A 115,343-nucleotide genomic window follows, 5' to 3' on the forward strand; every position below is an offset into this window, starting at 1 on the left:
CAGGCGCTGCAGGGCCTGGCCGGTGCGATCGGCACGCGGGCACCGGGCATGGCACGGGGCAGGGCCCGGCACTACGTCATGCGTCGGCGCGGGGTCACGTGGACTGTGCGCGCGTGCGAGGCCGTCAGGCTTCGTACGCAGATTCGCCGTGCGAGGTGACGTCCAGACCGGTGCGTTCTGCTTCCTCGCTCACGCGCAGGCCGAACACCATGCGCACCACCAGCAGGATCGCCACGGTCACTACGGCGCACCAGACGATGGTGAAGCCGACGCTGACCAGCTGCACCCAGACCTGGTGGCCGATGTCGAGGTCGGCCTTGGTGCCGCCCAGCGACTGCGCGCTGAACACACCGGTGAGGATGGCGCCGACGATGCCGCCGATGCCGTGCACGCCGAACACGTCGGCAGTGTCGTCCACGCGCAGCAGACGCTTGAGGCCGGTGACGCCCCACACGCAGACCACGCCGGCGACCAGGCCGATCACGATCGCGCCGAGCGGGCCCACGGTGCCGCAGGCCGGGGTGATGCCGACCAGGCCGGCCACTGCGCCGGAGGCCGCGCCCAGGGCCGACGGCTTGCCCTTGCTCACCGCTTCCACCAGCGTCCAGCCAAGCACCGCTGCGGCCGTGGCGAGGATGGTGTTGATGAAGGCGAGCGAGGCGACGGTATCGGCAGCGGCGGCCGAGCCGGCGTTGAAGCCGAACCAGCCCACCCACAGCAGCATCGCGCCGATGTAGGTGAACGGTACGTTGTGCGGCTTCAACGCGGTCTGGCCGTAGCCGATGCGCTTGCCGACGAAGTACGCGCCGACCAGGCCCGCCACGCCGGCATTGATGTGCACCACGGTGCCGCCGGCGAAGTCGATCGCGCCCATCTCACCCAGATAGCCGCCGCCCCAGACGATGTGCGCCATCGGGATGTAGCTCAGGGTGAACCACAATGCCGAGAACAGCAGCACCGCTTTGAACTTGATGCGTTCGGCGAAGGCGCCGACGATCAGGGCGGTGGTGATGCCGGCGAAGGTGGACTGGAAAGCGACGAACAGATAGTCCGGCAGGCCCTTGATCGGCGTGTTGCCCACCGAATCCGGCGCGAAGCCTTTGAGGAACGCGAACTCGGTGAACGAGCCGAAGAAGGCGTTGCCCTGGCTGAACACCGCGCTGTAGCCGTAGGCCACCCACAGCATCAGCACCAGCGAGAACACCACCAGAATCTGGCTGAGGATCGACAGGACGTTCTTGGACCGCACCAGGCCGCCGTAGAACAGGGCCAGGCCGGGCACCACCATCAGCAGCACCAGCAGCGTGGAGGTCAGCATCCAGGCCACATCGCCGTGATCGAAGGCGGGCGCGGCCGCGGCGGCCACCTCGGCGACCGGCACCGCCTGCGCGGTCGCGAGCGGCTCGACGGCGACGGTTTCCGACGGCGCCGGGGTGACCTGCGCCTGCGCATGCGCCTTGCCGGAGAACGCGCCAACGGCCAGGGCGCTGACCAGCATCATCAGGCACACGGCATGGAACCGGGCTTGCCACCCGGTGAACAGAGAAGTCTTCATTGTGGGCTCCGAAGGGGGTTAGAGCGCGTCGGCGCCGATTTCGCCGGTGCGGATGCGGACGACCTGCTCGACCGCGGTGACGAAGATCTTGCCGTCGCCGATCTTGCCGGTGCCGGCCGCGTTCTGGATCGCTTCGATCACCGCGTCCAGCCGGTCGTCGGTGACCACGGTTTCAATCTTGATCTTCGGCAGGAAATCCACGACGTACTCCGCGCCGCGATACAACTCGGTGTGGCCCTTCTGGCGACCGAAACCCTTGACCTCGGTCACGGTGATGCCCGACACGCCCGCATCGGAGAGGGCCTCGCGGACCTCGTCGAGCTTGAACGGCCGGATGATGGCGGAGATCAGTTTCATGCGCATATCCCGATGGTGGATGGAACCGGCCCGCGCGTGCAGGCCGATGTCAGGTCGACCGGCGACCACTTGCACATGGCCGCCGGTCGTTGCGCCGAACGTTGCATGGGCCACGCCAGTGCCGACACCCACGAAGGGCGGCGCCAGCGGTGACGCGGGAGGGAGGAAGGGCCCATGCGCGTCCGGTCTCTCTTGCCCCTGGTGAAACGTGTTGCGTGCGATGTGGCTCCCCAGCCACGCCGCATTTCTGCAAAGCGGCGACGACGACGAAGGTGGGAGGGAAGTCCTTCGTCATCGTCGCCAGGTGCTCAGTTGGCGTAGTACATCTGGTATTCGAGCGGATGGGTCGCCGCGCGGAAGCGGGTCACTTCCTGCATCTTCAGCGCGATGTAGCCGTCGATGAAGTCGTCGCTCATCACGCCGCCGGCCTTGAGGAACTCGCGATCCTTGTCCAGCGCTTCCAGGGCCTGGTCCAGCGAGGAGCAGACCTGCGGAATCAGCTTCTCTTCTTCCGGCGGCAGGTCGTACAGGTCCTTGTCGCTCGGTGCGCCCGGGTCGATCTGGTTCCGGATGCCGTCCAGGCCGGCCATCATCAGCACGGTGAAGGTCAGGTAGCCGGACTGGATCGGATCGGGGAAGCGCATTTCAATGCGGCGCGCCTTCGGGTTGGACACCCACGGAATGCGGCACGAGGCCGAACGGTTGCGGGCCGAATAGGCCAGCATCACCGGCGCTTCGAAGCCCGGGACCAGGCGCTTGTAGCTGTTGGTGCCGGCGTTGGCGAAGGCGTTGATGGCCTTGGCGTGCTTGAAGATGCCGCCGATGTACCACAGCGCCATCTGCGACAGGCCGCCGTAGCCGTCGCCGGAGAACAGGTTGACGCCGCCCTTGGACAGCGACTGGTGCACGTGCATGCCACTGCCGTTGTCGCCGACGATCGGCTTGGGCATGAAGGTGGCGGTCTTGCCGTTGCGGTGGGCGACGTTCTTGATCACGTGCTTCATGCGCAGCAGCTCATCGGCCTTCTGCACCAGGGTGCTGAACTTGGTGCCGATTTCGCACTGGCCGGCGGTGGCCACTTCGTGATGCTGCACTTCCACTTCGATGCCGACCTGTTCCAGCGTCTTGCACATTTCAGCGCGCAGGTCGTGCAGCGAGTCGGTCGGCGGGACGGGGAAGTAGCCGCCCTTCACCGCCGGACGGTAGCCGCTGTTTGCGCCGTCGTACTTGTCGCCGGTGCTCCAGGCCGCTTCTTCGGAATCGATCTTGAAGAAGGTGTGGCCCATGTCGTTGGCGAAGCGCACCGAATCGAAGATGAAGAACTCCGGCTCCGGACCGAAGAAGGCCTGCTCGGCGATGCCGGAGGACTTCAGGTAGGCCTCGGCGCGCTTGGCGATGCCGCGCGGGCAGCGGCCGTACGGCTGCATGGTGGCCGGGTCGAGGATGTCGCAGCTGATCACCAGGGTCGGGTCGGCATAGAACGGGTCGATGTAGGCGCTGGCCGGATCCGGCAGCAGGACCATGTCCGACTCATTGATGCCCTTCCAGCCGGCGATCGAGCTGCCGTCGAACATCTTGCCTTCTTCAAACAGGGCCGGCTCCACGATGCCGACGGGGAAGGTGACGTGCTGCTCGATACCGCGCATATCGACGAAACGCAGGTCGACGAACTCGATCTGGTTGTCCTTGATCAGCTTCTCAACATTTTCCACGGACATCGGTGAAACCTCGGATGGATGATTGCGTACTTGGATAGAGCAATCGGCGTGCCAACTTTTATCGCGAGCTAACCCCATGATTTCATTGAACACCTGCCCTGCTGGCGGCTGAACCGTGCGCACCATAACGGTGCAATGGCCGCACCACGCACACATTTGGTGCGCGGTTTGATGTTCTATGCTCTACCGCGATTTCACCCTTTCCGAGCCCCAGCCCGCCGATGTCCGACCTGCTCTCCGCCCTCCTGTTGGGCATTCTCGAAGGCCTCACCGAATTCCTGCCGATCTCCAGCACCGGCCACCTGCTGATCGCCCAGCACTGGCTCGGCGCGCGCTCGGACTTCTTCAACATCGTCATCCAGGCCGGTGCGATCCTGGCCATCACGCTGGTGTTCCGGCAGCGCCTGTGGTCGCTGGCCACCGGGCTGCACCAGCGTGACAACCGCGACTACGTGCTCAAGCTCGGCACCGCGTTCCTGGTCACCGCCGTGGTCGGCCTGCCGGTCCGCCTGGCCGGCTGGGAACTGCCCGAGACGGTCACGCCGGTGGCCTGGGCGCTGATCATCGGCGGGATCTGGATGATCCTGGTGGAAGCGCGCGCCGCGCGATTGCCCGATCGCGATACGGTCACCTGGAAAGTGGCGGTGCTGGTGGGCCTGGCCCAGGTGGTGGCCGGCGTGTTCCCGGGCACCTCGCGTTCGGCTGCGGCGATCTTCATCGCCATGCTGTTCGGGCTCAGCCGCCGCGCGGCCGCCACCGAGTTCGTGTTCCTGGTGGGCATCCCGACCATGTTCGCCGCCAGCGCCTACGCATTCCTGGAACTGGCCAAGGACGGCAAGCTCGCCACCGAGAACTGGACCGATGTGGGCGTGGCCTTCGTTGCCGCGGTCATCACCGGCTTCGTCGTAGTGAAGTGGCTGCTGGGCTACATCAAGGGCCACCGTTTCACCGCGTTCGCGCTGTACCGGATCGTGCTGGGCGCCGCGCTGTTGTTGTGGTTGCCGGCTGGCAACTGAACAGACCCGCCGCGCGACAACCCCGTTTTCCACGCCCCGGCGTTTTTCCCCTGGTTCCCAAGGAGATGTGCATGAACCGCAACCGCAACCTGATGCTGATCCTGCCGCTGGCCCTGCTGGCCGCCTGCAGCAACCCGTCCGCCACCGCACCTGCCGGTACCGGCGGCGATGACCTGGCTCCGGCCCCGACCGCCGCAGCCGATCAGAAGGCCGTTGCGGCACTGGACGCGCAGCGCCTGCAGGGCAACCACTGGCGCCTGGACAGCGCCACCGATGCCAGCGGCAAGCGCGTGGATGCGCTGTTCGCCCGCGAGGACAAGCCGGTCACGCTGGACTTCCAGGATGGCCGCATCGCAGTGAGCAACACCTGCAACCGCATGGGCGGCAGCTACACGTTGGCCGACGGCACGCTGACCGTGTCGCCGATGGCCTCGACCATGATGGCCTGCACCGACAAGGCGCTGATGGCGCTCGACCAGGCCATCGGCAGCCGCCTGGAAGGTGCGCTGAAGACCGAACTGGCTGGCGAAGGCCAGCTGACCCTGCGTACCGCCAGCGGCGACGTGCTGGTGTTCACCCCCGAGCCGACCGCCGAAACCCGCTACGGCGGCCCGGGCGAGACGGTGTTCCTGGAAGTGGCCGCGCAGACCAAGCCGTGCTCGCACCCGCTGATCCCGAACATGCAGTGCCTGCAGACCCGCGAAGTGGCCTTCGACGACAAGGGCCTCAAGCAGGGCACGCCGGGTGAGTTCGAGAACTTCTACGGCACCATCGAGGGCTACACCCACGAAGATGGCGTGCGCAACGTGGTGCGCGTGAAGCGCTACAAGATCGCCAACCCGCCGGCCGACGGTTCCTCCGTCGCGTATGTGCTGGACATGGTGGTCGAGTCGGCGAACGAGAAGAAGTAAGGCCGCCGCAGGGGAGGTGCCGGCCTGGGGCCGGCACCTGTCCGTGCTTCAGGCCAGCGCGGGATTGAGGGTGTAGGTCCCGTGCAGCGCCGCTTCGGCCAGGATGTGGCCCTGCATCGCACGGTGCACATCGGCAGCGGTGAACGGGGTGGGCAGCGCGAGCTGCGCCACGTCCAGGGCGAACACGCGGAAGAAATACCGGTGCACGCGCTCGTCGTTGAACGGCGGGTACGGGCCGTCATAGCCCAGGTACTGCCCGGCCATGTCCGGGTTGCCGGCAAACCAGCCGGTGAAGTCGTTCAGACCCTGGCGTGCGCCCGGCGGACCGGCCGGGGCCACCTTGCCCTTCACGGTGAACCCGTCGCTGCAGCTGCCTTCGGCGAGCTCACGCACGTCGGCGGGGATGTCGGCCATTGCCCAGTGGGTGAAATCGCCGCGCGGCTGGTCGCGCGGCACGGTGCAGTCGGAACGGCCGACCGTTCCGGGCACGGTCGGCACGTCCGGATCGATGCACAGCAGCGCGAACGCGCGCGTGCCGGCCGGGACATCGTCCCAGGCCAAGTGCGGGTTGCGGTTGCCGGCGAAACCGTGGGCGTCGCCGGCCGCGAAGGTCGCGGCGATCGGCTGGCCGCTGATCAGGCTGTTGCTGGTCAGATGCATGGGATCGTCCTCACTCTTCCGGGTAACCCAGACGCACCGCCACCGGGGTGAGCAGGGCGAACGCGCTGGCCATGATGTCGCGGTACTGGCGCCAGTGGCCGGGCGGCAGGCGTGCCGGGCCGAGGGTGTCGGCCGGCGGGAAGCGCACGCCGAACAGCGTTTCCAGGCGGTGTGCCATCGCGCCGGCATCGTTGCCGATGTCGTCGATGCGCAGCAGCACATGCGGGTACAGGCTCTGCTCGTGCAGCGTGGCCACCTGGGCCAGTGCGCGGGCCAGCCATTCGGCGGCTTCGTTGAGCGAGTTCACCGCGAACGGTGCCGGGGCGCCGAAGGCCATCCAGTCCAGCAGCATGTCGCGCGGATCGCGCAGTGCCACCAGCAGGCGGCCTTCCGGCAGCTGCGGACGCAGTGCCCACAGCAGGGCGTTGTCCCACCACAGCAGCCAGTCGATCACGGTGCCGTCGGCCAGGCCGCGCGCGGGCAGGGTTTCACGCCACTGCTCGACCAGACGCTCCGGGGTCAGCTTGCCGGTCGAGAGCTCCTGCAGCGTGTGGTAGCTCTGGAAGGCATCGTCGGGCGGGGTCGGGCCGAACCGGTCGCCGCGCAGCACCGGGCTGGCCGCGGCGATGCCGGCGATCACCCGCTCCACGCCGGAGCCCGGGGCGCCCCACACGAACATCGGGCGGGCGCTGACGTCGTCGCCCACTGGCGCCAGATCCGGCCAGCTCAGCGGCGCCTTGGCCTGCGGCGGCAGCGGCAGACGCTGCGGCGACTGCGCCGCGTGCACGCCCAGCCAGGTGTCGAGCGCGTCACGGTGCTGGCCGGCACGGTCCTGCACCGCGCCCAGCCACGACCGCAGGCCATCGCGGGCCTCGGCCGGGGCCTGTTCGATGAACTGCTGGACATGCACCACGGCGGCGGCCGGATCGCGCTTCAGCAGCGCTTCGACGATGCGGGTCTCGCCGCTGGCACGGCCGGGTTCGAGCGCGACGATGCGGCGGGCCACCGCCTCGGCGCCGTCCACGTCCTTGGCCATGTCGTGCAGGCGCATGCGCGTTTCCAGCGCCGGCAGATGCACCGGCATCGCCTGCAGCCAGCGTTCGGTGACCGCCACGGCCTCATCGCTGCCCACCGACTCCACCGACAGGCGCGCCAGCCACAGGTCGTGCACCTCCGGGTGCGATTCCAGCGCGGCGTCCAGATGCTCGCGGGCCTGCTGTTCGCGGCCAAGTCGCTGCCAGCACATGAGCAGCAGCTGCAGCACCTGGCGGTCCGAGGGAGCCTGCTCCAGTGCGGGCAGCAGATGCTCCAGCGCCTGCAGCGGTTGCCCGGACTGCAGCGCCAGTTCGCCGGCCAGGCGGCGCATGGCCACGCTGTCGCCGCCCGGGGCGGCCAGCATCGGGCCCATCATGGCCGCCGCGCTGTCCACGTGGCCCTGGCGCAGCGCCAACTGCACGACCAGGCCCTGCAGCGTGGTCAGCGTGGGATTGAGCTCAAGCACGCGGCGGAACGCCTGTTCGGCGAAGGCCAGCATGTCCTTGCCCAGGTAGGCAAAACCGAGCGCGTACAACACGCGCGAGTCGCCCGGCATGGCTTCGCTGGCGGCCGACAGCAGGGCCAGGGCACGGTCGCCCTCGCCACGGCGCAGCGCCACCATGCCGTTGATGGCGGCCACTTCAGGGTGGTCTTCCTCGATGCGGCTGGCCAGGCGCGCCAGGCGCTCGGCTTCGTCCACGTCGTTGCGGCCCAGCGCCAGGTGGGCCTGCATCAGGTAGGCCGACAGTTCGTTGGGGTTGAGCGCGGCGGTGCGGTCCAGCGCCGAGCCGGCGGCCTCGAACTGACGCAGCGCCATCAACAGGCCGGCCTGCATCAGGTGCAGGTCGGCATCGTCCGGGGCCAGCGCCAGCGCCTGCTGCAGGCTCTCCAGGGCCGGTTCGAGCTGATCCTGCTGCTGCAGCGCCAGGGCCAGCAGGCGATGGGCCTGCGGCTGGGTCGGTTCGGCCGCGGTCCACTCGCGGGCCAGCTGCACGGCATCGTCCACCGCGTTGCGGCGCAGGGCTTGAATGATCTTGTCTTGCATGACGGTCCAGCTTGGGGTCAAACCCCGATTGTAGGGTCGCGCCGGGGTCGCTGCCGACATTCCGGGCGATCGGCCGGCTCCGGGCTCAGCGCGGCAGCGCTTCCAGGCGCAGGCGCTGGGCGACCCAGCGCTCGGAGAAGCCATCGCCGCGCCAGTTCTCCAGGAAGCCGCAATGGCCGCCCCACGGGGCGATTTCCAGGTGGGCGTGGGCCGGCAGTCGCCAGCCGTTGAAGGTGGCGAACGGGATCACCGGGTCGTCCTGCGCCATCAGGATGTCGGCCGGCACTTCCAGCCCGGCCAAGCGGTCGCCGGCGATGGAGTAGCCGTCGAAGTACGCCTGCAGCGAGCCGAAATCGGTGTGGTGTTCGACCAGCCATGCGGTCAGCGCGCGGATGTCCAGCTTGAGCACGCGGTCATCCCAGTCGCTCAGCTCCGGGAAGAGATCGCGCTTGCGGCGCAGCGAACCGGCCCATTTGCGCCGGAAATACCAGTCGTACATCGCCGGACCGTTCTCGATGCTTTCCATCGTGATCGCCGGATCCAGCACCGGGCACACCGAGGCCACCCGCCGCAGCGGCACGCCCGCCGAGGGCGCACGCAGCGCCAGACGCAGCACGAAGTTGCCGCCCAGCGAATAGCCCGCCGCCACCAGCGGCAGGGAGGGCCAGCGCCGCGCGATGTCGCCGGCGGCCTGCACCACTTCATCGATGCGGTTGGAGTGGAAGATGCCGGGATTGAGGTGATGGGTGTTGCCGTGGTCGCGGAAGTTCAACCGGACCACGTCGTACCCTTCCTCGAGCATGCGCGCGGCAGTCATGCGCATGTAGCTCGACTCCGCGCTGCCTTCCCACCCGTGCAGCAGCAGCGCCATGCCGACCGGCTCGCGGTCGTCGATGCGGCTGTGCCAGCCCTGCAGTCGCACGCCTTCGCCGCCATCCAGGATCAGCTCTTCAGTCACCGCCCCGGTCGCGGCCAGCAGCATCAGGCCGCGCTGCATGCGCATGCGGCTGGAACTGAGCATCGACTGCAGGTGCGGATTGCGCAGCCAACGCGGCGGACGGTAGTCGGCAGCGGTCAACATGGGCGCGAGCCTGCTCCGGCCTCCGACGCTGGCGCGTGAAGAAGCGCCATCGCCCTACTCGGCAGTCATGGCCGCCAGGATGCGCGCACGCGAGGTTTCGGCGATGCGGCGACGGCCGTCCAGATCATGGGTGTCGATGGGCGCGAGGAAATGCACCTCGGCCCGGCGTGCGGGTTCGCCCAGCAGGCGCAGGAAATTGGCGAAGAAACTCTCGCCGGGGCCGAAGGCGACAATCGTCTGCGCATCGCCGTGATGGCCGTAGCGCAGCGCCACCGGCTGCACCGGCACCTGGGTTTCGACCGCGGCCTGGAAGATGCGCGCATGGAACGGCCCGACATCGTGGCCGCCGCGGGTGCGGCCTTCGGGGAACACGCCGACGGCATGGCCCTCGCGCAGCCGGACCACCATCGCCTGCATCACCCCGCCCAGCGACTCGGTACTGCCGCGCTGGTGGAAGATGGTCTGGCCGCGTGCGGCGAGCCAGCCGACCACCGGCCAGCCGGCGATTTCGCGCTTGGCCACAAAGCCCATCATGCGCTGGCTGTGCAGCATGGAAATGTCGACCCAGCTGACGTGGTTGGCCACGAACAGCACCGCGCCCGGCAACGGCTCGCCGATGCGGCGCGTGCGGAAGCCGAAGATCCACATCAGGCCGCCGGACCAGGCGTTGACCACCGCATGTTCCAAGGGACGGCCACCCACGCGGAGGCGCCCCCACGGCGGCAGCATGCCGATCAGGGTCAGCGGCAGGAACAGCAACAGGTGGACCAGCAGCAGCGGTACGCGGTACAGGTAGCGGCACACACGCGCCACGCCGCCACGTGGGGCCGGGGTGGGGGAAGTCATCCGCGAACGATACCCGAGCGCCGCAGGCTCTGCCAGCGTATAGCGGTCAGATCGATGACATGCCGGGGCCAGCCGCCGGCCCCGGTCAAGCCACTGCCCATCCACGGCACAACGCCCCCGCCGTCAGTGCGCCGGCGCACTGAGCCGACCGGCGCAACACAGCATCCGTGCGGTGCGTCGATCAGCCCGGCCGTACCGCCGGCACCACCGCCAGGGTCAGCCGCGACGTGCACACCAGGCGACCCGCGTCATCTTCGATGCGGATGTCCCACACATGCGTGCTGCGCCCGACATGCACCGCGCGCGCGGTACCGGTGACGAGGCCGCCGCGCATCGCACGGATGTGGTTGGCGTTGATCTCCAGGCCGACGCAGACCTGCTGGGTGGTGTCCACGCACAGGTTGCCGGCACTGCTGCCGAGGGTTTCGGCCAGCACCACCGAAGCGCCACCGTGCAGGATGCCGTACGGCTGGCGGGTGCGTTCGTCCACCGGCATGGTGGCGCTGACCCAGTCCTCGCCGGCCGCGGTGAACACGATGCCCAGGTGCTCGATCAGGGTGTTGCGGCTCAGCGCGTTGAGTGCCTCGATGGACACTGCCTCGCGGAATACCTGGGTCATGCCGTGTCTCCGTCAGACGTAAGCGTTCAAAGAATCGGTACCAGCCCCGCGCCGAACGCGGTCAGCATGCGCACCAGCAGCCACTTCGGGCCGACGTTGACTTCGGGGAAGTCGCCCACGGCGGTGTAGCACGCGTGGAAGTTGGCGTCCTGGCGGGGCAGCGGCCGGGGGCAGTCCGGACCGGGCTGGAATTCGTAATCGGTGGCGTAGCGCCACGGCCAGAAATCCAGCACGGGCAGCGCCTCGGAGGCCTTGCCGACGCTGTAGTTCAGGCCGGACAACACCGGCGGCTTGGCGCGCGGTGCCACCGTCCAGGAGTTCTTCGGGTCGATGTCGCGCAGGATGCTCTGGGCAAGCTGCTCGGCGAACACCGGGTCGTCGATGATCACCGCGCCTTCGGTGTTGTAGTTCTCGCTGCGCGGATCGAAGTTGTGCGTGCCGATCACACCGATGCGGCGGTCCACCACCATCGACTTGGCGTGCAGCCCCATGCGCGCGCCGGTGCGGGTGACCGGCAGCGGCTTGTTGACCGCCTTGGTGCCCAGGAACGAAGGGCGCGTTTCGGCGCGCAGCACGCGGCGCTCGACCTCGCTGCCGTCGGTACCACGACGGCGGCCGCTCGGGCTGCTGTCGCGGGTGCCGTTACGACGCGCGGTGATGCTGCGTTCACTGCCACTGCCGCTGCTGCCACCGTGTGCGTTGCTGCCGGCCGCGCTGCCACCGATCAGGCTGCTGCGCCGGCCTTCACCGGGCGTGGCTTCGCCCAGCGGTGCCGGCAACAGGTTGCGGTAGTCCACCGGCGCATCCAGCGGGAACGGCTTGTATTCGTAGATGTTGAAACCCAGCTCGCGCAGGTTGCGGCGTTTGTACTTGTAGGACAGCGCGTACACGATGGGGTTGTCGGTGGCGGCCAGGCTGTTGGTGGACACCACGATGCGCGGTGCCTGCGGCCGCTTGCGCAGCTCGCGGAACAGCGTCCGGGCCGGCTTGGACAGCACCAGGTAGGGTGTCTGCAGCAGCACTTCGGACCGGGCGCCGGCAATCAGCGCATCCAACTGCGGCTCGGTCACGTGCTGGCCGTTGGCCGGTTGGCTGGCGCGCTCGCGGCGGTGCTTGCGTGGCAGGTCGGCCACGTACTGGACCGCCGCCACCGGCAGGGCGGTATCGACGAATGTGCGCGTGATGAAGGCCGGGTCGTCGGCTTCGGCACTCACCCGCGCGACCCGCTCCGGACGCCGGAAACCGGTCGGCGGCATCGCCGGCACGCCCTGTCGCAGCAGGGTGCGGCCGACATCGTTCAGGCGCTCGGCCGGCACACTGCGTGGCGCGCGCCAGAACGCGTCGAAGTTGGCCGCCATCTCGCGCACTTCGGGGCCGGCGACCACCACGTCGCGATCGCGGAAGTTGTACTCGGCGTCCCAGTCGTAATAGTCGTCCTGGTAGTTGCGCCCGCCGACCATGCCGAGCGCGTCGTCGACCACCAGCAGCTTGTTGTGCATGCGCTGGTTGAAGCGCCGGAAGCAGCACAGCACGCTGCCGGCGTAGTCGAAGTAGTTCAGCCGCGCCTTGCCGAAGGTCGGGTTGTAGACGCGCAGTTCGAAATTCTGATGGCTGCCGGCAAGCGCGCCGAGGATCTCCAGGTCGGAGATCGCCGACAGCTGGTCGATCAGCACCCGCACCTTGACCCCGCGCCGGGCCGCGCCCAGCAGTTCGTCCAGGATCAGCCGGGCGCTGTCGTCCTTGTCGAAGATGTAGGTCTGCAGGTCGATGCTGCGCGAGGCGCTGCGGATCAGGTTCAGGCGCGCCACCAGCGAGGCCTCGCCCTCGTCGACGATGGTGGCGTAGTGGCGCGGTGCATCGGGCAGGGACTCGGCGAACGCCCGCCCGCCCAGCGCGCGCAGCGGCGAATCCAGCGCGCAGCGGTCGGGGCGGTCGCAGTCCACCGCCGTGGAGCGCGCCTGCACGGCAATGCCGGCCGCGCGGTCGCGCTCCGCGTTGGACAGCGACGCACAGCCGCCGGCCAGCAACAGGGTTGCCAGCAAACCAAGCCGCAGCAGTAGATTCACGGTTTCGGCGCCTCGCTCAGACGCGCACGCAATACAAAGGTCACTCGATCACTCAGGGCTAGCTGCCAACTGTCCATGCCATAGCGGCCACGTTGAACGTTGCCACGGCTGACCACGTCGCAATCATACCCGGCCCGGGGGCATTCGGCTTTTTCCACGCGCAGGGTCTCCGGGTGGCTGACCCCCCGCAGGATCAGCCGGCCTTCGATGGCCCCGCCCTTGTCGACCACCTCGGGCCAGTACGGCACCGAGTCGAACTCCACCACCGGGTAGCGGTCGGCGTCGAAGAACTCGTCGCCGCGCATCCAGCCGGTGTAGCGCGGCTTGCCGGGGATCTCCACGTAGCGGGTGAACATCCGCAGGTGGACCTGGTGACGACCGTCGGACAGTACCTCGATGCGCCCCTCAAACCGCGGGAACACCCCCTCGATGCGCTGCCCCAGCCGGGTCCGGATCTCGAACCCGAACCGCGACTGGGCCGTATCCAGTGCCAGCGAACGGGCCACGGGCACCGGTGCCGGCGGTTCGGCACAGGCCACCCCGGCCGCCAGCAGGGCCAGCCAGCCCAGTACGGCGCGAACTGCTGCCACCGGTTACGGCCACCAGAAGGCGGTCAAGCGGGCCACGCCCGGTTCGATGGAGGCCTCGCGGTCGAAGGCAAGCACCGCGATGCCGGCCGGCGGCATGCCGCGGTAGTCGCTGGTGCTGCCCTCGCTCATCAAGGCCACCAGGCGCTCCAGGCCGGGGTTGTGGCCGACCACGAGCAGCCGGTCGACCTCGCGGCGGTCATCGATCAACCCGGCCAAGGTGCCCGGGGTGGCGTCGTATACGGCATCTTCCAGCCGCTTTTCCACGAAGCCGGTCACGCCCAGCACCGCTTCAAGGGTCTCGCGGGTGCGGCGGGCCGGCGAGCACAGCACGCAGTCCGGCAGCAGATTGTTGTCCTTGAGCCAGCGGCCGGCGGCCTCGGCTTCGGCCAGCCCGACCGGAGACAGCGGGCGGTCCAGGTCGGCCTGGCCGGTGCTGGCGGCTTCGGCATGGGCATGGCGCAGCAGAATCAGTTCTCGCATGGGATCTCTTCCGTATCAGGCGTTCTTCAGCCACTTCAACAGCGGCTCCCAGTCACTCTGGTGCTCGCGCACCTGGGCCGAGCGGTAGTCGAACAGACTCCGCCCCAACCCGACCATCACCACATAGCTCTGGCTGTCGCGCAACTGCGCAACCACCTCGTAAGGCCATTCGGACAACATCTGGATCGCCTGCTGGGAGGTCTGCGTCCACGGCTTGGTGCGGTTGAGCACCAGCCCCACCGGCAGGCTCCGGTTGTGCACGCGGGGGACCCGCGACAGGCTGTTGAGGAAACCGACGATGGCTTCGATGTCCAGCGCGGAAGGCAGCACCGGCACCACCACCGCATCGGCCACGTCGAGGAAATGGGGCAGATCATCGGCCAGGGCACCGGCCGGGGCATCGATGATGACCTGCTCGGTACCCTCCGGGAGCAGGCGCTCCCACTGCTTCCTGCGATACACGTCGATCGGCAGCACGGCACTTTCGAGCACCGAGCGGCGCTGCGCCCAGCGGGTGCTGGAGCCCTGCGGGTCGGCATCGGCCAGGACGGTCCGTTTACCCTCCAGCGCCGAATGCGCCGCCAGGTGGGTGGCGACGGTGGTCTTGCCCACCCCGCCCTTGGAACCGGCCACCAGAATCGTCTTCATGCAAGCCTCGCTTCCGGGAAACGTCGCCGCAGCGTACACCGCCCTCCGTGACGGTGATAGTCGCGCGGCTGAACCCCGTGCAGGTCACGGCGCTTTGCTATCGTTGCCGATCCAATGGACTGCACCCCGGCATGAGCGAGTTACAGGACCTCAGCGCGCTGATCCGCGCCAACACCCCGTTGATCATCATCGAGACCCAGGACGAGGGTCGCATCGTGGAGCTGTTCCGGCAGACCCTGATGCACGTCTGGCGTGCGCTGCACCGCTGGTCGATCACCGAGGGCCTGCGCCGCATCGACATGGACCGCGAGGACGACCCGGTCGGACCGCCCGATGCCAGCGCGGCGCTGCAGATGATCCGCCAGGCCGAACAACGCGGCATCTACCTGCTGCTCGATTTCCATCCCTACCTGGGCTATGCCAGCCACCAGCGCGCGTTGCGCGACCTGATCCAGCGGCGCAACTGCCAGGCCCATGTGCTGGTGCTGATCGGGGCCAAGGTGGAGCTGCCGGCCGAGCTGGAAGCGCTGGCGACCCGCTTCAATCCGCGCCTGCCCGACCTCAACGCCCTGCTGAAGATGCTGCGCGAGGAAGCCGAGGCGTATGCCCGCGAGAACGGCGGCCGCCGCGTCGAGGTGGACAACGAGGCGGTCAAGAAGATCCTGCACAACCTGCGCGGGCTGAGCATGGTCGATGCCCGGCGCATCGCCCGGCAGCTGATCTTCGCCGATGGCGCGCTCAGCCAGGACGACCTGCCGCAGCTGGCGCGGTTGAAGTTCGATCTGCTCAACCGCGCCGGACACCTGCACTACGAGTACGACACCACCCGCTTTGCCGATGTGGCCGGGGCCAACCGGCTCAAGCGCTGGGTCAACCAGCGCCGCCCGGTGTTCCTCGGCGGCACCGGCCCGGCCGGGCTGGACCCGCCCAAGGGCATGCTGCTGCTCGGCGTGCAGGGCTGCGGCAAATCGATGCTGGCCAAGGCCACGGCGGCCGGCTTCGGCGTGCCGCTGCTGCGCCTGGACGTTGGCAGCCTGTACGACAAGTACCACGGCGAAACCGAGAAGAACCTGCGCGACGCGCTGGCCTCGGCCGAGCAGCTGGCGCCCTGCGTGCTGTGGATCGACGAGATCGAGAAGGGCCTGGCCAGCGGTGGCGAGGACGGCGGCGTGTCGCGACGGGTGCTGGGCCATCTGCTGACCTGGCTGGCCGAGCGCACGGCCACGGTGTTCATCGTGGCCACCGCCAACCAGGTGCATGAACTGCCGGCCGAGCTGCTGCGCAAGGGCCGCTTCGACGAGATTTTCTTCGTCGACCTGCCAGATGCCAACACGCGGGTGGAGCTGCTGCGCCTGCACCTGGGGCGACGCCAGCTCAACGCCGACGATTTCGCGCTGCCGGCGTTGGCCGCCGCCGCCGAGGGGTTCTCCGGCGCGGAGATCGAGCAGGCGATCGTCGCCGGCCTGTATGCCGCGCACGCCGAAGAGCGCCGCCTGGACACCGACCTGCTGATGGGCGAGATCCGCGGCAGCCGCCCATTGTCGGTGCTGATGGCCGAGCAGGTCAGCGCCCTGCGCGACTGGGCCAGGGGCCGCACCGTCAACGCCGACGGGTAGTACGGCACGGGCTAGTGCAGCGCCCGCAGCACCCCTAGCCACGCCGGCAGGGTCGCCAGCGACAGCACGATGCCATAACCCACCATCGCCGCCGCCAGGCGGGGCGCCAGCCGATGCTCGATCGCCAGTGCGGCGGCGGTGATCATGGTCGGCATCGCCGATTCGAGCACGCTGACCTGCAGCATCGCGCCCTGCAGGCCGAACGCCCAGGCGATCGGCAACGCCAGCGCAGGCATGACCACCAGCTTGAGCAGCAGGCCGATCCCCAGCGGCGCGAGTTCGGCCTGCGACAGCCGCAGCTGGATCGAGAACCCCACCGCCAGCATCACCAGCGGCAGCATCGCATCGGCCAGTTGCTTGAGGCCGGTGCCGATCCACGCCGGCGGCTGCGCCGGCATCAGCACCAGGGCGAACACCAGGGCCCACAACGGCGGGAAGCGGACGATCCGCAGCAGCACCTGCGCTGCCGTGGGCGGCCGGTCGCCGCTGTAGCGCGCGATCACGTACAGGCCGAAAGTGGAGAGCAGCACGAACGTGCCGAACTGGTCATAGACCACCGCATACGGCAACGCGGCGTCGCCCAGCAGGGCACGCACCATCGGATAGCCGATGAAACTGGAGTTGGCCAGCGCCACGCAGATCAGCAGCACCGCGTGCACGTCGCGGGCAAAGCCGAACACCCGTGTGGCCAACGACACCAGCGCCCAGGTGGCCAGCATCAGCAGCCACGGCGTGGCCATCAGCCCCACCAGGCTGGCGTCGAGCCGCAGGCGCGGCACGTAGATCAGCACCGCTGCGGGCAGGCACACGTACAGCACGATGCGGTTGAGCGCATCGGCCGTGTTGTCCGGCAACGCGCGCAGGCGCGAGAACGCCATGCCCAGGCCGAGCATGGTCAGGATCAGGGCGAATGCATCGAAAGCCATCGGCGCAGCCTAGCCGATGTACCCGCGTATTCAGCCCCGACAATGGTCGTAGGACCGGTGCGCCACGGCGCACCGGCCTCGGCTTACGGCCAGGCCGGCGGTTTGGCCGCCCACGCCTGCTGGATCTCCACCAGCACCGCACGCTCGCTGTCGCGCCAGTCAGGCAGCAGCTCGGCAAAGCGCGCGTTGCTGCTCCACAGCTGCGGCTCGGTGCGCACCGCGGCGGCGTACCACTGCACCGCCTCGTCCTTGCGACCCAGTGTCCACAGCGCCAGCGCATAGGTCGGCGGCGCCCACGACGGGTTGCCGCGCAGCCCGGCATGGGCTGCCGACCACTGTGCCAGCGCCGGTTCGACCTCACCGAGCCGGAACAGATCCCAACCGTAGTTCCAGCGGACCGAACGCCCCGGCACCGAACTGGCGGCCGCGTTGCCCAACGCCTCCTGGTACAGGGTGCGACCGAGATCGGTGCGGCCCTGGCCCATTGCCACGCCGGCCAGCTGCACCGTCGCCTCCAGGGCTTTGCGCCCGCGTTCGCGCTGCCGCATCAGCTGGTCGACCAGGGTGCTGCCCTGCCCTTCCACCACCACCATCGGTGCGGCCGCGCTGTCGCTGTCGAAGTAGAACTCCTGCAGTGCCGGCAACGGCTGCGCCGCTGCGTTGAATACCGAAGCCCCCACGGCCAGGCACAGCCCGGCCAGCATCTGTCTTGCAACTGCCATTCAAACTCCCCCAGGTTGTCACAACAACCTCCCATCCCGATCCTAACCTCAGCGAGCGCTCCGGCGCGAGTCCCGGGCCTGGACAGGCCCACTGTTACAATCCGCGCCTTTCCGGCCGCGCGTGCGCGGCCGTGCCAGCCGACTTCCCCGGGCCAGCCATGACCAGTACCGCCGAACTCACCTCGCCGTCCTCCGCCAACCAGCCCGGCCTGGACACTGGCTACACGCTGGACCACAAGTACACCCGTACCGATGGCCGCATCTACCTGAGCGGGGTGCAGGCGCTGGTGCGCCTGCCGTTGATGCAGCGGCTGCGCGACGAGGCGGCCGGGCTGGATACCGCCGGCTTCATCAGCGGCTACCGCGGCAGCCCGCTGGGCGGCTTCGACCTGGAACTGTGGCGCGCACGGCAGCACCTGGAGGCGGCGCGGGTGAAGTTCACCCCCGGCCTCAACGAGGACCTGGGCGCGACGATGGTCTGGGGTACCCAGCAGACCAACCTGTTCCCCGGCGCCAACGTCCAGGGCGTGTACGGCATGTGGTACGGCAAGGGCCCCGGCGTGGACCGCTGCGGCGACGTGTTCAAGCACGCCAATGCCGCCGGCACCTCGCCGTTGGGTGGCGTGCTGGCGCTGGCCGCCGATGACCATGCCTGCCGCAGCTCGACCCTGCCGCACGGCAGCGAGGACGAGTTCGTCAGCGCGATGATGCCGGTGCTGAACCCGGCCGGCGTGCAGGACATCCTCGACATGGGCCTGCTCGGCTGGGCGATGAGCCGTTACACCGGGCGCTGGATCGGCTTCAAGACCATCGCCGAAACGGTGGAATCCTCGGCCTCGGTGCAGGTTGATCCGTTCGCGCGCCGCATCGTGCTGCCGGAGGACTTCGACATGCCCGCCGGCGGCCTCAACATCCGCTGGCCCGACCCGCCGCTGGACCAGGAAATGCGCCTGCACCGGTACGCGGTGAAGGCGGCCCAGGCATTCGCACGCGCCAACGGCATCGACCGCATCGTGATGGACTCGCCGCGCGCGCGGCTGGGCATCGTCACCACCGGCAAGAGCTACCTGGACGTGCTGCAGGCGCTGGAATACCTGGGACTGGACGAACAGGCCTGCGCCGACATCGGCATCCGCGTGTACAAGGTGGGCATGACCTGGCCGCTGGAACCGGTGGGCATCGCACGCTTCGCCGAAGGGCTGGAAGACATCGTGGTGGTGGAGGAGAAGCGTGCCTTCATCGAGCGGCAGATGAAGGAACAGTTCTACAACTGGCCGGCCAGCGCGGGCCCGCGCCCGTCCATCGTCGGCAAGTACGACGAGCAGGGCGCGTGGATCCTGCCGTCCACCAACGAGCTCACGCCAGCCACCATCGCCGGAGTGATCGGCCGCCGCATCCAGCGTTTCTTCACCAATGAATCCATCGAACAGCGCCTGCGCTGGATGGATGACAAGGAAGCCGAGCTCGCGCTGCCGCGTGCCAGCTTCCCGCGCGTGCCGCACTACTGCTCCGGCTGCCCGCACAACACCTCCACCCGTGTACCGGAAGGGTCGCGTGCGCTGGGCGGGATCGGGTGCCATTACATGGTGACGTGGATGGACCGCAGCACCGACACCTTCACCCACATGGGCGGCGAAGGCGTGACGTGGGCCGGGCAGGCGGCGTTCACCGACACCGAGCATGTGTTCCAGAACCTCGGTGACGGCACCTACTTCCACAGCGGCTCGCTGGCGATCCGCCAGGCCATCGCCGCCGGCGTCAACATCACCTACAAGATCCTCTACAACGATGCGGTGGCGATGACCGGCGGCCAGCCGGTGGACGGCACCCTGAGCGTGCCGCAGATCGCCCATCAGATGCGGGCCGAAGGCGTGCAGACGATCGTGCTGGTCAGCGACGAGATCGGCAAATGGAACAAGCGCGAGCTGTTCCCCGAGGGCGTGGAGTTCCACGACCGCGCCGAGCTGGACGCGGTGCAGAAGCAGCTGCGGCAGGTGAAGGGCACCAGCATCCTGATCTACGAACAGACCTGCGCCACCGAGAAGCGCCGCCGCCGCAAGCGTGGCAAGCTGGTCGATCCGCCCAAGCGCGTGGTGGTCAATTCGCTGGTGTGCGAAGGCTGCGGCGACTGCGGCAAGAAGAGCTTCTGCGTGTCGGTGCTGCCCAAGGAAACCGAGTTCGGGCGCAAGCGCGACATCGACCAGTCCAACTGCAACAAGGACTACAGCTGCACCACCGGTTTCTGTCCGAGCTTTGTCACCGTGCACGGTGGCAGGCCGCGCAAGGGCGCGCGCAGCCAGCGCAGCGACCTGCTCGCCAACCTGCCCGCACCGACCTTCCGTACCACGCTGGAACAGCCCTGGAACATCCTGATCACCGGCGTCGGTGGCACCGGCGTGGTCACCATCGGCGCGCTGCTGGGCATGGCCGGCCACCTGGAAGGCAAGGGCGCCAGTGTGCTTGACCAGACCGGCCTGGCCCAGAAGGGCGGCGCGGTCACCACCCACATCCGTATTGCCCGCACCCCCGAGGACATCCATGCCGTGCGCATCGCCGCCGGTGAAGCCGACCTGGTGGTGGGCTGCGACATGGTGGTGGTCAACGACTACTGGGCGCTGTCCAAGGTGCGTGCCGAGCGCTCGCAGGTGGTCCTCAACACCTATGAGGCGATGCCGGGCACCTTCACCACGCGGCCGGACATGCAGTTCCCCGCCGCCGACATCATCGCCGGTATCCGCGTGGCGCTCGGAGGGCGCGAGCCGCTGCTGCTCGATGCCACCCAGCTGGCCACGGCGCTGCTCGGCGATGCCATCGCCGCCAACCTGTTCATCCTTGGCTTTGCCTGGCAGCAGGGGCTGGTGCCGATCTCGTTCGAGGCGCTGATGCGCGCGGTGGAACTCAACGGCGCCGCCATCGAGATGAACACCCAGGCCTTCGCCTGGGGCCGTCTGGCGGCGGTGGACCCGCAGGCGGTGCAACAGGCCGCCGGGCTGGTGCGCAACGGCCACACCGATGCCGAGCGCACACCGGGACCGCTGCACGACCTGCCGCCGGGCGAATGGGAAGGCAACGAGTGGGGCGCCAACGCCGCGCCGCGCAACACCGGCGACGAGCGCGAGCTGCGCGGCCTGCCCGGCCACGGCGGCAGCGCCGATGTGGCGTTCCTGCCCCTGGACGACGAGCGCCTGTCGCGCTCGCTGGATGAGCTGATCGAGCGTCGCGTGCGGTTCCTGACCGACTACCAGGACAGCGCCTACGCCGCACGCTACCGCGCGCTGGTGGAGAAGGTGCGCGCGGTGGAGTGGGACAAGGCCGGCAGCACCGCCCTGACCGAGACCGTGGCGCGCTACTACTTCAAGCTGATGGCCTACAAGGACGAGTACGAAGTGGCGCGCCTGTACACCAGCGGCGAGTTCCAGCGCCGGTTGCAACAGCAGTTCGAGGGCGAGTTTGAAGTGCGCTTCCATCTGGCGCCGCCGCTGTTTGCAAAGAAGGACGACCAGGGCCGGCTGATCAAGCAGGAATACGGGCCGTGGATGCTCAAGGCGTTCGGGCTGCTGGCCAAGCTGAAGTTCCTGCGCGGGGGCACCTTCGATGTCTTCGGCCGTACCGCGGAACGCCGTGGCGAGCGTCAGCTGATCGCCGACTACGAGCAGACCGTGGCGCTGCTGCTGGATGGCCTGAGCGACGACCGTGTGGCGCTGGCGGTGGAGATCGCCAGCATCCCCGAGCACATCCGCGGCTACGGGCACGTCAAGGAAGCGCACCTGCACGCGGCCAAGGCCCGCGAAGCCACGTTGCTGGCGCAGTGGCGCAACCCGCGGGCACTGCACATCGTGCAGGTGGCCTGACGGCAGATGGAGCCGACCGTTGGTCGGCTATCGCGCGCAGCGCGGGGGGTTTCGATGCCGGAACGGAAGGCAGCCGGGCAGAGCCCGGCTCTACGGGCGTCGTGCGCGGTGGGTGGCCGCCGACGTAGAGCCGACTTCTAGTCGGCTTCGCGCGCAGCGCGCGGGGTTTTCGATGCCGGAACGGAAGGCAGCCGGGCAGAGCCCGGCTCTACGGGCGCAGCGCGCGGGTTTCGATGCCGGCGCGCTGCGCGCGCGGTTACGCAAAGCGGTGCCATACCCGCAGGCGGTTGTTGGCCGGCATGGCCACGTCGTCGATCAGCCGCAGGCCCTGGGCGGCGGCCAGTGCGTCCACCGCGTCGGCATCGCGGATGCCCGCCGCGGGGTCGCGCTGCTTCAGCCAGGCATCGAATACCCGGTTGCTGTCGCTGCTGTACTGGCCGCCCTGGTTGAACGGCCCGTAGATGCACAGCAGCGCGTCGTCGGCCATCACCGCCGGCAGTCCGGCGAACAACGCCTCCACGTGCGCCCAGCTCATGATATGCAGGGTGTTGGCGCTGAACACCGCATCGAAGCCCAACGGTGCTTCCGGCAGCGGTGCCAGGCCAGGCACGGGCGACAGCACGGCCTGCAACGGCCACGGGGGCGGAGCATTGGGCAGGGCGGCCTCGGCCAGGCGCTCGGCAATGCCGGGCAGATGGTCCGGGTGGTCGCTGGCCTGCCAGTGCAGGTGCGGCAGCTGCGCGGCGAAGTGCGCCGCATGCTGGCCGGTACCGCTGCCGATCTCCAGGACGCGGTGGCGGTCCTGCAGGTACCGGCGCAGGGCTGTCAGGATCGGCTCGCGGTTGCGCTCGCAGGCGTCGGACCAACGCTGTTGGCTCATGGCAGGCTCAAGATGAATTCGGATGACCGCCATCCAACCATGACCGCAGTCACTTGTGCCACTGCCCGCCGCCATCGAAAGTCAAGAACTTGTCCACTGCGACCGGTCTGATGCCGATCGCACCGTCGGGGGATGGATCGCTGTGCAACGCCGTGAGTTTCTTGCGCTGTCTGGAATGGGCCTGGCTGGCCTGGTACTGCCGCACGGTCGGCTGATTGCCGCCGAGCAACTGCTCGAGCCCGGCGACCCCGTCCGCAACAGGGTGCTGGCCGAGGCGGCGCTGGGCGCGGCCAAACGCGCCGGCGCCACCTACTGCGACGTACGTATCGGGCGCTACCTCAACCAGGCGGTGATCACCCGCGAGCGCACCGTCCAGAACGTCACCAACAGCGAATCGGCCGGCATCGGCATCCGGGTGATCGTCAACGGCGCCTGGGGCTTTGCGGCCACCCACCAGCGCACGCCGGCGGCGGTGCTGGCCACGGTTGGGCAGGCCGCCGCCATCGCGCGCGCCAACGCCGGCATCCAGACCCGTCCGGTACAGCTGGCGCCGGTAACCGGTGTTGGCGAGGTCAGCTGGAAGACGCCGATCCGCAGGAACGCAATGGCGGTACCGATCCAGGACAAGGTCGAGATGCTGCTGGCGGTCAATGCCGCCGCCCTCGACGCCGGCGCCGATTTCATCAATTCCACATTGTTCCTGGTCAACGAGCAGAAGTACTTCGCCTCCAGCGACGGCTCGTTCATCGACCAGGACGTGCACCGGATCTGGCTGCCGTTCACCGCCACCGCCATCGACAAGGCCACCGGCAAATTCCGCACCCGCGCGGGGCTGTCCTCGCCGATGGGCATGGGCTACGAGTTTCTCGATGGCGACGCCAGCGGCAAGATCGCGCTGCCAGGCGGCGTCACCGCCTACCGCGATTCCTACGATCCGATCGAGGATGCAGTGGCCGCCGCCCGTCAGGCGCGCGAGAAGCTCAAGGCACCGTCGGTCAAGCCAGGCAAGTACGACCTGGTGCTGGACCCGTCCAACCTGTTCCTGACCATCCACGAGAATGTCGGCCACCCGCTGGAACTGGACCGCGTGCTCGGCTACGAAGCCAACTACGCCGGCACCAGCTTCGCCACGCTGGACAAGCGCGAGGCGGGCTTCCGCTGGGGCAGCGACATTGTCAACTTCCATGCCGACAAAACCGCGCCGGGCAGCCTGGGCGCGGTGGGCTACGACGATGAAGGGGTCAAGACCCGGCGCTGGGACCTGGTCAAGGACGGCATCCTGGTCAACTACCAGGCCACGCGCGATGAAGTGCACCTGCTGGGCGAAACCGCCTCGCACGGCTGCAGCTACGCCGATTCCTGGTCCAGCGTGCAGTTCCAGCGCATGGCCAACGTGTCGCTGGCGCCGGGCAGGACGCCGCTCAGCGTGGCCGACATGATCAAGGACGTGGAGAACGGCATCTACATCCACGGCCGCGGCTCGTATTCGATCGACCAGCAGCGCTACAACGCGCAGTTCGGCGGCCAGCTCTACTACCAGATCCGGAACGGCCAGATCGCCGGCATGGTCGAGGATGCGGCCTACCAGATCCGTACGCCGGAGTTCTGGAACGCGTGCAGCGCGATCTGCGATGAACGCGACTTCCGCTTCGGTGGCTCGTTCTTCGACGGCAAGGGCCAGCCGGGCCAGGTCTCGGCGGTCTCGCACGGCTCGTCGACCACCCGCTTCAACGGGGTGAACATCATCAATACCGCGCGCAGCCTGGGATGAGCCCGCCGCGCCCGCCGTTCGTTTCCCTGCCACACCACCCTGACGTGGAGCGCCGCCTTGCAAAGACGTGACTTCCTCGCCCTGACCGGGCTTACCGCAGGCGGCCTGATCGTGCCGTCCTTCTTCGGCAAGGTCATTGCCGCCGAACACCTGCACAGCACGCTGGACCCTGCGCTGAAGAAGCGCCTGGCCGATGCGGCGCTGGCTGCCGCGCGCCAGGCCGGCGCCACCTACTGCGATGTGCGCATCGGCCGCTACCTGCGCCAGTTCGTGATCACCCGCGAGGACAAGGTGCAGAACGTGGTCAACACCGAGTCCACCGGTGTGGGCATCCGCGTGATCGTCAACGGGGCATGGGGCTTTGCCGCCACCAACCAGCTCGGGCCGGGCGACGTGGCGCGCGCCGCACAGCAGGCCGCCGCCATCGCCAAGGCCAACGCGGCAGTGCAGACCGCACCGGTGCAGTTGGCCGCCGCGGCGGGGGTGGGCGAGGTCTCCTGGCGCACGCCGATCCGCAAGAATGCGATGGACGTGCCGATCAAGGAGAAGGTGGAGCTGCTGCTGGACGTCAATGCCGCCGCGATGGGCGCCGGCGCCAGCTTCGTCAACTCGATGCTGTTCCTGGTCAACGAGCAGAAGTACTTCGCCTCCACCGACGGTTCCTACATCGACCAGGACGTGCACCGCATCTGGGCGCCGATGACGATCACCGCCATCGACAAGGCAAGCGGCAAGTTCCGCACCCGCGAAGGCCTGTCCTCGCCGATGGGCATGGGCTACGAGTATCTCGATGGCGCGGCGGCGGGCAAGGTGCCGACCCCCAACGGAGTGGTCAACTACAGCACGTCCTACGACATGCGGGAGGACGCCATCGCCGCGGCCAAGCAGGCCCAGGAGAAGCTCAAGGCGCCGTCGGTGAAGCCGGGCAAGTACGACCTGATCCTGGACCCCTCGCACACCTGGCTCACCATCCACGAATCGATCGGCCATCCGCTCGAGCTGGACCGCGTGCTGGGCTACGAGGCCAACTATGCCGGCACCAGCTTCGCCACCCTGGACAAGCGCGAGCAGCAGTTCCAGTACGGCAGCGACAAAGTGAACATCTTCGCCGACAAGACCCAGCCGGGCAGCCTCGGCGCGGTCGCCTACGACGATGAAGGCGTCAAGACCAAGCGCTGGGACCTGATCAGCAACGGCAGGCTGGTGGACTACCAGACCATCCGCGACCAGGCCCATGTTCTCGGCAAGACCGAGTCCGACGGTTGCTGCTATGCCGATTCCTGGTCCAGCGTGCAGTTCCAGCGCATGGCCAATGTCTCGATGGCCCCCGGCAAGACGCCGCTGAGCGTGAGCGACATGATCAAGGACGTCGAGAATGGCATCTACATCATCGGCGACGGTTCGTTCTCGATCGACCAGCAGCGCTACAACGCGCAGTTCGGCGGCCAGCTGTTCTATGAGATCAAGAACGGCAGGATCACCCGCATGCTCGAGGACGTGGCTTACCAGATCCGCACACCGGAGTTCTGGAACGCCTGCAGCGCCGTGGCCGATGAGCGTGACTACCGCCTCGGCGGCTCGTTCTTCGACGGCAAGGGCCAGCCGGGCCAGGTCTCGGCGGTCTCGCACGGCTCGTCCACCGCGCGCTTCAACGGCATCAACGTCATCAACACCGCACGCAGCCTCGGCTGACCGGTCAGGAGCCCAATCGCAATGAGTATCTTCACCGAAGCCCAGGCCAAGGCCATCCTCGACAAGGTCATCGCGCTGTCCAAGGCCGACGAATGCACGGCCGTCCTGGCCGGCTCGATCGATGGCAACATCCGTTTCGCGCTCAACAACGTGTCCACCAGCGGCATCGTCGACAACACCGAACTGGCCGTCACCGTGGCCTTCGGCAAGCGCGTGGGCACCGCCTCGATCAACGAGTTCGACGATGCCGCGCTGGAACGCGTGGTCCGTCGTGCCGAAGACCTGGCGCGTCTGGCACCGGAGAATCCGGAGTTCATGCCCGCCATCGGCAGGCAGACCTACACCGCCAGCCCCACGTTCAGCGCCTCCACCGCCGCCATCGACCCGGCGTTCCGCGCCAAGGTTGCCGCCGATTCGATCGCACCGTGCCGCGGCAACGGGCTGATCGCCGCCGGCTTCCTGGAAGACGGGCAGAGCTTCTACGCCACTGCCAACAGCAACGGCAACTTCGGTTACCAGCGCAGCACCAATTTCGACTACACCTGCACCGTGCGCACCGAAGACGGCCGCGGCTCGGGCTGGGTCGGCCGCAACCTGAAGGACGCCGCCGACTTCAAGGCCGACCAGGACATCCGCATCGCCATGCGCAAGGCCACCGACTCGGCAGAAGCCAAAGCGCTGGAGCCGGGCAAGTACACCGTGATCCTGGAGCCGGCCGCCGCCGCGGGCCTGATCAGCTTCATGATGAACTTCTTCGACGCGCGCGCGGCTGATGAAGGCCGCAGCTTCCTGTCCAGGAAGGGCGGCGGCAACAAGCTGGGCGAGCAGGTCTACGATCCGCGCGTGAACTTCAGCGCCGACCCGTGGAATCCCGAGGCTCCGGTGCTGCCGTGGGATGGCGAAGGCCAGCCGCGCCAGAAGCTGGCCATCGTCGAGAACGGCCGCATCGCCAACCTGAACTACTCGCGGTACTGGGCGCAGAAGCAGGGCAAGACCGCCAACGCGCGGGCGGGCAACCTGCTGATGGCCGGTGGCGACAAGAGCACCGCCGAGCTGGTGCGCGGCACCCAGAAGGGCATTCTGGTGACCCGGACCTGGTACATCCGCATGGTCGATCCGCAGACTGTGCTGCTGACCGGCCTCACCCGCGATGGCACGTTCTACATCGAGAACGGACAGATCAAGTACCCGGTCAAGAACTTCCGCTTCAACGAATCGCCGGTGATCATGCTCAACAACATCGAAGAGCTCGGCAAGCCGGTGCGCGTGGCTGGCGACGAGTCCAGCCTGGTGATGATGATCCCGCCGATGAAGCTGCGCGATTTCACCTTCACCTCGCTGTCCGACGCGGTCTGATGCAGCCCTGTCGTCCCCGAGGGTGGCGGAGCGGCGCGCGGCGATGAACCGCGCGCAGTTTCTGCGGGCACTGCTGGGCGGCGCCGCGCTTGCGGCGCTGCCGTCGTGGGCCGGCGCGCAGGCCGGCCGCTACGATTTCTGGTTCACCCGGCTCAAGTACGACTCCGGCGACTGGGACGTGGATGCGCGCATGCCGTCCAACGTGATCACCTCGCTGATCGACTACACCTCGCTGCGCGTGGACCCGCAGGAGCACGTGATCGCGCTCGCCGACCCCCGCATGCTGCAGGCCCCGTTCTGCTACCTGGCCGGGCACAAGCTGGTCGAGTTCAACGCGGCCGAGCGACAGAACTTCGTGCGCTACGTGCGCAACGGCGGCTTCGTTTTCGTGGATGACTGCAACCACGATATCGACGGCCTGTTCGCCACCTCGTTCGAAGCGCAGATGGCTGCATTGTTCGGCCCCCGCGCGCTGAAGAAGCTGCCCAACACGCATGCGCTGTACCGCAGCTTCTTCCGTTTTCCGGACGGGCCGCCGGCGACCGGTTTCGAGCTCAACGGCTGGGGCGACGACCTGGTCCACGACTACCTCAAGGGCATCGAGATCGACGGCCGGCTGGGCGTGCTCTACAGCAACAAGGACTATGGCTGCGAGTGGGATTATGACTGGCGCAACAAGCGCTTCCTCGCCGAAGACAACACCCGTTTCGCGGTCAACATCGTCATGTACGCGCTCAACAGTTGATCCTCCCGCCAACGGCCCACCCAGCCTCTGCGCCACGCCTCCTTCCTACAGGTTCCGCCATGACCACCGCCGACATCGACACCCTCCTGCCGAAACTACACCAGCTGCGCGAGGCGCTTGGCCAGGCGGTGGTGGGCCAGCATGCGGTGGTGGAGCAGTTGCTGATCGGCCTGCTGGCCGGCGGCCACTGCCTGCTCGAAGGCGCGCCGGGACTGGGCAAGACACTGCTGGTGCGCTCGCTCGGGCAAGCGCTGGAACTGCAGTTCCGCCGCGTGCAGTTCACCCCCGACCTGATGCCCAGCGACATCCTGGGCACGGAGCTGCTGGAAGAAGACCACGGCACCGGCCACCGTCACTTCCGTTTCCAGAAGGGACCGATCTTCACCCACCTGCTGCTCGCCGACGAGCTCAACCGCACCCCGCCCAAGACCCAGGCCGCGCTGCTGGAAGCGATGCAGGAACGCACGGTCAGCTACGCCGGCACCACCTACATGCTGCCGGCGCCGTTCTTCGTGCTGGCCACGCAGAACCCGATCGAGCAGGCGGGGACGTACCCGCTGCCCGAAGCGCAGCTGGACCGCTTCCTGCTGCATGTCCGGGTGGACTACCCCACCGAGCAGGAAGAACGCGACATCCTGCTGCAGACCACCGGCAGTGCGGCCGGCACGGTGCCGCAGGTGATGCATGCCGAGGACGTGCTGGCGCTGCAGGCTGCCGTCCGCCAGGTGCATGTCAGCGACGATGTGCTGACCTGGATCACCCGCGTGGTGCGGGCCAGCCGGCCCGGTAGCGGTGCGCCGGACGCGGTCAACCACTGGATCAAGTGGGGGGCCGGCCCGCGCGCCGGGCAGTCGCTGGTGCTCGCCGCCAAGGCCCGGGCGCTGCTGCAGGGTCGCTTTGCCGCCACCCGTGAGGATGTGCAGGCGCTGGTGGGGCCGGTGATGCGTCATCGCCTGCTGCTCTCCTTTGCCGCCGAGGCCGAACAGAAAAGCGCCGACGATGTGATCCACGCGCTGCTGCAGGCCGTGCCGTTCCCGGCCTGAGCGCTGCCGTGACGCCGCACGCGCCGATCCTCCTGCCCGCCGATGTGCGCAGCCGTCTGAAGACGCTGCGCCTGCTGCCTCGCCGTGCGCGCGGTACGCACGCGATCGGCCAGCACGCCAGCCGCAGTCGCGGGGCCGGTCTGGAGTTCGCCCAGTATCGGGCCTACGAGCCGGGCGACGCGCTGCGCCAGATCGACTGGAAGCTGTACGCCCGCTCGGACCGTTTTTTCGTGCGCGAATCCGAGCGCGAGAGCCCGGTCACGGTGTGGGTACTGGTGGATGCCAGCGCGTCGGCCACACAGGCCGACCGCGCGCGTCCGGACTGGTCGCGGCTGGACCACGCCTGCGCCACTGCGGCCTGTCTGGTGGAGCTGGCGCTGCAGCAGGGCGACCGGTTCGGCCTGATTGCCGTGGGTGGCGACGGTGTGCGGCTGGTGCCGGCCGGCAGCGGACCGCGCCAGCGCGACCGCGTGCACCTGCTGCTGCGCCAGCTGCATGCACACGGTGGCTGGCCGGCCGCCACGGTGCTGCGCCCGGTGTGGGAACGCGTGCAGGCCGGGGACATGCTGATCGCCCTGGGCGACGGGTTCGATGACGCCGGCGTCGCGCTGCTGGAGCGGCTGGCGGCGGCGCGGCGCGAAGTACTGCATCTCCAGCTGCTCAGCGCCGAAGAGCGTGATTTCCCGTTCACCGACGGCCATCGTTTCCACGACCCGGAAACCGGCGAGGAACTGCTCGGCGACGGCCGTGCGATCCGCGAGGGCTATCTGGCCCGGTTCGCGGCGGCGCAGCGCGCGCTGCACGCGCGCCTTCAGGCGGCGGGCATCGTCACGGCAACGGGGTACCTGGACCAGCCGCTGGATGTACCCCTGCGCACACTGTTCGCACCGGGCAGTGCTGCATGAGCCTGACTCTGCTGTTCCCGCTCGGGTTGCTGGCGCTGGCCGCGCTGCTGGTGCCGCTGCTGATCCACCTGGCGCGGCGCCATCAGTACGCCCCGCTGTCGTTCGCCGCCCTGCGCTGGCTGCGTGCCAAAGCGCGCCCGCGCCAGCGCATCCGGTTCGATGAATGGCCGCTGCTGCTGGTGCGCCTGCTGCTGCTGGCTGTCCTGGCACTGCTGCTGGCCCGTCCGCTGCTGCACGGTACCGCCGCCGACACCCACGCGGTCACCGCGGTCGCGCCCGGCCTGGAGGGTGCCGCGCTGCGCGGCACGGACACGGCCGGCGACTGGCGCTGGCTGGCGCCGGGCTTCCCACCGCTGCACGCCGCCGCCCCGGCCGCGCCTCAACCGCTGGCCAGCCTGCTGCGTGAACTGGACCAGCTGCTGCCGGCCGGCACGCCGCTCACCGTCTACGTGCCCGATCCGCTGCCCGGCCTGGATGCGCAACGCCCGCGTCTGTCGCGCAGCGTACGTTGGCAGCCAGTGCCGGCACCGCCCCCCCGCGCAGACGACGCACGGCCACGCCTGCCCACGCTGCAGCCCGGCGGCCACCCGGCCGACGCGGGTAGCGTACCGGTGCTGGAGGCCCTGCAACGCGCGTGGAACGGGCAGGCGCTCGCGGCACCGCTCGCCGCGGACAGCGCGCCCGACGTGGGTCAGATCGGGGTATGGCTGTCGCCCGCCGCGCTGCCGGAGCGCTGGCAGGCGTGGGTGCGGCAGGGCGGCACGGTACTGCTCGCCACGCCGGGCGCCGCACACGGGGAAGGCTGGTCGACCGCCCTGCGCGATGCCGAGGGCAGACCGCTGCTCCAGCAGCGCGCGGTCGAGCGGGGCAGGCTGCTGCGCTTCACGGGGGCGATGTCGCCCAGCGCGTTGCCCGCGTTGCGCGAGGCCGATCTGCCACGTCGCCTGCTCTCCGTGCTCGCGCCCCCGGCGGCGCCGCAGCTCGCCGTGGCCGCGACGCAGGTACCGCTGACCGGCGCGCCCGCGCCGCGTGCGCCCCCGCGCGATCCCGTCCCGTGGCTGCTGGCGTTGATCGTGCTGCTGTTCGCGCTGGAACGCGCCCTGGCCACCGCGCCGCGCCGCGAGGCCGGCGCATGAGCGCGCGCGTGCAGCAGGCCTGGCAGCGTGCACGCCGGCGCCGGTGGTGGAGCAGCGCGCTGATCGGCCTGCCGCTCGCCGTGGCCGCCACCGCGCTCGCCCTGCGCGTGGCCGGCTTCAACCCGGCCGCGGTGGTGCTGCTGCTGGCCCTGCTGGCAACAACAGGCATCGCCACCTGGCGCGCGCGGCGGCTGGACCGTCGCTGGCTGGTCCGGCAGCTCGACCGGCATCCCGTCGCGCAGGACAGTGCCGACCTGCTGTTCGCTGCGCCCGACACCCTCAACCCCCTGCAGCAGCGCCAGCGCCAGCATGTCGCCACGGCGCTGCAGTCCGCCCCGCCGGACCTGCGTCCGCGCTGGCCCGCGCGCGCGCTGTGGCCGGCCTGGATCGGCGCGCTGCTGGTGATCGCCCTGGCGTTGGGGTGGCCGCGCAGCCGTGACACCGCCGTTGCACCGGGCCCTGGGCCGGTTGCGAACAGTACCCAGGCGCCGCCGCCGCAGCTGCAGTCCACCCGACTGCAGATCCGCGCACCGGCCTACACCGGTCAGCCCGTGCGCGTGCAGGCCGTGCTGGATGCGAAGGTCGCCCAGGGCAGCCAGCTGCAGTGGGCGTTGCGCTTCTCCGCACCGCCGACAAGCGCGGCACTCCAGTTCCACGACGGCCAGCGCCTGCCGCTGCAGCGCCACGGCGACACATGGACCACGCAATCCACTGCTTCACGGCCGCGGCTGTACCGCGTGGTCACCACGCCGACACTGCACGACAACCGGCTGTACCGCCTCGACGTAGTGCCCGACCGTGCGCCGGGCGTGCGCGTGATCGCCCCGGACCGCAGTCTGGTGCTCGGCGCACCCGGCCAACGCCAGTGGGCCCTGCAGTTCGAGGCGAGCGACGACTACGGCGTCGCCGCCACTGCCGAGCTCAAGGTGACCCTCGCCCAGGGCAGTGGCGAGAACATCACTTTCCGCGAGCAGCGCATCCCCCTGACCGGCAGCGGGCCCGCCACCCAGCGCCGCTTCGCGCGCACGCTCGATCTGGCCGCACTCGGCGCGGCGCCGGGCAATGATGTGATCGCGCAGCTGCAGGTGCGCGACAACCGCGCGCCCATCGCCCAGACCGGCCAGAGCACCAGCGTGATCCTGCGCCTGCCCAGCACCGAGCAGATACAGACCGCCGACCTGGAAGGCATGGTCAAGAAGACCCTGCCAGCCTATTTCCGCAGCCAGCGCCAGATCATCATCGATGCCGAAGCGCTGATCCGGTTGCGCGGGCAGTTGCCGCCCGGGGAGTTCGTCCGGCGCGCCGATGCGATCGGCGTGGACCAGCGCATCCTGCGCCTGCGCTATGGCCAGTTCCTGGGGGAGGAAAGCGAAGGCGCAGCGAAGCCGCCGCCGACCAGCGATGCCCTGCCGACCAGCGACGCTCCTGCGACGCAGGACCAGGAGCACGATCACGACACGGCCGACGCGGCCGGCCACGCGCAGGCCGGCCACGACGACCACGACCACAGCGGCGCGACGGCGGGCGGCCCGCCGGTATTCGGCAGCGCCACCGATGTGCTGTCCGAGTACGGCCACACCCACGACCACGCCGAAGCCGCCACGCTGCTCGATCCGCAGACCCGCGCCACGCTGAAGGCCGCACTCGACCAGATGTGGTCCTCCGAGGGCGAGCTGCGCCAGGGCCGTCCCGACGCGGCGCTGCCGTACGCCTACAAGGCGCTGGCCTTCATTAAACAGGTGCAGCAGGCCGAGCGCATCTACCTGGCGCGGGTCGGGCCGGAACTGCCGCCGATCGATGAGAGCCGCCGCCTCGGCGGCGACCGCACCGACCTCGGCAACCGCACCCTGCCGTTGCAGGCCGTGCCCGCCCCCGATCCGGCCATCGTCGCGGTCTGGCAGCAGCTGGCCGACACCGACGGCGCACCGGACCTGGATGCGGTGAGCGGCTGGCTGCGCGCCAATGAGACGCGGCTGTCCGATCCGCTCAGCCTGGCGGCGGCCATCGAAGCGCTGCGCATGGCACCGGAATGCAGCGAGTGCCGGACTACGCTGCGCGCCCAACTGTGGCGGGCGCTGCTGCGGCCGCCGCCGCAGGTCTCGCGACGCACCGCGCCGGATCGGATGGGCCAGACCTGGCTGGATGCCCTGGAGAACGTCCGATGAGCGATGCCCGCTGGATTGCCGTCGCACTGGCCGTCATCGTGCTGCTCGGCAGCGCACGCCTGCTCTGGCACCAGCGGCAGGGTCCACGTCGCAGCGCAGGGCGACTGCTGTGCCTGCTCGTGCTGCAGGCAGCCAGTGGCGTGCTGCTGTTCCGGTGCCTGGTGCCTCCGCAGACCAGCGCACCCGCCGGCCAGCTGACCGTGCTCACCGCCGCCGCCGACACCGTGCGCTGGACGCGCTCCCCCGGCGACACCGTGATCGCCCTGCCCGAGGCACCGGCCCATGCCGACAGCCGCCCCGCGCCCGATCTCGCCACCGCGCTGCGACAGCATCCGGGTACGCGGTCGCTGCGCGTGATCGGCGATGGCCTGTCCGCACGTGACCGCGATACGCCGCTGCCGGCACAGGTGAGCGCGCGTGCCTCCCCACCGCCGGTCGGATGGGTGGCGCTGCAGCCGCCTTCCGCTGCCGCCCCTGGCGCGGTGTTTGTCCTGCGCGCGCGTGCGCAGGGCGTGGCCACGGCAAGCGCCGAGCTGCTGGACCCGGCCGGCAGGGTGGTCGATCGCGCCCGCATCGGCGACGACGGCCGCGTGCAGCTGCAGGGCGTGGCCCGCGCCAGCGGCCGCAGCGAGTTCCGTCTGCGCCTGCTCGACGCCGATCAGCACGCGGTGGACAGCATCGTCGTCCCGCTGCAGACCATCGCCCAGCCCGTGCCACGTGTGGTGATCGTCGCCGGCGCGCCGGGGCCGGAACTCAAGTACCTGCGCCGTTGGGCCACCGACACCGGCCTGGCGGTCCAGACGCAGGCCAGCGCGGGAGGGGGGGTCCTGCTCGGCGACGGCCCGGTCGCGCTCAGCGCCGCGCGCCTGGCCGCCACCGATGTCCTGATCCTCGACGAACGCAGCCTGGCCGCCCTCGATGGCGCGCAGCGCGGCGCTGTGCAGCAGGCACTGCGCAACGGACTGGGGGTGCTGGTGCGTACCTCCGGGCCGCTTCCCGACGGCGCCCGCCAGACCCTGCGCAACTGGGGCTTGGCCGTCACCGGCAGCAGCCAGACCCTGCCGTTGACCCTGCCGGCCGATCCCGACCCGGCACTGCTGCAGGCGCGGCGCGGGCCGCCACGCCCGTCAGGTCAATCTACCGTCCATGCCGACGAGGCCGACGCCGCATCACGCAGTGCCGCTGCTCCTGTACTGGAACAGTTCACCCTGCGCACAGCCGATGCCAGCGCGCTGCTGCACGACGCGAAGGGCGCGGCCATCGGTGGCTGGCGCGGCATCGGCCAGGGCCGGCTGGCGCTGCTGCCGGTTACCGACACCTATCGGCTGGTGCTGGCCGGCCGCGATGACCGGCATGCCGAGCTGTGGAGCGGCATGCTGACCACGCTGGCACGCGCGCTGCCGGCCACCGCCACGGTCCGTCCCGGCAGCGCCACGCCCTGGGCCGGCGAGCGCCTCGCGCTGTGCAATCTGCAGGGACCCACGCAGGTCCGTGCGCCGGACGGCAGCGACACCGCCCTGGTCATCGATCCATCCAGCGGCACCGATGCCTGCGCCGGCTACTGGCCGCAGCAGCCGGGGTGGCACCAGTTGCGCCACGGCGATACAACGCAGGCCGTGTACGTTTTCGACCCAGCTGGCGCGCAGGCGCTGTACCGCCAGCAACTGCGCGAGGCCAACGCCGTGCGCGTGCGCCGCGCCGACCGCGCCACAGCCACCACCCACGCGGTGCCAGGCCCGCGCTGGCCGTGGCTGCTGGCGTTCGTGCTGGTGAGTGGCCTGCTCTGGTGGCTGGAGAGACGGCGCCCGCGGGCAGCGACGGCCTGATCGACGTGCGCGCTGTCGCACATGCCTATACTGCGTCTCCACAGGGAGGATCATGCATGTCGCGAGTTGCAACGATGATGGCCATGACGCTGGCAGCCGGTGCAGCGGTGTTGAACGCCGGCACGGCCGGGGCAGCGGTGATCGGCCCCAGCAACATGACCGCCAGCCGCTACCCCGAACCGCGCTGCCAGCCGCCGCGCAGGGCCACGGGCAACAGCCCGTCCGAGCTGAGCCGCTACCAGAGCGACGTCAAGGAACATTTCCGCTGCGTGGAAAAGTACGTGGAAGCGGCGCAGAACGACATCCGGCGCATCCAGGAATCGATGGACGACGCCGTCAGGGGCGCCAGGCGCTACTGAGCACCCGGCCTGCGGCGGCGGTCACCCGCCCGGTGGCGCGCCGCAGCCGTCCTGCGCGCACAGCAGCAGCGCACGGCGCTGCTGCGCCTCGTCAAGCGCCGGCGACGGCCGTGCGGTGGCCGCCTGGATCGGGTCCGGGGCGCGGGTCAGGGTGTGCAGCCCCTGCGCGGTTTTGCCGATGACGTAATAGATTCCCATCATCACGTAGCCGCCGCTCATGCCCACCTGCTCCAGCGACGGCGCCTCGCGCCAGGCGCGGTTGAAGGTGTTGGGCTCGATCTGGACCGGACTCCGGTACCCGTACAGGTCCAGCGGCACGTCCTCATCGGGTTTGAGCGCACGCACTTCGCCCAGTGTGGTCACGTCCCCGCGCGCCGCGGGCGGCGGCGTGCCCGTCTCCGGCGGCGGAGCGGAAGGGTGCTGGGCCTGTGCCAGGCCGGCCAGCATCATGCCGGCGACTGCGGTGATGCGATGTCTCCCCCTTGCCACACTCACCATCCTGGTCCGTTGCGTGCGTCGGCAGATGATACGCAGGCGACCTTCAGATTTCGTTGCGCGCGTGTCTCAATCGATGAGACACGGCTGTGGTTTCATGGCGTCCTTTGCAGACCGTTGTACTCATGGCTTACGAACTCGCCAAGCGCACCGAGGACGCCGAGCGCCGCCTCGCCACCACCGATGGCCTGCCCTCGCGCAACGGCGCGCTGCTGACCGCGCGGCTGCAGCGCCGCTATGCCGACCGCATCACCGGCAGCTTCACCCTGCCCGGCCGCGAAGGCTGCTATGCGCCGCTTCCCGCCGATGTGCCGGCCGCCCTGGCTGCCGCATTGAAGGCGCGTGGCATCGAACAGCTCTACAGCCACCAGGCCGAGGCCTGGGCGGCCACCCAGCGCGGCGAGCACGTGGCCATCGTCACCCCCACCGCCAGCGGCAAATCGCTGTGCTACACCCTGCCGGTGGTCAGCGCGGCCATGCAGGGCAAGGCCAAGGCGCTGTACCTGTTCCCCACCAAAGCGCTGGCCCAGGACCAGGTGGCCGAACTGCTGGAGCTCAACCGCGCCGGTGACCTGGGGGTCAAGGCCTTCACCTTCGATGGTGATACCCCCGGCGACGCACGCCAGGCGATCCGCCTGCACGGCGACATCGTGGTGTCCAACCCGGACATGCTGCACCAGGCGATCCTGCCCCATCACACCAAGTGGGCGCAGTTCTTCGAGAACCTGCGGTATGTGGTGATCGATGAAGTGCACACCTACCGGGGCGTGTTCGGCAGCCACGTCACCAACGTGCTGCGCCGGCTCAAGCGTATCTGCGCCTTCTACGGGGTGGAGCCGCAGTTCATCCTGTGCTCGGCCACCATCGGCAACCCGCAGGCGCATGCCGAAGCGCTGATCGAAGCACCGGTCACCGCCATCACCGAATCCGGCGCGCCCAGCGGGCCCAAGCACGTGCTGCTGTGGAACCCGCCCGTGGTCAATGCCGACCTCGGCCTGCGCGCCTCGGCGCGCTCGCAGAGCAACCGCATCGCGCGCATCGCGATCAAGTCCGGGCTGAAGACGCTGATCTTCGCGCAGAGCCGGCTGATGGTCGAAGTGCTGACCAAGTACCTCAAGGACATCTTCGACCACGATCCGCGCAAGCCGGCGCGCATCCGCGCGTATCGCGGCGGCTACCTGCCCACCGAGCGCCGGGAGACCGAACGCGCCATGCGCGCCGGCACCATCGACGGCATCGTCAGCACCTCGGCGCTGGAGCTGGGCGTGGATATCGGCAGCCTGGACGTGGTGATCCTCAATGGCTATCCGGGCAGCGTCGCGGCCACCTGGCAGCGCTTTGGCCGCGCCGGCCGCCGCCAGCAGCCCGCCCTGGGGGTGATGGTGGCCAGCTCGCAGCCGCTGGACCAGTACGTGGTGCGGCACCCGGACTTCTTCGCCGATGCCTCGCCCGAACATGCGCGCATTGCCCCGGACCAGCCGCTGATCCTGTTCGACCACATCCGCTGCGCCGCCTTCGAACTGCCGTTCCTGGCCGGCGACCCGTTCGGCCCGATCGACCCGCTGGTGTTCCTTGAAGCACTGGCCGAAACAGAGGTCGTGCATCGCGAGGGCGATCGGTGGGAGTGGATCGCCGACAGCTACCCGGCCAACGCGGTGAGCCTGCGCTCGGTGGCCGATGGCAACTTCGTGGTGGTCGACCGCAGCGACGGCAAGCAGCAGATCATCGCCGAGGTGGACTATTCCGCCGCCGCGCTCACCCTGTATGAAGGCGCCATCCACATGGTGCAGTCCACGCCGTACCAGGTGGAGCGGCTGGACTGGGAGGGCCGCAAGGCCTACGTCACCCGCACCCACGTGGACTACTACACCGACAGCATCGACTTCACCAAGCTCAAGGTGCTGGACCGGTTCGACGGCTGCCAGGCCGGGCGCGGCGACTCGCATCACGGCGAAGTTCACGTGGTGCGCCGCGTGGCCGGCTACAAGAAGATCCGTTACTACACCCACGAGAACATCGGCTACGGCCCGGTCAACCTGCCCGACCAGGAACTGCACACCACCGCAGTGTGGTGGCAGCTGCCGCAGGCGCTGCTGCTGACCGCCTTCGACAGCAAGCAGGAGGCGCTGGACGGCTTCCTGGGTGCGGCGTATGCGCTGCATATCGTCGCCACCGTGGCGGTGATGGCCGATGCCCGCGACCTGCAGAAGGCAGTCGGCAATGGCGACGGTGCATGGTTTGCGGTGGCCGACCAGAGCGGCCGCGGCCAGCTGCGCGGTGCCGAGTTCGATGCCAGCGCGATCGAGTTGCAGCAGCAGTTCGTGCCCACCGTCTACCTGTACGACAACTTCCCCGGTGGCGTCGGCTTGAGTGAGCCGCTGTGGCTGCGCCAGGCCGAACTGCTGCAGCGCGCCCGAGAACTGGTGCAGCGCTGCGACTGCAAAGCCGGGTGCCCGGCCTGCGTGGGACCGGTGCTGGCCGGCCAGGAAGACGATGCCACCACACCCAGGGCGCTGGCACTGCACGTGCTGGACCTGTTCGACGCGCATGCGCTGCCCAGCGCCGCCGAGCGCGAGCGCGCCGCCGCCGAGGTGGTGCCGCAGTGAGCCTGAGCCTGGACAAGCTGCGCCTGTTGCGGCGGCAGGCCGGGGACGCCACCCCGGCGCCGGCGGCGTCGGCAGGTCCCGACCGTGGACCGGTCCCCCGCGACGCGCCGTCTGGCGCGCTCCCGTCCGCTGCCAATGATGCGCAGGCGCGCCCCTCTGCACCGGCCTCGGTGTTCGCCTGGGTCGAACAGGAGATCCGTCACAAGCCCACCGGTGACGCGGCCCCGGTCCCGGTAGTGGCAGCCCCCGCGCCCGCCCTGCGCACGCCCGAGGTTGGCAGCCTGCATCGCCTGCTCGGCCTGCGCGCACGCGGCGCTGCGCCGGCCGCCCTGCCCCGCGCCAACGCGCAGGACCGCCACGTCCCCGGTGAGGAGATCGCGCCGGGCCTGTTCCTGATTGAATCGTTCCTGCCGCAGCCCGTGCCGACCCAGCCGCTCTCGCTGGCGTTTGCCAGGCGCGAGGGCGAGCAGGTCCAGCCGCAGGACCTGCTGTTCTTCGATACCGAAACCACCGGCCTGGCCGGCGGCACCGGCACCCGCGCCTTCATGATCGGCGCGGCCGACTGGTACGCCCATCCCGACCAGGGCGACGGCCTGCGCATCCGCCAGCTGGTGATCACCACCCTCGGCGCGGAAACGGCGATGCTGCGTACGTTTGCCGGGTGGCTGCGGCCGGGCCTGGTGTTCTGCAGCTACAACGGCCGCTGCTACGACGCGCCGCTGTTGAAGACGCGTTTCCGGCTGGCCCGTCACGGTGACCCGATCAGCGCGCACGACCATGTGGATCTGCTGTTCCCCACCCGCCGCCGCTACCGTGGCACCTGGGAGAACTGCCGGCTGGCCACCATCGAGCGCCAGCTGCTGCAGATCGTGCGCGAGGACGACCTGCCCGGTTCGGAGGCCCCGGCCGCATGGCTGAACTACCTGCGCGGGGGCAGCGCGCTGAACCTGCGCCGGGTGGCCGACCACAACCACCAGGATGTGGTGACGCTGTCGATGCTGATGCTGCGGCTGGTGGCCGAGGAACAGCAGGAGCGCGAAACGCTGGCCCTGCAGGCCGTTGAACCCCCGCAGCGGCCGCGTTGACGCCGCGTAACGGCCCGCCCACGGACACTGCCGGTACCTACCGTGGGAGGAGTACCGCATGCGTTGGAATCTGATGTTCGCCGTGGCGTGCGCGTTGCCGCTGGCAGCCTGCAGCCATCCGGCCAGAACCGCCTCCGGCCCGTCGGCGGCGGCCGACGCCCCACCGGCCGCCACCGAACCTGCCGTGGCCGGCAGCGCGGCACGCTGCGATCCGGAGAAGGTGGCCAGCCTGGTCGGAAAGACCGCCACCGAAGCGGTGGTGCAGCAGGCCGTGAAGGCCAGCGGCGCGCGGCATGCGCGTGTGCTCAAGCCGGGGATGGCGATGACGATGGACTTCCGCGAGGATCGCCTCAGCCTGGAAGTGGACGCGCAGAACAGGATCGTGCGCGCCAACTGCGGGTGACCCCGTCGTGCTGCCTGCGCGCGGCGCAGGCAGCACATGGAACACGCCGGCCTCAGTCGCGCAGGCGCTCGGCCTTGCCACTGGACAGGGCCTGATCGATCGCCGCACGCACGTCGCGCGAGGCGCGGGCCGACGCCACGCTCTGCTGCCGGGCCAGACGCGCCTGCTCGCGGCCCATCTCGGCCTGCTCACGCGCGACCCGCGCGATCTGCTCGGTATCCACCGCCTTGCGTGCGGCGATGCGGGCCTGCCGCGCTGCCTGCGCCGCCTCGGACGCCGCCGACGCGCCGGACTGGCGAGCGGCCAGGTTGGCCACCGCGGCCACATCCACCGACGCCATCGCATCGGCGGTGACCTGCATCGATACGTCGGCCAGGTGCTGGCCCAGCTCGGACTGGAGAGTGCCCAATGCGGCCTGCGCACTGCCCAGTGCCGCGACGTCGGCCTGGCTGCGGGCCAGCTGCCGGAGCACGGCCGGATCGCGGATCAGATAACGCTCCTGGCCCCGTCGTACCCACAGGGCCGGCTCGTCGCCGTGGGCATCATGCTTGGCCTGCTTGAGATCGGCCAGCGAGGCGTCCACAAAGTTGCTGTCCCCGCCCATCAGCACGAAGGCCTGTGCGGGTTGCCGGGAGAGGTCGAGCTTGCCGTGGGTGACCAACGCCATGCCATCGCCCAGCGCCTTGGGCGGTTCCGGCGCGCGCGGTGCCGCGGGGGGAGCCGGTGCGATCGGCGCCGCCACCGGCTGCGGTGCGACCTGCGGAGCCGGTGCCGCGAGCGGCGCAGCGGCCGGCAGCGGCGTCGGCGGCGTCGGCACGCGCGGCGCGGCCGGTGCCGGCGGTGCGGGCGGCGGCGGGGTCACCGCCGCCACCAGGCGCATCGGCGCAACGCCGACCAGCACCACCATCGCGGTGATCGCCAACGCGGCCACGCGCGGGAAGCGACGGGTCTGCTGCAGGGTCAGCAGCCGTCGCTTGAGGCTGCGGAAGTTCGGCGACGCGCTGGCCACGCCCACCGCCGGTCGCGGTGCCACGCCCAGCTGCACCAGCAGCCGACCATAGTCGTGGCGACAATGGCCCTGCCCGGCCACCACGGCACCGTCGCAGGCCTCTTCGCGGGCCACGGCATATTCGCGCGCGGCCAGGTGTACCAGCGGATGGAAGAAGAACAGGTGCTGGGCCAGGGCGGGCAGCAGCCCCCACCACAGGTCGCGGCGCTGCAGGTGCACCAGTTCATGGGTCAGCGCCATGTCCAGATCATCGGCGCTCATCGCCTGCAGTTCGCGTGCCGGCAGCAGCAGTACCGGACGCCACGGCCCGATCAGCTGCGGCGAGCGGATCTGCGCGGACACCTTCAGGGTCGGCGCGCGGCGCAGACCGTGTGCTTCAGCGGCCAGATGCAGCGCCTGCTGCAGGGTCGCGTCGGTGCAGTCGGCCGCACCACGCACCAGCGCGCGGCTGTGCCGGTAGCCACGCAGGCTGTGCACCAGCATCACCAGCACGCCGGCCACCCATGCGGCCAGCAGCAGCGCCGGCCACGACCACAACGCCTGCGGAGCCGCCATCGCCACCGCGCCGGTCATGTCGGGCGCGCTCGCCAGTGCGGTCTCCACGGCCGGCAGCGCAACCAGCTGCGTGGCGGGCGCTGCGGGCGCCGGCAGCACCGCCAGCTCCAGCGGGCTGCTCCAGACCAGGCCCAGCACCGCCTGCGCGGCCACCAGCCACCACAGCCGGCAGCGCGTGGCGGTGGGCAGCGCCGGCAGCAGCCGGCACACGCCCCATACCAGGGCCACCAGCAGCACGCTCTGCAGGCTGGTCCAGCCCAGCCGCGTCAGCAGTTCGATCATCAGGGTGTCCATGTCTCAGCTCTCCCGCTTGCGTGACTGCAACTGCGCGACCAAGGCTTCCAGCTCGGCCAGTTCCTGGTCGCTCACCTCGGCCTTGTGCGACATGAAGGCCACGAACGGCGACACCGAGCCCTGCAACGTCTTTTCCACGAAGCTGGCCACCGCGCCCTGGACCACACTGTCCTGGCCACTGGTGGCGGCATAGCGATACACGCCTTGGACCTGCCTGCGCTGCAGGTAGGCCTTGCCGCGCAGACGCTCCATCATGGTCAGCACGGTCGAGCGGGCCAGGCCACGCTCCTCTCCGAACCCCGCCGCCACCTCACCCACGGTGGCACCGCCCTGTTCCGCTACGTACTGCAACAGGGCCAGCTCCTGGTCCCCGATGGTTTTGCCGCGCATGGCACACTCCGATGACTACACGTGTCGCCACGGTGCCAATGACTACAGATGTCGTCAAGTGCCGAAGGACGTCCGCCGACGAACGGTTGTCGTCAAGGTCGCCTTAAACCCTCTGCACGCGACCGGCATCCAAGCCGTCGAGCCGCTGATGGCCAAAGGACACCACATGCCTGCCCGACGACACCGCTTCCTGCTCATCTTCGCCGCACTGATCCTGCCCGGCCTGCCGCCGTTGCACGCGGCCACCACCGCCACCGCGTGGGAGGAGGCCAACGCGCGGACCCGCCGGTTCGTGCAGGAGACCATGCAGGTCCAGCGCATTCCCGGCCTGCAGATCGCGGTGGTCAAAGATGGCCGTGTGGTGCTGTCCGAAGCCCTCGGCCTGGCCAATGTCGAGAATGGCGTGGCGACTACACCGACCACGCGGTTTCCGTTGAACTCGGCCACCAAATCCTTCACCGGCGTGGCGATGGCGCAACTGGCCGACGCCGGGCGTGTGGACCTGGAGGCACCGCTGTCGCGGTATCTGGACGATCTGCCCGACGGGTGGCGCAGCGTGCGCGTCCGCCAGCTGCTGGCACACACCTCTGGATTGCCCGATATCCTCGACGCGCGTGGCCTGCTGGGCGGCGGCTCGGAACAGGACGCCTGGAAGGCGGTGGCCGCGTTGCCGGTGGAGGCGCCGGCCGGCCAGCGCTTCATGTACAACCAGACCAACTACGTGCTGCTGGCGCGCATCATCGCCGGGCAATCCGGCATGCCGTACGCGCAGTACCTGCAGCAGGGCCAGTTCGCGGCCGCGGGCATGCCCCGCACCACGTTCGGCGACAGCTACGACCTGGTGGCCGGCGCGGCCACGATGTACAGCTACGCACCGCGCGGCACCGATCCACCGGATGCGGCGCCGCGCCTGTCGCACTGGTTCTACGACATGCCTCCGAGCCTGTGGGCCGGGGGCGGCATCCTGACCACCGCCGATGACGTGGCGCAATGGATGGTGGCGTTGTCGCAGCATCGGCTGCTCCCCCGCCACAGCGTTGCGCGCATGTGGCGCGCCGAGCGCCTCAACGATGGCACCGACGGGAGTTGGGCCGCCGGCTGGCCGGTGCTGGGCACGGTGCCGGACCTGCAGGTCGGCGGCGTGGGCGGTGCCCGCGCCGCCTTCATCGTCTATCCCGAGCGGCAATTGGCGGTGATCGTGCTGACCAACCTGGTCGGCGCCAACCCGCAGCGCTTCATCCCGACCATCGCCGGCTTCTACGCGTCGCCGCAGGTCAGCCGCGCGGCCCGCCCATTACCGGCAGGATCACGCCGCTGATGTAGCTGGCAGTGACCGGCGAGGCCAGGAACACGTAGGCCGGCGACAGTTCTTCCGGCTGCGCCGGACGGCCCATGTCGCTGTCCCTGCCGAAATCGGCCACGTCCTGGGCCGCTTTGTCGGCCGGGTTCAACGGCGTCCACACCGGCCCCGGCGCCACCGCATTGACCCGGATTCCACGTGGCAGCAGCTGGCTGGCCAGCGCCTTGGTGAACGCGTGGATGGCGCCCTTGGTCGCCGAGTAGTCGACCAGCGCCTTGCTGCCGAACAGCCCGGTTTCCGAGCCGGTATTGATGATGCAGTCGCCTTCCTCCAGATGCGGCAGCACCGCGCGCGCCATCTGGATGTAGCCGGCGATGTTGGTCTGCAGGGTTTCCTGCAGATGCGCATCTTCCAGGTCTTCCAGGCGCTCGCAATGCAGCTGGAACGCCGCGTTGTTGACCAGAATGTCGATGCCCCCGAACGCCTTGACCACCTGCCTGACGGCCCTCGCGCAGAACGCGGGATCGCGGACGTCGCCGGCAATCACCACGCAGCGGCCGCCTTCGGCTTCCACGTGCTGGCGGGTGACCTTCGCGTCGGCCGCTTCATCCAGATGCAGTACGGCGACGTCGGCGCCTTCGCGCGCGAACAGCACCGCCACGGCGCGGCCGATACCGGAATCGGCGCCGGTGATGATCGCGCGCTTGCCCTGCAGCTTGCCGCTGCCACGGTAGTCCGGCGCCAGGAACCGCGGCGCCAGGTCCAGTTCGTGTTCGTTGCCCGGCTTGGCCAGGTGCTGGGCGGGCATTGCCTCGGGCTGCCTGCGGGTCCCGGCCTGGGTGGCGTCGCCGGCAGCCTTTTTTCTGCCGGTCTTCTTCGCTGGTGTGCCGGCCACCTGTTGCTTCGCCGCCTGCTTGGCCACACGCGCGTCCTTGGCCTTCTCCTGGTCCTGCAGGCGCCGCTGGCGTGCGGCGACGCGTGCCGCTCGCGGGTCTTTGGCGGCCGCCTTGCGGGTGGCCGTCTTGACCACGGGCGTGCGCTCGGCCGCCGGCTTGGCGGTCTTGCCGGTGGTGGTCTTGCGCGGGGCGGAAGGGCGGGTTCGGGTCGTGCGGGTGGCCATCTGCGGCTCCTTTGCCAAAGCGTTCGAGTGCAGAGGCAGTGTGGCCAACCGCGCGGCCAGGCAGGGTGAGCGCGATGTGGTCGCACCGTGCATGCGTTCATCCGCTGCATACGTCGGCGAAGGCACGCTGCAGTCCGGCATCGCCCTTCCTGGAGTTCCCATGTATCGCACCCTCTTCGCGGTGGCCGCCGTGGCCACCCTTTCCGCCTGCAGCAGCGCGCCGATGGCGCAGGTGCAGCCCATCGACGGCGTGATCTCCGGCCAGTGCCACGTGGACAAGGTGCGCGGCGCGGTGGGCCTGGCCGCATCGGCCGCCACAGTTGAACGCGCCCGCGTGGACAGCGACAGCCTGCAGGTCACAGTCATCCGCGGCCAGCGCACCGGGAGCGGCCCCACCGCCAGCGGCGCGGCCGATCCCACACCCGGTGCACAGAGCGGCGGCGACCGGCTGACCATCGAGACCGGCCGTACCAACAACATCACCGCGCTCTACTGCGGCTGAGCACGCGCCCTCAGCGTTTCGGCGGTCCTGCGCGGTCTCTTCGCCGCGCGGCCTTGAGGAACCGCAGCGTCGCCTGCTCCCACTGGCGGTCGCCGCGCAGCCCGGCCAGGCGGTTCAACTGGCCGGCGCGCCACCCGTCGAATACGCACGGATCGATATAGGCCTTGCGGCACACCGCCGGCGTGTTGCCCAGCAGCGCCGCCACCGCGCCCACCACCTGGTTCTGCAGCGCCGCCAACGCCCGTTCGCTGGACGGCTCTGGCAGCGCGGTGGCTGCCAGCTGGCGCAGCGCGGCCACGGTGCCGCCCCAGGTACGGAAGTCCTTGGCACTGAAGTCCTCGCCCATCGCATCGTGCAGGTAGTCGTTGACCTGCCCCGAATCGACCGGCTGCACACTGCCGTCGTCGTCGCGGTACTGGAACAGTGCCTGCCCCGGGAGCTGCTGGCAGCGCCGGATCAGCTGCACCAGCCGGCGGTCGTCCACGTCCACTTCGTGGGCCTGGCCGGATTTGCCGCGAAAGCGCATCTGCGCCCGCCCGCCCCTGACCAGGGCCAGGTGGTGATTGCGCAGCGTGGTCAGGCCGTAGGAACGGTTGTCGCGGGCGTAGGCGGCATTGCCGATGCGCACCAGGGTATCGGCCAGCAGAGCGACCACGATCGCCAGCACCTTGTCGCGCGGAAATCCGGGCAGCGCCAGATCGCGGCGCAGGCGGCGGCGCAGCGCAGGCAGGGCCATGCCGAAGGCGATCACCCGGTCGAACTTGCCATCGCCGCGTACCCGCGACCAGTCGGCGTGGTACCGGTACTGCTTGCGTCCGCGTGCATCGCGCCCGGTGGCCTGCAAATGGCCATTGGCCTGCGCACAGATCCACACCGCGGTATAGGCCGGCGGGATCGCCAGCGCGCGGATCCGGGCCAGTGTGGCGGCATCACGGACCGCCGCCCCGTCCGCATCGCGGTAGCTGAACCCTTTTCCCGCCCGGCGCCGGGCGATCCCCGGCTGGTCGTCGCTGACGTGGCGCAGACCCGCCTGGCGGGCGGCGGTTTTCTCAGGAGTAGCGGCGACTCGGGTCGGCATGGCAGGCCTCGTGGACGGGGCGGTCAGTGTCGCCGCTGGCGGTGCGGCAGCGCGTCAATAACGCAACCCCAACACCTGTCCCCCGTCCAGGCGATATGCTCCATCGTTTCCCGGTTGGATGTCTGGAGTGCCGATGTCGTCCTTGTCGTTCCGCCGCCTGCGGCGCTGTGTGGGTCCGAAGATTCTGTCGACTGCCCTGTTCCCCGCCGTCCTCGTGCTGAGCGCGTGCCAAGCGCCGCCGATGGACGAGCAGGAGGCGGTGGGCATGCATGCGCAGCAGGCTGCCGAAGCCGCCGCCGCACCCGCCGATGCCACCGGCAAGGCACTGGAAGCGCCGCCGGTCGGCAACTGCGACGCCACCCAGGTGCAGAGCCTGGTCGGCCAGCCGTTCACCGATGCGGTGGGCAGCCAGGCCCAGCAGGACGCCGGTGCCAAACAGCTGCGCGTGCTCAAGCCCAGCGACCTGAGCACGATGGAATTCATGGGCGAGCGTCTGAACATCGAACTGGACGAAAAAGGCGTGATCAGCGGCCTGCGCTGCGGCTGAACACGCGGCGTTGGAGGCTGGAAAAGCAGGGGTTTGGTTGCGCCTGCAACCGTGTATTGCGGCGTTGCAACAACTATGCTCTAGTCGAGTCATCCGGTGCCTTCGCTTGCGCTCAACGGATTGAGCGGGGACGACTGTCGCCGCTCACCCGACTTCGAGGCAGAGATGGCCCCCCGCAACCGCCAAGGGCTTTACGACCCGCAAGATGAGCGCGATGCCTGTGGTTTCGGCATGGTTGCCCAGCTCGACGACCAGCCGTCACGGCTGCTGGTCGACACCGCCATTGCCGCACTCTCGCGCATGACCCATCGCGGCGGCGTCGCCGCCGACGGCATCACCGGCGACGGCTGCGGCCTGTTGCTGCGCCGCCCGGACACCTTCCTCAACGCGCTCGCCGCCGAGGCGGGGCTCAGCCTCGGCCCACGCTTCGCCGCCGGCGTGGTGTTCCTGCCGCACGACGAAGCCGCCGCACAGACCTGCCGCGGGATATTGGAAGAACAGTTGCGCGCGGCCGGATGCACCCCGGTCGGCTGGCGTGTGGTGCCCACCGATGCCAGCGTCTGCGGCCAGCTGGCGCGCGACACGCTGCCGCGCATCGAACAGGTGTTCGTCGATGCCGGTACCGGACAGGACGAGGCCGCCTTCACCCTGGCGCTGTTCCTGGCCCGCCGCCGCAGCGAACAGCAGCTGCGCGACCACGCCGACTACTACGTCACCACGCTCAGCCCGAACGCGATCAGCTACAAGGGCATGGTGCTGCCGGACAAGCTCAGCCGCTTCTACCCGGACCTGCAGCGCAACGACCTGGCCTCCAGCGCGGTCGTGTTCCACCAGCGCTTCTCCACCAACACGCTGCCGCGCTGGCCGCTGGCGCACCCGTTCCGGATGCTCGCCCACAACGGCGAGATCAATACCATTGAAGGCAACCGGCGCTGGGCGCAGGCGCGCAGCAAGGTGTGGAAGACCCCGCGCTTCGACATCGGCCAGTTCGACCCGGTGATCTCCATGCATGGGTCGGACTCGCAGAGCCTGGACAACATGCTGGAGCTGATGGTCAGCGCCGGCATGGAACTGATCCAGGCGCTGCGCATCCTGGTGCCGCCGGCGACCCAGTCGCTGGAGTTCAAGGACCCCGACCTGGCCGCGTTCTACGAGTTCTATGGCCTCAACAGCGAGCCGTGGGACGGCCCGGCCGGCATCGTGGCCTGCGACGGCCGCTATGCGGCGTGCACGCTGGACCGCAACGGCCTGCGTCCGGCCCGCTGGATGCTCACCTCCGACCGCCACTTCCTGGTGGCGTCCGAAGCGGGCGTGTGGGAAGTGCCGGCCGAACGCGTGGTGCGCAAGGGCAAGCTTGGCCCGGGCGAGATGATGGCCATCGACCTCAAGCGCGGCGACCTGCTCGATTCGGACGCCATCGACCGCATCAACCGTGGCCGCGCGCCGTACAAGCAGTGGCTGCAGCAGGGCGTGACCTACCTGCAGACCGAGTTGATCGATCCGTCGCTGGTCGAGGAGCCGTTCGACGAGCGCACGCTGCGCAGCTACCACAAACTGTTCCAGCTCAGCACCGAAGAGGTCGAGCAGATCCTGCGGCCACTGGCCGAAACCGAGCAGGAAGCCACCGGCTCGATGGGCGATGACACCCCGATGGCGGTGCTCAGCCAGCACAGCCGTCCGCTCTACGACTATTTCCGCCAGGCGTTCGCGCAGGTCACCAACCCGCCGATCGACCCGCTGCGCGAAGACTGCGTCATGTCGCTGTCCACCCAGCTCGGCAAGGAGACCAACATCTTCCATGCCGGCGCGGAGACGGTGAACCACGTCATCCTCAACTCGCCGGTGCTCAGCCAGCGCAAGCTGCGCCAGCTGATGAAGATGGAGCAGTACGTCGAGAAGAACCGCCTGATCGATCTCTCCTACAGCCTGGACGAAGGCCTGAAGGCCGGCATCGAGCGCATCTGCGCCGAGGCCGAAGCCGCCGCGCGCGATGGCATCGTGATGCTGCTGCTGAGCGACCGCTACCCGGTGGCCGACCGGCCGATGGTGCATGCCCTGCTGGCGACGAGTGCGGTGCACCACCACCTGTCCAATGCCGGGCTGCGCTGCGACGTCAACCTGATCCTGGAAACCGGCACCGCACGCGATGCGCACCACATGGCCTGCCTGCTCGGGTTCGGCGCCACCGCGGTGTACCCGTACCTGGCCTACCAGACCCTGTTCGATCTGGGCCGGCGTGGCATCCTGCAGCTCAGCAAGGGCGGCGAGCAGTCGCAGATCGGCCGCCGCTACCGCAAGGGCATCTACAAGGGCCTGTCCAAGATCATCTCGAAGATGGGCATCTGTACGGTGGCCAGCTACCGCGGCGCGCAGTTGTTCGAGATCGTCGGCCTCGACGACGACGTGGTTGACCTGTGCTTCCCGGATACCGCTTCGCGCGTGGCCGGCGTCGGCTTCGACCGCCTGGACCAGGAAGCGCGCGAACTCACCGTGCGCGCGTGGAACGACCTGCTGCGCCCGGACGTGGGCGGCGTGCTCAAGTACGTGCACGGCGGCGAGTACCACATGTACAACCCCGACGTGGTCATGACCCTGCAGCGCGCGGCGCGCAGCGGCGACGCCGCCGACTGGCAACGCTACTGCGAGGCCGTGCACGGCCGCCCGGTCTCCGCGCTGCGCGACCTGCTGCAGCTCAAGGCCGCGCCCACCCCGACGCCGCTGGAGGAAGTGGCTCCGGCCGAAGACCTGTTCCGCCGCTTCGATACCGCCGCCATCAGCCTGGGCGCGCTGTCGCCGGAGGCGCATGAGGCATTGGCGATCGCCATGAACCGGCTCGGCGGCCGCAGCAATTCCGGCGAAGGCGGCGAAGACCCGGTGCGCTACGGCACCGACAAGCGCAGCAAGATCAAGCAGGTCGCGTCGGGCCGCTTCGGCGTCACCGCCGAATACCTGGTCAATGCCGAAGTGCTGCAGATCAAGGTCGCCCAGGGCGCCAAGCCCGGCGAAGGCGGCCAGCTGCCCGGTCACAAGGTCAACGAGCTGATCGCGCGGCTGCGTTACGCCAGGCCGGGCATCGGGCTGATCTCGCCGCCGCCGCACCACGACATCTACTCCATCGAAGACCTGGCCCAGCTGATCTACGACCTCAAGCAGGTCAACCCGCAGGCGCTGGTCTCGGTGAAGCTGGTCAGCCATGCCGGCGTCGGCACGATCGCCGCCGGCGTGGTCAAGGCCGGCGCCGACCTGATCACCGTGTCCGGCCATGACGGCGGCACGGGGGCCAGCCCGGTCAGCTCGATCCGCTACGCCGGTGTGCCGTGGGAACTGGGCGTGGCCGAATCGCACCAGGCGCTGGTCGCCAACGACCTGCGCGGGCGCACTCTGCTGCAGACCGACGGTGGGCTGAAGACGGGCCTGGACGTGATCAAGGCCGCCTTGCTTGGCGCGGACAGCTTCGGCTTCGGCACCGCGCCGATGATCGTGCTGGGCTGCAAATACCTGCGCATCTGCCACCTCAACAACTGCGCCACCGGCGTGGCGACCCAGGACGAACGCCTGCGCGCGCAGTACTTCACCGGCCTGCCCGAGCGCGTGGAGAACTTCTTCCGGCTGCTGGCCGAGGAAGTGCGCGGCTGGCTGTCCTACCTGGGCGTGCGCTCGCTGGATGAGATCGTGGGCCGCACCGACCTGCTGCAGCAACTGGCGGTCGCGCCGCGCCCGGGCGTCAAGGTCGACCTGTCGCGCCTGCTCAACCCGGCGCAGTACGCCGGCAGCCATTGTGCCGCCCAGCGCCTGTACGAGTCACCGGACAGCCTGGCCACGCAGATGGATGGGCTGCTGGCGCCTGCGATCGCCGGCAAGCTCGGTGGCGAGCACCGCTTCCTGATCCACAACACGGACCGTTCGATCGGCACCCGCCTGTCGGGCGCGATCGCCCGCGCGCACGGCAACCAGGGCATGAGCGATGCGCCGCTGACGCTGCGCTTCCGCGGCACCGCCGGGCAGAGCTTCGGCGCGTTCAACGTGGGCGGCCTGCAGCTGGAAGTGGAAGGCGAAGCCAACGATTACGTCGGCAAGGGCATGGCCGGCGGCCGGCTGGTGGTGCGCCCGCCGCGTGGCGCACGCTTCGAGGCACGCAACACCGCCATCATCGGCAACACCTGCCTGTACGGCGCCACCGGCGGCGAACTGTTCGCGGCCGGTCGCGCCGGCGAACGCTTCGGCGTGCGCAATTCCGGTGCGCTGGCGGTGATCGAAGGCGCCGGCGACCACTGCTGCGAGTACATGACCGACGGCATCGTGCTGGTGCTGGGCAAGGTCGGGCTCAACTTCGGTGCCGGTTTCACCGGCGGCCTGGCCTACGTGCTGGATATCGACCGCGACTTCGTGGACCGCTACAACCACGAGCTGATCGACATCCACCGCATCTCCGCCGAGGGCTTCGAGAACCATCGCCAGCACCTGCATACGCTGATCAGCCGCCACCGCGAGCTTACCGGCAGCATCTGGGCGCAGCAGATCCTCGACGAATTCCGCGATTACGTCGGCAAGTTCTGGCTGGTCAAACCCAAGGCGGCCAGCATCGAATCGCTGACCGACTCGCTGCGCCGCGCCGCGTGATGCGTCGCGTGGTGCCCCGTAGTGCCGGGCTCTGCCCGGCAATCTCGACCAAACATCCGAGCACGCCATGAGCCGCAAGCACGCCTTCCAGTTCCTCGACCTGCCCCGGACCATGCCGCAGCGCATTCCGGTGGAACTGCGCACCTCCGGCGACTGGGGTGAGCTGTACGGCAAATTTGGCAAAGAAGACGCCCAGTTCCAGGCCGGCCGCTGCCTGGACTGCGGCAACCCGTACTGCAGCTGGAAGTGTCCGGTCCACAACGCCATCCCGCAGTGGCTGCAGCTGGTGCAGGAAAACCGCATCCATGAAGCGGCCACGCTGTGCCATTCCACCAACCCGCTGCCGGAAGTGTGCGGCCGGGTGTGTCCGCAGGACCGCCTGTGCGAAGGCAGCTGCACGCTGGAGGAGTTCGGCGCGGTGACCATCGGCGCGGTGGAGAAGTACATCGTCGACACGGCCCTGGCCACCGGCTGGCGCCCGGACCTGAGCGCGGTGGAGGCCACCGGCAGGCGCGTGGCGGTGATCGGTGCCGGCCCGGCCGGCCTGGCCTGTGCCGACAAGCTGGCCCATGCCGGCGTGCAGGCCGTGGTGTACGACCGCTATGAACAGATCGGCGGGCTGCTGCAGTTCGGCATCCCCAGTTTCAAGCTGGACAAGGCGGTGATCAGCCGCCGCCGCAACGTACTGGAAGGCATGGGCGTGCAGTTCCGGCTGGGCGTGGAGATCGGCCGCGACATCAGCGTGGATCAGCTGCTGGCTGAGTATGACGCGGTGTTCATCGGCACCGGTGCCTACCGCTACACCGATGGTGGCCTGCTCGGGCAGGACCTCAAGGGCGTGCTGCCGGCGCTGCCGTTCCTGGTACAGAACAGCCGCATTGTCGGTGGCAGCGACGCGCATGGCCGGCCCATTGCCGGCTGGGAGGACCAGATCGCCCTGCCGGACCTGGAGGGCAAGCGGGTGGTGGTGCTCGGCGGTGGCGACACCGGCATGGACTGCGTCCGCAGCGCGGTGCGCCTGGGCGCGGCCAAGGTGACCTGTGCCTACCGTCGCGACGAGGCCAACATGCCCGGCTCGGCGCGCGAAGTCGCCAACGCGCGCGAGGAAGGCGTGCGCTTCCTGTTCAACCGCCAGCCGTTGTCGATCGAAGCCGGTGCCGACGACGAGGTGATCGGGGTGATGGTGGTGGAAACCCAGCTCGGCGAGCCCGACGCGCAGGGCCGCCGCAACGCGGTGCCGATCGACGGCAGCGAATCCCTGCTGGAAGCGGACGTGGTGATCATCGCCTTCGGCTTCTCGCCCAGCACACCGGCCTGGCTGGCCGCGCACGGGGTGGAAGCGGGCCAGAACGGCCGCATCGTGGCCGGTGGTGCCGGCCGGTTGCCGTTCCAGACCGCCCACCCGCGCCTGTTCGCCGGTGGCGATGCGGTGCGCGGTGCCGATCTGGTGGTGACCGCCGTGGCCGAGGGCCGCGACGCGGCCGCCAGCATCGTCCAGCTCGTTACCGCCTGACGCGTCGTGGGATCAGGCGGCGCGGGCGGCCTGCGGGTCGATGCCCGCGCGTTCGATCTCCAGCGCCATCAGCAGCTGGATGTTGTCCAGCTGGGCGCGGATACGCGCATTGCTGACCGCGTCGTCGTGGCTGCCCCCCATGTGCGCCTCCAGCATGCGGGCCAATCCGGCCAGCAGCAGCTCCGCGTCGGACGCGGGCGCCTGCCGCAGCACGCCCGCCAGGGTGCGCAGGCGGGTGGTGCGGTCGCCCACTGCGCGCGGCACCGGGATGGCAGCGGAAGGGATCGGGGTCATGGCAGGTACTCCAGGGCGGGGGATCACCGCGCCACTGTCGGTCAGGGCCGAATCCGACACCATGCAACTATTACGAAAACTCCACCCCCCGCAGCCCGGCCAGGTAGCGCTCCACCCCGGCGCTGAACCGGTCCAGCCCGGCGCGGCTGTCCACCAGCGGAGCCTCTTCCAGCGCCCGCATCAGCCCGCGCGCCTGCTTGCCCAGCCGGCGGGCGCCGACCACACCCAGCCCCCCTGCCATGCGATGCAGGCACGCGTTGACGGCCTGGGCGTCGCCGCCGGCCGTGGCCCGGATCAACCCGGACAGGTCGGCCTGGGTGGTGGTCTGCATCAGCGTCAGCACCTCACGCGCGGTAGCGACCGACCCCAGTTGCCGTCCCAGCGCCTGCACGCACGGCACCGGGTCGACCGCGGCGGCCATGTCCCCGGTCGTCGTCAACAACGCCGCCAGGTGTTCGCGCAGGGCCTCCAGGGTGATCGGCTTGGTCAGCATCCGGTCCATGCCGGCCTGCTGGCACCGCTGCTGCGTCTGCGCCTGTACGCTGGCGGTGAGGCCCACGATCGGCACCGGCACCGCGCCGGACGCACGCTCGGTGCGCCGGATCGCACTGGCCAGCGCATATCCGTCCATCACCGGCATCTGGCAATCGGTGATCACCAGGTCGAATGCGCGGCCCTGCATCAGGCGCAGCGCTTCTTCGCCCTGCGCGGCCATCGTGTGGCCCAGGCCCAGCTGACGCAGCCGCCAGGCCATCAGCGCCTGGTGGATGGGATCGTCCTCGGCCACCAGCACCTGCAGGCCGGGCGCGAACACCGGCTGCGCCGCGTCGGCGTCGCGGGCGGCTACAGCGCCTGGAGCGATCGCGATCGGCAGCGTGAGTTCCAGTTCCATCCGCGTGCCCTGCCCGGGTGAGCTGTGCATGCGCAGATCGCCGTCCATCAGCCCGGCCAGCCCACGGCAGATGCTCAGTCCCAGCCCGCTGCCGCCATAGCGGCGCCCGATCGAGGCCTCGGCCTGGGTGAACGGACTGAACAGCACCGCCTGCTGGTCGGCCGATACGCCGATGCCCGTATCGATCACCGCCAGGCACAGGCGCTGCCGGTCCCCCTCATCCGCGCGCACGTCCAGTTCGATCCGCACTCCCCCGTGCGCGGTGAACTTCAGCGCATTGCTCAGCAGGTTGAACAGGATCTGGCGCAGGCGCACGCCGTCGCCGCAATGGCCGGCCGCCACCCGCGGGTCGATCCGGGAGCGCAGCCACAGCCCCTTGTTGGCCGCCATCGGCGACAGCAGGCGCTGCACATTGCCGATGATGCCGGGCAGCGTGATCGGCGTGGCTTCCAGTGGCAGGGCACCGGCGTCGATGCGCGAGTAGTCCAGCACGTCGTCGAGGATCTGCCGCAGCAGGCTGGCGGCGTCGTGCACGGTGGCCAGCAGCGCGCATTGTTCCTCGTCCAATCCGGTGTCTTCAAGCACCTCGAGCATGCCCAGCATGCCGCTCATCGGGGTGCGTATCTCGTGGCTCATGGTGGCCAGGAAGTTCGCTTTGGCCGCGGCGGCGGCCTCGGCGTCGCGGCGCGCGGCGGCCAGCGCGGTGGCCTGCTCGTGCGAGGCGGTGACATCGATCCAGTAACCGCTCCATTTGACGCTGTCGTCGTCGGCGGCCATCGGCTGGCCGCGCGACCGCACCCAGCGCCAGCCCTGCGGCCCGCAGGCCCTGAATTCGACATCGATCACCGTCAGATGCGTGGCAGACACCTCCACGCTGCGCCGCAGATGCGCCTGGTCGTCCGGGTGGACCGTGGCGAACAGGCGCGACTCGTCGGCCATCGCCACCTCGGCCGACAGCCCGAACAGCGAGTACATGTCCCCGGTGATGTAGGGAAACGACAGCACACCGTCGCGCCCGCGATGGGCCTGGTACACCACCGCCGGCAGCGTGGCGCACACTTCCTGCAGGCGCCGCTCGGCGCGGTGGCGTTCGCCGGCCTCGCGGTGCAGCCGCCAGTAGCCATAGGCGTGCATCAACAGCAGGACCAGCACCATCAGCAGCAGCGGAATGGCCCAGCGCAGCAGGGAGCCGGACGCGGCGATCGGGTCCACCGTCACCTGTGCACCGGCCACCAGCCCGCCGGGCAGCGGCAGCCAGGCCACCTGCCCGCGCAGCGCCCGCTGACCGTCCTCCGGCGCGGACGCCTCCTGTCCAGGCCGTTGTTCCGTGGTGATCATTGGTTCTGCCCCCCTGCATCATGGTCGCCAACGGCAATGCGGCCCGGGCAGCGTCGAATGGCGGGCCGTCCTGCAAGGTGCGCCCACCCTCACCGCCACCGGAACATCGCCCCGCGCGGCCTGTCGACGTCATTGACGACAGGCGCTGCGCTGCACCCGACTCACCCTAGCGATTGCACCCGCTGCAGCAATGAAACTTGTTGCAAACCCCTGTGTGCGTGACGCCACGCACGTGATGCGCTGCGGCGCCGTCGCATTCAAGCGGGCGCACCCCTGACATGCGATCGCATTACACTGCGGCCTCCTCCTTCTGCTGGATGCCCACCATGCGCATCGGCCTGGCCGCCAACCGCCTGCACCATCACGACAAGCACGCCGCGCTGTTCCGCTGGCTGCGCGCCAGCGACCGCGGCCTGCGCGAACTGGGGGTGGAACTGCATGCGGTCGGGCGTACCTACGATGCGATCCAGCGACTGGGATTCCTGCAGGATTTCGCGCCGCTGCGGCGTTATCCGAACGGGCGCGAGGGCGGTCTGATGAAACTGGTGGCCGAAGTGGTCGGGATGGGGACACCGGAACGCACGCTGGACGGGGCGATCTACCTGATGGACCCGGTCGATCCCTCCTCGATCTTTCCCGAAGCCACCGCGCTCAAACGCCAGTGTGTGATCCACGGCAAGCCTTTCATCTCCACCGTGGCCACCGCACGTGACTGGATCGAGATCGAGCGCGTGCATGCCGGGCTCGCCGCGGACCGGGGCGCCGATGATCTGCACGCCTTCGAACACCAGACCCTGGCGCTGATCGCGCACGACGCGATGAAGCCGGCCATGCTGGCCTTCGCCGCTGAGCATTTCGACGTGCTCTCGCGGTTCCGTACCCGGATCGGCACCGGCACCACCGGCCAGCGCCTCAACGCGCTGGCCTGGAGCCGGGGCTGGCCGCAGGACCAGGCGTGGGTGGAGCGCTACCAGAGCGGCCCGATGGGCGGCGACGCGCAGATTGCCGACCGCGTGCTGGAAGGCCACTGCCAGCGGGCGATCTTCTTCGAGGACCCGCACGTCGCACGCCAGCACGAAGCCGACATCCAGCTGCTTGAGCGCGCGGTAACCACAGTGACCGACCAGGCCGTGTGCATCACCGCACCGCGCGTGGCCGAACGCTGGGCGCAGGCGGCGGCGTTGCGCGCCCGCGCGTGAACGGCCGGCATTACAGCAATTGACGGAGCATTGCCTTGAGCCGGCGGCCTTCGCGCTGGAAGTAGTCGCGCTCGTCCTGCCAGGCCGGGAACCGCTTTTCCACCTCTGCCCAGAACGCCGGTGAATGGTTGGGCTGGATCAGGTGGCACAGCTCGTGGACCAGCACGTATTCGAACGCCGAGGGACGCCCCAGTACCAGCGCCAGGTCCAGCGCCATGCTGCCGTCCGGTGCCAGCGAACCCCATTGCGACGACATCACCTTGAGCCGCAACCGTGCCGGCGCGCGCGGCAGACCGGGCAGGTATCGGGGCAGCCACTGGCCCACGTCGGCACGGGTCTGGGCTTCGTAGAACTCGCGCAGGCTGCGTCGCAGGGTGGCCTCGTTGCCGCGCGCGGGCCAATGCATCACCAGGCCCGCCGCGTCGCGCTCGAGATGGGCGAAGCGGCCGCTCGCCCAGCGCAGCGCGACCAGTTCGCCACGCAGAGGCAGCTGGCCGGGCTCACCGATCACCAGCGGGGGCGGCAGGTTGTGCGCCTGGTAGCTGCGTAGCTGCGTGGACAGCCAGTCGCGGTGCTGCTCCAGGAAGCGCTCGCCCATCACCAGGCTGGCGCGCGGCGGCAGGGTCAGGCGTACGCCGCGCTCGTCCACGCTGAGTTTGATGCGACGCGCCCGCGGATCGCGCACGCGCAGTACATCGATCTCCGCATCTTCCAGGCGCAGTCGTACCGTGTCGCGCTGCAGGATGGGGGCAGCCGGCGAGATCAGGCGGCGGAGGAGTCCGGACATGGCAACAGCATAGCGCTGCCCGCGCGCCGCAGATGACTGCGGGGTAGCGGGGGCGGAGCGGGGACGCTGCCCCGCTCCGGTCCGCACCTGGCGTCAATCCGCCTTGCTGAGCTTGAACGCCTCTTCCAGCAGCAGGAACAGGCGACGGACTTCGCCGCTCTGCAGGGCAAACCGTGCGTCCAGTTCGGCACGGCGGCCGTCGTCGTCGGCGTGCTCGAGCTGGTCCAGCGCACCGTCCAGGAACTTCAGCTTGCGCACGATCAGGTCATCGCCCAGCACGAAGGACAGATTGTCCTCGAACACCAGGGCCAGCTTGGTGACCTGCTTGCCGGCGTCCAGGTGCTTGTCGATCTCGTCGCAGCGCAGTTCCTGGTGCTGGCACTTGACCACGGCGCCGCCCTCGGCCGGGTCCTTCATCTCGCATTCTTCGCCCAGGCTCAGGCCGGTCGGCAGCGCCTCGCCGGCGATCCAGCCGGTCAGGATCGAGCGTGGCGCCACTTCGGCGTTCAGCGGCATCGCCGGGAAGCTGCCGAGCAGGCCGCGGATGTCGGACATCACGTTCTCGCCGGTCTTGCGGCTGGAACTGTCCACGGCCACATAGCCGTGCGCCAGGTCGATCAGCGCATCGGTACGCGAGCTCTTGATGAAGGCGCGCGGCATCAGTTCATGCAGCAGGTCGTCCTTCATGCGCTTGCGCTCGCGGCCACCGGGCTTGCGGCCTTCCTTCTCCTCGATTTCCTCGAGCTTGCGCGCCAGCAGATCGTTGACCACCGCGCCAGGCAGGATCTTGTCTTCACCGCCCACGGTCAGCCACAGGGCATCGCCGATGCGATGGGAGAACACGGCCTTTTCTTCGCGGCCGAATGGCGAGATGAAACCGCGCGAGGTCATTTCAAGCGGACCCACCGGCTTGAGCAGGGCCTGCGGCAGCAGGGTGTCGACCTCGGAGAAATCGGTGGTGGTCGGGAAGCGGAACAGCGTCAGGTTGCGAAAGAACATGGAAGTCCGGAATGAGAGCGTGGAAGGAACGCAAGGCGCGGTGCACCGGCTAGGCCGGCGGCGGTACCTCGCCGGCGTCATCGGGGGTGGGCCACCCGCCCGGGGCGGCCCGCGGGGCGTCCTGCGTGCGCCCCAGCGACAGGAAATCGAACAGGGCCGGATCAGCCAGCTGCGACGGATGGATGTTGCCCAGCGCGCGCGCGATCTGGTCGATCCGGCCCGGGTGCGCCTGCTCCCAGCCCTGCAGCATCTGCGCGACCTGGCGGCGTTGCAGGGTGTCCTGGCTGCCGCACAGCGTGCACGGGATGATCGGGAACGCGCGTGCCTGCGCGTAGCGGGCAATGTCCTGTTCGCTGACGTAGGCCAGCGGACGGATCACCACATGCGCGCCATCGTCGCTGCGCAGTTTGGGCGGCATCGCCGACAGCTTGGCGTGGTGGAACAGGTTCAGGAAAAACGTGGCCACGCTGTCGTCGCGATGGTGGCCCAGGGCAATCTTGGTGAAGCCATGCTCGGCCGCATGGCGGTACAGGGCACCGCGCCGCAGCCGCGAACACAGCGAGCACATCGTGCGCCCTTCCGGGATGACCCGGGTCACCACCGAGTAGGTGTCCTGCTCGATGATCTGGAACGGCACGCCGATCGAGCGCAGGTAGCCGGGCAGCACGTCGGTGGGAAAACCGGGCTGCTTCTGGTCCAGGTTGACGGCCACCAGCTCGAAATCCACCGGCGCCTTTTTCTGCAACTGCAGCAGCAGGTCCAGCAGGGTGTAGCTGTCCTTCCCGCCGGACAGGCAGACCATCACCCGGTCGCCGGCCTCGATCATGCCGAAGTCGCCGATGGCCTGGCCGACCTGGCGGCGCAGCCGCCGCGCCAGCCTGTCCTGGTCCGCCTCGGCCGCACGCGGATCGCGGGCGCGCAGGACGGGATCGGGCAAGGGCAGGACGGCGCTCATGACGGTCATTCTACCGGCTCGCCGCCGCCCCCATCGCCACCGGGAGGTGACTGCGTTCACTCCCGGGCATCATCGTGGATGTGTATGCTCAATGGCCGTGGATACCCTGACGCCCACCGAGATCAGTACCCGTCTTGCCATGCTCCGGCAGGAGCACCGTGCGCTCGACGAACAGATCCTGCACATGGCCGCCAATGGCGAAGACGAGCTGGACGCCAAGCGCCTGAAGCGGCGCAAGCTGCAGCTCAAGGACTGCATCGCCAGACTGGAAAACATGCTGATTCCCGACGAACCGGCATAACACCCGCACCCGGCGAGCCGACCGTTGGTCGGCTGCCCTTCCTGCCGGCTGCCTCAGTCCTGTGCCACCGGCTCATCCGGCTTGGCCGCCTCCGGGCTGACCCGCTCGATGGTGTGGCGCAGCTCGCGGCCGAGGATGAACTTGGCGTCTTTGGCCCAGGCATCCAGGCGGTCGTCGAACAGCAGCTTGCTGTTCTCGTCCGGCCATACCAGCCGCAGCTCTCGCAGCTTCTGGATGAAGCCGCGGAACAGCGTGCGGTCGAAGAACTCCGGCGCGGCCGGCGCATACAGCAGGCTCAGGCGCTGCGCGGCCTGCTGGCACAGGCTTTCCAGCTCGGCCGCGCCGAGCGTGCCCGGGCCATTCTTCACCAGCACCGAGATGGCGATGTAATAGCGCTCGAACGCCTGCTGCAGCGAGTGGCCGATGGCACGCAGACGGAAGACTTCGTCGGTCTGTCCGGTGTTGCGCGCCAGGATGCCGCCGTCGTCGTCATTGACGTTCTGCAGCAGGCCCTCGCGCACGAACACGTTGATGGTCTGCTCGATGCGCTGGGCGAACTCGTCCTCGCTCCACGGCAGGAACAGCTCGGCCTGCAGGAACGGGTACACCGTGCGGCCCAGCTGCACCAGGCCGGTACGGCTCATGCGACGGTTGTTCTGGAAGCAGCACGCCACCCACGACGAGGCCGTGAACAGGTGCAGCACGTTGTTGCGGAAGTAGCTGAGCAGCACTGCCGTATCGCCGCTGACGCTGAGCACATCACCGAGCGGGTGCTTGATGCGGGTCAGGACGTTGATTTCCTCGGCATGGGCGATGATCCGCTCCGGCGAGTGCGGGGTCACCGTCACGCGATCGGAGTACGGCATCTCCACCAGCAGGGTTTTGCACAGCTCGATCTGCGCGATCAGGTCGGCCTCGCCCATCGCATGCTTGGGCGTGGACAGCAGCGCCAGCGCCAGCAGGTTGATCGGATTGACGTCGGCGGCGCCGTTGATATGCACCTGGATGCGTTCGGCCAGGTGGTCGACCGTGCCCGACAGCCACGACGGCTTCTCGTCTTCGCCGACCGGCTGCCCATTCCACTCCGGCGCCTGCTGGGCCAGCACGTCGTTGAGCGCGATCGGCTCGCCGAAGTTCACCACGACCTGGCCGTAGTTCTGCTTGAGCACCTTGGGAATGGACCACAGCAGCTGCCAGATCGATTCCTTTTCCTTGGGCCGCCCGGACAGCTCATCCAGGTAGCTGCCGCCTTCCATCAGCTTTTCGTAGCCGATGTAGACCGGCTGGAACAGCACCGGCTTGCGCGGCTGGCGCAGGAACGCGCGCAGCGTCATCGAGATCATGCCGCCCTTGGGCTGCAGCAGGCGACCGGTTCGCGAGCGGCCACCCTCGACGAAGTACTCGATCGAGTAGCCACCCGCCACCAGCTGCGCCACGTACTCGCTGAGCACCGCCGAGTACAGCGCGTTGCCGCGGATGGAGCGGCGGATGAAGAACGCGCCTCCCTTGCGCAGCAGCGTGCCCACCACCGGCAGGTTCAGGTTGATGCCGGCCACGATGTGCGGCGGCACAATGCCACGGTCGTACAGCAGGTAGGACAGCAGCAGGTAGTCCATGTGGCTGCGGTGGCTGGGCACGTAGACCACTTCGTGCCCGGGCGCGGCCGCCTTGAACTTGTCCAGGTGATGGACCAGCACGCCGGCATAGATGCGGTTCCAGACGTGGCTGAGCATGAAGCTCGCCGAGCGCACCACCGGGCTGGAATAGTCCGCGGCGATTTCCCAGGCGTAGGCATGCGCCTTCTTCCAGGCATCGGCCGGCTTGGAGTTGTCGCGCTTGGCCTGCGAGGCGATCGCCTCGCGCACGGTGTCGGCATCGAGCACCTTGTCCACCAGCAGGCGGCGGGTGGACAGATCCGGACCGATCACCGATTCACGGATACGGCGGAAGTGCGTGCGCAGCACCCGCTGCAGCTTGCGCACGGTGCGCTCGGGGTCCAGCCCCTCGTCCACGGTGGTGCGCAGGGAAATCGGCGGCGCGAAGCGCACGATGGTGCTGCGGCCGTTGAGCAGCACGGCCAGCAGGCGACGGAACCGGCCCACCAGTGCCCAGTTTTCCGAGAACAGCACGGCGAACCAGCCGCTCTGCTTGTCCGGCGCACGTCCGACGAAGATCGACACCGGCACCAGGTGCACGTCCAGCTCATCGCGTGCGCGATGGGCCTGCAGCACCTTGGCCAGCGAATCCGAATGGGTCTTGGCGCCGCGCTGCTCGGGAATCAGCGAGTTGCTGCTGCTGCGGCGGGACAGCGCCAGGTAGGCACGCCGGCGCCCGGTCGGGTCGCCGGCGATGGGCACCAGCGGCGAGGGCAGGCCGGCTTCACGGCAGGCCTTGTCCAGGATCAGCGCGTTGGACAGCCCGTAGTCTTCCAGCACATAGACCACCGGGCGGCCGTCGTTGTACTGGCCGGGATGTTCCGGTTCGATCTTCAGCGACAGCCACGGCTCGACCAGCCGGCCCAGCAGGCGCGCCCACCACGGGCGGCGGCCCACCGGGGCACGGGTTCCGGGCACGATGGCGGACGGCGCGGTTGCCGCCGGGTCGGCCGCAGCCGGCGCCTCGCCGGGCTCGGCCGGAATGCCGGCAACGGGCGCGGTGTCGGGCGACGCGGACGGTGCGTCCGGCGTCTTGGGCGGCTCTTCGCCGGGGAAAGGCAGGGGATTCTGGTTCGGCATCGGCTTCATTATGGCTTAGCCGGTGCGGAAGCATCGTCCTTGACCGCAGCGGCCGCCTCTGCTTCAGCCGCCTTGGCGGCGTCATGTTCAGCTTGTGCGGCCTCGGCGGCCCGCAGCAGCGCGTCGGTGTCTTCGAGCGTCCGCGTCACGTACCAGTGGCCCTCGCGACGGGTCATGCGCACCTGTGCGTCGATCTGTTCGCCCGCCAGCGGGTACTGGATCCGCACCACGGCGGTATCGCCCTGCTGGGACACCAGTTCGCCGCGCAGTTCGGTCAGCGCCGTGTCCAGCGACAGGCCGTAACTGGCCAGCGCGGTTTTGAAGGCCTTGGCGAACGGTCCCAGCCGGCGCAGCGAACCTTCCATGCCCGCGGCCTGCAGTTGTTCCTCGGTGGACAGCGCGGCGGTCCGCGCCGTGGCCGTCAGCAGGGTGATGGTGGTGCGGGCGCGCTGTTTGTCGGTCAGCGGGGCGGCGGCCGCCCAGCGGCTGAGCGCGTCGACCACCTGGGTGTAGTGGGCGCGCTCGGTTTCGCTGTAGTCGCTCTGGTTGCGCAGGTACTGCACACCGAACAGTCCCATCGAATGCGCCGCCTGGCGCACCCCCGTGGCCTGGCCGGCAATCTGCGCGTCGAAGGCGCGCTGCAGGCGCTGCGGCGCGTCCGGCCGTGACAGCGCGGCCATCATCGGCAGGAACTGACCATCCAGCGGCAGTTCGGTCAGCGGCCAGCGGCTGCGTCCCTGGGCCCAGGCCGCCTGCAGGCGGTCGTACTGGGCCGGCGGCACCGACGCCTGCGCGTAGCCGACCAGGTCATTGTCGGCGACGAGGCGGGCAAGCTGGCGCAGGGCCGCCACCGGTTCGGCGGCTGGCGCATCCGGATCGATCTGATCGCGCTTGCACGCACTGAGCAGCACCAGGCCGCAGAACGACAGCGCCAGTACCCACTCTCGACAACGCCCTGGCATCAACGGCATGGACATGAATTCGGACTCCCCGGACCGGTCCGCATCTTGCGGCCTGCGGCCCTGCAGCGGCAAGCCGGGCCCTTGCGGCGCCACCATAGGAGGCCGCAGGTCATTGAAAAACAAGGAAAACGAACGGACACCGGCCGGGACCGGCGCGGTGCCCGTGCCCGACAGGGTCTAGTCGTGGGTCCAGGTCGCCCGGATGAAGTCGGCCATGTGCCCGTCCGACAGCCGTGCATATACGCCTGGATAGCCGGCCTGCGCGCAACCCACGCCCCAACTGACGGTCCCGAGAACCGTCCACCGGCCCTCGCGCTGCACCAGCAGCGGACCGCCCGAGTCGCCCTGACAGCTGTCGATGCCTTCTTCGCCAGCGCAGAGCACCTTGCCCGCCTGCAGGTTGGGATAGGCGTTGCGGCACTCACGGAACGGGACATAAGGCGTCTGCACGGTCTGCAGGACGGTCGGCGCGCCCGCCGGTCCTTCCAGGCCGGTGTCGCCCCAGCCGATCACGGTAAAGCGGCGACCACGGCGCAGGTAGCCGGTGTCACCGCCGAGCAGCGGCACCGCGAACTGGCCCTTGGCGATCGGGCGGCGCAGCTGGATCAGCGCGATGTCGTTGACCAGGGCTCTGCTGTCGTAGGCCGGGTGAACGTGGATGGCCTTGATGTTGGACACCCGCCGGCGCCCGGTGGTATCCAGCGTGGTCTTGCCGGCCAGCACCGCGTAGTCACGCGGCAGCGCATCTTCCACGCAGTGCGCGGCGGTCAGCACCCAGGACGGCGAGATCAGGGTGGCGCCACACCAGTGACGCGCGTGGTCGGACTCGCCCCGGGCAAGCTGCTGCAGGCTGACCATGAAGGGGTACTGCCCGGGCTCGGCATCGATGCCGCCGATGATCCTGGGGCTGTGTCCGTCCAGCGGCGGGGTGGCCAGCGCCGGGGCGGACACCGTGGCCATGACGACGAGAGCGGCCACGGCCGCGCGGTAACGCATGTGCATGCTGCAACTCCTTTGCAGTGATGAAGAAGCGGACGACACGGCCGGGAGGGCACGTGCCGGGATCGATTCGACGGCAAAGGCGGGAGACAGACTGGGCGACGCTTCTCACTTCGCTGTGGCCAGCGACCCGGCAGCGATTGATGGATTCACTTCTGCAACCGTGCGCAACACGACAACGAGACGCGGTTCCGGCACCAAAGAACGCGTCGGTGCCGGCACACGGAGCGCCGGCACTGTGCGGGGATCAGCGCAGGACCGAGGCGATTTCGGCCTGGATCGCCAGCGCGGCGGCGCGCGGGTCGGTCGCCTGGCGGATCGGCCGGCCCACCACGATGGCATCGGCGCCATCGGCGAACGCCTGGGCAACGCCTACAGTGCGCTTCTGGTCATCGCCCACCGGGCCACCCGGGCGGATGCCGGGGCAGACAATGGAGAAACCCGGCCCGGTAGCCGCGCGGATCGGTGCGGCTTCCTGGCCGGAGGCGATGACGCCGTCGATGCCGGCCGCCCGGGCGGCCAGCGCGCGCTCGACCACCACGTCCACCGGCGCCCGGTCGATGCCCATGCCACGCAGATCGTCCTGGCCCATCGAGGTCAGCACGGTCACCGCCAGCAGGCGCATGTCGCTGCCGTTGGCGGCGGCGCAGGCCTCCATCATCGCCGGGTGCCAGCCGTGGATGGTGGCGTAGCTCACCGGCCACTGCGACAGCCGCTTGATCACCGCGGCGGCGGTGGCGGGGATATCGAAGAACTTCAGGTCGACGAAGACGCGCTTGTCGCGCGTGGCGAGCGCATCAAGCACCTGGAAGTACTCGCCGGACGCCAGCAGTTCCATGCCGATCTTGTAGAACGACACGCTGTCGCCCAGCCGGTCCACCCACGCCAGCGCCTCATCGCGTCCCGGCACGTCCAGCGCGACGATCAGGCGTTCATCATCGCGCAGCGGCAGCGGTGCCCGGCTCACGGCGCGTAGTCCAGCGCAGCGCGCTTGGCATCGTGGCGGGCCTGGCGCGACTGGCTGTAATCGTTGTTGAACTGCGCCGGCTCGAAGCCGCCGTAGGTCGGGTTGGGCAGCATCCACCAGCGCTCGCCGAACCAGTCGTGGTACTGCTGCAGCAGTGCGTCGCGGCCATCGTTGGTGTTGGCGGTGACTTCGACGAAATCGCCCAGCTGGTCGCCGAACTGCATCAGCACGCGGTACTTCTGGCCGGCCAGGCGGCGGCGGCAGTTCTTTTCGCTGCCGGCCTGCTCGCAGCCTTCCACCACGGTGCCCAGGCCGAGGAAGACGCTGTCATCGGCCACCGGCAGGCCTTCGGCGCGCAGGTTGGCGAGGGTGGCGTCCTTGAGGTGAACCGCGCGGTTGGAGATGTACAGCAGGGTCACGCCGCGGGCGTTGGCGGCCTTGGCGAAATCGACCACGCCGGGGATCGCCTTGGCCTTCTTTTCGGCCACCCACTGGTCCCAGGTCATCTCGTCGTATTCCTTGCCGTCACGCACCAGGCGCGCCTGGTAGGGCGAGTTGTCCAGCACGGTCTCGTCCACGTCCAGCACCACCGCCGGCTTCAGGCCCTTGGCTTCGTTGCCGCGCTCTTCGGGCACCAGCGCATCCCAGTGGGCTTCCTTCAGCGCGGCATCCAGGCGGTCGGCGGCGGCGCGGTAGGTCTGCTCGGTGATCGCACGGTATTCCTGCGAACGCTGCATCCACAGCACCGCATTGAGATTGTCGTTGGCGGCCACGGCGGCATCGCCGCTAGCAGCCGGTGCATCGGCAGACGCGGCGACGGTCGGGGGTGCGGCATCAGCCGGGGCTTCGGTGCGCTTGCAGGCGGTCAGCGCCATCACGGCGCAGGCAAGCACGGACAGGGGAACAGCAGCAATACGACGCATCGGGGTCACCAGCAACAGAGTCGTGCCAGTTTACCGGCTTGGCCGGCGGCGTTCATGCCGGCGGCGGCGCTCGGCTATGCTGCACCCCCTTGAAACACCGTGGAGCCCCCCGTGACCGATGACGTCCAGACCCCTGCCCTGCCCGTGCTGAGCGCGGCCCAGGCCCGCACCCTGGGCTGCCTGATCGAGAAGGAGGCCACCACCCCGGACGCCTACCCGCTGACGGTCAATGCCGCCCAGTTGGCGGCCAACCAGAAGACCGCGCGGGAGCCGGTGATGGCCCTGTCGGCCGGGGATGTGCACCACGCGCTGCGCCAGCTGGAGACGCTGGGGCTGGCCCGCCAGCAGTTCTCCTCGCGTGCCGAGCGCTATGAACACCGTGCCGGCAGTGCGCTGGACCTGACCCGCCAGCAGCTGGCGGTCCTGGGCCTGTTGCTGCTGCGCGGTCCGCAGACGGTGAACGAGCTGCTGACCCGCAGCGAGCGCCTGTTCCAGTTCCAGGACGCCGACGAGCTGCGGCACCATGTGGAGCGCATGATCCAGCGCGGCCTGGCGGTCCAGCTGCCGCGCGCCAGCGGACAGCGCGAAGACCGCTACATGCACCTGCTGGCCGGCCCGGTGGACGTGGAGGCGTTGGCGGAGGCGTACAAGGCGGCGCCGACCAGTGGTGGCGGTGGCAGCGCCGCGCTGGATGCGCGCGTGCAGCAGCTGGAGGCCACTGTGGCCGAGCTGCAGGAGCAGCTGGCGGACCTGCGCGCGCAGTTGGGCGGCTGAAGAGCAGCCGGGCAGAGCCCGGCTCTACGGGGTGTCGGACAGCGCGGTCGGGGTGTCGGACAGCGCGGTCGGAGTGTCTGGCAGCGCGGTCGCGGTGTCGGGCAGCCCGCCCGACCCTGCCTCCGTGCCGGGCTCAGGCAGTCATGACGCCACCACCGCCGGGGCCCCTGGCGTGGCGAACAGCAGCACCACGTTGCCACCGTGCGGCGGCGGCAACAGCAGGTCGCCGCGATCTTCCATGCCCAGCTTGCGCAGCAGGGCGGCCGACCGCAGGTTGTCCGGCGACACGATGCCGTACAGATCGGCGTGGTGCAGCACATCGCGCGCGTAGTGCATCACCCCGCGCGCGGCCTCCAGCGCGTAGCCGTGGCCTTCGTACGGCGAGAGCAGCGCGTAGCCGATATCCGGCGCGGGCAGTCCATCGCGGCGTACCAGCCCGGCATTGCCCAACCATGCGCCGTCGCTGCGACGGATGATGGCGTACATGCCAAAGCCGTTGAGGGCATAGCTGCCCAGCACGCGCTCGGCGGTGTAGTCACGCGCCTGCGCCAGGGTACGCACGCCGCGGTCGGCGATGTTGCGGATGAACCCCGGTTCGTTGAGCAGGGCCAGCATGTCGGCCGCATCATGGTCGGGGTCGATCAGGCGCAGGTGCAGGCGGTCGGTCTGGATCACGGCGGACATGCGGGTCACTGCGGAGGAAGATGCCCCGATTGTGCAATGCGCGCCCCGAACACGGTAGCGCCGGCCCCTGGTCGGCTGCTGTTCGCCCCGGCCGGCGGCAGCCGACCAAGGGTCGGCGCTGCGCGACGCGCGTGGTCAGTCGAACAAGGCCTGGATCGCCGCCAGTCCTGCACTGGCGCGCTCTTTCTTGCGTTCGGCATCGGCGACCGGATCGGCACCGTCGCGCTGCATCTCCTCGGCCGGGATCTCCTCGAAGAACCGGCTGGGCTTGAGCCGCACGTGCTCGCCGAACTTGCGCGTGAGCTTGCTGTAGCTCATCCACAGCTGCACCTTGGCGCGGGTGATGCCCACGTAGAGCAGGCGACGCTCTTCCTGCAGGTTGCCCTCGTCGAGACTGACCTGGTGCGGCAGCACGCCGTCCTCGCAGCCAACGATGAAGACGTACGGAAATTCCAGGCCCTTGGACGCATGCAGGGTCATCATCCGCACCTGGTTGCCGCCATCGTCCTTGTCGTTGCGCGACAACAGCGCCAGCTGCGCGGCCAGGTCGGCGGTGGAAGCACCGCGCGGGCCGCCTTCGAACCACTGCGCCAGCTCTTCCAGGTTGGCCAGACGGCGCTGGTACACCGATTCTTCCTTGCAGGCGCTGCGCAGCTCGGAGACCAGCCCCGACTCCTTCACCAGCCGCCGCACCAGGTCGCCGGAACTGAGCTGCGGCATCTGCGCGCGCAGGTCGCGCAGGATGTCGGTGAAGCGGCTCAGGCCGTTGGCCGCGCGCGGCGGCAACTGCGACAGCGCGCCGATCGCCTCGGCCGCATGCGCCATCGGCAGGTCCTTCTCCGACGCCAGTTCGGCCAGCTTGGCCAGCGTGCCGGCACCCACTTCGCGCTTGGGCGACTGCACCGCGCGCATGAACGCCGTATCGTCGTCGGGGTTCACCAGCAGGCGCAGCCAGGACAGCGTGTCCTTGACCTCCTGGCGCTCCAGGAACGCGGTGCCGCCGGTGATGTGGTACGGCGCGCGCACCAGTTGCAGCGCCTTTTCCAGTGGCCGCGACTGGAAGTTGCCGCGGAACAGGATGCAGAAATCACTCCAGGGAATCTGCTTGGAGGTGGCCAGGTAGGATATCTCCGCCGCCACCTTCTCCGCTTCGTGCTCGCTGTTGCGGCACTCCCACACGCGGATGCGTTCGCCGTCGGCCTGGTCGCTCCACAGCTTCTTGAGGTGCTCGTGCGGGTTGTTGGCGATCAGCGCATTGGCCGCGCGCAGCACGCGGTTGGAGCAGCGGTAGTTCTGCTCCAGCTTGATGATCTCCAGCGCCGGGTAGTCGCGCGCCATCTGCTGCAGGTTTTCCGGATTGGCACCACGCCACGCGTAGATCGACTGGTCATCGTCGCCCACGCAGGTGAAGTTGCCCTTGCTGCCGGCCAGCTGCTTGAGCAGCCGGTACTGCGCATCGTTGGTGTCCTGGCATTCGTCCACCAGCAGGTAGCCGATGCGTTCGCGCCACGCCAGGGCGATCTCCGGGTTCTCTTCCAGCACCTGCACCGGCAGGCGGATCAGGTCGTCGAAGTCGACCGCGTTGAACGCGGAGAGGCGCAGCTGGTATCGCTCGTAGACGCTGGCCGCTTCCTTCTCGCGGTTGCTGCGCGCGGCCGCCATCGCCTGCTCCGGCGAAAGGCCGGCGTTCTTGGCGCGCGAGATCAGGTTCTTCACGTCTTCGATGTCATCCGGCTTGGCGCCGTACATCAGGTCCTTGACCTGCGAGGTGGCATCGTCGGCGTCGAAGATCGAGAAGCCGCGCTTGAGCCCGACCGAGGCATGCTCGATCTGCAGGAATTTCAGCCCCAGCGCGTGGAACGTGCAGATCGTCACCTCGTCGGCGTCTTCGCTGCGCAGGCGCTTGGCCACGCGTTCGCGCATTTCCTTGGCCGACTTGTTGGTGAAGGTGATGGCCGCGATGCGCCGCGCCGGATAGCGCTTGCTGGCGATCAGCTGGCCGATCTTCTCCACGATCACGCGCGTCTTGCCGCTGCCTGCGCCCGCGAGCACCAGCAGAGGACCTTCGCAGTGCAGGACTGCCGCGCGTTGGGGAGGATTGAGACCGTGCATGCCGACTCCGGGGGAGGGGCATTGTAGCGGGCCGCGCCGGTGCGGCGGCGGCCGGGGAGGATTGACCTGCGCGCGCGCCCTGCGCTATTGAGGGGGGATCATGTGAAGCAGGACACGGGGCGTCATGAGGGGATGCATTGCAGGGGGCCGGGCCGTGCTGCTGGGCGCGGTACTGTGCGGGCTGGTGGGTGCCGCCGCCGCTGCGGAGGCCGACGCGCCTGTCTTCGACCCGTGGGCCGCCGACGTGCTGGGCTCGGAGACGTTCCTGGCCTCGCACCCGGACATGCGCTATCGCAAACTGGGCAACGAAGCGATGCAGGGCGGGCGGCCCGAGCAGGCGCGGAGCTATTACCGGCGGGGTGCGCGCTACGCGGACAAGCTGTCGCAGGCGGCCCTGGCCGAGCTGCTGTGGAACGGCGTGGGCGGGCCGGCCGACCGCGCGGCCGCCTATGCCTGGATGGACCTGGCCGCCGAGCGCGGCGACCGCTTCCTGCTGGTGCATCGCGAACGCTACTGGGCCGCGCTGGACCCGGCCGAGCGCGACCGGGCACTGGTGGAAGGCCAGGCGCTGTACGACACCTACGGCGACGCCGTGGCCAAGCCACGCCAGGAGCGCGAGATGCGCCGCGGTCGCAATGAGGTGACGGGCAGCCGGCTGGGCTGGATCGGCGCGCTGAAGATGACCGTGCGCGGCGAGGACGGGCAGCAGCAGGCCATGCCGGTGGACCGCTTCCTGCAGGACCGCTACTGGGAGCCGGCGCAGTACTGGCACTGGCAGGCCCAGGCGATGGAGCAGATGCAGCGCGCCGGCACGGTGGAGGTGGGGCCGGCCACCGGTGTGTCACCGGCCGAGTGACGCCGGCGGCGGCACCGGCCATCTGCGGATAAAATGCGGCATGGCCAAGCTCTACTTCTACTATTCGGCGATGAACGCCGGCAAGACCACCACCCTGCTGCAGTCGGCGCACAACTACCGCGAGCGCGGCATGCGCGTGGCCATCCTGACCCCGCGCCTGGACGACCGCGCCGGGCGCGGCGTGGTGGCCTCGCGGATCGGGCTGAAGGCCGATGGTGTGGCCTTCGACCGCGATACCGACCTGCAGCGCCTGATCGCCGCGGACATCGCCGCAGGAGGACCGCTGGGCTGCGTGCTGGTCGATGAGGCCCAGTTCCTCACCCGCAGCCAGGTCTGGCAGTTGAGCGAAGTGGTCGATGAGCTGCGCATTCCGGTGCTGTGCTACGGCCTGCGCACCGACTTCCGCGGCGAACTGTTCGAGGGCAGCCAGTACCTGCTGGCCTGGGCCGACGAGATGCAGGAGATCAAGACCATCTGCCACAGCGGCAAGAAGGCGACGATGACCGTGCGCGTGGACGAACACGGCCATGCCGTGCAGGACGGCCCACAGGTGGAAATCGGCGGCAACGAACGCTACGTGTCGGTCAGCCGCGCCGAGTTCAAGAAGATCACCCGCGGCGAAGGCCGCATCGATCCGATGCAGGCCCCGCTCCCGCTGTGACGGTGGGGAGCCGGGCAGAGCCCGGCTCTACGTCAATAGAGCGTGCGTTCCGGTGCGCCCACCGGCGGCGGGCTGTACTGGTACAGCCAGGTTTCGGTCAGCGTACGGCCGCCGCTGCGCAGGTACAGGCGGATGTCGATCTGCTGGGTGCTGTCGTCCGGCGGCACCACGTCGAACATCGCACGGTAGCCCTTGATCTCGCGCAGCGGGCGCGCCGAGACGATCTCGGTGCGGCCACGGCTGACCTGCACCACCGCTTCCACCTCGGCCTTGTCGATCAGCGCAGCCAGCTCGCCACCTGCGAAGTCCACGGCGAAGCGCCAGGAGAAGTACTCGCGCTTCTTGCCGATCACGCCGCCCAGGCCGGTGCGGCTGTCCACGCAGTGCGCCATCGGCGGTCGTGCCGGCGGCTGCGCGCCCCAGTACAGCCGATAGCCCAGCAGCAGTTCCTGCCCTGGCTGCGGCTTGGCGTCGGGGTTCCAGAACGCCACGATGTTGTCGAAGGTTTCATCCACGGTGGGGATTTCCACCAGCTGCACCGAGCCCTTGCCCCATTGGCCCTTCGGCTCCACCCACAGGCACGGGCGCTTCTCGTAGAACACGCCGTCGTCCTGGTAATGGTCGAAGTTGCGGTCGCGCTGGAGCAGGCCGAAGCCGCGCGGATTGTTGTCCACGAACATGTTGAAGCGCAGCTGCGCCGGGTTGCACAGCGGGCGCCAGATCCACTCGCCGGCGCCGGTCCACATCGACAGGCCATCGGTATCGTGGATTTCCGGCCGCCAGTCCCAGGCCATGCGGCGGTCGTTCTCGCCCACCTGGTACATGCTGGTGCACGGGGCGATGCCCAGCCGCTCGATCGCCTTGCGCGGATACAGCGCGCAGTCGATGTCCATCAGCAGCACATCGCCGTTGGTGATGGCGAAGCGGTAGGCGCCGGCAACGCTTGGCGAATCCAGCAGCGCATACACCACCAGGGTGTTGGAGTCGGCGGCCGGCTGCTCCAGGTAATAGGCGATGAAGTCCGGGAATTCCTCCGGACGGCCCATGCCGGTGTCGATCGCCAGGCCGCGCGCCGACTGGCCGTACTGGCCTTCCCTGCCGACCGCGCGGAAGTAGCTGGCACCGAGGAACGCGGCGAAGTCGCGGTCGGTGTCCTGGCGGGTGTTGAGGCGGAACCCGGCAAAGCCGAGGTCGGGCGGCAGGTGGCTGCCCTTCAGGCCGCTCTTGCCGTAGTCGAACGCGGCCGGGTCGTAGGCCAGTTCCTGGGCGGTGCCATCCACCACGTCGTACATGCGCACCGGGGAATGGAAGTACAGCCCGAGGTGGAAGAACTTGGCCTGGTACCTGCCGGGCTGGTCGGCCCACAGGGCGTGGTCCTGGCGGTAGCGGATGGACTGGTACTGGTCCCAGTCCAGCGCTTCCAGCGGACCCGGCAGGGTGCGCTTGTGGCTCTGGTAGGCCGCCTGGGACAGCGCGCGCGCCTGGCCCTTGAGGGAGGCGAAGTCGAACGGCTGCGGCTTGCCGAGGCGGCGCAGGCCGACCTGGTTGCCCTGCGCGGCGCAGGCCGGCAGCGCGGGCAGGCCGGCGGCAGCCAGGGCCAGGGAAGCGGTGCGGATGAAGTCGCGTCGTTGCATGCAGGCAGCGATGGCAGGAAAGGGCCGGCCATCATAGGCAGGCGAACGTTAATTCGCCGAGGTGGACGCGGCGGAGCGTTCAGCCACGGCCAACGAGGGGCAGGCCTGCTGCGCCTGCGCCAGCTCGTGCGCCATCGCACCGCCCTGCGGCTGTTGCCGGCGTACGTCGGCCTGCAGCGCGGCCAGCGCCTGGCGGCCGCGCTGCGGCGCCTCGCCGCAGGACAGCAGCGCCAGCGATGCGCGTGCCCGCCAGCGCCGCTGCCGGGTATCGGGCTCCTCGCCCGGGAGCTGCGCAAGCGTTTCCAGCACGCGTCGCGCTTCCACGTCCTGCCCCATGCGCATCAGATTCCGCGCCCAGGCCAACTGCAGCTCCTGCTGCTGCGCCACTGCGACCGTGCCGGCCGGAGCAATGCGCCGCATCAGGCTGATCAGCCGCTCACCGGCCTGACGCGGGTCGCCCTGCGCGCCGATGATGCCGGCCATCGCCTGGTCGGCCTGCAGCACCAGGGGGTCCAGCTCGCCGCGCTGCGCGGCCTGCCACTGCCGCCCTTCATGCAGGGCCGCCAGCGCCTCCCGCCAGCGGCCGCTGGCGGCCAGCGCCGTGCCCTGGTCGTAGAGCCCCTGCGGCAGCAGGCGCACGCAGTCCGGCTGGCGCCAGATGGCCACGGCGTGAGCGAAGTCGACCTCGGCTGCGGCGCTGTCGCCGCGCTCCAGCGCCAGTTGCCCCATCGCGTGCCAGGTCAGGCCGGTATCGCGGTGCTGCTCGCCCAACGCCTGTCGGGTCAGCCGGTGGACCTGCTGCAGCGTCGCTTCGGCCTGGTCCAGGTCGCCGCGCTGCATTGCCACTACCGCGCGCAGGCGTCGGATCGACAGGGTTTCCGGATGATCCGGTCCGTACAGGTTGACCGCGGCCGCCCAAGCCAGGTGCAGGGTCCGCTCGGCGCCGTCCAGGTCGCCCTGCGCGGCCAGGGTTTCGCCGAGGTGACGGCGCAGGGTGATCAGCTGCGGGTGGCGCCCGCCGACGCGGGTCTGCAGCAGCTGCAGGGCCTGGCGGTAACCTGACAACGCGGCCTGCGCATGGCCTTCGTCGCTGTCCAGCGCCGCCAGGTCGGACAGACTGTCGGCGGTGGCCACCACATCGCGCAGCACATCGCGGCGCAGCGCCAGTGCCGTGGTGAAGGCGGCACGCGCCGGGGCGCGGTAGCCGAGCAGCTGCTGGCAGCGCCCGAGCTGGGCGTGGTATTCGGCCACCAGCGTCGGCATCTGCAGGCGCTGCTGGCTGGCCAGCGCCTGCATCGGCAACAGGTGGGCCACGCAATCGCGCGAGCGGCCGAGCATGCGCAGCGCGCGCCCGCGCTGGGTAACCGCCTCCAGCTGCAGCGCCGGCGGCACCTCCTTGACCTGCTCCAGCAGAGCACGCTGGCGATCCAGCGTCTGCAGGGCCAGCTGATAGTCGCCCAGGCCGATCCGCAGGCGGCCGATCACGCCCTCCAGGTCGGCCAGCGACAGCGGCTGGTCGGCCAGCTCCACTTCGCCGCGCTGCTGCCCGGTGGCCAGCAGCTGGCGCACATCGAAGCTGCCGTGGCGCACGCCGGCAGCGCGGTCGAACAGCCCCACGGTGAAATCCTGCATGGCCTGCGCGCGGGCGATCTCGCGGCGCGCCTGCTGCATCTGCCAGAGCGCCAGCACCGCCAGCGCGATCAAGGCGAGCACGCTGACCGTGCCCAGGCCGACGCCCCAGCGGTGGCGGCCGATGTACTTGCGCAGCCGGTACAGCGTGCCCTGCGGGCGGGCGTGGATCGGGCGACCCTCCAGAAACCGGCGCAGGTCCTGCGCCAACGCCTCGACCGAGGCATAGCGCTGGCCCGGCTCCTTCTGCAGCGCCTTGAGCAGCACCGTGTCCAGATCGCCCCGCACCCGCCGTGCCAGCCGCCGCAGCGCCGACCCGGCCGCGCCGCCCTCGCCGGCCCGGCGCAGCAGCAGGCTGGAGGCGCGCGGCGCACTGACCTCCATGATCGACCGCTCCCACTCGGCGTCGCTGTGCCGGCGCAGGCGATACGGCTTCTGCCCGGTGACCACCTCAAACAGCACGACGCCCAGCGAGTACACATCGGTCAGCGTAGTCACCGGCGCGCCGCGTACCTGCTCGGGCGCGGCGTAGTGCAGGGTGAACGCGCGCGCCTCGGTGGGCGGGTGCACCGGGGGCTCGCCCTCGTCGGCATCGAGCAGCTTGGCGATGCCGAAATCCAGCAGCTTCACCTCGCCCTCGGCGGTGACCAGAATGTTGGAGGGCTTGAGGTCGCGGTGCACGATCAGGTTGGCGTGCGCGTGGCTGACCACCGCGCACACCTGCAGCATCAGCTGCAGGCGGCGTTCCAGCGGCAACTGCAGGCGCTGGCAGTAGTCGGTGATCGGCTCGCCTTCGACATACGCCAGCGCCAGGTAGGGCTGTCCCTGCAGGTCCATGCCGGCGTCCAGCAGCTCGGCCAGGTGCGGGTGCTGCAGGCGGGCCAGGATGTCGCGTTCGCGGCTGAAACGCTGGCGCAGCCCGGGGTCGGCATAGCCGCTGCGCAGCAGCTTCAGCGCCACCTGGCGCTGGTACAGCCCGTCGGCGCGTTCGGCCAGCCACACCTCGCCCATGCCGCCCTGCCCGAGCGGGCGCAGCAGCCGGTAGGGCCCGACGAGGGTGCCGACACGGCTGTCCTCCGGCGCGGCGGTCCACAGCGGCTGGGCCATGAACTCCTCGCTCTCGCGCTCGTGCACCAGCAGCCGCGCCAGGTCATCGGCCAGGCTTGGATCCTCGGCGCGAAGCTGCGCCAGCCGCTGCGCACGCTGTGCGTCGGTCAGGTCCAGCAACGGATCCAGCAGCGACGACAGCCGCCGCCAGCGCGAAGCCTCCATCGATCCCCTCCCGCCTGCTGACTGCCTACCCGCGCCGCCACGCGGGGCCCGGATGCCGCTGTGCTAGTCCTCGCGGACCGAGGCCAGCAGGAACATCCGTGCCTTCTGCCAGTCGCGCCGGATGCTACGTTCGGACCGCTGGCAGAGCTCGGCGATTTCCTGCTCGGACAGGCCGGCGAAGTAGCGCAGCTCCACCACCCGCGCCAGGTGCCCATCCACCGCCTGCAGGCGCGCCAGCGCCACGTCCAGCGCCAGCAGGTCCTCGTCCAGGCGCACGCCGCTGCTGCTGTTTTCGGGAATCTCGGCAACGCGCTTGAGATCGCCGCCGCGCTTGCGCGCGAGCCGGTTGCGGGCGTAATCCACCACCACGCTGCGCATCGCCGAGGCAGCATAGGCGAAGAAGTGCGCGCGATCCTCGAAACGGGCGGCGCCGCGCGCGCCCAGCAGCTTGAGGTAGGACTCATGCACCAGCGAGGTGGCGTCCAGGGTGCGGTTCTGCTGCCCGGCCAGCTGCCGCCGCGCCATGCTGTGCAGCTCCTGGTACAGCAGGGTCAGGACCCGGTCCAGCGCGGCGCGGTCGCCCGCGCGGGCCGAGTCGAGCCATACGGTGATATCCGCGCTTTCGTTCATCGCACACCCCCGCCGGTGACGTTGGCCGGACTATAGCGCCCCGGGAGAGACGGCCGCGAGACGATGCGGCGATGGCCGGCTCAGCGTTGGCAGTGCCCGCACCAGACGCTGGCGCGCTGGCCGATGGTGGCGTGGCGCAGCGGCCGCCCGCACTGGCGGCAGGGTTGGCCGTCACGGCCGTAGACCAGCAGCTCCTGCTCGAAGTAGCCCGGGGCGCCGTCGGGGTTGATGAAGTCGCGCAGGGTGGTGCCGCCGCGGGTGATCGCGTGGCCGAGGATCTGCTTCACCGCCGTGGCCAGGCGCTGGTACCGCTCGCGGGAGATGCGCCCGGCCTCGCGCAGCGGGTTGATGCCGGCCATGAACAGGCTCTCGGCGGCGTAGATGTTGCCCACCCCCACCACGATGCCCTGGTCCATCAGGAAGGTCTTCACCGAGGCGCTGCGGCCACGGCTGCGCTGGAACAGGTAGTCGCCGTTGAATTCGTCGTCCAGCGGCTCCGGGCCCAGCCCGGCCAGCAGTTCATGGGTCTCACCGGCCGGCTGCCAGAGCAGGCTGCCGAACCGGCGCGGGTCGTTGAAGCGCAGCAGGCGGCCGTTGTCCAGGCTGATGTCCACGTGGTCGTGGGCCCGCACCGGGGTATCGCCGGGCAGCACGCGCAGGCTGCCGGACATGCCCAGGTGCAGCAGCGCGCTGCCGATGGCCGTGTCCAGCAGCAGGTACTTGGCGCGGCGGCGGACGCCGTCGATGGCCTGGCCCGGCAGCAGCGCGGCGATCTCCGCCGGGATCGGCCAGCGCAGGTCCGGCCGGCGCAGGATCACGCCGTGCACGCGGCGGCCTTCCAGGTGCGGCGCCAGGCCGCGACGGGTGGTTTCGACTTCGGGAAGCTCGGGCATGCGCAGATTCTAGCGAGCCCCCGCCCGCTGCGGACGGGCTGGTTCAGCGCGGCGGCGCGGCCAGTTCCTTGGCGCTCAGGTACCCGTCGCCGTTGGCGTCCTGCCTGTGGAAGCGCTCGATCAACGTCTGGCGCTGCTGTTCGCGGGTGATCGGGCTGCCCTTGCCGCCCGGCAGCTCATCGCGGGTCAGCACGCCATCGCCGTTGCGGTCCATGCGGTCGAACGCATACAGCATCCACTGCACGTACTCTTCCACGCCGACCTTGCCGTCGCCATCGCTGTCCATGCGCTGCAGGTAGCTGCCGGTGTCGGACACCTGGGCCTGGGCGGCCGCGCTGGCGAGCAGCAGCAGCCACGAAAAACGCCGCACGGGGCGGCGTTTTTCGGCTGACGGGTGAACACGGTGCACGGTTCAGTGCGCCGTCAGTGCGTAGCCCTTCAGGCGCGCGGCATAGTTCTGCAGCGCGGCGATGCCACTGGCCTCGGCCTCGTGGCACCAGGCCTGCAGCAGCTTCAGACGCTCGGCCGCGTCGTTGCCACGCGCTTCCAGCAAGGCCGCCAGACGGGCGCGGTGCTCGACCAGCACGCGGATGCGCGGACGCTGATCGACCCAGGTGCTGAGCTGGGCACGGCAATCGGGCTTGAGCCAGCGACCGTCGTTGACCAGCCCACGGCGCATGCGGCGCGGCAGCAGCTTGCGCAGCTTGGCGCCGGCCATCGCGGCCTCCTCGCGCAGCGCCGGCACGAATACGTTGCGCTGGTAGTCGGTCATCGCCTGGAAGCGGTGCGACAGCAGCGCCTTGAGGGTTTCCGCATCCGGCACGGCGATGTTCGGACGTACGTCCATGCTAGGCGCCACACGCAGCACCTTGGCCAGGCGCAGCGCCTGCAGGCCGCGGATGGCGGCCCAGCCGATGTCGAACTCCCAACGGCGCATCGAGAAGCGGGCCGAGCTGGGGAAGGCGTGGTGGTTGTTGTGCAGCTCTTCACCGCCGATCCAGAACGCCCACGGCGTCAGGTTGGTGGAGGTGTCGGCCGACTCGAAGTTGCGGTAGCCCCACCAGTGGCCCAGGCCATTGACCACACCGGCGGCCCAGAACGGGATCCAGGCCATCTGGATCGCCCACAGCGCCACGCCGGGCAGGCCGAACAGCACGCTGTTGATGACCAGCAGCGCGACCGGCCCCACGTTGGCGTGCGGGGTGTACAGGTGGCGCTCGATCCAGTCGTCGGGCGCGCCGCGACCGTACTGCTCGATGTCCGCGCGCATGCCGCGGGCCTCGCGGTACAGCTCCACGCCGCGCCAGAACACCTTGCCGATGCCCTTGGTCACCGGGCTGTGCGGGTCTTCATCGGTTTCCACCTTGGCGTGGTGCTTGCGATGGATCGCCACCCACTCCTTGGTGATCATCGAGGTGGTCAGCCATGTCCAGAAACGGAAGAAGTGGGCGATGACCGGATGGAAGTCCACGCCGCGGTGGGCCTGGCTGCGATGCAGGTACAAGGTGACGGCGAAGATGGTCAGCTGGGTGAACACCAGCAGCACCAGCGCCATGCCCCACCAGCCAAGGCCGACAACACCGCCGGTCAGGAAGTTGAGGAGCGTATCGAACATCGCAGGACTCCGGGCCGCAGCGGCCAGCAAGGAAACGGGTACACCTCCGGACATGATGGGGCCTGACGTTGCAAACTTCATCCATCCGGTGCGATTTTTACGGCGTCATTCAGTTCAAACCCTCCTTCGTGAGCATGCCCCCGCATTCATGACAGTTGCCGCCTCTTCCCCCTCCCCGTTGTCCACCACCCCGCTGATCGAACTGGACCGCGCCTGCGTGATCCGGGGCCAGGTGCGGGTGCTGCACGAGCTCAGCCTTCGCATTGCCCAAGGCCAGCACACCGCGCTGCTCGGCCCCAATGGCTGCGGCAAGTCGTCCTTCATCAAGCTGATCACCCGCGAGCTGTACCCGCTGGCCCACGGCGACGGGACGGTGGCCGTACGCGTGCTGGGGCAGAACCGCTGGCAGGTGGACCGGCTGCGCTCACAGCTGGGCATCGTTACCGGCGACCTCAGCAGCTCGCTGGCCGACATGCCCGGGCTGACCGTCGAAGAGGCCGTGCTGTCGGGGTTTTTCGCCAGCTTCGTGGTGCCGGCCTTCCGTGAAATCACCGAGGACATGCGCGCGCGGGTGCGTGAAACGCTGACCATGACCGCCGCCCTGCCCCTGCTGCAGCGCCGCTATGCCGAGCTGTCCGCCGGCGAGACGCGGCGGGTGCTGATCGCCCGTGCGCTGGTCAACCGCCCGCAGGCGCTGCTGCTGGACGAACCGTCCACCGGCCTGGACCTGGTGGCGCGCCAGCACCTGATCGCCACCATGCGGGCGCTGGCTGTCCAGGGCATCACCCTGGTGCTGGTCACCCACCACATCGAAGAGGTGATTCCGGAGATCGAGCGGGTGGTACTGCTGCGCGCCGGCAGGATCGTCGCCGACGGCAGCCGCGCCGCGCTGCTGCGCGATGCACCGCTGTCGGAGGTGTTCGGCGGCCCGATCCAGGTAGTGGAGCAGGACGGGCGGTTGAGCGCGTTCGCCGGCTGACCCGGCACCCGCGGGAGGCGCCCACAAGGGGGCGGGGCCCTTGCCCCGCCCCGCCGTCCTCAGAACGTCAACGCCCGCGCCCGCGATTCGATCGGGGCCATGCGGCTCTGGTCCTGCAGCTGCAGATCACGCAGCTCGAACGGCGCCGCATAGCCACGCGGCAGGGCCACACTGGCGAACGGCAACCGCAGCTCGGCAGTGCCCGGTGCGTCGAACCAGGCCGCGCTGTGCGCCTGCGCCACCGGCCGCAGCTGCCCATCCGGGCCGGTGGCATACAGCGTCCCGCGCGCCTCATAGCGCCCCGGCGCGCCGATCTGCAGCGGCAGGCGCACGGCGCGGGCCGTCGGGTCCGCCTCGGCCTGGCCGCTGAAACGCGCGGTCGGCTGCGCGACGGCGAAGGCGACCTTGGCATCGCGCTGCACGCCCCTGGCGCCGACGAAGGCCTGCAGCTCCCACAGGCCCTGGACCGTGCCGACCTCCTGCGGGATCGTCACCTGCGCCTGCAGGCCGTCCCTGCCGGCCACCAGCGGTACCGGCCAGCTGCGTCCATCCGGTGCCACCAGCAGCGCCTCGCCCGCAGCCGGCAGGGCCCGCGTGGTGGAGCGCCCCGCCGCCAGCGCGGTGCTGCCGCCGTCGTCCTGCAGGCGTGCGCTGACCACCACGCGGCCACCGGCCAGCACCTGCTGGCGGTCGGCCTGCAGGCGCAGCGCAATCGCGCTGTTGGGTTCCAGCACCTGCACCACGTAGCGCCCCTGCGCCTGCGTGCTCTGCAGTCGGTAGGTGCCCACTGCGGCGCTGCCGCCGGTACGCACCATCGCCGTGCCGGTGCCGGCGGGCATGCCGGTGGCGCGCAGCTGCCCGGCATCCACGATACGGTCCACGGCCAGCGCACCGGTCGGGTCGCGCACCTCCCACTGCTCGGGTCGCAGGACCCGTGCGCCCTGCACCGGACTCACCTGGATCACCGCATCCGGTGCGGTCAACGGCAGCGCCACGCCCCGCTGCAACGCGGCGGCGTCCACGGTTTCCCAGTAGCTGCGGCTGAGCGCGGCCTGCGGCGCCGGCGCTGTGAGCGGCTGGGTCGGGTCCAGTGCCCAGGCGAAGCTCAGCGGTGCGCGTTCACCCGCCTCGTCAGGCAGCGCGGCGCGTTCCACGCGCGGGGCCACCTGGTCGCTGCTGCGCGCCGGCAGCAGCGGTTGTGCGGCCTGCAGCGGCGCGGCCAGTACGGCGGCGGCCACGGCCACCACGATCGTCAGTCTTGCAGTCATCGTGTGCTCCTCACAGGGCCAGGTCATTGCGCAGGATCGTGCCCAGGCCGAAGCACTCGCGGCGGCTCTGGTTGTGGCTCAACGGCTCGGCGCCGTTGGTGCGCTGCTTGTCGGTGAACCAGGTGGTGCCGGCAGCCTTCTGGCTGCTGCACTCCAGGAAGCCGTCCGAGCAGCTGTTCAACCAGTTCTGGGTGAACTCCAGCCCCACGTTCTGCGCGTAGCCTCCGCAGTAGCTGTTGCTGTCCCATACCGCCGACTCCACATCCGAGCCGACCACCGCGCGGAACGGCCTGGGCAGGGCCGGGCGCCCGGCCGTGCCGTACAGGTTCTGTGCGTTGTAGGTGGCCATGTGGCCCACCTGCTGCTGGCGGACCGCGTCGTTGGTGTACCCGAGCAGCCAGCCCACCGAGGTTTCAAAGGTGTTGCCGTTGAGGACCGCATCGGCCAGCGGCGTGCCCGCCGAGGAGGGCGCCAGCGCGGTGACCTTGCTGACCGTCTGGATGATCTTCGGATAGCGGCTGTCATAGGTGGGGTTGGACAGGATCCAGCGCACCACGTTGCCGCCGTTGGAATGGGTGATCACCACCAGCCTGGTGATGCCTTTGCCGTTGATGAAGGTGGTCAACTGCCCGGCCAGGCAGCCGGCGGCCTCGGGCTTCCACATGTACTGGGTGAAGTCGCAATTGATGACGGTGTAGTTGGCGCTGTTCGGCAATCCCAGCCGTACCGTGTCGATGATGCCGGGCTGCCAGTAGTCGGCTCGCGCATCGGTCTGCGCGCCCGTGCCGTGCACGAACGCCACCCCCACCACATCCGCTGCCTGCGCACCGCCGCACGCCAGCATCAGGCCCACGGCCAGGCCGACGCCCATCCTTCCTGCGTTGCTTCGCATCCGTTGTCTCCCATGTCAGGTGATCCCCCTGGTTCCAGCAGCGGTTCACTATCGAATGCAATGATCGACATTCGCATGACAAGTGGCCGTGCCTTCGGCGGAAGCTATGCCGTAAGCGCATCGAATTCCGTGCGCCAGTAGATGTTTCCTATCTTCTGAGCGGATTCGCCGATCGATCAGGGTGGTTTGTGCCGGGTTTGGCCGCATGACGGCCGGCGCTGCCAGCGGGCGGGCAAGCTGCGATCATGCGCGTCCGACTGTTTCCGAGACCTGCCGATGTCGTCGACCTTCACGCCCATCCCCGCCCTGCGCCCCCTGCTCGGCACCGCCCTGCTCGCAGCGCTGGCCGGCTGCGCGACGACGGCCGCCCCGCCAGCCACGCCCGTGGAAGCCTCGGTGACGACCAAGGCGGTGGGCTATCTGCCCGCCGATGCGGTGCCGGCCAGCCTGGCGCTGGTGCCTGCACCGCCGGCCGCCGGCTCGGCCGGTTTCGCCCTGGATGAGCAGGTCAGCCGCGAGGCACGGGCGCTGCGCGACAGCCCGCGCTTCGCGCAGGCCCACCGCGATGCCGAACTGGGCTTCCCGGCCGGCGCCAACCAGTTCTCCTGCGCCATCGACGTGGAGGTGGACGCGGTGAAGACGCCGGCGCTGTACCGTCTGCTGGAACGCAGCCGCATCGATGCCAGCGCGGCCACGCGCACCGCGAAGAAGCACTACCAGCGCCCACGGCCGTTCATGGTCAACAACGAACCCACCTGCAGTCCGGAAGACGAGCAGGACCTGCGCGGCAATGGCTCCTACCCGTCAGGCCACACCTCGATCGGCTGGGCCTGGGCGTTGATCCTGTCCGAAATCGCGCCGGACCGCGCCGACGCGATCCTGGCCCGTGGCCGCAACTACGGCGAAAGCCGGCTGGTATGCAACGTGCACTGGCAGAGCGACATCCTCGAAGGGCGTTTCATGGGCGCCGCCGCCGTGGCGCGCCTGCACGGCAACGCCGCGTTCAACAAGGACCTGATGGCCGCACGAAAGGAGATCGTCGCCGCGCGCAAGGCGGGCCTGCATTCCAGCCGCGACTGCGCGGCCGAGGAAGCGGTGCTGAAGGTACGGCCGGCAAGCGCGCTGTAGGAGACCTTGCGTGTAACCGCCGACCAACGGTCGGCGCTACGGAAGCGGGTGCCGACGCGTGGTCGGCACCCGCCCGGCCATCAGAACTTCGCGGTGAACTCCACGCCGAACGTACGCGGCTCGTTGAGGAAGCCGGTCAGGTTGTTGAAGTCGATCGCACCGACCACACGCACCTGGTCGGTCAGGTTGCGACCGTACACGGCAACGTCGTACTGGCCGTAATCCCAGTTGTAGCCCAGGCGCAGGCCGCCTTCCAGCGACGAACGGCTGCGGAACTCCGGGGACTCGTACAGGAAGAAGTTCACTTCGCTGCGGTAAGCCCAGTCGGTGTACACGTACAGCTCGCTGGCGTCAGTGATCGGGAAGCCCGCACGCAGGGTCAGGTTGTGGATCCACTTCGGCGCCTGCGGCAGCGGATTGCCGTTGACCAGCGCGTAGGTGCCGCCGTTGATCACGGTGGTCGGGTCGGTGATGGTGCAGCCGCCACCGCAGATCGCCACCGCCAGGTCGCGGTCCTTGATCTCGGTGTCGTTGTAGCTGCTGCCCAGGGTGAGCAGCACGTGGTCGGTCAGGTAGGCTTCGAAGTCCAGCTCGGCGCCCTGGCCGATGGTCCTGTCGGCGTTGAGCAGGGTGGCGGTGTTGTTGCTGCCGCCCACGGCGATCAACTGCTGGCCGTCCACGTTGTAGCGGAACACGTTGAAGCCCAGCCGGGCGCGACGGTCGAACAGGTCGGCCTTGATGCCGGCCTCGTAGGAGATCACCTTCTCCGAATCGGCCTGCGACACGCCGCCGAAGGCCAGGCGGCCCTGGATCGACGGGGCGCGGAAGCCCTTGGCCACGCGCGCGTAGGCATTGAGGTTGTCGGTGATCTGGTACACACCGCTCAGATCCCAGCTGACGTCGTCGACATCGCTCTTGGCGATGTACGGGCCGCTGACCGGCGTACCCCCCTGCACGGCCTGCAGCACGCTGGCGCTGAAGTCCTTCTTGTCCTGCGTGTAGCGCACGCCACCGCGCAGCTTGAAGCGCTCGGTCACGTCGACATCGCCGGAAGCGAACGCGGCCCACGCCTTGTTGCGCTGGGTCTGCACGGCATGGCCGGTCTGCGGATTGCCCGGAGTAAGCGAGTCGTAGTTGAAGCTGTCGATGGTGACGTCTTCATCGAAGTAGAACACGCCGGCCTGCCAGTCGAAGCGGCCCCACTCGTTGGATTCCACGCGGAATTCCTGCGTCCACTGACGATGGTGCGGCAGGCCGTCGGCCGACTCGGACGGGAACGGGATGAAGCCCGGGCCATAATTGCCCGCGCCCAGGAAGGCCGCGCCGTAGCCACCGTCGATGTCGCCGTGGTTGAGCGACTCGGCGGTCTCGTAACCGGTGATCGAGTGCAGCGTCACGCGGCCCAGGTTCCACTGCAGGCGCGCGCTGCCGCCCCAGGTTTCCAGGTCCGAGAAGTTCTCGCCGTCGGTGGACACGTCGTCGCGGTCGAAGTTCTCGACCAGCTGGTTGGTGCCCGGCTTGATGATGTTGGCGCGGAACAGGCGCGCGGTGCCGTTGAGCTTGCGCTTGTGCAGGTTGAACAGCGCTTCGACATCATCGCCTTCGTACAGGAACTGCACGCGCGCGGCGGCTTCGTCATAGCCTTCGAAGCCCTGCGCCGGCGCGTTCTGGCGGGTGTTGGTCACCCAGTCGTCGCGGCGCTGGTACAGCGCCGACACGCGCGCCGACCAGCGGTCGGTCAGCGGGCCGCCGTAGGCGCCCTGCGTGTTCCAGGTGTTGTAGCTGCCGTAGGCAACCTTGATGTAGCCATCGGCATCCTGCGACGGACGCGCCGAATCGAACTTCACCACGCCGGCGGGGGTATTGCGGCCGAACAGCGTGCCCTGCGGGCCGCGCAGCACTTCCACACCGGCCAGGTCGAACAGCGGGAAGCCCTTCAGCAGCGGGCTTTCCTGCACCACGTCGTCGTACACCAGCGAGACCGGCTGCGAAGCATTGAGATCGAAGTCGGTATTGCCCAGGCCGCGGATGTAGAAGCGCGGGAAGGCACGGCCGTAGGACGATTCAATGTTCAGGCTGGGCACGCGTGCCGACAGAAAGCGGATGTCGTCACCGGCCGAACCGAGCACGTCCAGCTTTTCCCCCTGGATGGCCGAGATCGAGACCGGCACGTCCTTGGCGTTTTCCACACGGCGCTGCGCCGTCACCTGCAGGGTATCGAGGGCGACCGGGTCCTTGGCGGCGGGCGCGTCCTGGGCTGCGGCCGTCAATGGCAGCAGGGCGGCGAGGGCGATGACGAGCGGGTGCACGGACGGAAACCGGCCGTGGGCAGTGCGGTTCGGGAACATGGCGTTTAGGCTGTGTTGGGAGGGGTGGTGGACCGGCGCTACCAGACAATTGTTGCAGTACAGCAACAGCGTCGCAAATTCCGGTCATTCATTACCAAGATCCGGCCACGCGGGTGTGAAGGCGCCGGGCGGACGTCGCCCGGATTTGGCAGGATGGCGGGGTTGCCGGCCAGCGGCCGGCGCTGCTCCCTTCCAGCCAGGTACATCGTCATGACCCAGTGGTACTTCCACAGCACCGCCCAGCCCGACCGCGTTGGACCGCTCGACGACGAGGCCGCCCGCCAGTACGCCCGCAGCAACCCGCGCGCGCTGGTCTGGTGCGAAGGCATGAGCGGCTGGATGGCGATCGGCGAGGTGCCCGAGCTGCTGGCCAGCACGGCCGTCCCGACCGGCGCGCCGCCGCCGCTGCCGGGAGCGGGTGGCCGCAGCCAGCGCGCCGACGATATCGAGTTCCGCATCGTCGGGCATGAAATGCAGTTCGTGGAGATCGAGCTGGACCCGGGCGAGAGCGCCATCGCCGAAGCCGGCGCGCTGATGTTCAAGGACGCCTCGGTCCAGATGGACACGGTGTTCGGCGACGGCTCGCACAGCGGCCAGGGCGGTGGCTTGATGGACAAGCTGATGTCGGCCGGCAAGCGCGTGCTGACCGGCGAAAGCCTGTTCGCCACGCTCTACACGCACACCGGCCAGGGCAAGGCCAAGGTTGCCTTCGCCGCGCCCTACCCCGGCACCGTGCTGCCCATGAAGCTGGACCAGCATGGCGGCCGTCTGGTCTGCCAGAAGGACAGCTTCCTGGCCGGCGCGCGCGGCGTGCAGATCGGCGTGCAGTTCCAGCGCAAGATCATGACCGGCCTGTTCGGCGGCGAGGGCTTCATCATGCAGAAGCTCGAGGGCGACGGCTGGGTGTTCATCCATGCCGGCGGTTGCGTGGTGGAGCGCGAGCTGGCAGCCGGCGAACGCCTGGACGTGGACACTGGCTGCGTGGTGGCCTACCACGCCAGCGTGGACATGGACGTGCGCCGCGTGGCCGGGATCAAGAGCATGGTGTTCGGCGGCGAAGGCGTGTTCCTGGCCACGCTGACCGGCCCCGGCAAGGTATGGCTGCAGTCGCTGCCGTTCTCGCGCCTGGCCGGTCGGATGTGGATGGCCGCGCCGCAGGCCGGTGGCCAGAGCCGCGGCGAAGGCTCGGTGCTGGGCGGGATCGGCCGCATCCTCGACGGCGACAACCGCTTCTGAGGCCGGTACGACCCGGTATGCTATCGCCCATTCACTTTACGCCGATGCCATGACCGCCTTCCGCCAGACCCGTCTCGTGCTGTCCGTTGCCCTGCTCGGCCTGCTGGCCGGGTGTGGCGGCGATCCCGTCCGCCCGACCCCGCCCCCGGCGGCGGTGCCGGTCGCACAGGCCAAGCCGGTGAAGATCGGCGTGGCACTCGGTGGCGGTGCGGCCAAGGGCTTTGCCCATATCGGCGTGATCAAGATGCTCGAAGCCAACGGTTTCGAGCCGGTGGTGGTATCGGGCACCAGCGCCGGCAGCGTGGTCGGTGCGTTGTATGCCAGCGGCATGGACGCCTTCCAGATGCAGTCCAAGGCGGTGGCCCTGGATGAAGCCAGCATCCGCGACGTGCGCCTGTTCTCCGGTGGTCTGGTGCAAGGCCAGAAGCTGCAGGACTACGTCAACGCGCAGGTCGACAACCGTCCCGCGGAGAAGCTGAAAAAGCCCTTCGCTGCGGTGGCCACCAATCTGGATACCGGCGAGCGCGCGGTGTTCGTGCGCGGCAACGTCGGCCAGGCCGTGCGCGCATCCAGCAGCATCCCCGGGGTGTTCGAACCGGTGAAGATCGGCAGAAACAGCTTCGTCGATGGCGGTGTGGTCAGTCCGGTGCCGGTGGACGCGGCACGCCAGCTTGGCGCGGACATCGTCATCGCCGTGGACATCTCCAGCAAGGCCAGCGGCAAGTCGCCGACCGGCATGCTCGGCATCGTCAACCAGTCCATTTCGATCATGGGCCAGCGTTTGGGCGAGCAGGAGCTGGCCCGTGCGGACATCATCATCCGCCCGAAGGTGCTGGATATCGGCGCGGCCGATTTCAGCCAGCGCAACAACGCGATCCTCGAAGGCGAGAAGGCCGCGATGGCGGTCATGCCGCAGATCCGCGCCAAGGTGCAGCAGCTGCAGCGCGCGCGCGCCGCAGCCCTGGCCCCGCCGCCCAAGCCGACGTGCGATGAACCTTCGCGCATGGGCAGGCTGATGGGCCGCAAGGAAAAGTGCGACGGCTGAGGCGCCGACCAACGGTCGGCTCTACCCGCTGGAACAAGGGCTCGCCCTTATTCCAGCTGCGAGAGCGGCAGCGCCCGGAAGTCCTTCACGGTACGCAGCACGAAGCTCGAATTCACGTCGGCCACGCCGGCCGCGTTGAGCAGCTTGTCGAGCAGGAAACTGGAGAAATGCTCCAGGTCGCGCACGTAGATGTGCAGCAGATAGTCCATGTCGCCGGTCAGTGCGTGGCAGGCCACCACTTCATCCCACTCCACCACGCTGTCGGCGAACACGCCGATGGCATGCTGGTCGTGCTTCTCCAGCTGCACGCGCACGAACGCCTGCAGGCCCAGGCCGATCCGGCGCGGCTCCAGGCGCGCACCGTAGCCGGCAATCACACCCTCGCTCTCCAGGCGCTGCACGCGGCGCAGGCAGGCAGACGGGGACAGGTTCACACGCGCCGCCAGTTCGGCGTTGGTGGCGCGGCCATGTTGCTGGATCTCCGCCAGGAGACGCAGATCCGTGCGGTCGAACTGGGCATCCCCGGACATTGCTGCTCCGCAACATTGAATGGACGCAATGATATTGCGCCAACCCGTCATATCTGTGCAACTTTGCAATCCTCTTGCGCGCACCCTGCCCTAGCATCGACAGATGACTTCGCAGGAGACCACCACGATGGACACCGCCACCGCCCCGCGCCGCGTCGAACACCAGCAGACCGACAAGGGATACGTGCCGGTCTATACCACCGCCATCGTGGAACAGCCCTGGGACAGCTACACCGCCGACGACCACGCCACCTGGAGCACGCTGTACCAGCGCCAGCGTGAGCTGCTGGAAGGCCGTGCCAGCCGGGAGTTCCTGCAGGCGCAGGACGAGATGGGCATGAGCGCGCACATGATCCCGCGCTTCGACCAGCTCAACGAGGTACTCGGCGCGGCCACCGGCTGGACCCTGGTCGGTGTGGAGGGGCTGCTGCCCGAACTGGACTTCTTCGACCACCTGGCCAACCGCCGCTTCCCGGTCACCTGGTGGATCCGCCGCCCCGACCAGATCGACTACATCGCCGAGCCGGACATGTTCCACGACCTGTTCGGGCACGTACCGCTGCTGATGAACCCGGTGTTCGCCGACTACATGGCGGCCTACGGGCGCGGCGGCGTCAAGGCGCACGCGATCGGCCCGGAAGCGCTGCAGCACCTCACCCGCCTGTACTGGTACACGGTGGAATTCGGCCTGATCAACACGCCCGAAGGGCTGCGCATCTACGGCGCCGGCATCGTCTCGTCCAAGGGCGAGTCGCTGTACTCGCTGGAATCGGACGCGCCCAACCGCATCGGTTTCGACCTGGAGCGGATCATGCGCACCCGCTACCGCATCGACACCTTCCAGAAGACCTACTTCGTCATCGACAGCTTCGAACAGCTGATGCAGGCCACGGCACCGGACTTCACCCCGATCTATGCCGCGCTGGAAGCGCAGCCGCATCTGCCGGCCGGTGACGTACAGGACGGCGACACGGTCTTCCATGCCGGCACCGGCGAAGGCTGGGCGGACGGCGGCGACGTATGAGCGCCGCGTAGAGCCGGGCTCTGCCCGGCTGCCCCGCACCGTAGAGCCGGGCTCTGCCCGGCTGCGCCGCACCGTAGAGCCAGGCTCTGCCCGGCTGAGCCGCACCGTAGAGCCGGGCTCTGCCCGGCTGCGCCGCGCTAGCGCGGATACGCCAGCAGTACCACCAGATCCTGCTCCCCACGCTGCTGCAGCGCATGCAGGCTGCCCACCCGGGTCAGCAACGCGTCGCCTGCTGCCACGTCGTACTGCCTGCCGTCCAGCACATAGCTGCCCTGCCCACTGACGATGTAATAGATCTCGTCCTTGTGCTGGGGGTGCAGGCCAATGCCGGCGCCCTTGTGCAGCACGCGCTTGCGCAGCACGAACGGCAGGTCCGTGTCGTCGGCAAAGAACGGGTAGGCGGTCGTGGGGCCGGCACCACCATGCGGGCCGGGCTGGGCGATGGCGATGTCTCGCTCGTGCACCACCCGCGAAGGCTTTCCCGGATCGGTGCCCTGCCCTGCGGGCTGGCTCACGTCGCAGTCGATGTCGCGCTTCAACGCAGGCGTCAGCTCCGGCTGCAACGCCACCCAGTCGCGCATCACCAGGCACGCCACTGCCGTCGCACCGGCCTGGCTGAAGTGCGTGCCGTCGGCCTTGTTCTGTTCGGGCACGAACATGAAGTACGGTTTTGCGCCCTGCTCGCCCAGCGCACGGATCCAGTGCGTGGAACGGGCGTTGAGGTCGATCAGCGCCACCTGTTCGCGCACGGCCAGCTGCTTCATCGCCTGGGTGTACAGCCCATGCGTATCCAGCAGCGACCCGAAGTCGTACAGCAGCCGCGCCACCGGGGTGATCAGCACCGGCGTGGCGCCCTTGTCGCGCGCCAGCTGCACGTAGCGCATCAGGTACTGCGGATACGCGCCGGCCGGATCGGTGTAGCGGGTGGGGTCTTCCACCTTCGCATCGTTGTGGCCGAACTGGATCAGCAGCACATCGCCGCGCTGCAGCTCGGCGGCGATCACCTCCAGGCGTTTCTCATCGATGAAACTGCGCGAGCTGCGGCCGCCCTTGGCGTGGTTGCGCACCTCCCACCCCGCCGGATCGAGATAGCTCTGCAGGGCCTGGCCCCAGCCGGCCTGTGGCGCGCGCTCCGGGCCGTACGCGGCGGCGGTGGAGTCACCGGCAATGAAGACGCGGTGCGGGGCGCACAGCGCGCTGGAGGCTGCGAGCAGCAGCGACAGGGACAGCAGCAAACGCAGCATGGTCATGCTCCTGGAGGGAGAGCGGCCGGCCATCGGCCGGCACTGCCGGGCAAAGGGAAAAACCCGGATGACAGATGGGCGCCCGAGGGCGCCCATCGTCTGCCCGCGTGGGCGCATCGTTCGAGCGTGGGGCTTACCGGGCCAGCCAGCCGCCGTCGACCGGCAGCACCGCACCGTTGACGTAGTCCGAGGCGCTGGAGGCCAGGAACACCGCCGTGCCCCCCAAGTCTTCCGGGGTGCCCCAGCGGCCGGCCGGGATGCGGTCGAGGATGGACTTGTTGCGGTCCTCGTCGGCCCGCAGCGCGGCGGTGTTGTCGGTGGCCATGTAGCCGGGCGCGATCGCGTTGACGTTGATGCCCTTGCCGGCCCATTCGTTGGCCAGCAGACGGGTGATGCCGGCGATGCCGCTCTTGCTGGCGGTGTACGACGGCACGCGGATGCCGCCCTGGAAGGACAGCATCGAGGCGATGTTGATGATCTTGCCGCGGCCCTGCGCGATGAAGTGCCGGCCAGCCGCCTGCGAGATGAAGAACGCGGACTTGATGTTGACGTTCATCACGTCGTCCCAGTCCTTCTCGCTGAAGTCCACGGCATCGGCGCGACGGATCAGGCCGGCGTTGTTGACCAGGATGTCCAGGCCACCCAGGCCCTCGACGGTTTCGCGGATGACGCGTTCGACCGGTTCGATGCTGATCAGGTTGGCTTCGATCGCCAGGCAGCGGCGGCCCAGCGCGGTGATTTTGGCGATGGTCTCGGTGGGCGGCGCGATGCCGGCCACGGCGACGTCGGCACCGGCCTGCGCCAATGCCACCGCGATGCCCTGCCCCAGGCCGGTATTGCCACCGGTGACCAGAGCGACCTTGCCTTCCAGACTGAACGGATTAGCCATTGCGTATGCGGTCCTTTTCAATGCGTAACAGGCGCCGCCCGCGCGCTGCGGGCGGCGCGCGAGGGGTCACTTGAGCTGGCAGATGTCCAGCACGTGCATGTCGGTGTAGTCCAGGTTTTCGCCGCCCATCGCCCAGATGAAGGCGTAGTTGCTGGTGCCGGCGCCCATGTGGATCGACCACGGCGGGGACACCACCGCTTCGTTGTTCTGGATGACGATATGGCGCTGCGCGTCCGGCTCGCCCATGAAGTGGTACACGCGGTCGTTCTGGCCCAGATCGAAGTAGAAATACACTTCGCTGCGGCGGTCGTGCAGATGCGGCGGCATCGTGTTCCAGACGCTGCCCGGCTTGAGCACGGTCAGGCCCAGCAGCAGCTGCGAGGACTGGCAGGTGGCCGGCACGATGTACTGGTAAATGGTGCGTTCGTTGCTGGTTTCCAGCGCACCGCGGTCCAGGGCCACCGCGTCCTTGATCGACAGCGCCTTGGTCTCGAAGCGCGCATGCGCCGGGGTCGAGGCCAGGTAGAACTGCGCCGGGTTGGCGGCATCGTCGGACGCGAACACCACCTCTTCGCTGCCCATCGCCACGTACAGGCCGTCCTTCGGCCCGAGGGTGTAGACGGTACCGTCCACGGTGACGGTGCCGCTGCCGCTGCCGACGTTGATCACGCCCAGCTCGCGGCGCTCCAGGAAGGCATGGCCGGCGGCCGAGGCCGGTTCGGTCTGCCGCGGCAGCGAGACCGGGCCGGTGACCGGGGCGGCACCGCCGAGCACGAAGCGCTCGTAGTGGGTGTACTTCAGCGTCACCGCATCGGCATTGAACAGGCCGTCGAGCAGGTACAGCTCGCGCAGGTCGTCGTTGCTGGCGCCCTTGATGGCGTCGGGATGGGTGGCGTAGTGGGTCTTGCAGTACATGGCGTCTCCAGAGCAGGGGTGGGCCGACGGGTCGGCCCCGGCGCGGTTTCCGATCATTCTAGCCAGATAGGAAACCGGTGTCATTTTGCGGTGCAAGGTGGGGTGGGCGGGCCGCCCCATGCACAGGTGGGAAAGGCGGTGCGATCGGCAACCGGTTGACCCGGCGTGTGGCGACGCGTTGATGATGACGACGCGTCGTTGCCATCGCGGCGCGGGTCAATCCTCCGGCGGTTGGCAGGAATCGCGGACGATCAGGTGCGGGCGCACGCTGGCAATCTGCAGCGCGGCCTGGCCATCGGGCTGGATCAGCATCGCCGCCGCCGTGCGCCCGGTGTCACGGGTGTGACGGCGCACCGAGGTCAGCGACGGCCACAGGCGCGAGGCCAGCGGGCTGTCGTCGTAGCCGATGATCGAGAGCTGGCGCGGGATGTTGATGCCCGCGCGCAGGGCGACCTTGTACACACCGGCCGCCATTTCATCGTTTCCGGTGAAGATCGCGGTCGGGCGCTGCTTGCCCAGCAGCAGCTTCTCGGCGGCAGCCACGCCCGATTCGAAGGTATAGCCGGCCTCCACGATGCGCGCCGGCGGCAGCTCGATGCCGCGCTGGGCGAGGGCATCGATGAAGCCGGCGGTGCGTTCGTGCGCCGAGCGGTAGGCGCTCGGGCCGGTGACCAGCGCGATGTCGCGATGGCCCAGCGACAGCAGGTAATCGGCCGCCTCGGCCGCACCGTCGCGGTCGTGGGTGACCACCATCTGCGAGGTGTCGTCCAGCGGCAGCGAGGCGATGCGGGTGAAGCGGCAGCCGATCTCGTCGAGCATGTCCACCAGCGCCTGGTCTTCCGACGCACGCGGCACCAGGATCACGCCGTGCAGCTTCTGCTGCTGCACGAAACGGCGCACGCCTTCGATATAGCCGGGGCTGCGCGAATCGCACGGGTGCACCACCAGCTCGAAACTGGAGCCGCGCAGCGCATCGAGCGCGCCGTACTGCATGTCCACGATGTACTGGGCGGTGGGGTTGTCGTACACCATGCCGATCAGGAAGGAGCGGCGGAACGCCAGCCCGCGGGCCAGCGGATCGGGGGCGTAGCCCACTTCACGCATCAGCGCCTCGACCTTCTCGCGCGTGTCCTTACGCACCAGCGGGGAGTTGTTGATGATGCGCGAGACGGTCTTCTTGGATACCCCGGACAGACGCGCGATGTCGTTGATCGTGGCGGCCTTGCCCTTGGTCAATCCGTGCGGGGACGGATCGGTTTTGCTGCGCAATGACATGTCGTTTCGAACCGGGGATGAGTCAGGGGATTCTAGCGGCCCTCTCAATCGAGGGCGCGGTAGCGGAAGTTGCGGAAGCGGACCTTGCCGTCGCCGGCGGCGTACAGCGCCGGTTTCAGGGCCAGGAACTTCCCGGCCACATTGTGATGGTAGCCGGAGACTTCCATCTGAACCGGGTACTTCTGCCAGGTTTTGCCGTCGGTGCTGGAGTGGATGGTGACGATATGGCGGTTGTTGGTCACCCGCAGCCACAGCCGGCCGCCGGTGGCGCTGGGGGCCAGGCGGGTGGGGCGCTCCTCGCCGTAGCGGTGCATGATGAACTTCTCGCCGTTGCTGCCCACGCCCACGTACAGGCGGTCGCTGTAGAAGAGCAGGGCGCCGCCGACCGCGCCGGGGGCGATCTCCATCTCCACCTCGAACTGGTAGGCCTTGTCACCGGCAATGGCGGTCAGCGGCGAGCTGTCGCGGGGCGTGTCGCCCTTGCCCTGCAGCAGCAGGCCCTCGCCACTGAAGTCCAAGCGGCGGTATTCATCCTGCGCCGGGTTGAAGAAGGACCACTGCGCGCCGAGCGCCGGGCCGGCGAAATCATCCGAGAGCGCCATGCCGTGCGCGCCCACCGAGGTCCCGGAGGGCTTGGCCAGCGGCTGGCCGAGGTCGCCGCCCTTGGCCACGAACCAGCCATCGTCGGTCCACTCGATCGGCTCCAGCAGCGCCTGGCGGCCCAGCGTCCAGTACCCGTTCTCGTAGCCGTGGTACATCATCCACCAGCGCCCGTCGGTGCCCTCGATCACGGTGGCATGGCCACGCGACCACCACGGCTCGGCGGCCGAGCGGGTGCGCATGATCGGGTTGTTTGGCGCATTCACCCACGGCCCGTGGATCGAGCGCGAGCGCGCGGTGATCACCATATGGCCGGTCGGCGGGCCGGCGGTGCCGCCCACGGCGGTGGTCATGTAGTACCAGCCATCGCGGAAATTGATCTTCGGCCCTTCCTGCGCGTAGGCCTCCACATCCCAGCTTTCCGGGTACTTCCAGCCGTCGTAGACGTGCTTGGGCGTACCGGCCACGCTGAGGCCGTCGTCGGCCAGTTGCACGTAGTCGCCGCCACTCAGGAACAGATAGCGTTTGCCGTCTTCACCCACGGCATGGCCCGGATCGATGTAGCCGCCCAGGCCGATGTCGATCGGCTCGCTCCACGGGCCCTTGATGCTGTCCGCCCAGACCACGAAGTTGCTGCGGTGCTCGCCGGTGCGGGCGGGGAAATAGATGTAGTAGCGGCTACCGTGCTTGACGATGTCCGGCGCCCAGATCGCCCCCACGTTCTTTGTGATGGCATGGCCCAGCGGCTGCCAGTTGACCAGGTCGCGCGAGTGCCAGATCGGCAACCCGGGATAGGCGTCGAAGGACGACAGCGTCAGGTAGTAGTCCTCGCCGTCCTTGAGCACCGACGGGTCGGGGCGGTCGCCGGCGAACACCGGGTTGAGGAACGTGCCGTTGCCCAGGTCGGCCTGACGCTGGTTCTCGATGCCGCGCGTCCAGGCGGTGGACGGCTCGGCGGCATGGCCGGCCCCGGCCAGCAGCAGGCAGGCGGTGGCGAAGCTCGCCAGGGTCTTGCGCAGATGCATCCGTTCTCTCCTGATGGTGGATCGTGGTCCGGCCGCGCTCAGCGCGTACCGGTCCGGGCAAGGCGCTGCTGCCAGCGCGGGTAGTCGGTGGCGATCAGCGCCTGTGGCCAGGTGCCGTACCAGTGGTAACCGGTGCGGCGCTCGCGCGGCACCTGGTCGAAGCGCGCCACGCGTTCCCCCTCGCGGTTGGCCAGCACCACGCTGCTGTCGCGCAGGTCGTGGAAGCGGCCCCACAGCGGCGGTGCGCCGGGATCGTCCACCAGGCGGCGGTCGATGGTGCTGCGGTGATGCTGGAACTGCTCTGGCGCGGCGTCGAACGTCTCCAGCCGCACGCCCTGCAGCGCGTGGGCCTGGAACCACGCCATCGCTCCGTCCACCGCCGCGATCACCTCCGGCGACGGGTCGGGAATGGACATGAGGTAGCGCACCACGCCCACGCTCTCATCGACAACCAGCGCCGGCAGTTCAAAGCGGCGTCCCTGCGCGGGCTGCAGCGTGGTCGGATCGTATTGCCCGGCCCAGAGCGTGAGTGCGTCGCCCTGGCGCACCTGCAGGCGCAGCACGCAGGCATCGCCCTGGTGCACGGCGCGGTCGACCCGGGCGCGCTGGTCGGCGCCGATGAAGGCGAAAACCGGGTCCTGCTGCACCCGCCTCAGCGTGGTCAGCACGCCGCTGGTGACATCGTCGGCGAAGGTGACGTGGCCGTGGTACGCGGTACGCGACGGCACCGAGTGCGGCCAGCCGCCGCACGCCGGTATCTGCTCGGCGAGGATGAAATCCAGCCCGCGGACGGCGGCCTGGCGATAGCGCGGATCGCCACTGCGATCGAAGGCCTGCGCCAGGTAGGCCACCTGCGTATGGATGTTGCGGTTGTCGAAGCTGCCGCCGGCGGTGGCCTGCGCGGCCACCACCTCGGCACGCGCGCGGTCGTCGAGGATCCGCTGCGGGTCCTGGTTGACCGCCCAGCCGCCCCCACGGTGCTGCAGCAGCACCAGGTTGTCGGCGATCTCCCGGTACTGGTCGGGGCGGTAGCGCGGGTAGTCCGTGCCGTGCCCGCTCTGCCAGTGGTTGATCGCGTCCTGGAAGGCGCGCAGCGGAATGTCCTGCGCCTGCGCCGCAGGCGCGGCGCAGGGCAGGGCGATCAGCAGCAGGGCGATCAGCAGCAGGGCGGCGGCGCGATGCATCGTCAGGCGCGCAGCAGGGCGGGCAGCCACAGCGACAGCTCCGGGAAGAAGGTGACGATCAGCAGCACGCCCAGCGCGGCGAACCAGAACGGCCAGATCGAGCGCATGCTCTCGCCGACGGTGATCTTGCCGATCGAGGTGCCGATGAACAGCACCGACCCCACCGGCGGCGTCACCAGCCCCAGCCCGCCGGTCAGCACCAGCACCAGGCCGAAGTGGATCGGATCGATGCCGTAGGCCTTGGCCACCGGCAGGAAGATCGGCGTGCAGATCAGGATCATCGGTGCCAGATCCATGAAGGTGCCCAGCAGCAGCAGCATCACCACGATCATCAGCAGCACCATGAACTTGCTGTGCGCGAAGGACTGCAGGAAGTCCACCGCTGCCGCCGGCACTTCCAGGTAGGCCAGCAGCCAGCCGAACACCGCCGCGGTGGCGATCACGAACAGGATCACGCCGGTGCTGCGGGCGGCATGGGTGACCGTGCCGAGGAACTCGCGCCAGTTGAGCTGGCGGTACAGCACCGTGGTGACCAGCAGCGCGTAGACCACGGCGATTGCCGCGCTCTCCACCGCAGTGAAGATGCCGGCGCGGATGCCGACGAAGATCAGCGCGACCAGGCCCAGGCCGGGCAGGGCGGAGAACAGCCGCAGGGCCACGGCACGCCAGCCGGGGAACACTTCCACGCCGTAGCCGCGACGCCGTGCGACCACGTAGCCGGTGACCATCAGGGCCAAGGTCATCAGCAGCGCCGGGGCGATGCCGGCGGCGAACAGATCGGCGATCGACAACCCGCCACCGGCCGCCGCCGAGAACAGGATGAGGTTGTGCGAGGGCGGCACCAGCAGTGCCACCAGCGCAGCGGTGATGCTCACGTTGACGGCGAAATCGCGGTCGTAACCGCGCTTGACCATCTGCGGAATCATCGTGCCGCCCACCGCCGAGACATCGGCGATGGCCGAGCCGGACACACCGCCGAAGAACAGCGAGGACAGGATCGACACCTGGCCCAGGCCACCGCGCAGGCGCCCGACCAGCGAGGAGGCCAGCGAGATCAGGCGCTCGGAGATGCCGCCGCGCATCATGATTTCACCGGCGAAGATGAACAGTGGAATGGCGATCAGCGAGGCCGACCCGGTGCCGGCGGAGATCTGCTGGACCAGCACCAGCGTGGGCAGGTCCAGGTACCACAGCGTTGCCAGCGCGGCCGCGGCCAGCGCATAGGCCACCGGCACACCGAGCAGCAGCAGCACCGCGAAGACGGTGAAAAGAATCGTAATACCCATGACTCAGCGGTCTCCTTCTGCGTCGGCAACCGGCGGTTGCGCGGCCTGCACCATCTGGTTGAGCGCGAACACCGCCATCAGCGCGCCGCCGATCGACAGCGGCAGGTAGTTGATGCTCTGTGGCAGGTTGGCGCCGGCGGTCTTGATGTCCAGCCCGTCAAGCAGCAGCACGGCTGCCCACCAGGCGATCACCGCGCCCAGCACCACCACCACCAGCGCGGCGAACATGTCCACCGCACGCCGCAGGCCAGGGCCCATGTGCGCGGCGAGCAGGAAGAAGCCGAAGTGACGGCGCGTGTGCACGCCGGTGGCCGCGCCCAGGCTCATGGCCGTGGCCAGCAGCAGCAGGGTCACCGGCTCGGTCCAGCTCGGCGAGTCGTTGATGACGTAGCGGGCGAACACCTGCCAGCCCTGCACCACCACCAGCCCGAGCAGGGCGGCAACGGCAATGTAGATGGCCACGTCGGCGATACGGTCCAGCGAGCGCTGCGGCGCCGAACGCAGGTCGGCCGGGGTTTCGGAAATCGGGTCGGACATCGCGGCAGGGCCTCAGGCGAAGTCGCGGATGCGACGGGTGAGGGCAGCCAGCTCCGGCTGCTGCAGGTACTTCTGCAGCAACGGGTCGGCGGCTTTGCGGAAGGCCGGCATGTCGACCTCGTTGAAGCGGATGCCGAAATCGGCAACGGCCTGGCGGGCCGTGTTTTCCGACGCGTCCCACTGTTCGCGCATCACCTGCACCGACTCGCGCGCGGTCTCGATCACCAGGGTACGGTCGGCCGGGCTCAGCGCATCGAAGCTCTGCCGCGACATCAGCAGCACGTCCGGCGCATACGAGTGGTCGCTCTTCGACCAGTAGTGCGCGGCCTCGAAATGGCGGCTGGAGTGGAAGCTGCGCATGTTGTTTTCCGCACCGTCGATCATGTGCGTTTCCATGCCCGAGAAGGTGTCGCCCAGCGACATCGGCGTCGGGTTGGCACCGAGCAGGCGCATCAGCTGGATGAAGATGTCCGAGGACGCCACGCGCAGCTTGAGGCCGTGCAGATCCTTCGGTTCCACGATGGGATGCTTGGTGTTGTAGAAGCAGCGCGCGCCGGAATCGTAGATCGCCAGACCGACCAGATCGCGGTGCTCGAAGCCCTGCAGCACCGTGTCGGCCACGCCGCCGTCGAGCGCGCGGCGCATGTGCGCCACCGACTCGAACACATACGGCAGGCACAGCCCCTGGGTGAGCGGGAAGGCGTTGTTGAGCGCGCCGGAATACACGCGGGTGATGTCGATGGCACCGAAACGGGCCATGTCGATCGCTTCGGATTCGCGGCCGAGCTGGCCGGAGTGGTACTGGCGCAGGCGCAGCCGGCCGCCGGTCTTTTCCTCGAGCGTCCTGCCGATCCACTTCACCGCGGTCACGGTCGGGTAGTCGGCTACGTGGACGTCGGTGGCGGTCAACAGCTGCGCACCGGCCGGTGCGGCATTGGACGACCGTGAGCAGGCCGTCAGCGCGGGCACGGCAAGCGCGCCCAGACCGGTGGCCATGAAACTTCTGCGAGTGAACATCTGCGCCCTCCCAAGCGTGCTCGCCATGTCCGCGCGGTTACCCGGCGGCGATGGCCTTGCAGGTAATGTCGCCGTAGCCGGCGAAACGGATCAATGCCTGTTGGCCCACGGCAATGTCATGGATGCCGGTGGCGTTGCCGCTGGCGATCAGGTCGCCGGCCTTGAGCGGGCGGCCGCGTTGGGCCGAGCGCGCCAGCGCGAACGCGTAGGCGGTGCGCAGGCCGCCTGGCAGCAGGGTCGCACCGCCGGTGCCGACCACCTCGCCCTCGATACGGGTTTCCGCCCGCAGGTCGGCGTCGTCCAGCGCGGTCCAGTCCGGGATCTCCGCGCCCAGCACCAGGCCGTTGTTGTTGCCGAAGTCGGACACCACTACGCGCGGGCCGAGTTTGTTGATGGTGGCGAGCGGGCTGCTGGCCACTTCCACGCCGATGAACAGCCGGGACGGCAGCGCTTCGGCTTCCTCGGGCGTCCAGTGCAGTTTGTCGGCCGGGGCGTCCTGCTCAAGCTGGATCACGAACTCGGCTTCGACCGCGCCAAAGCCGCCGACGAACACCGGAATGTCCACTGTTCCACCGGTAGCATTCCAGAGCCGACGCGAGAAAATCGGGCCCAGCAGCCGGTCGTCGCCGGACCCGTCGCGACGCTCGGCGGCGATGTAACCCACCTTCCAGCCCACCACGCGGTCATCCCAGAGATCGATGGCCAGGTCCTGCACACGGTAGGCCGTGAGCAGATCGTCGGGAATATCACCCGGAAAATCAGCCAATGCCTGCCCTTGCTGGCGGGCACTGACGAACGCGCGGGCGATCTCGCCCAACCCCTGGTCTGGCAGGTCCTGTTTGCCCTGGTCGTTGCTCAAGCGGGTCTCCCGATGATTTGTTGCACTGCCAATCGACAGCGCTTGGATGTGCTGTATATGGTAAACCGGTGTCATTGGCAATGTGCAGCGCGTCAGAATCGCGCCGGCAGTCACCATGACCGTTCCCTACCCCCTGCAGAAGGACGTTTGCGGATGCCACGCGCTGTAGTGATGCCGTTGCTGGCCGGCTGGTTGCTGATGGCCGGGCTGTGCTTTCCCCTCCACGCCGCCGGGCGCGCGGCCGGTACCGAGCCGGCCCCGGGCAGCCCGGACCGCCTCGCGCTGTGGCCGACCGGCCAGGTGCCCGGCGAGCAGGGTCCGCCGCGCGTGCCCAACGTGGTCGAGCGCAGCACCGATCCGGCGTTTCCCGACCGCTACATCGACAATGTCGATGCGCCCTACCTGGTCGTGTACCGGCCCGCACGCCCCAACGGCACCGGCCTGCTGGTCATTCCCGGCGGCGGCTACCAGCGCATCGTGCTGGACAAGGAAGGCACCGCACTGGTGCCGCCGTTCGTCGCGCAGGGCGGGGTCACGCTGTTCGTGCTGCGCTACCGGCTGCCGGCCGGGCGCAGCGATCGGCAGGCGGCGCTGGCCGACGCGCAGCGCGCGATGCGGGTGATCCGGGCCGGGGCAGCGCGCTGGCAGCTCGATCCGGCACGCCTCGGCGTCATGGGCTTTTCTGCCGGCGGCCATGTCGCCGCACGGCTGAGCACCGGCTTCGACGCGCCGGTCTATCCCCATCGCGATGCCATCGATGCGGTCAGCGCACGGCCCGATGTCGCACTGCTGATCTACCCGGTGATCGACATGGGTCCGCACGCGCACACCGGCTCACGGACACGTCTGCTCGGGCCGCACCCCGATGCCGCACTGGCCACCCGGTTCTCGATGCAGGAGCAGGTGCGCGCGGACACCCCGCCCACTTTCCTGGTGCACGCGCAGGACGACACCGTGGTGTCCGTGCACAACAGCCTGGTCTATTACCAGGCGCTGCTGCGCGCCGGCGTGTCCACCGAGATGCATCTGTTCCCGTCCGGCGGCCACGGCTTCGGCGTGCGCATTCCCGCCGGCTCCACCGTTGCGCAGTGGCCCGACCTGGCCCTGCGCTGGATATCTTCGCGCCCCCCGGAGCCCACGCGCCATGACTGAGTCCCCCACCGATCTGCACCGGCGCCGTTTCCTGCGCGACAGCGCGCGCTACGCACTGATGCTGGGCGCCACCAGTCTGCCGCTGCTGCCGGCCTTCGCCGGCGTGCCGGGCCCGCGCCACGATGCCGCACCGCTGGCACGGGTGCGCGGTGGCCGCCTGCGGGGGCAGCTGGAGCAGGGCGTGAACGTGTTCCGCGGCATTCCCTACGGCGCCGATACCGCATCCAGGCGTTTCCAGCCGGCGGTGCAGGAAGCGGCGTGGCGCGGCGTGCGCGACGCGCTCGCCTACGGCAATGCGGCGCCGCAGGGTGGCAGCGAAGGACCAGGCAGCGAAGACTGTCTGTTCCTCAACGTGTGGACACCGGCCCTGCGCGATGGCGGAAAGCGGCCGATCCTGTTCTACATCCACGGCGGGGCCTACAACAACGGCTCGGGCAGCGATCCGCTGTATGACGGCAGCGCGCTGTGCCGGCGGGGCGACGTGGTGGTGGTCACCGTCAACCACCGTCTCAACGTATTCGGCTACCTGTACCTGGCGCAGCTGGGCGATGCGCGCTTGGCCGCGTCGGGCAACGTCGGGCAGCTCGACCTGGTGCAGGCGCTGCAGTGGGTGCGCCAGCACGCGGCGGAGTTTGGTGGCGACGCAGACAACATCACCGTGTTCGGCCAGTCCGGCGGCGGCGCCAAGATCGCCACGCTGATGGCGATGCCGGCCGCGCGCGGGCTGTTCCAGCGCGCGTGGACCATGAGTGGCCAGCAGGTCACTGCGGCAGGCCCGCGCGCAGCCACCCAGCGCGCGCAGATCGCGATGGAGGCGGTGGGCGCGGCCGATACCGATGCGCTGCGCATGATGCCGATGGAGGCGCTGCTGGCCGCCACCCGCGTGCGCGATCCGTCGCGGGTGGAGAACAGCAGCCTCTATGTGGGGCCCGTACTGGACGGACACGTGCTGCCGGCGCATCCGTTCTGGCCGGACGCGCCGGCGCAGTCGGCCGGCATTCCGATGGTGATCGGCAACACGCACGATGAAACCCGCGCCTTCCTCGGCAACGACCCGGCCAACTTCGCGCTGACCTGGGAGACGTTGCCGGCCAAGCTGGAGAAGGAGCAGTACGTCGACCTGCTGCCGGCGGTGGTGATCGCCGAATACCGCCGCCTGTATCCGCACTACACGCCCTCGGACGTGTTCTTCGCCGCCACCACCGCCGGGCGCTCGTGGCGGGGTGCGGTGGAGGAGCTGGAGGCACGTGCGCGGCAGGGCGCGCCGACCTGGGCCTACCAGCTGGACTGGGGCTCACCGCTGGACGGCGGCAGGCTCGGCGCCTTCCACACGCTCGACATCCCGCTGGTGTTCGACAACACCGACCGGCCCGGCTCCCGCACCGGCGATGGCGAAGAGGCCACGCGCGTGGCGGCCACAATGAGCACGGCGCTGATCGCCTTTGCCCGCCACGGCGACCCCAACCATGCCGCGTTGCCGCAGTGGCAGACCTATTCGCTCGAGCGCCGCCAGACCATGCTGTTCGACGCCACCTCGCAGCAGGCCGACGATCCGCGCGGCGGCGAGCGCCGCCTCTACCAGCAGGTTCCCTTCATCCAACGAGGTACGTTCTGATGCGGCATGCATCCTGGCTGCTGGGCAGCCTGCTGTGGTTCACGACGGGCGCGGCCCACGCCGCCACCGATCCGGCGATCGGCGACCGCCCGGCCCCGACCCCGATCCGTGCCGGCAAGATCGTGCTCGTCGGCGATTCCACCACGGCGGTGCAGGGCGGCTGGGGGCCGGCGTTCTGCGCCCGCCATGTCACTTCGTTCCTGACCTGCACCAACCTGGCGCGCGGTGGCCGCAGCACCTACAACTACCGCGCCGAGGGCTCGTGGGCGCTGGCCGAGGCGGAAATGCGCACGCCGGGCTATGCGACCACCTGGGTGCTGGTGCAGTTCGGCCACAATGACCAGCCGGGCAAGCCGGGCCGCTCGACCGACCTGCAGCGCGAGTTCCCGGACAACCTGCGCCGCTACGTGCGCGAGATCCGCGCGGCAGGCGCACAGCCGGTGCTGCTGACGCCGTTGACCCGCCGGCAGTTCGCCCAGGGCGTGTTGATTGACGATCTGGCGCCGTGGGCCGACGTCGTGCGTGCGGTGGCACGCGAGCTGGACGTGCCGCTGGTCGACCTGCACGCGCGCAGCCGCGCGGTGGTGCAGGCGCTTGGCCCGGTCGGCGCGATGCCGCTGGCACAGGCCGCCCCCAGCGCGGCACAGGTCAGCGCCGCGCTGGGCGGCACCACTGTCGGCGCCGCGCCCGTCGCGGGTGCGCCGGCGGTGCAGAACAACGCCGTGGCCGAGCCGATGGGCCAGGCCAAGGTGGCCTTCGACTACACCCACCTCGGGCCGGACGGTGCGGCGGTGTTCGCCACGCTGGTCACCGCCGAACTGGCGCGCGAAGTGCCGGCGCTGCGCTCCATGCTGATTCCCTGATCGATAGGTGCGCTAAACCAAAATCGGCGAATTGATCGCTAGTTCGCGCAACGTAGCGCAATGGCCGTGATTTGGGTCAAACACGCCGTTGACGCGGATCGCCTAGACTGGGGATATGCAAGAGCATCTCAATCCGTTTCCGCCGTTTCATGGTCGTGATCGACTGATCGCGGCCATCGACCACGCGGTGCAGCACGACGATGCCCATCGGATCGCCGCCACCCTGCGTGGCGCGTTGCGTGATGCCATCGCCGACAGCCGCATCCAGTTGCCTGCGTGTGTACATCGCCCGATCGCCGACCACTACGCGCGGCGCGAGCTGTACCGCAGCAGTGCGCACGGCTACAGCATCGTGGCGATGAGCTGGGGGCCGGGCCAGGGCACGCCGCTGCACGACCACAGCGGTCTGTGGTGCGTGGAAGGCGTGTGGCTGGGGCAGCTGGAGATCACCCAGTACCAGCTGCTGGAACGCGAGGGCGAGCGCTTCCGGTTCCGCGCCGAGCCCGCGATCCTTGGCGACTGCGGCAGCGCCGGCAGCCTGATTCCGCCGCACGAGTACCACACCATCCGCAACACCAGCGACGACGAGCTGGCCATCTCGGTGCATGTCTACGAGGGCGAGATGACCCGCAGCGCGGTCTTCGAACCCGATGGCACGCAGGGCTGGTACCAGCGGCGGCTGCAGGTCATGGAAACCGACGCCGCCTAGGCGCACGCACCGCGCGCATTGCTGCCCTCGCAAAGCCGACTCTGGTCGCCCCTTTCGTAGAGCCGACCTCTGGTCGGCTTCGCGCAGCGCGCAGCAGTCCGATGCCGTAGCCAGGAGCAGCCGACCCACCGTCGATGCCTTCCACCGCGCGGCCAGGCGAGAATGACCCACCCCACGCGCAGGAGCGTCCCATGTCCATCCACCCCTTCTTGCAGATCAACGTCTTCAGTACCGACCCGCTGCTGGGCAACCCGTTGGCTGTGGTGCTGCAGGCCGATGGGCTGAGTGAGGCGCGCATGGCGGCCTTTGCGCGCTGGACCAACCTGAGCGAGACCACCTTCGTCTCGACGCCAACCGACCCACGCGCCGACTACCGGGTGCGCATCTTCACCACCCTGGGTGAACTGCCGTTCGCCGGGCATCCCACCCTGGGCAGCTGCCATGCGTGGCTGGCCAATGGCGGCGTGCCGCACGGGGGGGAGATCGTGCAGGAGTGCGGGATCGGGTTGGTGCGGATTCGCCGGGATGCGTCCGGGGTGGCGTTTGAAGCGCCCCCGTTGCGGCGCGAGGGGCCCCTGGAGCCCGCGCTGCACGCGCGCGTGCGGGCAGGACTGGGCGTTGCCGCCGATGACCTGATGGATGCGCAATGGGTCGACAACGGCCCTCCCTGGTTGGCGGTGCGTCTGCGCAGTCGTGCGGCAGTGCTGGCCGTGCGGCCCGACTACGTCGCGCTGGAGGGACTGATGGTGGGCGTGTTCGCGGCGTGCGATGCAAACGACGGTGTGGACGCGCAGTTCGAGTCGCGCGCCTTCATTGCCGGTGAGGCCGCGCCGGAGGACCCGGTGACCGGCAGCCTCAATGCGGGGATTGCACGGTGGCTGCTGCGGGAAGGCAGCTCGCCCGACCGGTATGTGATCAGCCAGGGCACGGTACTGGGCCGGGCCGGGCGGGTACAGGTGGAGCGGGTGGGGGAAACCGTATGGATCGGCGGTGCGTGCGTGACCTGCATTGAAGGGTCGGTGACGTTGTAGGCGGCATGGGGTTGAGACCATGCCGCTCGCGGTTACTCCACCGGTACCACGTTGTTGAGCTGTGTCACTTCAGCCCCGCCATCGGGCAGCATCACCCGCACCCGCAGGCCCGCGCGCTTGGCGGCTGGCAAGGGCAGCGCCACGGTGGTGGTCTTGGGCACCAGGTCGAGGGGGGCGTCCATCGCCGGGATCCCGACGCGGGCCACTTCACGCCCGTTGGCGTCTTCAAGGACCGCCGTTCCCGCCGGCGTTGCCACGTGGCCCAGGCTGTGCACGGTGACGTGCACCTGGCCCCCGTCCACGCGCACGTCGCCACGACCGACGCCGAGGTCGGGGCGCTGCTCGACCGGCGTACCGGCCTGCACCAGCGCGAACTCGAACACCTGGCTCTGGCCGGGTGCGAAGCGCAGCGTGGTCGAGGCACTGCGCTCCAAGGTGAGCTCGCGGACCGTTGCCTTGCCGTCAATCCGGTCGTCGCCATCGCGATCCACGCCGCTGGTCATCCGCCATTGCCCGGCGGTGACGTTCCAGGTGGTCATGTCCGCCTCCACGGCCCGCTTGCCCAGGTTGTAGGCAATCACCTTGAACCGGTCCGGTGACGGCGCGTGCACCAGCAGCGCCACCTGCTCGGCCGCATCCGGCTGGGCAAAGCGCCAGCTGACGGTATGCCCCGGCCAGCTCTGGTTGCGCTTGAGCGCGATGCCGCCCAGGCGCGCGCGCTGCAGGAACTCGCTGGGCGCTTCGACGCGGTCGGACCACCAGTGGCCCTCGGTGTTCATGTACTCGCGCTGCGCCTTGGCCTGGATGCCATCGGCGTGCAGGGCTTCCAGGTACCTCTTGTCGCCGGTGGCCTGCCAGGCCATCAGGCTGGAGAAGCCGGTGCTGCCACCGTCGGCGTCGGCGATGAAGCGCGGATTCCACTGCGCGCCGCGCCCCAGCACCTCGACGTAGTTCTCGCCCAGGTTGGAGAGGGCCCCCGGACCGCCGCGCTCCACGCGGTAGTCCAGCGCCTTGAGGTACTTGTCGTCGCCGCTCCAGCGCCATGCCGCCCAGAAGGTGTGCATGACATCGCCGCCGCCGGAGCCGTTGTTGAGCTCGCCGCCGCGGGTCTTGCCGGTGGCCCAGTGGATCTCGTTGGGCAGCGCCCAGCGGCCCTTGTCGTCGGTGTAGGCATGCGCCAGGTAGCTGTCGGCCAGCCCGGTGACCAGCGTGCGGCTGGTTGGATCGGCGTTGTACTGGCCGATCAGGAACGCCGGATGCAGCACCGGGAACGAGTAGGGCTTCTGCCACTGCCAGTTCGGGTCGCGGTACACCTTGTTGCCGCCGAACCAGTTGCTGGAGAACAGCCGTTGGCCCTGCGGATTGGGCAGGATGATGCGCTCGTCGAAGGCCTTCACCGTCTCCATCAGGCGCTCCACGGTGAGCGGATCGCCCCAGTTGAGGTACAGCATGGCGCTGTTGGTGTTGATGCCCTCTTCGTAGGCGTGCAGCTCATCGGTCTCGATGGTGCTCAGGCCGTTGCTGAACATCCCGTTGCGGTACACCGCATCGGACAACGCGGTGAGCGAGGCGTTGAGCCTGTCCGGCTGCACGCCCATCAGCGCCAGGCCCGGCCACTGCTGGGTCAGGTCGGAATCGTCGGAAATGCCACCGCCGAAGTCGCCGTAGGCGATCTGGCGATGGTCGATCCACCAGTCGATGAAGCGGCGCACGTAGCGCAGGTCTTCGGTCTGCCGGAACGCCCACAGCGGCACGCCCTTGGGCGCCTCGGGCTGGACGAACGGCGGTTTGCCCTGGCTGTTGTAGCTGATGTAGTTCCAGTACAGGCGGCCGAGCGCATGGTCCGGGTCGACCCGCAGCAGGTCGCTCAGATCGGCGTACACGCGCGCGTACAGGCGCTGGCGCTTGGAGGTGGTGTGTTCTTCGACCAGGAAGCCCCAGTTGTCGCGGACCTGATTGAAGCGGTCGGCGAGGTGCTCCTTCTTCGCCTCCTCGCGGTCCTTGTAGACCATGCGGATCTCGGCACCGTCGAGCGCGCCGGCGTTGAAGCCAGGGGCGGCCGAGGCGATCGAGATCCACAGGCTGTCGGCGGTGAGGATGCGGTCGCGCAGGTCCAGCCACAGCGTGCGCTTCTGGCCCGGCTTCACCGACACCGATACGTCGATCATGTCGCGCGCCGGCCAGATCGGATCCTTGATGCGGATGTTGAGCGGAATCAGCCCGTCGCGCGTGGCCGGCAGGTCGAGCGCCGGCAGGTCGATGGCAACCCCGTCCAGGCCGTCGTGCATGTTCTCCCAGCTGTGCGCCCAACTGCGGATCAACGGCTGCGCGGCCGGCGCATCGCTGACCCCGGAAGGAATCAGCACGTGCACGATCGGCAGCGGCTGCGCGGGCAACGTGTCGGCGCCGCGCCGGCGCGAGCCGGCGCCCTTGGGCAGGGCCATCACCGTGCTGCGCTCGGCGGGCGGGTAGCGGCCGTCGATGTAGGCGCGCAGGTCGGCGATGTTGGTGTAGTCCGGCAGCGCCTGGCTGTCGATCAGGTAGCGCTGCTTGACCGTGCCGTCCGGTTCGGCGGCATCGCTGACCTGGTAGGCCCAGATCTCCTGGATCGGCGTTTCCTGTTCGGTGTTGCGGAAGTGCAGCACGCCGCCGGTCTGCGCGGGAATGTCGTTGACGCTGCGCACCACGCCCTGCGGCCGCTGGAACAGCGGCTGGGCCGGTGGGTCGCCCGCACTGTGGCCGAGCTCGCCGAAGGCGGCGCCGCGCATTTCGATGCGGTTGACGGTTTCACCGGCCGGCAGGGTCAGGTCGAGCTGCTGGCCGCCCTCGACGTAGGTGTTCCAGTCCGGCAGCTGGAAATAGTCGTTGCGGCCGGGCAGACGCGAGCGGTTGTACACGCCCGGCCAGGTGGTTTCGGCGATGCCGTCGGTGGCTTTCCACATCCACTGCTTGTGGTCCTTGGCATCGGCGAACTCGACCTTGCGGATCGTCGTGGTCGCGCTGGCCAGTGCGGGCGGGGGCGCGCCGTCCCAGCCATGCCGGTGGTTCCAGGCGCGCATCGGATCGACCGGCGCAACGGCCGTGGCAGGCGCGGCATTGCGGGCCAGCGCGGCCATGCCGGCTGGATCGAGCAGGCGGTCGTAGACGCGGATCTCGTCGAGGTCGCTGCCACGCAGGAAGTTGTAGCGGCTCTGCACCTGGTAGGGCGCCATCACCCGGCCGGCCAGGCCGAGCTGGTCCAGCGCCGCGTCGTAGTCGGCGGTGGTGTCCTGGCGGGCGACCTCCCTGCCGTCCACGTACAGGCGCACGCCGTGGTTTTCATCCCAGCCGAAGGCAATGTGCTGCCACTGCTGCGGCGATGGCATCCGGTCCAGCCGGAAGGAGACGCGGGTACGCGCCAGGTTGGCGTCGGTGACAAAGGCATCGAACCCGTGGCCGTTCCAGTCGATACGCAGCCAGGCCATGTCCCAGCTGCTGTGGTCGGCGTAGCCGACCCGGAAGATGACGAACGGCGCCTCCCCCACTGCGTAGCGCGGGCGCCAGAAGAAGCCCAGCGTGCCGCGCTGGGCCTGGATGTTGCCAGGCGCGTTCCACGACAGCACACCATCATCGGCCCACTGGATGGCGCGGCCGTGCGCGCCATCGGCCACCGGCGTCACCTTGTCCTGGAAGTTCGGCACCGGATCGCCGGCGGCCGTGTCCGCGTCCAGGCCATGCTCGGCCGACACGTGGAACAGCAGCGTCGGCGCGGTCTGCGCCCAGGCGGGGCCACTGGCAAGCAGCAGCGCCAGCAGGCTGGCGGAGAGGCGGGACGGACGGAGCAGGGCAGGAGCAACGCGGTGCATGGGGCCTTCCTTTCGACAACGGTGACGGTACAGCGGAACCAGGCGGGGCCGTCACCCCGTCAGGGCGGTCGTCCGCCGCGGCAGCGCGCCCGCCAGCCCGGAGAGACGGACGGGAGCGGACGCGATACCCGGGGCGGACGCCGAAGCACGGGTCAGAACTTGTAACGCAGGCCGACGTAGTACTGGCGGCCGGTGTGGGTGTAACGATCGGGCAGCGACAGCGCCGAATCGACGTAGCGCTCGTCGGCGGTGTCGAGCAGGTTGATCGCCTCGAAGGTCAGCGAGAGCTTCTTGTTGACCTTCCAGGACATGTTGAAGTCCACGTTCTCCACGCTGTACTTGCCCTGCACATCGGCGGTGGCGTACTGGTTGTTGTCCAGGTCCCAGACATTCTCCTGCGACAGGATGGTGCTGATGTAGGCGTCGCGGTAACTGGTGGAGACGCGGGCGCTGAAACGGCCATCGTCGTAGTACAGGGTGGCGTTGTACGAGTTCGGCGACAGGTTGAGCAGGTCGTTCTCGGTGTACGTGGTGACGATGGTGTTGCCGGTGCCGGAGCTGAAGATGTACTTGATCTTCGAATCGACGTGGGTGTAGTTGAGCTGCACGCCGAAGTTGCGCCAGAAGCCGGGCAGGAAGCTGAAGGGCTGCTGGTAGGTCAGCTCGTAGCCCTTGAGCGGACCGCCCGGAGTGTTGAAGTAGCTCTGCACGTTGAACACCGTGCTTGGGCTGAAGCCGGCGGGCAGCAGGTCCAGCGAGTAGCCCATGTCTTCCCAGGTGGTCAGCAGGCGCGTGCGCTGCACGTAGCTTTCGATGTCCTTGTAGAACACCGCGGCCGAGAGCAGCGCGCCCTCCTGGAAGTACCACTCCGCGCTCAGGTCGTAGTTGGTGGAGCGGAACGGGTCCAGCTTCGGGTTGCCCAGGTTGATCGAGTAGCTGCGGTCGTCGTCGAAGTACGCGGTCGGGCCGCCGCTGACGCTGGGCGACAGGTTGGACAGGGTCGGGCGGGCCATCGTCTTGGCCGCGCCGAAGCGCAGCACCACGGTGTCGGTGAGGTCCCACGCCAGGTTCAGCGAGGGCAGCCAGTCGTCGTACGAATGGCCGACCTGGGTGCCTACCAGCAGGCGTTCGCCGGCGTCGGCGGTGGCGCTGGCCACGCCCAGGAACGGTTCGCACGCGGCGGACAGATCGTTGGCATTGGCTGCCGTGCAGGGTGCATAGCCGGACGCGGTGATATCGGTGCGCACGTAGCGCACGCCGACATTGCCGCGGAACGCGCGGCCGAGCAGGTCGGTGTTGAAGTCCAGCTGCAGGTAGCTGCCGTAGCTCTTTTCGTTGACGTCGAAGTTGTTGTTGGACGCGCCGAAGTGGCCGACGCTGGCCAGCCGGTAGTCGCCGCCGAGCGTGCCGGTGTTGCAGTTGCAGTAGATGTCCAGCAGCTTGGCGATCTTGTTGAAGTCCGGCACCAGCCAGCCATTGGGGAGGTTGCCGTCCAGGCCCTTGCCGAACCCGTCCAGGGTGGTGCTCAGGTCGCCCACGCCCACACCGCCCGGCAGCGCCTGCGACAGGCGGCCGTAGCTGATGTTGCGGAACTCCTGGGTGCGCATGTCGTAGTCCTTGTAGGCAAGGCCGCCGCGCAGGGTGAAGGTGGGGTTGATGGCGAAGGTCAGGTCGACCTTGGCGGTGTCGAAGCTGTTGTCCACATACTGCGGGTTGAGCCGCACTTCGCTGATGTTGCCGCCGCGTGCGGTGCCGTTGGCGTTCACCGGCGTGCTGCCGTAACCGAGCCACTGCCAGTTGTTCGCGCTGCCGAGGTCGAACGGGAAGGTCATGGTCGGCACTTTGCCGCCATTGCGCATGTCCAGCACGAAGCCGTCGAGGTTGCTGTTGTCGAAACTGACCATCGAGAAGATGGGGCGTTCGTAGTTCGATTCGGAATGGCCGACCAGGGCATCCAGGCGCACCGCATCGTTGAAGCGGTGTTCCAGGTTCAGGCTGAACTGCTTGAACTCGGTGCTTTCCTCGATCGCGGTGGACTCGGTGCGGAAGTCCACGTTGTCGAACACGCCATACACCAGCCTGTTCTGTTCGTCGGCCTGCGCCTCGCGCACCACGATCTGGGTCTTGCCGCCGTACTGCGCGGTGCGGTGCAGGTTCGCGCCGATGGAATCTTCGCGCACGTTCTTGTCGAGCTTGGAGTACAGCATGTCCAGGTTAAGCTGGGTGTCGTCGCCGAGCTTGAACTGCAACGCGCCGGTGATGCCCAGGCGCTCGATCTCGTGGTCGGTGCGCACGTAGCGCGGGTAGCGCGGAATCCAGGCGTTGGTGGCGGTCTCATATGCGGCGATGTTCTCGGCCGTCGCCGCCGGGCGATCGAGGCCGGTACCGCAGTGGGTGGCGTCGATGCCGTAGCTGCCCCAGCCGTTGTTGCGTCCCTGATTGGCAGCGCTGCCCACACCGGCGGCGGTTTCATTGGCCAGCGGGTTGCGCGGGGTCTGCGGGTCGTAGCCGGCCGGGCTGCAGAAGCCGTAGGTGCCGTTGTTGGTGGCCGTGCTCTGGTTGGAGTTGCGGTAGTTGCCGTGCTCCCAGCGGACCGGGTTGTAGCCTTCCTCGTAGATGGTGCGCTTGCTGTAGGCCACCGACATCAGCGCGCCGACCCGGCCATCGGCCCAGGTGTTGCTGATCAGGCCGGAGATGCGCGGGTCTTTGTTGCGCGACAGTTCGTTGAAACCGTACTGGCCGCCCAGCGACGCCTGGAAGCCCTCGAAATCGAACGGGCGCGAGCCACGCAGATCGACGGTGGCGCCCAGCGAGCCCTCGTCGGTCTGTGCCGACTGGGTCTTGTTGATCTTGACCCGGCTGAACAGCTCGGAAGCGAAGGTGTTGAAGTCGAAGCCGCGGCTGCGGTTGACGCCGGTGGTGCCGCTGCCCGCCGTGGACAGCGCTTCCAGACCGTTGATGCGCACGCGGGTGAAGTCCGAGCCCAGTCCACGCACCGAGATCTGCTGGCCCTCGCCGCCCTCGCGGTCGATGGAGACGCCGGCGATGCGCTGCATCGACTCGGCCAGGTTGAGATCGGGGAACTTGCCGATGTCTTCGGCGTAGATCGCATCGACCTGCTCGACGCTGTAGCGCTTTTCATCCAGCGACTGCTGCAGGCTTTCGCGGTACGTCGCCTTGACCTCGACCTTGTCCAGGTCCACTGCATCCACCGCCGGTGCCTGCTGCGCCGAGGCGATGCCGGCCATGCCCTGCAGGGCCAGCGCGATCGAGACCGCGAGATAGGTAACCGGTGTCTTTTTCCGTGGGTACTGTCGTTCCATCGTCTGTTCCCCTCCCAGGGTGCGCCGCCATGCGAGCGTGAATGATGTGGTGCGCACGGGCCGCGTCTGACACCGATGGTCAGCCGAAACGTAACAAACCCTTCACGCGCGGGCATCTTGCGCCGCAGCAGCGTGATCGCGATGGCGTGGGTAGGACGAACGGTGGAAGCCGGCACGCGCGCGGCCGGCGGCGTGATCGCTCACGCCGCCGGATGCTTCGCGGTTGAATCAGAATTTGTAGCGCAGGCCGAGCAGGTACTGGCGGCCGGTTTCGGTGTACTGCAGCGGCAGCTTCCACTGCGAGCCCACCCATTCGTCGGAGGCTTCGTTGGTCAGATTGACCGCTTCCAGGCTCAGTTCGAGCTGGTCGCTGATCTTGTAGCGCACCGAGGCATCGATGACCGTGGTGCCGGTCATGCCATGTACGTCGAAACCGGCTTCGGTGGCGGGCACCTGGGTCAGGTAGTCGTCGCGGTTGGTGGCCGACACGCGCGCGGCGAACACCGGGCCTTCGTAGAACAGCGTGGCGTTCCACGAGTTCTTGGACAGGCCGGTCAGATCGGTGTTGAGCGAGTTGGCGCCGGTCGCGGTGAGGTACTGGATCTGCGAATCGACGTAGGTGTAGTTCAACTGCAGGCCGAGGTTGGACCAGCGTCCGGGCAGGAAGGTGAAGGGCTGGATGTAGTTCGCTTCCAGGCCCTTGAGCTTGCCGCCGGGAGTGTTGAGCGGAACGCTGAACACGAAGTCGTCGTCCGGGCCGGCACCGGTGCCCTCCAGCAGGCTCAGCGGCAGGCCGCTGGACGAGTACGGACGCACTTCGCGCGCGGTCTGCACGGCGCTTTCGATGTCCTTGTAGAACAGCGCCAGGCCCAGCATCGCGCCTTCGCTGAAGTACCACTCGACGCCGAGGTCGGCGGTGTTGGCGCGGATCGGATCGAGGTTCGGATTGCCGCCGCTGACGGTACGCGCACCGCCGCTGACGTTGACGGTCACGCCGGGAGTCAGGCTGCCCAGGCCCGGGCGCGCCATCACCTTGGCCGCGCCGAAGCGCACCAGGAAGTCCGGGGTCAGTTCGGCCACCAGGTTCAGCGAGGGCAGGGTGTCGCTGTACTCGCGGTCCACGGTGCTCTGCACCGGTGCGCCGCTGACGGTGGCATAGCCGGTGGAGCTCTGCTTGGTCTTGACGTAGCGCACGCCGAAGTTGCCCGAGAGCGGGATCGAGCCCAGCTCGGTGGAGAACTCGCCCATCAGGTAGCCGCCACGATCCTTCTCTTCCACGCTGCGTGCGTTGACCACGCGCTCGGTGAGGGCAAACGTGCCGGTGTTGCTGTAGATGTCAAACAGCTGGTTGAAGGCGTCGATGCTGGGCACCACCCAGTTCGACGGCGACCCGGTGATGCCGCCCAGGCCGGCCTGTTCGGTCATGTCCGCCGGTACCCGCTTGTTGCCGGTGGCGAAGTTGGGGACGGCGGTTTCAGAGCCGCGCCGCCATTCACGCGTGGCGAAGCTGTAGTCCTTGCCGAGGAAGCCACCCTTCAGGCGGAAGCCGGGGCTGATGTTCCAGTTGAAGTCGACCTGGGCAGTATCGAAGTCGTTCTTCACCCACTGCGGACGCAGGCGGATTTCAGCCAGGGTCCAGCCGTTCGGATCGGTGGGATCGATGCCGTAGTTCAGCACCGGGAAGCGGCTGTTGCCGCGGTAGTCGTAGCTGTAGCCCTTGACGTTGAGCTTGTCCATGATGACCGTGGTCTGGATCGGGTTCTCGTGCTCCGAGCGCGAAGTGCCGATCTTGCCGCTGACCTTGAAGTCGTCGGTGAACTGGTGCTGCGCATTCAACGCGAGCTGCTTGAACACCGTGTTCCACTCGTCATGACGGTTTTCCGAGCGCACATCGACGTTGTCGAATACACCGTAGACCAGTGCGTTGTCGCGGATCTCGCCATCGCGCACGATGGTTTCCGGCTTGCCCTGCTGCGAGGCGCCGCGGCTGAACGAGATCGCTTCGATGTAATGCTCATCGCGCGTGGCGTCGATCTTGGAGTACAGCGCATCGAGAGACAGCTCGGTGCGGTCGGTCGGCTTCCACTGCAGCGACCCGGTCACGCCCAGGCGCTTCTGCTGGTGCTCCATCTGCACATAGCGCGGGAAGCGCGGGTGGTTGACGTTGGCGGCCAGCGCCGGCTTGTAGGTCGAGGCCGGGTTGAACCCGCCATTGCTGGTCCCACCTGCCCAGCGGCCGGTGTTGGAGCCTTCTTCGAGCAGTTGGCGCTCGGAGT

92 protein-coding genes (1 of these 92 running past the window's edge) are annotated in these 115,343 nt (G+C 69.0%); 37 read left to right on the plus strand and 55 right to left on the minus strand.

Annotation, left to right across the window (positions count from 1 at the left end; translation table 11 throughout):
• Window positions 1–124 precede the first annotated feature (124 nt).
• The 3 genes from GDJ08_RS18485 to glnA all read right to left on the minus strand — a co-directional run bounded on the left by GDJ08_RS18485 (window position 125) and on the right by glnA (window position 3,630).
• A complete protein-coding gene (locus GDJ08_RS18485; protein WP_136006745.1) occupies window positions 125–1,555 on the minus strand; it encodes an ammonium transporter in 1,431 nt (476 codons plus the stop codon).
• Window positions 1,556–1,573: 18 nt separating this feature from the next.
• The gene (locus GDJ08_RS18490; protein ID WP_165699847.1) at window positions 1,574–1,912 is read right to left on the minus strand and encodes a P-II family nitrogen regulator; all 339 of its coding nucleotides are present in this window, start codon (window positions 1,910–1,912) and stop codon (window positions 1,574–1,576) included.
• Window positions 1,913–2,220: 308 nt separating this feature from the next.
• Complete coding sequence (gene glnA, locus GDJ08_RS18495) at window positions 2,221–3,630, minus strand: type I glutamate--ammonia ligase (RefSeq protein WP_017357050.1); 1,410 nt, start codon at window positions 3,628–3,630, stop codon at window positions 2,221–2,223.
• Window positions 3,631–3,851: 221 nt separating this feature from the next.
• Between glnA and GDJ08_RS18500 the strand changes: the two genes are divergently transcribed.
• Complete coding sequence (locus GDJ08_RS18500) at window positions 3,852–4,646, plus strand: undecaprenyl-diphosphate phosphatase (protein WP_017357051.1); 795 nt, start codon at window positions 3,852–3,854, stop codon at window positions 4,644–4,646.
• Between the two features lie 65 nt (window positions 4,647–4,711).
• Window positions 4,712–5,557 (plus strand): META domain-containing protein, encoded by an 846-nt coding sequence (locus GDJ08_RS18505; RefSeq protein ID WP_017357052.1) that lies wholly within the window; start codon window positions 4,712–4,714, stop codon window positions 5,555–5,557.
• A 48-nt stretch (window positions 5,558–5,605) separates the two neighbouring features.
• Here the strand turns inward: GDJ08_RS18505 and GDJ08_RS18510 are convergent, their stop codons facing one another.
• The 9 genes from GDJ08_RS18510 to GDJ08_RS18550 form a co-directional block, all read right to left on the minus strand.
• A complete protein-coding gene (locus tag GDJ08_RS18510) occupies window positions 5,606–6,217 on the minus strand; it encodes a YbhB/YbcL family Raf kinase inhibitor-like protein (RefSeq protein WP_153165459.1) in 612 nt (203 codons plus the stop codon).
• A gap of 10 nt (window positions 6,218–6,227) precedes the next feature.
• The gene (locus GDJ08_RS18515) at window positions 6,228–8,297 is read right to left on the minus strand and encodes a tetratricopeptide repeat protein (protein WP_136006751.1); all 2,070 of its coding nucleotides are present in this window, start codon (window positions 8,295–8,297) and stop codon (window positions 6,228–6,230) included.
• Between the two features lie 85 nt (window positions 8,298–8,382).
• Window positions 8,383–9,375 carry a YheT family hydrolase gene (locus tag GDJ08_RS18520; protein WP_026070676.1) on the minus strand — a complete coding sequence of 331 codons (993 nt, stop codon included), beginning with the start codon at window positions 9,373–9,375 and terminating at the stop codon, window positions 8,383–8,385.
• Window positions 9,376–9,432: 57 nt separating this feature from the next.
• A complete protein-coding gene (locus tag GDJ08_RS18525) occupies window positions 9,433–10,224 on the minus strand; it encodes a lysophospholipid acyltransferase family protein (protein ID WP_017355484.1) in 792 nt (263 codons plus the stop codon).
• Window positions 10,225–10,405: 181 nt separating this feature from the next.
• Window positions 10,406–10,843 carry a hotdog fold thioesterase gene (locus tag GDJ08_RS18530; RefSeq protein ID WP_017355483.1) on the minus strand — a complete coding sequence of 146 codons (438 nt, stop codon included), beginning with the start codon at window positions 10,841–10,843 and terminating at the stop codon, window positions 10,406–10,408.
• Window positions 10,844–10,869: 26 nt separating this feature from the next.
• On the minus strand, window positions 10,870–12,909 hold the full coding sequence (locus GDJ08_RS18535) for a phospholipase D family protein (protein WP_017355482.1): 2,040 nt from the start codon (window positions 12,907–12,909) through the stop codon (window positions 10,870–10,872).
• On the minus strand, window positions 12,906–13,460 hold the full coding sequence (locus GDJ08_RS18540) for a YceI family protein (protein ID WP_051008581.1): 555 nt from the start codon (window positions 13,458–13,460) through the stop codon (window positions 12,906–12,908). The genes GDJ08_RS18535 and GDJ08_RS18540 overlap by 4 nt, the downstream gene beginning before the upstream one ends.
• 42 nt (window positions 13,461–13,502) lie before the next feature.
• The gene (locus GDJ08_RS18545) at window positions 13,503–13,979 is read right to left on the minus strand and encodes a SixA phosphatase family protein (protein WP_017355480.1); all 477 of its coding nucleotides are present in this window, start codon (window positions 13,977–13,979) and stop codon (window positions 13,503–13,505) included.
• Between the two features lie 15 nt (window positions 13,980–13,994).
• Complete coding sequence (locus GDJ08_RS18550; RefSeq protein ID WP_017355479.1) at window positions 13,995–14,627, minus strand: ParA family protein; 633 nt, start codon at window positions 14,625–14,627, stop codon at window positions 13,995–13,997.
• A gap of 131 nt (window positions 14,628–14,758) precedes the next feature.
• Between GDJ08_RS18550 and GDJ08_RS18555 the strand changes: the two genes are divergently transcribed.
• On the plus strand, window positions 14,759–16,243 hold the full coding sequence (locus tag GDJ08_RS18555; RefSeq protein ID WP_017355478.1) for an AAA family ATPase: 1,485 nt from the start codon (window positions 14,759–14,761) through the stop codon (window positions 16,241–16,243).
• A gap of 11 nt (window positions 16,244–16,254) precedes the next feature.
• Here GDJ08_RS18555 and GDJ08_RS18560 read toward each other — a convergent pair whose 3' ends face one another.
• Together GDJ08_RS18560 and GDJ08_RS18565 are read right to left on the minus strand one after the other, a co-directional pair.
• Window positions 16,255–17,169 (minus strand): AEC family transporter, encoded by a 915-nt coding sequence (locus tag GDJ08_RS18560; RefSeq protein WP_153165460.1) that lies wholly within the window; start codon window positions 17,167–17,169, stop codon window positions 16,255–16,257.
• Window positions 17,170–17,252: 83 nt separating this feature from the next.
• Window positions 17,253–17,891 carry a hypothetical protein gene (locus GDJ08_RS18565; RefSeq protein ID WP_017355476.1) on the minus strand — a complete coding sequence of 213 codons (639 nt, stop codon included), beginning with the start codon at window positions 17,889–17,891 and terminating at the stop codon, window positions 17,253–17,255.
• 158 nt (window positions 17,892–18,049) lie between these two features.
• Here GDJ08_RS18565 and GDJ08_RS18570 point away from each other — a divergent pair, with 158 nt between their 5' ends.
• Complete coding sequence (locus GDJ08_RS18570; protein ID WP_017355475.1) at window positions 18,050–21,742, plus strand: indolepyruvate ferredoxin oxidoreductase family protein; 3,693 nt, start codon at window positions 18,050–18,052, stop codon at window positions 21,740–21,742.
• A 256-nt stretch (window positions 21,743–21,998) separates the two neighbouring features.
• Here the strand turns inward: GDJ08_RS18570 and GDJ08_RS18575 are convergent, their stop codons facing one another.
• Window positions 21,999–22,622, minus strand: coding sequence for a DUF938 domain-containing protein (locus tag GDJ08_RS18575; protein ID WP_153165461.1), 624 nt, complete (start codon window positions 22,620–22,622; stop codon window positions 21,999–22,001).
• Window positions 22,623–22,764: 142 nt separating this feature from the next.
• Between GDJ08_RS18575 and GDJ08_RS18580 the strand changes: the two genes are divergently transcribed.
• Genes GDJ08_RS18580 through GDJ08_RS18625 form a run of 10 tightly spaced genes read left to right on the plus strand, consistent with a single transcriptional unit; the run spans window position 22,765 to window position 35,620 of the window.
• Entirely contained in the window at window positions 22,765–24,393 is a 1,629-nt protein-coding gene (locus GDJ08_RS18580) for a TldD/PmbA family protein (protein WP_017355472.1), read from the plus strand.
• Window positions 24,394–24,450: 57 nt separating this feature from the next.
• Window positions 24,451–26,085 carry a TldD/PmbA family protein gene (locus tag GDJ08_RS18585; RefSeq protein WP_153165462.1) on the plus strand — a complete coding sequence of 545 codons (1,635 nt, stop codon included), beginning with the start codon at window positions 24,451–24,453 and terminating at the stop codon, window positions 26,083–26,085.
• Window positions 26,086–26,106: 21 nt separating this feature from the next.
• Entirely contained in the window at window positions 26,107–27,441 is a 1,335-nt protein-coding gene (locus GDJ08_RS18590) for a TldD/PmbA family protein (protein WP_153165463.1), read from the plus strand.
• Between the two features lie 43 nt (window positions 27,442–27,484).
• Complete coding sequence (locus tag GDJ08_RS18595; protein WP_017355469.1) at window positions 27,485–28,186, plus strand: DUF4159 domain-containing protein; 702 nt, start codon at window positions 27,485–27,487, stop codon at window positions 28,184–28,186.
• A 59-nt stretch (window positions 28,187–28,245) separates the two neighbouring features.
• Complete coding sequence (locus tag GDJ08_RS18600) at window positions 28,246–29,229, plus strand: AAA family ATPase (protein WP_017355468.1); 984 nt, start codon at window positions 28,246–28,248, stop codon at window positions 29,227–29,229.
• Window positions 29,230–29,237: 8 nt separating this feature from the next.
• Complete coding sequence (locus tag GDJ08_RS18605; protein ID WP_153165464.1) at window positions 29,238–30,134, plus strand: DUF58 domain-containing protein; 897 nt, start codon at window positions 29,238–29,240, stop codon at window positions 30,132–30,134.
• A gap of 2 nt (window positions 30,135–30,136) precedes the next feature.
• Window positions 30,137–31,270 carry a BatA domain-containing protein gene (locus tag GDJ08_RS18610; RefSeq protein WP_153165501.1) on the plus strand — a complete coding sequence of 378 codons (1,134 nt, stop codon included), beginning with the start codon at window positions 30,137–30,139 and terminating at the stop codon, window positions 31,268–31,270.
• Entirely contained in the window at window positions 31,267–33,435 is a 2,169-nt protein-coding gene (locus GDJ08_RS18615; protein ID WP_153165465.1) for a hypothetical protein, read from the plus strand. The genes GDJ08_RS18610 and GDJ08_RS18615 overlap by 4 nt, the downstream gene beginning before the upstream one ends.
• Window positions 33,432–35,261 carry a hypothetical protein gene (locus GDJ08_RS18620; RefSeq protein ID WP_153165466.1) on the plus strand — a complete coding sequence of 610 codons (1,830 nt, stop codon included), beginning with the start codon at window positions 33,432–33,434 and terminating at the stop codon, window positions 35,259–35,261. The genes GDJ08_RS18615 and GDJ08_RS18620 overlap by 4 nt, the downstream gene beginning before the upstream one ends.
• A 56-nt stretch (window positions 35,262–35,317) precedes the next feature.
• Complete coding sequence (locus GDJ08_RS18625) at window positions 35,318–35,620, plus strand: hypothetical protein (RefSeq protein WP_136005672.1); 303 nt, start codon at window positions 35,318–35,320, stop codon at window positions 35,618–35,620.
• A 21-nt stretch (window positions 35,621–35,641) separates the two neighbouring features.
• Here the strand turns inward: GDJ08_RS18625 and GDJ08_RS18630 are convergent, their stop codons facing one another.
• The gene (locus GDJ08_RS18630; protein ID WP_153165467.1) at window positions 35,642–36,118 is read right to left on the minus strand and encodes a hypothetical protein; all 477 of its coding nucleotides are present in this window, start codon (window positions 36,116–36,118) and stop codon (window positions 35,642–35,644) included.
• Between the two features lie 122 nt (window positions 36,119–36,240).
• Here GDJ08_RS18630 and GDJ08_RS18635 point away from each other — a divergent pair, with 122 nt between their 5' ends.
• From GDJ08_RS18635 to GDJ08_RS18645, 3 genes are read left to right on the plus strand one after another with little or no spacing between them, the layout of a single operon-like run.
• Window positions 36,241–38,721: a DEAD/DEAH box helicase gene (locus tag GDJ08_RS18635; protein WP_136005676.1), complete on the plus strand. Its 2,481-nt coding sequence runs from the start codon at window positions 36,241–36,243 to the stop codon at window positions 38,719–38,721.
• Window positions 38,718–39,806 (plus strand): ribonuclease H-like domain-containing protein, encoded by a 1,089-nt coding sequence (locus tag GDJ08_RS18640; protein WP_136005679.1) that lies wholly within the window; start codon window positions 38,718–38,720, stop codon window positions 39,804–39,806. The genes GDJ08_RS18635 and GDJ08_RS18640 overlap by 4 nt, the downstream gene beginning before the upstream one ends.
• A gap of 58 nt (window positions 39,807–39,864) precedes the next feature.
• Window positions 39,865–40,209, plus strand: coding sequence for an I78 family peptidase inhibitor (locus GDJ08_RS18645; RefSeq protein ID WP_136005681.1), 345 nt, complete (start codon window positions 39,865–39,867; stop codon window positions 40,207–40,209).
• Between the two features lie 52 nt (window positions 40,210–40,261).
• On the opposite strand, the gene GDJ08_RS18650 is transcribed toward GDJ08_RS18645, so the two are convergent.
• On the minus strand, window positions 40,262–42,067 hold the full coding sequence (locus GDJ08_RS18650; protein WP_153165468.1) for a M56 family metallopeptidase: 1,806 nt from the start codon (window positions 42,065–42,067) through the stop codon (window positions 40,262–40,264).
• A gap of 3 nt (window positions 42,068–42,070) precedes the next feature.
• Window positions 42,071–42,457, minus strand: a complete 387-nt coding sequence (locus tag GDJ08_RS18655) for a BlaI/MecI/CopY family transcriptional regulator (protein ID WP_136005687.1) — start codon at window positions 42,455–42,457, stop codon at window positions 42,071–42,073.
• A gap of 166 nt (window positions 42,458–42,623) precedes the next feature.
• Here GDJ08_RS18655 and GDJ08_RS18660 point away from each other — a divergent pair, with 166 nt between their 5' ends.
• Entirely contained in the window at window positions 42,624–43,775 is a 1,152-nt protein-coding gene (locus GDJ08_RS18660) for a serine hydrolase domain-containing protein (RefSeq protein WP_153165469.1), read from the plus strand.
• Here GDJ08_RS18660 and GDJ08_RS18665 read toward each other — a convergent pair.
• A complete protein-coding gene (locus tag GDJ08_RS18665) occupies window positions 43,732–44,877 on the minus strand; it encodes an SDR family oxidoreductase (protein WP_153165470.1) in 1,146 nt (381 codons plus the stop codon). The genes GDJ08_RS18660 and GDJ08_RS18665 overlap by 44 nt on opposite strands.
• Before the next feature lie 160 nt (window positions 44,878–45,037).
• On the opposite strand from GDJ08_RS18665, the gene GDJ08_RS18670 reads away from it, so the two are divergent.
• On the plus strand, window positions 45,038–45,379 hold the full coding sequence (locus GDJ08_RS18670; protein WP_017355655.1) for a hypothetical protein: 342 nt from the start codon (window positions 45,038–45,040) through the stop codon (window positions 45,377–45,379).
• Between the two features lie 10 nt (window positions 45,380–45,389).
• Here GDJ08_RS18670 and GDJ08_RS18675 read toward each other — a convergent pair whose 3' ends face one another.
• On the minus strand, window positions 45,390–46,457 hold the full coding sequence (locus GDJ08_RS18675) for a DNA topoisomerase IB (protein ID WP_017355654.1): 1,068 nt from the start codon (window positions 46,455–46,457) through the stop codon (window positions 45,390–45,392).
• Window positions 46,458–46,590: 133 nt separating this feature from the next.
• Here GDJ08_RS18675 and GDJ08_RS18680 point away from each other — a divergent pair, with 133 nt between their 5' ends.
• From GDJ08_RS18680 to GDJ08_RS18690, 3 genes are all read left to right on the plus strand, one after another.
• The gene (locus GDJ08_RS18680) at window positions 46,591–47,004 is read left to right on the plus strand and encodes an I78 family peptidase inhibitor (RefSeq protein WP_017355653.1); all 414 of its coding nucleotides are present in this window, start codon (window positions 46,591–46,593) and stop codon (window positions 47,002–47,004) included.
• Between the two features lie 165 nt (window positions 47,005–47,169).
• Window positions 47,170–51,624: a glutamate synthase large subunit gene (gene gltB, locus GDJ08_RS18685; protein ID WP_017355652.1), complete on the plus strand. Its 4,455-nt coding sequence runs from the start codon at window positions 47,170–47,172 to the stop codon at window positions 51,622–51,624.
• A gap of 67 nt (window positions 51,625–51,691) precedes the next feature.
• Window positions 51,692–53,137, plus strand: coding sequence for an FAD-dependent oxidoreductase (locus GDJ08_RS18690; RefSeq protein WP_017355651.1), 1,446 nt, complete (start codon window positions 51,692–51,694; stop codon window positions 53,135–53,137).
• Window positions 53,138–53,149: 12 nt separating this feature from the next.
• On the opposite strand, the gene GDJ08_RS18695 is transcribed toward GDJ08_RS18690, so the two are convergent.
• Both GDJ08_RS18695 and GDJ08_RS18700 read right to left on the minus strand, forming a co-directional pair.
• Entirely contained in the window at window positions 53,150–53,431 is a 282-nt protein-coding gene (locus tag GDJ08_RS18695; RefSeq protein WP_206147395.1) for a hypothetical protein, read from the minus strand.
• A gap of 70 nt (window positions 53,432–53,501) precedes the next feature.
• Complete coding sequence (locus tag GDJ08_RS18700) at window positions 53,502–55,661, minus strand: PAS domain-containing hybrid sensor histidine kinase/response regulator (RefSeq protein ID WP_153165471.1); 2,160 nt, start codon at window positions 55,659–55,661, stop codon at window positions 53,502–53,504.
• Between the two features lie 326 nt (window positions 55,662–55,987).
• On the opposite strand from GDJ08_RS18700, the gene GDJ08_RS18705 reads away from it, so the two are divergent.
• A complete protein-coding gene (locus GDJ08_RS18705) occupies window positions 55,988–56,860 on the plus strand; it encodes a methylglyoxal synthase (protein ID WP_026070715.1) in 873 nt (290 codons plus the stop codon).
• A gap of 10 nt (window positions 56,861–56,870) precedes the next feature.
• On the opposite strand, the gene GDJ08_RS18710 is transcribed toward GDJ08_RS18705, so the two are convergent.
• The 3 genes from GDJ08_RS18710 to ttcA form a co-directional block, all read right to left on the minus strand.
• On the minus strand, window positions 56,871–57,647 hold the full coding sequence (locus tag GDJ08_RS18710; RefSeq protein ID WP_153165472.1) for a M48 family metallopeptidase: 777 nt from the start codon (window positions 57,645–57,647) through the stop codon (window positions 56,871–56,873).
• A 93-nt stretch (window positions 57,648–57,740) separates the two neighbouring features.
• Window positions 57,741–58,646, minus strand: a complete 906-nt coding sequence (locus tag GDJ08_RS18715) for a recombination-associated protein RdgC (protein ID WP_017355646.1) — start codon at window positions 58,644–58,646, stop codon at window positions 57,741–57,743.
• A gap of 49 nt (window positions 58,647–58,695) precedes the next feature.
• On the minus strand, window positions 58,696–59,601 hold the full coding sequence (gene ttcA / locus GDJ08_RS18720; protein WP_192813862.1) for a tRNA 2-thiocytidine(32) synthetase TtcA: 906 nt from the start codon (window positions 59,599–59,601) through the stop codon (window positions 58,696–58,698).
• A 91-nt stretch (window positions 59,602–59,692) separates the two neighbouring features.
• Between ttcA and GDJ08_RS18725 the strand changes: the two genes are divergently transcribed.
• Window positions 59,693–59,902: a YdcH family protein gene (locus tag GDJ08_RS18725; RefSeq protein ID WP_017355303.1), complete on the plus strand. Its 210-nt coding sequence runs from the start codon at window positions 59,693–59,695 to the stop codon at window positions 59,900–59,902.
• 53 nt (window positions 59,903–59,955) lie between these two features.
• On the opposite strand, the gene plsB is transcribed toward GDJ08_RS18725, so the two are convergent.
• The 5 genes from plsB to GDJ08_RS18750 all read right to left on the minus strand — a co-directional run bounded on the left by plsB (window position 59,956) and on the right by GDJ08_RS18750 (window position 66,488).
• Window positions 59,956–62,646 carry a glycerol-3-phosphate 1-O-acyltransferase PlsB gene (gene plsB / locus GDJ08_RS18730; RefSeq protein WP_017355302.1) on the minus strand — a complete coding sequence of 897 codons (2,691 nt, stop codon included), beginning with the start codon at window positions 62,644–62,646 and terminating at the stop codon, window positions 59,956–59,958.
• Window positions 62,646–63,614, minus strand: coding sequence for a hypothetical protein (locus GDJ08_RS18735; protein WP_229296578.1), 969 nt, complete (start codon window positions 63,612–63,614; stop codon window positions 62,646–62,648). The genes plsB and GDJ08_RS18735 overlap by 1 nt, the downstream gene beginning before the upstream one ends.
• A gap of 162 nt (window positions 63,615–63,776) precedes the next feature.
• Entirely contained in the window at window positions 63,777–64,601 is an 825-nt protein-coding gene (locus GDJ08_RS18740) for a S1 family peptidase (RefSeq protein ID WP_229296579.1), read from the minus strand.
• Window positions 64,602–64,845: 244 nt separating this feature from the next.
• The gene (gene pyrF, locus GDJ08_RS18745) at window positions 64,846–65,565 is read right to left on the minus strand and encodes an orotidine-5'-phosphate decarboxylase (RefSeq protein WP_017355299.1); all 720 of its coding nucleotides are present in this window, start codon (window positions 65,563–65,565) and stop codon (window positions 64,846–64,848) included.
• Window positions 65,562–66,488, minus strand: a complete 927-nt coding sequence (locus tag GDJ08_RS18750) for a 5'-nucleotidase, lipoprotein e(P4) family (RefSeq protein ID WP_026070654.1) — start codon at window positions 66,486–66,488, stop codon at window positions 65,562–65,564. The genes pyrF and GDJ08_RS18750 overlap by 4 nt, the downstream gene beginning before the upstream one ends.
• 111 nt (window positions 66,489–66,599) lie before the next feature.
• Between GDJ08_RS18750 and GDJ08_RS18755 the strand changes: the two genes are divergently transcribed.
• On the plus strand, window positions 66,600–67,262 hold the full coding sequence (locus tag GDJ08_RS18755; protein ID WP_017355297.1) for a YceH family protein: 663 nt from the start codon (window positions 66,600–66,602) through the stop codon (window positions 67,260–67,262).
• Window positions 67,263–67,403: 141 nt separating this feature from the next.
• Here the strand turns inward: GDJ08_RS18755 and GDJ08_RS18760 are convergent, their stop codons facing one another.
• Window positions 67,404–67,946: a GNAT family N-acetyltransferase gene (locus GDJ08_RS18760; protein WP_017355296.1), complete on the minus strand. Its 543-nt coding sequence runs from the start codon at window positions 67,944–67,946 to the stop codon at window positions 67,404–67,406.
• 135 nt (window positions 67,947–68,081) lie between these two features.
• On the minus strand, window positions 68,082–70,058 hold the full coding sequence (locus tag GDJ08_RS18765) for a UvrD-helicase domain-containing protein (RefSeq protein ID WP_017355295.1): 1,977 nt from the start codon (window positions 70,056–70,058) through the stop codon (window positions 68,082–68,084).
• A gap of 124 nt (window positions 70,059–70,182) precedes the next feature.
• Between GDJ08_RS18765 and GDJ08_RS18770 the strand changes: the two genes are divergently transcribed.
• Both GDJ08_RS18770 and GDJ08_RS18775 read left to right on the plus strand, forming a co-directional pair.
• Entirely contained in the window at window positions 70,183–70,914 is a 732-nt protein-coding gene (locus GDJ08_RS18770) for an SEL1-like repeat protein (RefSeq protein ID WP_229296580.1), read from the plus strand.
• Between the two features lie 40 nt (window positions 70,915–70,954).
• The gene (locus GDJ08_RS18775; protein WP_017355293.1) at window positions 70,955–71,575 is read left to right on the plus strand and encodes a thymidine kinase; all 621 of its coding nucleotides are present in this window, start codon (window positions 70,955–70,957) and stop codon (window positions 71,573–71,575) included.
• 32 nt (window positions 71,576–71,607) lie between these two features.
• On the opposite strand, the gene GDJ08_RS18780 is transcribed toward GDJ08_RS18775, so the two are convergent.
• The 6 genes from GDJ08_RS18780 to GDJ08_RS18805 form a co-directional block, all read right to left on the minus strand.
• Entirely contained in the window at window positions 71,608–73,209 is a 1,602-nt protein-coding gene (locus tag GDJ08_RS18780; protein ID WP_136005714.1) for an OpgD/OpgG family glucan biosynthesis protein, read from the minus strand.
• Window positions 73,210–73,257: 48 nt separating this feature from the next.
• Window positions 73,258–76,110 (minus strand): serine/threonine-protein kinase, encoded by a 2,853-nt coding sequence (locus GDJ08_RS18785; protein ID WP_153165473.1) that lies wholly within the window; start codon window positions 76,108–76,110, stop codon window positions 73,258–73,260.
• Between the two features lie 63 nt (window positions 76,111–76,173).
• The gene (locus GDJ08_RS18790; protein ID WP_017357607.1) at window positions 76,174–76,740 is read right to left on the minus strand and encodes an ECF-type sigma factor; all 567 of its coding nucleotides are present in this window, start codon (window positions 76,738–76,740) and stop codon (window positions 76,174–76,176) included.
• Window positions 76,741–76,820: 80 nt separating this feature from the next.
• Entirely contained in the window at window positions 76,821–77,633 is an 813-nt protein-coding gene (gene mutM, locus GDJ08_RS18795; protein WP_017357606.1) for a bifunctional DNA-formamidopyrimidine glycosylase/DNA-(apurinic or apyrimidinic site) lyase, read from the minus strand.
• A gap of 43 nt (window positions 77,634–77,676) precedes the next feature.
• Window positions 77,677–78,003 carry an EF-hand domain-containing protein gene (locus GDJ08_RS18800; protein ID WP_017357605.1) on the minus strand — a complete coding sequence of 109 codons (327 nt, stop codon included), beginning with the start codon at window positions 78,001–78,003 and terminating at the stop codon, window positions 77,677–77,679.
• A gap of 42 nt (window positions 78,004–78,045) precedes the next feature.
• On the minus strand, window positions 78,046–79,248 hold the full coding sequence (locus GDJ08_RS18805) for a DesA family fatty acid desaturase (protein WP_153165474.1): 1,203 nt from the start codon (window positions 79,246–79,248) through the stop codon (window positions 78,046–78,048).
• Between the two features lie 148 nt (window positions 79,249–79,396).
• Here GDJ08_RS18805 and GDJ08_RS18810 point away from each other — a divergent pair, with 148 nt between their 5' ends.
• Window positions 79,397–80,227 (plus strand): ABC transporter ATP-binding protein, encoded by an 831-nt coding sequence (locus GDJ08_RS18810; RefSeq protein ID WP_153165475.1) that lies wholly within the window; start codon window positions 79,397–79,399, stop codon window positions 80,225–80,227.
• 59 nt (window positions 80,228–80,286) lie between these two features.
• Here GDJ08_RS18810 and GDJ08_RS18815 read toward each other — a convergent pair whose 3' ends face one another.
• Both GDJ08_RS18815 and GDJ08_RS18820 read right to left on the minus strand, forming a co-directional pair.
• A complete protein-coding gene (locus GDJ08_RS18815; RefSeq protein ID WP_153165476.1) occupies window positions 80,287–81,495 on the minus strand; it encodes a DUF4785 domain-containing protein in 1,209 nt (402 codons plus the stop codon).
• A gap of 10 nt (window positions 81,496–81,505) precedes the next feature.
• Window positions 81,506–82,387, minus strand: coding sequence for a lipase family protein (locus tag GDJ08_RS18820; protein ID WP_136005725.1), 882 nt, complete (start codon window positions 82,385–82,387; stop codon window positions 81,506–81,508).
• 276 nt (window positions 82,388–82,663) lie between these two features.
• Here GDJ08_RS18820 and GDJ08_RS18825 point away from each other — a divergent pair, with 276 nt between their 5' ends.
• Window positions 82,664–83,515, plus strand: coding sequence for an acid phosphatase (locus tag GDJ08_RS18825; protein WP_153165477.1), 852 nt, complete (start codon window positions 82,664–82,666; stop codon window positions 83,513–83,515).
• Window positions 83,516–83,595: 80 nt separating this feature from the next.
• On the opposite strand, the gene GDJ08_RS18830 is transcribed toward GDJ08_RS18825, so the two are convergent.
• Window positions 83,596–85,863: a TonB-dependent receptor gene (locus tag GDJ08_RS18830; protein ID WP_153165478.1), complete on the minus strand. Its 2,268-nt coding sequence runs from the start codon at window positions 85,861–85,863 to the stop codon at window positions 83,596–83,598.
• Between the two features lie 210 nt (window positions 85,864–86,073).
• Between GDJ08_RS18830 and GDJ08_RS18835 the strand changes: the two genes are divergently transcribed.
• Together GDJ08_RS18835 and GDJ08_RS18840 are read left to right on the plus strand one after the other, a co-directional pair.
• The gene (locus GDJ08_RS18835) at window positions 86,074–87,099 is read left to right on the plus strand and encodes a TIGR00266 family protein (RefSeq protein ID WP_136005733.1); all 1,026 of its coding nucleotides are present in this window, start codon (window positions 86,074–86,076) and stop codon (window positions 87,097–87,099) included.
• 49 nt (window positions 87,100–87,148) lie between these two features.
• Window positions 87,149–88,144: a patatin-like phospholipase family protein gene (locus tag GDJ08_RS18840; RefSeq protein WP_017355504.1), complete on the plus strand. Its 996-nt coding sequence runs from the start codon at window positions 87,149–87,151 to the stop codon at window positions 88,142–88,144.
• 47 nt (window positions 88,145–88,191) lie between these two features.
• Here GDJ08_RS18840 and GDJ08_RS18845 read toward each other — a convergent pair whose 3' ends face one another.
• Window positions 88,192–88,674: an Lrp/AsnC family transcriptional regulator gene (locus GDJ08_RS18845; RefSeq protein ID WP_017355505.1), complete on the minus strand. Its 483-nt coding sequence runs from the start codon at window positions 88,672–88,674 to the stop codon at window positions 88,192–88,194.
• 127 nt (window positions 88,675–88,801) lie between these two features.
• Between GDJ08_RS18845 and phhA the strand changes: the two genes are divergently transcribed.
• Entirely contained in the window at window positions 88,802–89,698 is an 897-nt protein-coding gene (gene phhA / locus GDJ08_RS18850) for a phenylalanine 4-monooxygenase (RefSeq protein WP_026070682.1), read from the plus strand.
• Window positions 89,699–89,835: 137 nt separating this feature from the next.
• Here the strand turns inward: phhA and GDJ08_RS18855 are convergent, their stop codons facing one another.
• The 10 genes from GDJ08_RS18855 to GDJ08_RS18900 form a co-directional block, all read right to left on the minus strand.
• Window positions 89,836–90,942, minus strand: coding sequence for a GDSL-type esterase/lipase family protein (locus GDJ08_RS18855; RefSeq protein WP_206147396.1), 1,107 nt, complete (start codon window positions 90,940–90,942; stop codon window positions 89,836–89,838).
• A 133-nt stretch (window positions 90,943–91,075) separates the two neighbouring features.
• Entirely contained in the window at window positions 91,076–91,831 is a 756-nt protein-coding gene (gene kduD / locus GDJ08_RS18860) for a 2-dehydro-3-deoxy-D-gluconate 5-dehydrogenase KduD (protein ID WP_017355508.1), read from the minus strand.
• A 66-nt stretch (window positions 91,832–91,897) separates the two neighbouring features.
• Entirely contained in the window at window positions 91,898–92,746 is an 849-nt protein-coding gene (gene kduI, locus GDJ08_RS18865; protein WP_017355509.1) for a 5-dehydro-4-deoxy-D-glucuronate isomerase, read from the minus strand.
• Between the two features lie 216 nt (window positions 92,747–92,962).
• Window positions 92,963–94,021, minus strand: a complete 1,059-nt coding sequence (locus tag GDJ08_RS18870; RefSeq protein ID WP_017355510.1) for a LacI family DNA-binding transcriptional regulator — start codon at window positions 94,019–94,021, stop codon at window positions 92,963–92,965.
• A gap of 44 nt (window positions 94,022–94,065) precedes the next feature.
• Entirely contained in the window at window positions 94,066–95,646 is a 1,581-nt protein-coding gene (locus GDJ08_RS18875) for a family 43 glycosylhydrolase (protein ID WP_153165479.1), read from the minus strand.
• 38 nt (window positions 95,647–95,684) lie between these two features.
• Window positions 95,685–96,860, minus strand: a complete 1,176-nt coding sequence (pelA, locus tag GDJ08_RS18880; RefSeq protein WP_153165480.1) for a pectate lyase — start codon at window positions 96,858–96,860, stop codon at window positions 95,685–95,687.
• Complete coding sequence (locus GDJ08_RS18885) at window positions 96,833–98,116, minus strand: TRAP transporter large permease (RefSeq protein ID WP_153165481.1); 1,284 nt, start codon at window positions 98,114–98,116, stop codon at window positions 96,833–96,835. Before GDJ08_RS18885 ends, pelA begins: the two co-directional genes overlap by 28 nt.
• A gap of 3 nt (window positions 98,117–98,119) precedes the next feature.
• Window positions 98,120–98,653, minus strand: coding sequence for a TRAP transporter small permease (locus tag GDJ08_RS18890; protein ID WP_153165482.1), 534 nt, complete (start codon window positions 98,651–98,653; stop codon window positions 98,120–98,122).
• A gap of 12 nt (window positions 98,654–98,665) precedes the next feature.
• Window positions 98,666–99,670: a TRAP transporter substrate-binding protein gene (locus tag GDJ08_RS18895; protein ID WP_153165483.1), complete on the minus strand. Its 1,005-nt coding sequence runs from the start codon at window positions 99,668–99,670 to the stop codon at window positions 98,666–98,668.
• Window positions 99,671–99,707: 37 nt separating this feature from the next.
• Window positions 99,708–100,529 (minus strand): 2-keto-4-pentenoate hydratase, encoded by an 822-nt coding sequence (locus tag GDJ08_RS18900; RefSeq protein WP_206147398.1) that lies wholly within the window; start codon window positions 100,527–100,529, stop codon window positions 99,708–99,710.
• Between the two features lie 198 nt (window positions 100,530–100,727).
• On the opposite strand from GDJ08_RS18900, the gene GDJ08_RS18905 reads away from it, so the two are divergent.
• From GDJ08_RS18905 to GDJ08_RS18925, 5 genes are all read left to right on the plus strand, one after another.
• Complete coding sequence (locus GDJ08_RS18905; protein WP_153165503.1) at window positions 100,728–101,681, plus strand: alpha/beta hydrolase; 954 nt, start codon at window positions 100,728–100,730, stop codon at window positions 101,679–101,681.
• A complete protein-coding gene (locus GDJ08_RS18910) occupies window positions 101,674–103,296 on the plus strand; it encodes a carboxylesterase/lipase family protein (RefSeq protein WP_153165484.1) in 1,623 nt (540 codons plus the stop codon). The genes GDJ08_RS18905 and GDJ08_RS18910 overlap by 8 nt, the downstream gene beginning before the upstream one ends.
• Window positions 103,296–104,159 carry a rhamnogalacturonan acetylesterase gene (locus GDJ08_RS18915; protein ID WP_153165485.1) on the plus strand — a complete coding sequence of 288 codons (864 nt, stop codon included), beginning with the start codon at window positions 103,296–103,298 and terminating at the stop codon, window positions 104,157–104,159. Before GDJ08_RS18910 ends, GDJ08_RS18915 begins: the two co-directional genes overlap by 1 nt.
• Before the next feature lie 115 nt (window positions 104,160–104,274).
• Window positions 104,275–104,868: a cysteine dioxygenase family protein gene (locus tag GDJ08_RS18920; RefSeq protein WP_136005747.1), complete on the plus strand. Its 594-nt coding sequence runs from the start codon at window positions 104,275–104,277 to the stop codon at window positions 104,866–104,868.
• Between the two features lie 191 nt (window positions 104,869–105,059).
• Window positions 105,060–105,899 (plus strand): PhzF family phenazine biosynthesis protein, encoded by an 840-nt coding sequence (locus GDJ08_RS18925; RefSeq protein ID WP_153165486.1) that lies wholly within the window; start codon window positions 105,060–105,062, stop codon window positions 105,897–105,899.
• Between the two features lie 32 nt (window positions 105,900–105,931).
• Here the strand turns inward: GDJ08_RS18925 and GDJ08_RS18930 are convergent, their stop codons facing one another.
• The 3 genes from GDJ08_RS18930 to GDJ08_RS18940 form a co-directional block, all read right to left on the minus strand.
• Complete coding sequence (locus GDJ08_RS18930; RefSeq protein ID WP_017355560.1) at window positions 105,932–109,744, minus strand: LamG-like jellyroll fold domain-containing protein; 3,813 nt, start codon at window positions 109,742–109,744, stop codon at window positions 105,932–105,934.
• Window positions 109,745–109,896: 152 nt separating this feature from the next.
• The gene (locus GDJ08_RS18935) at window positions 109,897–113,067 is read right to left on the minus strand and encodes a TonB-dependent receptor (RefSeq protein ID WP_017355561.1); all 3,171 of its coding nucleotides are present in this window, start codon (window positions 113,065–113,067) and stop codon (window positions 109,897–109,899) included.
• 228 nt (window positions 113,068–113,295) lie between these two features.
• Window positions 113,296–115,343: the 3' portion of a TonB-dependent receptor gene (locus GDJ08_RS18940; protein ID WP_026070694.1), read on the minus strand. 685 nt of this gene lie beyond the right edge of the window; the window shows 2,048 of its 2,733 coding nt (coding positions 686–2,733); its start codon lies beyond the right edge, outside the window; it ends in the stop codon at window positions 113,296–113,298.

The sequence above is a fragment of the Stenotrophomonas nematodicola genome, from assembly GCF_009467805.1.
Taxonomy (GTDB): domain Bacteria; phylum Pseudomonadota; class Gammaproteobacteria; order Xanthomonadales; family Xanthomonadaceae; genus Stenotrophomonas; species Stenotrophomonas nematodicola.

What these genes read in the sequence shown, in the direction of transcription:
- GDJ08_RS18485 (WP_136006745.1), bottom strand. Translation starts at nt 1,555, where the DNA reads ATGAAGACTTCTCTGTTCACCGGGTGGCAAGCCCGGTTCCATGCCGTG.
- GDJ08_RS18490 (WP_165699847.1), bottom strand. Translation starts at nt 1,912, where the DNA reads ATGAAACTGATCTCCGCCATCATCCGGCCGTTCAAGCTCGACGAGGTC.
- glnA (WP_017357050.1), bottom strand. Translation starts at nt 3,630, where the DNA reads ATGTCCGTGGAAAATGTTGAGAAGCTGATCAAGGACAACCAGATCGAG.
- GDJ08_RS18500 (WP_017357051.1), top strand. Translation starts at nt 3,852, where the DNA reads ATGTCCGACCTGCTCTCCGCCCTCCTGTTGGGCATTCTCGAAGGCCTC.
- GDJ08_RS18505 (WP_017357052.1), top strand. Translation starts at nt 4,712, where the DNA reads ATGTGCATGAACCGCAACCGCAACCTGATGCTGATCCTGCCGCTGGCC.
- GDJ08_RS18510 (WP_153165459.1), bottom strand. Translation starts at nt 6,217, where the DNA reads ATGCATCTGACCAGCAACAGCCTGATCAGCGGCCAGCCGATCGCCGCG.
- GDJ08_RS18515 (WP_136006751.1), bottom strand. Translation starts at nt 8,297, where the DNA reads ATGCAAGACAAGATCATTCAAGCCCTGCGCCGCAACGCGGTGGACGAT.
- GDJ08_RS18525 (WP_017355484.1), bottom strand. Translation starts at nt 10,224, where the DNA reads ATGACTTCCCCCACCCCGGCCCCACGTGGCGGCGTGGCGCGTGTGTGC.
- GDJ08_RS18530 (WP_017355483.1), bottom strand. Translation starts at nt 10,843, where the DNA reads ATGACCCAGGTATTCCGCGAGGCAGTGTCCATCGAGGCACTCAACGCG.
- GDJ08_RS18545 (WP_017355480.1), bottom strand. Translation starts at nt 13,979, where the DNA reads ATGCGAGAACTGATTCTGCTGCGCCATGCCCATGCCGAAGCCGCCAGC.
- GDJ08_RS18550 (WP_017355479.1), bottom strand. Translation starts at nt 14,627, where the DNA reads ATGAAGACGATTCTGGTGGCCGGTTCCAAGGGCGGGGTGGGCAAGACC.
- GDJ08_RS18555 (WP_017355478.1), top strand. Translation starts at nt 14,759, where the DNA reads ATGAGCGAGTTACAGGACCTCAGCGCGCTGATCCGCGCCAACACCCCG.
- GDJ08_RS18560 (WP_153165460.1), bottom strand. Translation starts at nt 17,169, where the DNA reads ATGGCTTTCGATGCATTCGCCCTGATCCTGACCATGCTCGGCCTGGGC.
- GDJ08_RS18565 (WP_017355476.1), bottom strand. Translation starts at nt 17,891, where the DNA reads ATGGCAGTTGCAAGACAGATGCTGGCCGGGCTGTGCCTGGCCGTGGGG.
- GDJ08_RS18570 (WP_017355475.1), top strand. Translation starts at nt 18,050, where the DNA reads ATGACCAGTACCGCCGAACTCACCTCGCCGTCCTCCGCCAACCAGCCC.
- GDJ08_RS18575 (WP_153165461.1), bottom strand. Translation starts at nt 22,622, where the DNA reads ATGAGCCAACAGCGTTGGTCCGACGCCTGCGAGCGCAACCGCGAGCCG.
- GDJ08_RS18590 (WP_153165463.1), top strand. Translation starts at nt 26,107, where the DNA reads ATGAGTATCTTCACCGAAGCCCAGGCCAAGGCCATCCTCGACAAGGTC.
- GDJ08_RS18595 (WP_017355469.1), top strand. Translation starts at nt 27,485, where the DNA reads ATGAACCGCGCGCAGTTTCTGCGGGCACTGCTGGGCGGCGCCGCGCTT.
- GDJ08_RS18600 (WP_017355468.1), top strand. Translation starts at nt 28,246, where the DNA reads ATGACCACCGCCGACATCGACACCCTCCTGCCGAAACTACACCAGCTG.
- GDJ08_RS18615 (WP_153165465.1), top strand. Translation starts at nt 31,267, where the DNA reads ATGAGCGCGCGCGTGCAGCAGGCCTGGCAGCGTGCACGCCGGCGCCGG.
- GDJ08_RS18620 (WP_153165466.1), top strand. Translation starts at nt 33,432, where the DNA reads ATGAGCGATGCCCGCTGGATTGCCGTCGCACTGGCCGTCATCGTGCTG.
- GDJ08_RS18625 (WP_136005672.1), top strand. Translation starts at nt 35,318, where the DNA reads ATGTCGCGAGTTGCAACGATGATGGCCATGACGCTGGCAGCCGGTGCA.
- GDJ08_RS18630 (WP_153165467.1), bottom strand. Translation starts at nt 36,118, where the DNA reads ATGGTGAGTGTGGCAAGGGGGAGACATCGCATCACCGCAGTCGCCGGC.
- GDJ08_RS18635 (WP_136005676.1), top strand. Translation starts at nt 36,241, where the DNA reads ATGGCTTACGAACTCGCCAAGCGCACCGAGGACGCCGAGCGCCGCCTC.
- GDJ08_RS18645 (WP_136005681.1), top strand. Translation starts at nt 39,865, where the DNA reads ATGCGTTGGAATCTGATGTTCGCCGTGGCGTGCGCGTTGCCGCTGGCA.
- GDJ08_RS18650 (WP_153165468.1), bottom strand. Translation starts at nt 42,067, where the DNA reads ATGGACACCCTGATGATCGAACTGCTGACGCGGCTGGGCTGGACCAGC.
- GDJ08_RS18655 (WP_136005687.1), bottom strand. Translation starts at nt 42,457, where the DNA reads ATGCGCGGCAAAACCATCGGGGACCAGGAGCTGGCCCTGTTGCAGTAC.
- GDJ08_RS18660 (WP_153165469.1), top strand. Translation starts at nt 42,624, where the DNA reads ATGCCTGCCCGACGACACCGCTTCCTGCTCATCTTCGCCGCACTGATC.
- GDJ08_RS18665 (WP_153165470.1), bottom strand. Translation starts at nt 44,877, where the DNA reads ATGGCCACCCGCACGACCCGAACCCGCCCTTCCGCCCCGCGCAAGACC.
- GDJ08_RS18670 (WP_017355655.1), top strand. Translation starts at nt 45,038, where the DNA reads ATGTATCGCACCCTCTTCGCGGTGGCCGCCGTGGCCACCCTTTCCGCC.
- GDJ08_RS18675 (WP_017355654.1), bottom strand. Translation starts at nt 46,457, where the DNA reads ATGCCGACCCGAGTCGCCGCTACTCCTGAGAAAACCGCCGCCCGCCAG.
- GDJ08_RS18680 (WP_017355653.1), top strand. Translation starts at nt 46,591, where the DNA reads ATGTCGTCCTTGTCGTTCCGCCGCCTGCGGCGCTGTGTGGGTCCGAAG.
- gltB (WP_017355652.1), top strand. Translation starts at nt 47,170, where the DNA reads ATGGCCCCCCGCAACCGCCAAGGGCTTTACGACCCGCAAGATGAGCGC.
- GDJ08_RS18690 (WP_017355651.1), top strand. Translation starts at nt 51,692, where the DNA reads ATGAGCCGCAAGCACGCCTTCCAGTTCCTCGACCTGCCCCGGACCATG.
- GDJ08_RS18695 (WP_206147395.1), bottom strand. Translation starts at nt 53,431, where the DNA reads ATGACCCCGATCCCTTCCGCTGCCATCCCGGTGCCGCGCGCAGTGGGC.
- GDJ08_RS18700 (WP_153165471.1), bottom strand. Translation starts at nt 55,661, where the DNA reads ATGATCACCACGGAACAACGGCCTGGACAGGAGGCGTCCGCGCCGGAG.
- GDJ08_RS18705 (WP_026070715.1), top strand. Translation starts at nt 55,988, where the DNA reads ATGCGCATCGGCCTGGCCGCCAACCGCCTGCACCATCACGACAAGCAC.
- GDJ08_RS18710 (WP_153165472.1), bottom strand. Translation starts at nt 57,647, where the DNA reads ATGTCCGGACTCCTCCGCCGCCTGATCTCGCCGGCTGCCCCCATCCTG.
- GDJ08_RS18715 (WP_017355646.1), bottom strand. Translation starts at nt 58,646, where the DNA reads ATGTTCTTTCGCAACCTGACGCTGTTCCGCTTCCCGACCACCACCGAT.
- ttcA (WP_192813862.1), bottom strand. Translation starts at nt 59,601, where the DNA reads ATGAGCGCCGTCCTGCCCTTGCCCGATCCCGTCCTGCGCGCCCGCGAT.
- GDJ08_RS18725 (WP_017355303.1), top strand. Translation starts at nt 59,693, where the DNA reads ATGGCCGTGGATACCCTGACGCCCACCGAGATCAGTACCCGTCTTGCC.
- plsB (WP_017355302.1), bottom strand. Translation starts at nt 62,646, where the DNA reads ATGAAGCCGATGCCGAACCAGAATCCCCTGCCTTTCCCCGGCGAAGAG.
- GDJ08_RS18735 (WP_229296578.1), bottom strand. Translation starts at nt 63,614, where the DNA reads ATGTCCATGCCGTTGATGCCAGGGCGTTGTCGAGAGTGGGTACTGGCG.
- GDJ08_RS18740 (WP_229296579.1), bottom strand. Translation starts at nt 64,601, where the DNA reads ATGCACATGCGTTACCGCGCGGCCGTGGCCGCTCTCGTCGTCATGGCC.
- GDJ08_RS18750 (WP_026070654.1), bottom strand. Translation starts at nt 66,488, where the DNA reads ATGCGTCGTATTGCTGCTGTTCCCCTGTCCGTGCTTGCCTGCGCCGTG.
- GDJ08_RS18760 (WP_017355296.1), bottom strand. Translation starts at nt 67,946, where the DNA reads ATGTCCGCCGTGATCCAGACCGACCGCCTGCACCTGCGCCTGATCGAC.
- GDJ08_RS18765 (WP_017355295.1), bottom strand. Translation starts at nt 70,058, where the DNA reads ATGCACGGTCTCAATCCTCCCCAACGCGCGGCAGTCCTGCACTGCGAA.
- GDJ08_RS18770 (WP_229296580.1), top strand. Translation starts at nt 70,183, where the DNA reads ATGAGGGGATGCATTGCAGGGGGCCGGGCCGTGCTGCTGGGCGCGGTA.
- GDJ08_RS18775 (WP_017355293.1), top strand. Translation starts at nt 70,955, where the DNA reads ATGGCCAAGCTCTACTTCTACTATTCGGCGATGAACGCCGGCAAGACC.
- GDJ08_RS18780 (WP_136005714.1), bottom strand. Translation starts at nt 73,209, where the DNA reads ATGCAACGACGCGACTTCATCCGCACCGCTTCCCTGGCCCTGGCTGCC.
- GDJ08_RS18785 (WP_153165473.1), bottom strand. Translation starts at nt 76,110, where the DNA reads ATGGAGGCTTCGCGCTGGCGGCGGCTGTCGTCGCTGCTGGATCCGTTG.
- GDJ08_RS18790 (WP_017357607.1), bottom strand. Translation starts at nt 76,740, where the DNA reads ATGAACGAAAGCGCGGATATCACCGTATGGCTCGACTCGGCCCGCGCG.
- mutM (WP_017357606.1), bottom strand. Translation starts at nt 77,633, where the DNA reads ATGCCCGAGCTTCCCGAAGTCGAAACCACCCGTCGCGGCCTGGCGCCG.
- GDJ08_RS18805 (WP_153165474.1), bottom strand. Translation starts at nt 79,248, where the DNA reads ATGTTCGATACGCTCCTCAACTTCCTGACCGGCGGTGTTGTCGGCCTT.
- GDJ08_RS18810 (WP_153165475.1), top strand. Translation starts at nt 79,397, where the DNA reads ATGACAGTTGCCGCCTCTTCCCCCTCCCCGTTGTCCACCACCCCGCTG.
- GDJ08_RS18815 (WP_153165476.1), bottom strand. Translation starts at nt 81,495, where the DNA reads ATGACTGCAAGACTGACGATCGTGGTGGCCGTGGCCGCCGCCGTACTG.
- GDJ08_RS18820 (WP_136005725.1), bottom strand. Translation starts at nt 82,387, where the DNA reads ATGCGAAGCAACGCAGGAAGGATGGGCGTCGGCCTGGCCGTGGGCCTG.
- GDJ08_RS18825 (WP_153165477.1), top strand. Translation starts at nt 82,664, where the DNA reads ATGTCGTCGACCTTCACGCCCATCCCCGCCCTGCGCCCCCTGCTCGGC.
- GDJ08_RS18830 (WP_153165478.1), bottom strand. Translation starts at nt 85,863, where the DNA reads ATGTTCCCGAACCGCACTGCCCACGGCCGGTTTCCGTCCGTGCACCCG.
- GDJ08_RS18835 (WP_136005733.1), top strand. Translation starts at nt 86,074, where the DNA reads ATGACCCAGTGGTACTTCCACAGCACCGCCCAGCCCGACCGCGTTGGA.
- GDJ08_RS18840 (WP_017355504.1), top strand. Translation starts at nt 87,149, where the DNA reads ATGACCGCCTTCCGCCAGACCCGTCTCGTGCTGTCCGTTGCCCTGCTC.
- GDJ08_RS18845 (WP_017355505.1), bottom strand. Translation starts at nt 88,674, where the DNA reads ATGTCCGGGGATGCCCAGTTCGACCGCACGGATCTGCGTCTCCTGGCG.
- phhA (WP_026070682.1), top strand. Translation starts at nt 88,802, where the DNA reads ATGGACACCGCCACCGCCCCGCGCCGCGTCGAACACCAGCAGACCGAC.
- GDJ08_RS18855 (WP_206147396.1), bottom strand. Translation starts at nt 90,942, where the DNA reads ATGCTGCGTTTGCTGCTGTCCCTGTCGCTGCTGCTCGCAGCCTCCAGC.
- kduD (WP_017355508.1), bottom strand. Translation starts at nt 91,831, where the DNA reads ATGGCTAATCCGTTCAGTCTGGAAGGCAAGGTCGCTCTGGTCACCGGT.
- kduI (WP_017355509.1), bottom strand. Translation starts at nt 92,746, where the DNA reads ATGTACTGCAAGACCCACTACGCCACCCATCCCGACGCCATCAAGGGC.
- GDJ08_RS18870 (WP_017355510.1), bottom strand. Translation starts at nt 94,021, where the DNA reads ATGTCATTGCGCAGCAAAACCGATCCGTCCCCGCACGGATTGACCAAG.
- GDJ08_RS18875 (WP_153165479.1), bottom strand. Translation starts at nt 95,646, where the DNA reads ATGCATCTGCGCAAGACCCTGGCGAGCTTCGCCACCGCCTGCCTGCTG.
- GDJ08_RS18885 (WP_153165481.1), bottom strand. Translation starts at nt 98,116, where the DNA reads ATGGGTATTACGATTCTTTTCACCGTCTTCGCGGTGCTGCTGCTGCTC.
- GDJ08_RS18890 (WP_153165482.1), bottom strand. Translation starts at nt 98,653, where the DNA reads ATGTCCGACCCGATTTCCGAAACCCCGGCCGACCTGCGTTCGGCGCCG.
- GDJ08_RS18895 (WP_153165483.1), bottom strand. Translation starts at nt 99,670, where the DNA reads ATGTTCACTCGCAGAAGTTTCATGGCCACCGGTCTGGGCGCGCTTGCC.
- GDJ08_RS18905 (WP_153165503.1), top strand. Translation starts at nt 100,728, where the DNA reads ATGGCCGGGCTGTGCTTTCCCCTCCACGCCGCCGGGCGCGCGGCCGGT.
- GDJ08_RS18910 (WP_153165484.1), top strand. Translation starts at nt 101,674, where the DNA reads ATGACTGAGTCCCCCACCGATCTGCACCGGCGCCGTTTCCTGCGCGAC.
- GDJ08_RS18915 (WP_153165485.1), top strand. Translation starts at nt 103,296, where the DNA reads ATGCGGCATGCATCCTGGCTGCTGGGCAGCCTGCTGTGGTTCACGACG.
- GDJ08_RS18920 (WP_136005747.1), top strand. Translation starts at nt 104,275, where the DNA reads ATGCAAGAGCATCTCAATCCGTTTCCGCCGTTTCATGGTCGTGATCGA.
- GDJ08_RS18925 (WP_153165486.1), top strand. Translation starts at nt 105,060, where the DNA reads ATGTCCATCCACCCCTTCTTGCAGATCAACGTCTTCAGTACCGACCCG.
- GDJ08_RS18930 (WP_017355560.1), bottom strand. Translation starts at nt 109,744, where the DNA reads ATGCACCGCGTTGCTCCTGCCCTGCTCCGTCCGTCCCGCCTCTCCGCC.
- GDJ08_RS18935 (WP_017355561.1), bottom strand. Translation starts at nt 113,067, where the DNA reads ATGGAACGACAGTACCCACGGAAAAAGACACCGGTTACCTATCTCGCG.